The organism is Enterobacter cloacae complex sp. ESBL7 (genome assembly GCF_041679625.1).
Lineage (GTDB): Bacteria > Pseudomonadota > Gammaproteobacteria > Enterobacterales > Enterobacteriaceae > Enterobacter > Enterobacter asburiae_B.
In genome coordinates, this window is record NZ_JBGORN010000003.1 from 227,276 (window position 1) to 341,021 (window position 113,746).

The window sequence follows — 113,746 nt, forward strand, 5'->3', positions numbered from 1 at the left end:
TGTTTAAGCGCCACGAGCAGTAAAAACAAACCCCGCCAGCTGGCGGGGTTTTGCATTAATGGCGTTTCCAGTCCGGGCCGCGATCGTCGCGGCGGTCATCGTGGTGATGGTCATCGTGACGATCGTCGTGTTTACGATGCTCATCATGTGGGCGCCAGTGGTTATCACGCCAGTCATAATGCGCCTTCCACCAGTCGTGGTCGCGCCAGCGGCCGCCGTCCCAGTAATGACCGTTGTTATCCCGGTCGCCAATCTGCAGTTTGACCGCCGGTACGAGGGTAATTTCAGATGCCTGAACCGCCATGGGGGCGGCCAGCACCAGTGAAAGCGCGATAAGTGCAGGTTTCAGTGTAGACACAGGTGACTCCTTATTCTTCTTGCCCAACGTGGGCCGATGTAAGGAGAGTACGCGAGGGGAACGGGGGATGTTATTCTCTGCAATCCTAAACGCTAAGTGACCGCATTTATTGGGAATTTCTGCTTTTTTCCTGCTTTATTTCTCCTTAATTTCTTCACAAAAAAGCCGGGTGGCGCTGCGCTTACCCGGCCTACGATGAGCTCGTCGTTGTAGGCCCGGTAAGGCGTAGCCGCCACCGGGCAACACAATCACGCGCGCGTCATCATCAGCTTACGCAGCGCGGCAAAATCTGCGGGCAGCTCATGTGACAGCAGCGGCAGGTCGGCGCGCTCGGCCAGCTCTTTCGGCAGCGGCAGCGTTTCGCCCAGGATCGCTTCCACGCTCTCTTTGAACTTCGCCGGATGCGCGGTGCCCAGGAACAGGCCATATTCACCCGGGTTAAGCTGGTCGCGCAGCGCGCGGTAGGCAATCGCCGCGTGCGGTTCAGAGGTATACCCCACCGCCTTCAGCTCGCGCATGGTTTCTTTGGTGGTTTCATCCGTCACCGCGGCGTAACCCAGGTCACCCAGACGCCAGATCTTACGGCGGAACAGCTCTTCCACGCGCGGCCAGTTGTTCGGCTGTGACACATCCATCGCGTTGGAGAGCGTCGCCTGCGTGGCGTTCGGCGCCCACTTCCCGTCTTTCAGGAAGCGCGGCACGGTGTCGTTGGCGTTGGTCGCCGCGATAAAGCGTTTCACCGGCAGACCCAGGGATTTCGCCAGCAGACCTGCCGTCAGGTCACCGAAGTTACCGCTCGGCACGGAGATCACCAGCTGGTTGCGCGCTTCCTGCGGCAGCTGCGCCACCGCTTCGAAGTAGTAGCAGATCTGCGCCAGCAGACGGCTGATGTTGATGGAGTTGGCAGAGTTCAGACCCAGGGCCACCTTCAGCTCTTCGTCGTCGAAAGCCTGCTTGACCAGCGCCTGGCAGGCATCGAAATCACCGTCGATCGCCACGGTTTCAATGTTGCCGCCGAGCGTACAAAACAGTTTTTCCTGCAGCGGGCTGATTTTGCCTTTCGGATAGAGGATCACCACGCGGACGTTTTTCAGTCCGTAGAAGGCATGCGCCACCGCCGCACCGGTATCGCCGGAGGTCGCGGTCAGGATGGTCACCGGTTTGTCGCCGCTGATGTGGGTCAGCATCTGCGCCATAAAGCGGCCGCCGAAGTCTTTAAACGCCAGGGTCGGACCGTGGAACAGCTCCAGGCAGCCAACGTCAGGCTCAACCTGCTTCACCGGCGCCGGGAAAGCGAACGCCGCACGCACCCGCTCTTCCAGAAGCTCCTGCGGAATTTCGTCGCCGATAAACGCAGACAGAATTTTGGTGCTGCGGGTGACGAAATCCTGCTTCAGCAGCTCGTCGATCTCGGTCAGCTGGAATTCCGGCAGGTCATGCGGGAAGAACAGCCCCTGATTTTTGCCCAGCCCCTGAGTTACCGCCTGCGCGAAGCTGACCTGCTCGTTATGATCTTTAAGGTTATAGAGTTTCATTAATTATCCCAGTACTCGTGCGCCAGCCGTGTCCAGACGGCAAATATGAACAAAGCCTTCCTGATTTTGCAGGTAGTGTTTAGAGAGCCAGTCCGCCACGCGCTGCGCGGTGTCAGGCTTGTCGCACAGGGCGAACAGCGTCGGGCCGGAGCCGGAGATGCCGCACGCCTGCGCGCCGATATCCATCGATGCCTGTCGCGCCTCGTTAAAGCCGGGCAGCAGCTTCGTGCGGTACGGCTCGGCAATGACGTCCTTCATCAGCTTCGCCGCCAGCTGCGGCTGACGGGTGTAGCAGGCGTGAATAAAGCCCGCCAGATGACGCCCGTGGGCGATACAGTCCTGGCGACGATACTGCGCGGGCAGGATCGCACGCGCTTCCGCGGTAGAGACCTTAATGCCCGGATAGGCCAGCACCCACAGCCACTCATCAAACCCTGGCACCTGCTGGCTGATGATGCCATTTTCTTCGATCATCAGCTGCATGCCGCCGAGGAAGCACGGCGCCACGTTGTCATAGTGAATGCTGCCGGAGATGCGCCCTTCCAGCTCGCCCATCAACCCCAGCAGGCGGTTGTTGTTCAGCGGCTTGCCGCAGTGCTCGTTCATCGCCACCAGCGCGGCGACCACCGAACAAGCGCTGGAACCCAGCCCCGAGCCAATCGGCATACTTTTTTCCAGCGTCATGGCAACCGGCACGTTTTTGCCGATCTCCTGACAGAAGCGTTCCCAGCACTGATAGACGATATTTTCGCGCGGCTCAGACGGCAGTTTGCTGGCGAAGCGGCCCACGTTGTTCAGGCTGAAGCTGTCTGCCGCTTCCACCGTGACCGTATCGCCCAGCAGTGAACCATCCACCGGCGTCACCGCCGCGCCCAGCACGTCAAATCCGACGCTCATATTCGCGCTGGAAGCCGGGGCATAAACTTTGACCATGTTAAACTCCTAACTTCCATGACAGGGTACGCAGCAGATCGGCAAACACACCCGCCGCCGTAACATCGTTCCCTGCGCCATAGCCGCGAAGCACCAGCGGCAATGGCTGATAATAGTGGCTGTAAAACGCGAGGGCGTTTTCGCCGTTTTTGACTTTGTACAGCGGGTCGTTGCCATCCACTTCGGCAATCTTCACCCGGCACACGCCATCTTCTTCAATGTTGCCAACATAGCGCAATACCTTACCTTCATCACGGGCTTTCGCAACGCGCGCGGCAAAAGCATCGTCAAGCTGCGGCAAATTTGCCATGAATGCAGCGACATCACCGCTGCTGTCAAATTCTACTGGCAGCACCGGTTCAATCACGATATCAGAAAGCTCAAGCTCACGGCCCGTTTCACGTGCCAGAATCAACAGCTTGCGCGCCACGTCCATACCGGAGAGATCGTCACGCGGATCCGGCTCGGTATAGCCCAGCTCGCGCGCGGCGCGGGTCGCATCCGACAGGCTCATTCCTTCATCCAGCTTGCCGAAGATAAAGGACAGCGAGCCGGAGAGAATGCCGGAGAAACGCTGCAGCTCGTCGCCCGCGTTCAGCAGGTTTTGCAGGTTCTCGATAACCGGCAGCCCCGCGCCCACGTTGGTGTCGTACAGGAACTTGCGGCGCGACTTGCTCGCCGCCAGACGCAGCTGGTGATAGTAATCCATCGACGAGGTGTTGGCCTTTTTGTTCGGCGTCACCACGTGGAAACCTTCGCGCAGGAAGTCTGCGTACTGATCGGCCACCGCCTGGTTCGAGGTACAGTCGACGATCACCGGGTTAAGCAGGTGGTACTCTTTCACCAGACGGATCAGACGGCCCAGGTTGAACGGCTCTTTCGCCTCGTTCATCTCGGCCTGCCAGTTTTCCAGGTTCAGACCGTGAACGTTGGTGAGTAGCGCTCTGGAGTTGGCAATCCCGCAGACGCGCAGATCGATATGTTTCTTCTTCAGCCACTCCTGCTGACGCTTCACCTGCTCCAGCAGCGCGCCGCCCACGCCGCCGACGCCAATCAGGAACAGCTCGATAACCTGATCGGTGTTGAACAGCATCTGGTGAACCACGCGTACGCCGGTGGTGGCGTCATCGTTGTCCACAACAACAGAAATTGAACGCTCTGACGAGCCCTGGGCAATCGCCACGATATTGATATTGGCGCGCGCCAGCGCGGCAAAGAACTTCGCGGAGATACCGCGCAACGTACGCATGCCGTCGCCGACCACGGAGATAATCGCCAGGCGTTCCTGAATGGCGAGCGGCTCCAGCAGCTCTTCTTTGAGTTCCAGATAGAACTCCTCCTCCAGCGCGCGGCGGGCGCGGAGGCAGTCGGCCTGCGGCACGCAGAAGCTGATGCTGTATTCGGAAGAAGACTGGGTAATCAGCACCACCGAGATACCGTTGCGGGACATGGCCGCAAAGACGCGCGCCGCCATGCCGACCATCCCCTTCATCCCCGGACCGGAGACGCTGAACATCGCCATGTTGTTCAGGTTGGAGATGCCTTTGACCGGCAAACCGTCTTCATCGGTACTCGCGCCAATCAGCGTACCCGGCGCCTGCGGGTTACCGGTGTTTTTAATCAGGCAAGGGATCTGGAACTGGGCAATCGGGGAGATGGTACGAGGGTGAAGCACTTTGGCGCCGAAGTAGGAAAGCTCCATCGCTTCCTGGTACGACATCGACTTCAGCAGCCTGGCGTCCGGAACCTGGCGCGGGTCACAGGTATAAACGCCGTCGACGTCAGTCCAGATCTCACAACAGTCCGCGCGTAAACAGGCGGCCAGCACGGCGGCGGAGTAGTCGGAGCCGTTACGGCCCAGCACCACCAGCTCGCCCTTCTCGTTACCGGCGGTGAAGCCTGCCATCAGGATCATATGGTCAGAAGGAATTTTGCTTGCGGCGATACGGCGGGTTGATTCGGCAATATCAACGGTGGATTCGAGGTAGTGGCCCACCGCCAGCAGTTTTTCAACCGGATCGATCACGGTCACGCTATGGCCGCGCGCTTCCAGCACGCCGGCCATGATGGCGATAGAGAGTTTTTCGCCCCGGCAGATCAGCGCCGCGTTGACGCTGTCCGGGCACTGGCCGAGAAGGCTGATGCCGTGCAGGACGTGTTTGATTTGTGCGAATTCCTGCTCAACGAAGGACTTCAGCTGAGCGTGTGGGAAGCCTGGCAGCGCCTCTGCCAGCCCTTGCAGCAAGTCAGCGAAGATACGCTCTGCGTCGCTGATGTTCGGGAGTGCATCCTGGCCACCGATGGTTTTTTCAATCATCGCCACCAGATGGTTCGTGATTTTTGCCGGGGCAGAGAGCACGGTAGCAACCTGCCCCTGCCTGGCGTTGCTTTCCAGGATATCGGCAACACGCAGAAAACGTTCTGCATTTGCCACTGATGTACCGCCGAACTTCAACACTCGCATGGTTCTACCTCGTTTCCTTTAGCCGAAAAAAAAGCCCGCACTGTTCAGGTGCGGGCTTCTTTTTGTTTTTCCTGTACGCGTCAGCCCGCATCGTTACCTGTGGTAATGATGATGGTTGTAGTAATGGTGGTGATGCTGATGCGTTTCATGGATGTTGTGTACTCTGTCATTATTATCTGTCTGTCCTGTATTCTTTTAGGGTTAAAGGATCGGGCACCTTAAGTCAACGAATTTTTAATTTGATCACAATTCGGGAGACTCTCACGTCCCGCTGTTTGCAGATTTATTTTCATCCGATTCGCCCAATAGCAACCCTTCCTGACAGACTTATTCGCCATAGTAAAAACTTATGACAGGATTTTACTCTGCCAATTTTTTTTCAATATCGTGCAGCAAACGGTGCAGCATTGCGGTGTCCCGCTGCTCAAGACGGCCCAAACGCTGCTGCAGCCAGTCAGCCATTTTCTGATCGTCCGCTACCCCCAGCTGAGACAAGAGTTGCTCAACGCGAGCGCGCAGCGCAGCCAGCTGATTTTCATTTGCCCCTTCTGCCGGAGGCTGGGGGATTTGTATTAGGGAGGCTAATTGATAGCAATAGACCATGACCGCCTGGCCTAAATTCAGGGAGGGATAATCGGCGACCATCGGCGCACCGGTAAGAACGTCCGCCAGCTCCAGCTCTTCGTTGGTCAATCCGGAATCTTCGCGACCAAACACCAGCGCGGCTTTATCCAGCCACTGGCTTTTCTCGCTCAGCATCGGCACCAGCTCCGCTGGCGTGGCATAGTAATGGAACTTCGCACGGCTGCGCGCGGTGGTCGCAACGGTAAACGAAATGTCGTGCAGCGCATCAGCAAGCGTCGCGTAAGTGGTTATATTATCGAGGATATCTCCCGATCCGTGCGCTACCCAACGTGCCGCAGGCTCCAGGTGGGCAGTGCTGTCCACGATACGTAAATCGGTAAAACCCATGGTCTTCATGGCGCGCGCGGCAGCGCCTATATTTTCGGCTCTGGCTGGGGCAACCAGTACAATCGACAGATGCATTTATGCTCTCTTTTTAATCAGTTAGCGGGTTAAAATGTGATGCACTTCAACATATTACGCAGCGCGAATTTACAAAATTGCAACACAAATCACCGAAATAGCGTTTCATAACAAATTAAAAACGCTAAACTATTCCTTGTCTGAACAATCAGTTAGAATGTTAACAGAACACTATTATCCCTATGTTTTATAATGATAATAGCAACATGAATACCCTATTCTGATTGGATTCGCTTCGTTTATAAATCAATGTCCGCAACTAGTTGGTTTATTGAAAAATTGTGACAAAGGCTAGCATTCCGCTACGATGATTTCATCAAACTGTTAACGTGCTACAATTGAACTTGATATATGTCAACGAAGCGTAGTTTTATTGGGTGTCTGGTGTCACTTAGCCTGTTATGTTGCTGTTAAAATGGTTAGGATGACAGCCGTTTTTGACACTGTCGGGTCCAAAGGGAAAGTACCCAAGACCAAGCTAATGATGTTGTTGACGTTGATGGAAAGTGCATCAAGAACGCAATTACGTACTTTAGTCACGTTAAGCCGATCATGTTAATTTGCGACATGCATCAGGCAGGTCAGGGACTTTTGTACTTCCTGTTTCGATTTAGTTGGCAATTTAGGTAGCAAACATGCAGACCCCGCACATTCTTATCGTTGAAGACGAGTTGGTAACACGCAACACGTTAAAGAGCATTTTCGAAGCAGAAGGCTACGATGTCTTTGAAGCGACCGATGGCGCAGAGATGCATCAGATCCTTTCTGAAAATGATATCAACCTGGTGATCATGGATATTAACCTGCCGGGCAAAAACGGTCTTCTTCTGGCGCGCGAACTGCGCGAGCAGGCGAACGTCGCGTTAATGTTCCTGACGGGCCGTGATAACGAAGTTGATAAAATTCTTGGCCTGGAAATCGGTGCGGATGACTACATCACCAAGCCGTTCAATCCTCGCGAGTTAACCATTCGTGCACGCAACCTGCTGTCCCGCACCATGAACCTGGGTACGGTCAGCGAAGAGCGTCGTAGCGTAGACAGCTACAAATTCAACGGCTGGGAACTTGATATCAATAGCCGTTCTCTGATTAGCCCGAACGGTGAGCAGTATAAACTGCCGCGCAGTGAATTCCGCGCGATGCTGCACTTCTGCGAAAACCCGGGCAAAATTCAGTCCCGTGCAGAGCTGCTGAAGAAAATGACCGGCCGTGAGCTGAAACCGCACGACCGTACCGTAGACGTGACCATTCGTCGTATTCGTAAGCATTTCGAATCTACGCCAGATACGCCGGAAATCATCGCCACGATCCACGGCGAAGGGTATCGTTTCTGCGGCGATCTGCAGGAGTAATCCCGCAGTTAACGCATTAAAAAACGGCGCATTTGCGCCGTTTTTTTATTTCCAGATCCGCATCGTATCGTCATCCGGTGCTGCGGGTGGCTCAGGTCGCTTCGGCTGAGAGAGCGAGTACCAGTCGAAATGCCGGGTCAGGTACATCACCGCGAACAGCGCCAGCGCGAGAACCGCTGACCCCAGCAGCAGCGCGCTGTCCTCCGAGCGCAGCAGGAACCACATCACAACATCCAGTCCGAGGAGTGCCAGCACAAACAGCCCGCTGCGTTTCCAGCTTTTCAGCACGGCCTGCAGGTACATTCCGTTCATCGCTGCGCCAACCAGGCTTGCAACAATCCAGGCTGGCGTAAACCCGACGTGTTCAGACAGCGCCAGCAACACCAGATAGAACAGGACCAGCGACAGCCCCACCAGCAGATACTGCATCGGATGAAGGCGTAATCCGGTTAAGGTTTCGAAGACAAAGAAAGCCATAAACGTCAGCGCAATCAGCAAAATAGCGTATTTAATTGCCCGGTCGGTCAATTGATACTGGTCGGCTGGCGTCGCTACCGTCACGCTAAAGGCCGGGAGCGCCTCCCACTCCGGCGACTCCTTGCCGTAGAACCAACTCTCAAGGTTATTTGCAAACCAGCTGCTCTGCCAGTTCGCCTGGAAACCAGACTCACCTATCTGATGCTTAACAGGGAGATAATCGCCCATAAAACCCGGATGCGGCCAGTTGCTGTTGAGCGTCATTTCGCTATTACGCCCTACCGGCACCACCGCAAAACTGCCGGTTCCCGCCAGGCTGAGGGACATATCAAGCGCAAACGTTTTGGCTTCCAGCGCTTTGTCGGTCAGCGGGATGTGGATCCCAGCAAGCGCACCGTAGACGCCTGAACCGGGTTCCACGCTTAGGGTCTCACCATTAATTTTAGAGATACTGACCGTGCCAATACCCCGCGCGTCGCCGACGCCCGTCACGATAAACGGCTGCCCTGTCGCGATCGTTTCCCCTTTCAACTGCTTCAGCTCTTCGGTATTAAACTGCGCTTTTATCTTCAGGTCCGTGTTCCAGATCTGCCCGTCATAGATACCAATATTTCTCGACTCAACGCGCTGGTTACCTTCAATAACCAGAGATTCCGGCAGAATGAAATGCATATAGCTTTTCTTGTATTCGACCTTCTTCTCGTCCTCTATCTTGTAAAAGATCTCCGTCATCGGAATCGCAATCATCGGGCCGACCAGTTTTTGCGGTCCGCTGGTACTCTGGCGAAGCGTATTTTCGACATCATTGCGGTAGCTCTCCCGCTCTGATATCAGGTTACTGACCATAAACAGCGGAACTAACAGCAGCAGGATGCACCCCAGCAGGGTGCTAATTTTCCAGAACAGTGGGGATTTCATCATTACGTCTCCTTTGTGATGAGGAGAGCGTAACCAGGCCGTGTGGGGTCAGTTTGAAGTTATGTGAAGGGACGGTGAAGTATCAGCGTGGCCATCACGCCACCTTCATCACGATTACGCAATGTAATCTCTCCCTGATGCAGACGCGCCACCTCCTGAACAAACGCCAGCCCGAGCCCGCTGCTCTTCAATCCGTTCTCCCGCGGCAGAGAATAAAAGCGCTCAAAAATACGATCCAGCGCGTAATCCGGGATCCCGCTTCCGCTGTCGGTGACGATCAGCTGTATCTGCCCCTGCACTTCCCGGGCCGCCAGTTCAATGGCGCCGCCCTGCGGCGTAAAATCGATAGCGTTATCCAGCAAATTACCGAGCGCCTGCTCGAGCAGGTCGGGATCGCCTTCAACATGAAGCGAAGCGGGCTGGAGGGTCAGCCTAATCTCTTTTGCCGCCAGCAGCGCCGAGCGCGCGTCGGCAAGACGCGTAAACAGCAGGTCGACGCGGACGGTCTGAGGCGTAATCTCGACGCGATTTTCAAGCCGCGCCTGGGTGAGCAGTTTTTCAACCAGCGACTGCATACGCGCGTTTTGCACCAGAATATTATCGATAAACCGCGCGGCCACCTGCGGCGGCGGCTGCTCGGAGAGAATTTCTGCCGCGCCGCGTATGGCGGCGATGGGGCTTTTCAGCTCGTGGGTCAGCGCATGGGCATAGTGTTCAATGTAGTTTTTCCCTTCAAGGCGAATGCGCATATTCTCCAGCGCCTGGGCCAGCTTGTGCAGTTCGCTACTGCCAGGATTAGGCAGCGGGAGAGGCGTATCCGTGGTCACCGAGTCGGCATAGCGCGATAACGTCGCGATAGATCGATTGATCCACCACGCCACAACGAGGCCAATCAGCAGGGCAATGCCGAGCAGCGCCCCGCCTGCCCACAGGATCCGCCGCTCGCTGCGATGGATAACCGGTGCCATCGCGCTGTTAGGTTTCCCGACCGACACCACGCCGATAATCTTGTCCTGCTCCACAACCGGCGCGGCAACATACATCACCGTGCTTTCCGGATCGTCGGGATGGCTTTGCGTACTGCGCGCGCCGTATTCGCCGCGAAGCGTCAGCCAGACGTCGTTCCAGCGCGAGTAATCTTGCCCCACGGCCAGACCGGCGGAATCAAACACGACGCGACCCTGCGCATCGGTCATGTAGACGTGGTACTCGTTACGCACTTTATGAATCCCGCCGATATTGGCGCGGAAGGGGCGCTGATGAAGCTGAGAAAAGGCCTGCGCCAGTTTACCCTGCTGCGCATGGCCCGAAAGCAAATCATCACGCCCAATTTCAGCCAGCAGGGTCGCGGTATCGATTAACGTGCCCTCGGTTGCCCTGCGCACGCCGGGCTTTACTTCCTGAACAAAGATCGACAGCACAAACCACGCGGCGATGGCCACGATCAGGAAGTACCCCAGCAATAGCCGCATCCCAATGCGCATCAGTAAAGGCCCAGACTGTAGCCCATACCGCGATGGGTGCTGATGGGTGACAGTTCCTCGTTCACCGCCCGCAGTTTGGCGCGTAGGGTTTTGATGTGGGTGTCCACGGTACGATCGAAGCTGTCGCCGTCTTCACCCCACACCTTGTCCATGAGCTGCTGACGAGAAAAGACCCGCCCGGGGGCCTGCAACAAGGTTTTGAGCAGCAAGAATTCGTAGCGGGTCAGAGGCAGTGCTTCACCGTACCAGCTTATACGCGCGGCAGGCTCGTTCAGTTCAAACTGCCCGATACGCAACGTTTCTGCTGGTGCGGCGGATTTCTGCATGCGCCGTAAAATCGTCCGCACCCGGGCGCAGACTTCACGAGGGGAGAAAGGTTTCGCAACGTAGTCATCAGCGCCCATTTCCAGGCCAAGCAGCTTGTCTACCTCATCACTGCGCGCCGTCAGAAACAGCACGGGCAGTGAGGGATGCTGCGCCAGCAGCTGGCGGCAAAGCTCAAATCCACTGATGTCCGGCAGCCCGACGTCCAGAATGGCGAGCGCCGGAGCCTGCCGCCGCGCCGCCTCCAGCACGGGTAAACCGCGTTCAAACGCCTTTACCGCGAATCCTTCCTGCTGAAGCATGTAGATCAGCGTATCGGCGATACTGGTTTCGTCTTCAACCAGCCAGACCACAGGTTGTTGCATGATTCATCCCTGAATTAATGCCACGGCATAATCGGCACCGCGCTGATCGCGTTTTTCGGCGAGCCTTCCACCACTTTGTCAGAGTAGGCAAGGTACGCCAGAGTGTTGCGTTTGGCATCATAGAAACGCACCACCTGCAGTTTTTTGAACACCAGCGAGGTCCGTTTCTGGAACACAACGTCGCCCTGCGCTTTGCCGTTTTTAATTTTATCGCTCAACTCAACCGGCCCCACCTGCTGACAGGAAATCGCCGCATCGGAGGTATCTTCCGCCAGTCCCAGCCCGCCTTTGATACCGCCCGTTTTCGCGCGGCTGACGTAGCAGGTGACGTTTTTCACGTCCGGATCGTCAAACGCCTCCACCACGATTTTGTGGTCCGGGCCGAACATTTTGAACACGGTATCGACGGAGCCAATCTGTTCTGCCTGCGACACGCGCCCGACCATCAGCATCAACGCGGTGAAGATCAAAGTCTTGTATTTCATATTGTTACCATTCTTTAAAATTACACTGAGCGATTATTCAACACTTTAGACAAAAATGTAGCAAGATCACAGGATTAGAATATATCTGCCTGTAATGTGCTCTAAAAAGCATGAATGCGCAAAAAAAACACTGAATGCTAAAACATCAAAAAATGCTATTATCCGCTAACCTGTTATCAGGCACCTGCTGTTTTAAGGATGAGGATAGTATATGGATCAGGCTGGAATTATTCGCGACCTGCTCACCTGGCTGGAAGGTCATCTCGACCAGCCTTTGTCACTGGATAATGTGGCGGCTAAAGCAGGCTATTCCAAGTGGCATCTGCAAAGGATGTTCAAGGATGTCACCGGTCATGCTATCGGGGCCTATATTCGCGCACGTCGTTTATCAAAATCTGCTGTGGCATTGCGCCTGACCGCGCGGCCTATTCTGGATATTGCCCTGCAATATCGTTTCGATTCACAGCAGACCTTCACCCGCGCCTTCAAAAAACAGTTCTCGTTGACGCCAGCGCTTTATCGTCGCTCGCCTGACTGGAGCTCGTTTGGCATGCGTCCGCCGCTGCGTCTGGGCGAATTCGCAATGCCGAAATATGAAATTGTCGCGCTGCCGGAAACCCATCTGATCGGCACGACACAAAGCTACTCCTGTTCACTGGAGCAGATTTCAGAGTTCCGTCATCAGATGCGCGTCCAGTTCTGGCGCGACTTCCTGAGCCACGCACCGACGATCCCGCCAATCCTGTATGGCCTCAACGAAACGCACCCAAGCCAGGAAAAAGACGACGAGCAGGAGGTGTTCTACACCACCGCGCTGACGCCCGAGATGGCCAACGGGTATATTCAGGGTTCGAAGCCAGTCGTGCTGGAAGGCGGCGAATACGTGATGTTCGCCTATGAAGGGCTGGGAACGGGAGTTCAGGAGTTTATCCTGACCGTTTACGGAACCTGCATGCCGATGCTAAATCTGAATCGCCGTAAAGGTCAGGACATTGAGCGCTACTACCCGGCGCAGGATGCCAAACCGGAAGAAGGCCCAATCAATCTGCGTATGGAATTCTTGATTCCGATACGTCGTTAACGCTGCAGTTCGTCAAGCGCAGGGGCATCAAGATGCGAAATGTCCCCTGCCATCTCTACTACCCAGCCCGACGCCAGCCACGCGCTTTCCTGATAATCAATCCGGGAAATGGAGCAGTTGCGCAGGCGCAAACGGCGCTCAGCGTAAGCCGGTAACCCCAGAATAGTGCTCACCAGGCAACCCAACGCAATCCCGTGACTCACCAGCAGCGGACGGCTTCCCGCCGGAAGCTTCAGGCATTCCGCCAGTGCGGCATGCATGCGTACGCTCAGCTCCTGCATGGATTCGCCTTCAGGAATACGGCCATCTTCGGTACCGTTCACCAGCGTGCGGCGCCAGCCCTCCTCCGCTTCCGTCAGCGTATCGATATGGCGTTTCTCCAGCACGCCCATATCCAGCTCGCGCAGGCGCGGCTCCAGCATAACGTCACAGCCGCAGGCATCTGCGATGATGCGCGCCGTCTGCTGTGTGCGACCTAAATCGCTGGTGATCACATGGGTAATGCCCAGCGTTCTGGCGCGTTCCGCCACCTGCCACGCTTGCTGCACACCCTTCTCGGTGAGAGGACTGTCTGACTGGCCTTGAATACGTCGCTCGGCGTTCCACTGCGTTTCACCGTGGCGAACAAGGTATACCTGTAACATGCTTTTTTTCCGTTATACTGCGATGAGTTTTTTTTGAATCGAGCTTAATTATGCACCATGTTGTCTCTGCTACCACTAATCCTGCCAAAATTCAGGCAATTCTAAGGGCATTTGACGAGATCTTCGGCGCAGGATCCTGCCATATTGAGGCCATCGGCGTCGAGAGCGGCGTTCCTGAACAGCCGTTTGGCTGCGAGGAAACGCGCGCTGGCGCACGAAATCGCGTGGCAAACGCAAAGGCCGCGGCACCGAATGCTGACTTTTGGGTAGCGATTGAAGCAGGTATCGACGAAGGCGCAACCTTTAGCTGGGTTGTCATCGAAAGCCGCGAGCAGCGCGGTGAAGCGCGTTCGGCCACCCTGCCGCTGCCGGAGATCATTCTGGAAAAAGTCCGTGCGGGTGAAGCGCTCGGGCCGGTGATGTCGCAGTACACCGGAATCGATGAGATTGGCCGTAAAGAAGGGGCGATTGGCGTCTTTACCGCAGGTGCGCTGACGCGTTCAGGCGTTTATCATCAGGCCGTGATTCTGGCCTTAAGCCCGTTCCATAACGCGATTTATCGGTAAGTTTTTTTGGCCGGATAAGGCAAAGCCGTCATCCGGCGTCTTTCAGCAATACCGCTTCCAGCCACTGGCGCAGCTCAACCGGGGCCGACTTCAGGCTGTTCGAGCCGCGGGTGATCGTTGCAATGCCCGCGCCGAGCTCATTTTTCAGCTCGCGCTGGCTCATCTCCCCGCGCAGCAACTCTTCAATAATCCGCACGCGGGTGCCCAACGCCTCACGCTCGTCCGGCGTGAGCATCAGCTGCATCAGGGGTAAATGCAGATCCTGTTCGTAAGACTGACGCAGCAGCTCCACAAAACGAAGCCACTCCAGATGACGTTGTTCGGCCATTGCCGAGGAATACGGGGAATGCTGGGTCATGTTATGCTGCCTCTTGTACTCTTTAGCGAGTACAGCATAACACAACCCACGCCGATCAGTAACGTCTCTGCCACTCGGCATCGCTCATCAGGGTATCTTTCTGCCCCATGAAGTAGCGATAGTAAGCGTCATAGGCCAGCACGTTCTTCACGTAGCCGCGCGTTTCCGAGAACGGAATGCTCTCCACAAAAGCCACGGCGTCGATGCGTCCGGCGCTGTTGCCGAGCCAGGTCCGCACGCGCCCAGGACCCGCGTTATACGCCGCAGAAGAGAAGATGCGGTTATTGCCGAACTGCTGATACACGTACTGGAGATAGCTGGTACCGATGTTGATGTTGGTATCCGGATCCAGAAGCTGCGACGGACTGCTGTAGCCCGGAATATTAAACATCTTCACCGTGTGCGTCGCCGTGCCCGGCATAATCTGCATCAGGCCGCTGGCGCCCACCGGGGAACGGACTTTCGGGTTCCACGCGCTCTCCTGACGGGCAATCGCCATCGCGTAGCTTTGCGGGATATCTTTGCCGCTGGTATAGCGATCGAACAGATCTTTGTACGCCAGCGGGAAACGCTCTTCCAGATGATCCCAGAGCTTACCGGCGATCGTCGCCTGCACGCTGAGATCCCACCAGTGATTATCAAACGCATAGCGGGCAAGCTGGGCTTTCTCATCGGTGGTGCGGCTGGTCACCAGATTCGCCCACTCGCTGCGCGCGGTGTTATCCATATTCCAGTACATCAGCTCGCGAACGCGCGCCATTTCTGGCCCCTGCGTCAGCGCCGGGTTCGCGTTGGCAGGCGCTTTATCTATACGGAAGGTGTATTCCTCGCCCAGACGCTGCGCGGCAGCCATTGGGTAAAACCCGCGCTGCTGCATCAGCGAATGGAGGATCTCTTTGGCCTCATCATCACGACCGCGCTCCATCAGCAGATCGGCCTGCCAGTAGCGCCATTCGTCTTTCTCTTTGGCCTCCATGGGCAACCGCGCGAGCCAGGTATTCAGCCCACGGCGATCGCCCGTGCCCAGCGCCATGCGCACGCGGCGTTCCACCAGCGACGTAGAATTCGAACGCATAATGGCATCGTCACGCCAGCGCGCCTGTTCATCGGTCACATCGGTGCCCATCAGTCGCCACGCCACGATGTCGCGCAGCTCCTGGGTTTGCTCCTCATTGAGCTGCTGCGCCTGCACCAGCTGCGGGATCATCAGCCGCGCGTTTTCGACATCGTCACGCGCCACGCTGGCAAAGGCCACCGCCGCCATCTGGCGGGTAAAATCGGTCGCGCCCGTACTGCGGGCAAAGGTCAGGACGCTGTTTGGATCGTTAGCCAGCGAGATAACCGCCGTGGAGATCGTCTGGTAATCGGACGGCATCTGCCCCGCCAGCGTGGTCACCAGACGCGTGTTACCGGCTTTCATCGCCAGACGGATGCGTTCAAGATAGGAGAGCGGATCCTGCTTGCCGGAAGCACGCCACGCGCTAAACAGGGAATCACAGGCGTTCGGCTGGTTTTTTCCGGTCAGCCAGAGCTCTTTCGCTCCGGCCCAGGCCTCTTCCTGCTGGCCGGTCGCCCATTTCGCGTAGTAATAGTTACACTGGGCTTCGGTGGCATTCGGCTTCTCAGGGCTAAACGCCAGCAGGCCGCGCCAGTCTTCGCGACGCGCCAGCTCATTCACAAAACGAGACTGGAGATTTCGGGCAGGCGGCAGGGTCGGGTTCGCCTGAATGAAGTTATTCACGGTGACGGTAGGCTGGTTCATCAGGTCGTCCGTAATCTGGCGATACTCCAGATACGGATACAGCGGATAATCCTTTAGCGTCGGCATCAGCGCCTGCACGGTATCCATCTGCTTGTTGTCCCACGCCTGTTTAATCTGGGCGTAGCGGTTACGTTGTTCATCCAGTGAATCGGCATGCACCGCCTGGCTTACCGCCATTACGCATACGCTGGCAGCCAGCAGACGCCAGACCACCCGTTTGGCTTTTTCCACAAGCTCTTCCTCATTGTTTTTTCGTCAATTGCAGCGTCTTGCCACGTCAAAGTCTAATTAACTTATGCTAACCAGGCATCCTTCAACGCGCCACGTCATGGACACTTTTTTACCTTTCTTGCGCGTTTTAACACTCCCGACGTTCCTGGCTGGGATTAGGACGTGAAAAAGGCTACACTTCGAGGCTGAAATTCCTTCTCATTACGATAAAAGAGGCGAAGTCCAACGTGGCTCAATTCGTTTATACCATGCATCGTGTCGGCAAAGTTGTCCCGCCGAAACGTCATATTCTTAAAAATATCTCGCTGAGCTTCTTCCCGGGCGCAAAAATCGGTGTTCTGGGTCTCAACGGTGCCGGTAAGTCCACCCTGCTGCGCATCATGGCCGGGATTGATACAGACATCGAAGGTGAAGCCCGTCCGCAGCCTGGCATCAAGATTGGTTACCTGCCGCAGGAACCTCAGCTGAACCCGGAACACACCGTTCGCGAATCCGTTGAAGAAGCGGTTTCCGAAGTGGTTAACGCGCTGAAAGGTCTGGATGAAGTGTATGCCAAATACGCTGAGCCGGATGCGGACTTCGACAAGCTGGCCGCGCAGCAGGGCAAGTATGAAGAGATCATCCAGGCGCACGACGGTCACAACCTGAACGTGCAGCTGGAGCGCGCGGCTGATGCCCTGCGTCTGCCGGACTGGGATGCGAAAATCGCGAACCTCTCCGGGGGTGAACGCCGCCGCGTGGCGCTGTGCCGCCTGCTGCTGGAAAAACCAGACATGCTGCTGCTCGACGAACCGACTAACCACCTGGATGCAGAATCCGTGGCGTGGCTGGAGCGCTTCCTGCACGACTTCGAAGGCACCGTTGTGGCGATTACCCACGACCGTTACTTCCTCGACAACGTCGCCGGCTGGATCCTGGAGCTGGACCGCGGTGAAGGTATTCCGTGGGAAGGCAACTACTCTTCCTGGCTGGAGCAGAAAGATCAGCGTCTGGCGCAGGAAGCTTCTCAGGAAGCGGCGCGTCGTAAGTCTATCGAGAAAGAGCTGGAGTGGGTGCGTCAGGGCGCGAAAGGCCGTCAGTCTAAGGGCAAAGCCCGTCTGGCACGCTTCGAAGAGCTGAACAACACCGAATACCAGAAACGTAACGAAACTAACGAACTGTTTATTCCACCTGGAGCACGTCTGGGGGATAAAGTGGTTGAAGTGACCAACCTGCGTAAGTCCTACGGCGACCGTCTGCTGATCGACGACCTGACCTTCTCCGTACCAAAAGGCGCTATCGTTGGTATCATCGGTCCGAACGGCGCGGGTAAATCTACCCTGTTCCGCATGATGTCCGGTCAGGAACAGCCTGACAGCGGCTCTATCACCCTGGGTGAAACCGTGAAGCTGGCCTCCGTTGACCAGTTCCGTGACGCAATGGATAACAGCAAAACCGTGTGGGAAGAAGTCTCCGGCGGTCTGGATATCATGCGTATCGGCAACACCGAGATGCCAAGCCGCGCCTATGTTGGCCGCTTTAACTTCAAAGGCACCGACCAGGGCAAACGCGTGGGCGAGCTGTCCGGCGGCGAGCGCGGTCGTCTGCACCTGGCGAAGCTGCTGCAGGTGGGCGGTAACGTTCTGCTGCTCGATGAACCAACAAACGACCTGGATATCGAAACCCTGCGCGCGCTGGAAAACGCCCTGCTGGAGTTCCCGGGCTGTGCGATGGTTATCTCGCACGACCGCTGGTTCCTGGACCGTATCGCGACCCACATCCTGGACTATCAGGACGAAGGTAAAGTGGAGTTCTTCGAAGGTAACTTCACCGAATACGAAGAGTACAAGAAACGCACGCTGGGCGCCGACGCGCTGGAGCCGAAGCGTATTAAGTACAAGCGTATTGCGAAATAAAAGCAAAACGGCAACTTCGGTTGCCGTTTTTATGTTCGTACCCTCTCCCCGTGGGAGAGGGCCAAGGTGAGGGCATCAGGCCGCACAAAATCACCCACCCACGTAATACCGCTTCACCTCGTCAAACTGCATCGCAAAGTCGATATAGCTCATCAGCGCAGGCGAATTCAGCTTGCGGCTTGGGTAGGCCAGCCAGAGATCGTTACCTTCAACATTCCACTCCGGCAGCACCTGAACCAGCGCCCCTTTTTCAATTTTATCTTCTACCAGGAAGGCGGGAAGCAGCGTGATCCCCGCCCCGGCAATCGCACACTCGCGGGCGTAGACCAGATTATCGGTCATGTGCGCGTTATCCGGCAGGTAGCGGTAATCCTCGCTCTCGCTTCGCAGAAGCCACTCCGACCACGCTCGGTGCGTAATGCAGCGGTGCTCCACCAGCTGACGGGGATGCGTCAGCGGATCCCGACGCGCCAGATAGTCCGGTGAAGCCAGCATATAACGCGGGCAGTGCCCGATCATCCGGCCAATCAGGGAGGAGTCCTGCGGCTTACCGGTACGCAGCGCTACGTCAAAACCGGCCTCGACCAGATCCACCACGTCATCAGAGATCGACACATCCAGCGAAACGTCAGGATAGCGAAGCTGAAACTCGGCATTCATGTGCGCCAGCAGCGTCGCCCCAATTCCCGCCGGACAGGTGATCCGCAGCCGCCCGCTGGGGTTTTCGCGCAGCCGCTGAATGGCGTACTCGGCCCGCTCGCTGGCAGCCAGCATTTCGCGACAGTGCACCAGATAGTGCTCGCCCGCAAACGTGAGGCTAATCCTGCGCGTGGTGCGGTTCAGAAGGCGGATACCCACCTGCTGCTCCAGCTGGCTAATTCGCTGGCTAACGCTGGATTTCGGCAGTTCGGCTTTCTGCGCGGCAGCGGTAAAGCTGCCCATCTCCGCCACCAGCGCGAACAGCGCCATATCCTGCAGCTGCTTAAACATGATTGTTCATCCTGTACGAACGCTGAGTTCTTGATTGTCCATCTTATCACGCAGCTGGCCACTTTATAGACTAGCCTCAACAAAACGCATGCTATTGAGGAACACACCATGTCTGTTAAAGCTATTGCCGTTAACCCAGAAAATCCGTCCATCTTCATTGAAATCACCCCGCCAATGCCGCGGCCCGGCGAGCACGATCTGCTGGTAGAGGTGAAGGCCGTCTCCGTTAACCCGGTCGATACCAAAGTCCACGCGGGCATCGCTAAAAACGGGCTGAACGAACCGCGCATCCTCGGCTGGGATGCCAGCGGGATCGTCAAAGCGGTTGGGGCTGGCGTGACCGGATTTAAGCCGGGTGACGAGGTCTGGTACGCGGGCGACATCACCCGCCCGGGCAGCAACACCACGCACCAGCTGATTGATGCACGCATAGTCGGCCACAAGCCTGCCAGCCTCGGCTGGGCGGCTGCCGCTGCACTGCCGTTGACCGCTCTCACCGCGTGGGAAGGTCTGTTTGAACGCCTGAACATTCAGGATGCCGGGGCGGACAAAACGCTGCTGATCATCGGCGGCGCGGGCGGCGTGGGATCGCTGGCGATCCCGTTTGCGAAGCACAACAGCAAGGTGAAGATCGTCGCAACCGCTTCCCGGGAAGATTCCGCCCGATGGTGCCGCGATCGCGGGGCTGACGTTGTCGTCAACTACCGCGACCTGAAGGGTGAACTGGCGAAACACGGACTCACCTTTGTGGATTACATTTTCATCCTCAACGACACCGACGGGCACTGGGATGCGGTCAGCGAACTGATTGCGCCTCAGGGGCATATCTGTTCCATCGTTGAGAATGAACGTCCGCTGAACCAGGACAAGCTGAAGTCCAAATCCGCTGCCCTGCACTGGGAATTTATGTACACCCGCAGCATGTACCAGACCGCTGATATGGCGCGTCAGGGGGAGATCCTCAATGAGGTGGCAAAACTGGTGGATAACGGCGTGGTGGAAAGTTCGCTCAGCGAAACGCTGCACGGGCTGAGCGTGGAAAGCATTACCGAGGCGCACCGTAAAGTGCTGGAGGGACATATGCGGGGGAAAGTGGTGGTTGAGTTCTGAGTGGATTGATGCCCTCACCCCGGCCCTCTCCCACAGGGAGAGGGAGGTTAAAGTCCCCTCTCCCTGTGGGAGAGGGTTAGGGTGAGGGGTAAGTTTTTACCCCTGCTCCCCCATCATCTCCTTCACCAGCTCGACGCAGCGCAGGAAGCGGGAGTCGTAGTCCGACTCTTCCACATGGACAAACTCAACGTTGTTTTCGTTGAGCATCTCCACCAGCATGGACTGGAATTCCCGTCTGTCCACGGAGCTGCCGAGGCTGCGCATGCCGTCGGCCACCCATGGGGTGTTGTTTTCCAGTAGGATCACCAGGTCAAAGCGGTATTCGTCAATCAGCGCCTGCACGAACGGGTGCTCGCGCCCTTCGTATTTTTTACAGAACGCCTGTGTAGTCACGAAATCGGTATCGATAAACGCCACTTTGTTGGCGTATTTGACCGCAAAATCAATGTACTGGGCATGACCGAGCGCGATTTTGTCGTAGTCGGAATACTGCAGCGCCATCTCGTCGCCGCCAAGGTGCGAGAAGACATAATCGCGGCCGTACTCCCACGCGCTGGTGGTGTTGAAGATATTCGCCAGCTTGTTGACCAGCGTTGATTTACCGCTCGACTCGCCGCCCAGGATCGCGACGGTACGCACGAAGAACGGCTTCACCTCAGTCGGGATGTAATCCCAGTAGCGGAACGGGTTCTCGCGGATCTGCGCTCCGCTGATGTTCATAAAGGTACGTTTCGGGTCGATCAGCACCGTCTCGATGCCCAGATGCTCGCGGAACTGCGGCGCGTCGGACTCTTCAGAGGTGTAGATCCAGTTCGGCGCAATGCCCTTCTCTTCCATAAACGCTTTGATGCCGTTGCTCCACACGTCCCAGCCGTGCGGATACGGCTCCATGCCCTCTTCGTTAAAGGCATGAATACGAATATTTTTCTGATACTTAAAGGTCTGGAGCAGCCAGCGCAGGCGGTCCGGCACGGTCGGCTGCTGCGACATGGCGCTGTCTTCAAACAGCTGACGGTCGCGGGTTTCGTCGTAGCCCATGATGATGTGCAGCTCGTCAACCTGGCTACAGGCGCGCTGGATCAGATAGATATGTCCGGTATGCAGGGGGTAAAACTTGCCGAACACCACGCCGATGTTCTTTTGCATACGCGGGAACTCCAGCCCCAGAAAGCGGTGCAGCGCTTCCAGCTTCTGCGCGCTGGGGCTTTTGATTTTGGCGTTCAGCAGCTGGCTCAGGTAGCCTTTGGTCATGCCGCTGGCGTCCGCCACCTGCTGCAGCGTGCAGCCCTTCTGGCGGATTGCGGTCTTGATGTAGTCAAATGATGACATAAATTACGGTGCCTCCTGCAAAATCAAATTTACGTAATTATAAGTCGTCAAAGACATTTAACGCATCTGCGAGTTTTTTCACGCCAAATACCTGCATCCCTTCCGGGATCTTTTTCGGCACGTTGGCGGCTGGAACTATCGCCCGGCGGAAACCGTGTTTTGCCGCCTCGGAGATACGCTCCTGGCCGCTGGGTACCGGACGGATTTCCCCGGCGAGGCCCACTTCGCCGAAGACCACCAGGTCCTGCGGCAGCGGCCTGTCGCGCAGGCTGGAGACCATCGCCAGCAGCAGCGCCAGGTCTGCGCTGGTCTCCGTGACTTTGACGCCGCCGACCACGTTAACGAAGACGTCCTGATCCGCCATCTGCAGCCCGCCGTGACGGTGCAGCACCGCCAGCAGGATCGCCAGACGGTTCTGTTCCAGACCGACCGCCACGCGCCGCGGGTTGCCCATCATCGACACGTCCACCAGCGCCTGAATTTCAACAAGCAGCGGGCGCGTCCCTTCCCACAGCACCATCACCGAGCTGCCGGAGGTGATCTCATCGCCGCGGCTCAGGAAAATGGCTGACGGGTTGCTGACTTCGCGCAGCCCCTGTTCGGTCATGGCAAACACGCCCAGTTCATTCACCGCCCCAAAGCGGTTCTTGTGGCTGCGCAGGGTACGGAAACGGGAATCCGCGTCGCCGTCGAGCATCACGGAGCAGTCGATACAGTGTTCAAGCACCTTCGGTCCGGCCAGCGAGCCGTCTTTGGTCACGTGGCCGACCATCACAATCGCCACGCCGCGCGTTTTGGCAAAGCGCGTCAGGTAAGCCGCGGTTTCACGCACCTGCGCGACGCTGCCCGGCGAGGACTGAATGTCCGCCATGTGCATCACCTGGATGGAGTCGATCACCATCAGCTTCGGCTGCTCTTCTTCGGCAATCATGCAGATCTGCTCGATGCTGGTTTCGGAGAGCATGTTCAGGTTGCCGGTCGGCAGGCCCAGACGGTGCGCGCGCATCGCCACCTGCTGCAGAGACTCTTCGCCCGTGACGTACAGGGTTTTCATCTGTTCGGCAAGCTTGCAGAGCGTTTGCAGCAGCAGGGTCGATTTACCCGCGCCCGGGTTACCGCCGATCAGGATCGCGCTGCCCGGCACCACGCCGCCGCCGAGCACGCGGTCAAACTCTTTGAATCCGGTGGAGAAGCGCGGCAGCTCTTCGAGGCTGATGTCCGAAAGTTTTTGCACCTTCGCCACGCCCGCGTTACCGGCATAGCCGCTCAGGCGCTCATTGCGCGCCACGCTCGGCGAAGCCGCCACACCACGCACTTCGGTGATGGTGTTCCAGGCATGACAGGCGCTGCATTGCCCCTGCCAGCGCGGATAATCCGCACCACATTCATTACAGACAAATGCGCGTTTTGGAGCTTTCGCCACGGTTTACCTCGTTATTTCTGTGCGGCCTGCGTGCCGGGTGGCGCTTACGCTTACCCGGCCTACAAAGCAGGCCGTTATTTCTGATTAATGCTGCCGGAGAGAATGCAGAACACCCCCATCAGGTCAGCGTGACGGATAGTGACTTCCGTCTTTTCATTCACTTTTGGCTTGGCATGGTAGGCAATGCCCAGACCGGCGGCTTTGATCATCGGCAGGTCGTTCGCGCCATCGCCGATGGCGACGGTCTGGACAACCGGAATTTCATATTTTTCCGCCAGACGCGTCAGCGTATTGGCTTTGTACTGGGCATCTACGATATCGCCAATCACCTGGCCGGTCAGCTTGCCGTCCATGATCTCCAGCTCATTGGCCACCACGGTGGTCAGATGCAGTTTTTCCCGCAGGTAATCCGCGAAGAAGGTGAAGCCACCGGAGGCGATCGCCACCTTCCAGCCGAGGGACTGCAGCTTCAGCACCAGCTGCGTCAGCCCTGGCATCAGCGGCAGCACGTCGCGCACCTGGCGCAGAATGTTGGCGTCGGCCCCTTTCAGGGTCGCCACGCGCTGGCGCAGGCTGGCGGTGAAGTCCAGCTCGCCGCGCATCGCACGTTCGGTGACTTCCGCCACCAGCTCGCCGCTGCCCGCCAGCTTCGCAATCTCGTCAATACACTCGATCTGAATGGCGGTTGAGTCCATGTCCATGACCAGCAGGCCCGGGGTTTTCAGGTGTGGAATTTTGCCCAGCGGCGCGACGTCAAGCCCGGCGTCATGCGCCAGACGCGTTGCGCGCTGCGTCAGGGAACCCGCCAGGCGAATAACCTGGTAGTCTTCCACGCACCAGGCGGCGACGATGACCATTGCCGCACCCAGCTTGCTTTGATACTGGGTCAGGCGTTGCTTATCCAGACCGCGTCCGTAGAGGAGCCAGCCGCTACGACCGGCGTGGTAATCCAGAGGCATCACCTCATCGCCACTTAAAGAGAGCGGCAATCCTGGCCATAAAGAGACATCCGTTGGCAGGTCACACCAGGTAATGTTCGGCATTAAAGCTCCTGTAATTTCGTTCGCGCCGGAAGGTTGCAGAGGGAAAATAACGCATGAGGCTACCCTGTAACCATCACTTCTGGCAACATTAAGCCGTAAATTTTCAGCAGGTGGAATATGGCTCGCGCAAAACTGAAATTCCGGCTCCATCGCGCCGTGATTGTCCTTTCCTGTCTCGCACTATTAGTGGTGCTGATGCAAGGGGCATCGTGGTTTAGCCAGAACCATCAACGGCAACGCAACCCGCAGTTTGAAGAGCTGGCCCGCACGCTGGCACGCCAGGTGACGCTCAACGTCGCGCCGTCCATGCGTACCGAAACGCCGGACGAGAAGCGGATAGGCCAGGTTTTACGCCTGCTCACGGAGAATAGCCGCATTCTTGATGCCGGCGTCTATGATGAGCAAGGCAACCTGATTGCCCGCGCGGGCGAGCACGTCGACGTGCGCGACAGGCTGGCGCTGGACGGGAAAAAAGCCGGGGGCTACTTTAACCAGCAGATTGTCGAACCTATTCAGGGGAAGAATGGCCCACTGGGCTATCTGCGCCTGACCCTCGATACCCACACCCTGCCTACTGAAGCCAAACAGGTCGATAATACCACCAATATTCTGCGCCTGATGCTGCTGCTTTCACTCGCCATCGGCGTTGTGCTGGCGCGCACCCTGCTTCGCGGCAAGCGCTCGCGCTGGCAGCAATCCCCGTTCCTGCTGACCGCCAGCAAATCCGTCCCCGAAGACGAAGAGAGCGAGAAGAAAGATTAGTGATAAAGTAGGCGAACGATTCGGAAAAGGAACTTTGCAATGACGACGTTACGCCTGCTTATCTCTGACTCTTACGATCCCTGGTTTAATCTCGCGGTAGAAGAGTGCATCTTCCGCCAGATGCCCGCCACCCAGCGCGTACTGTTTCTCTGGCGTAACGCCGATACGGTGGTCATCGGCCGCGCGCAAAACCCGTGGAAAGAGTGCAACACCCGGCGTATGGAAGAGGACAACGTCCGCCTGGCGCGCCGCAGCAGCGGCGGCGGCGCGGTGTTTCACGATCTGGGCAATACCTGCTTCACCTTTATGGCGGGTAAACCGGAGTACGACAAAACCATCTCAACGTCCATCGTCCTCAACGCGCTCAATTCACTCGGCGTAACGGCGGAAGCGTCCGGGCGTAACGATCTGGTGGTGAAAACCCCCGAGGGCGACCGGAAGGTCTCCGGCTCCGCCTATCGCGAAACAATGGATCGCGGGTTCCACCACGGCACCCTGTTGCTGAATGCTGACCTGAGCCGTCTGGCGAACTACCTGAATCCGGATAAGAAAAAGCTCCAGGCCAAAGGAATTACCTCCGTGCGCGGCCGCGTGGCAAATCTGGTGGAGCTGCTGCCGGGAATTACTCACGAGCAGATTTGCGATGCCATCCGTGACGCGTTCTTTGAACATTACGGCGAGCGCGTGGAAGCAGAAGTCATCTCCCCTGAAAAAATCCCGGACCTGCCCAACTTCGCCGAAACCTTCGCCCGCCAGAGCAGCTGGGAGTGGAACTTCGGTCAGGCTCCTGCGTTTTCCCATTTGCTGGACGAGCGTTTTACCTGGGGCGGCGTGGAGCTGCATTTTGACGTGGAGAAAGGCCATATCACCCGCACGCAGGTGTTTACCGATAGCCTGAACCCGGCACCGTTAGAGGCGCTGGCGGCACGTTTGCAGGGCTGTTTGTACAGGGCGGATATGCTGCAGCAGGAATGCGACGCGTTGATCGGGGATTTTCCGGAGCAGGAAAAAGAGCTGCGGGAGCTGTCGGCGTGGATTGCACAGGCCGTGCGCTAGGTACGGTCTGGTGCCCTCACCCCTGCCCTCTCCCACAGGGAGAGGGAGGGAAGAGACAGAATTACTCTTTATCGCCCAGCAGAACGGATTCCAGCGCGATTTTGATCATGTCGTTGAAGGTGGTCTGACGCTCGGCAGCGGTGGTCTGCTCGTGGGTACGGATGTGGTCAGACACGGTGCAGATGGTCAGCGCTTTCGCACCAAACTCAGCCGCGACGCCGTAGATACCCGCCGCTTCCATTTCAACGCCCAGAATGCCGTATTTTTCCATCACGTCGAACATCTCGCCGCCGTCCGGGGCATAGAACAGGTCAGCAGAGAAGATGTTACCCACGCGCGCTTCAACGCCCAGCGCGTTTGCCGCGTCAACCGCGTCACGCACCATGCCGAAGTCAGCAATCGCCGCGAAGTCATGGTCTTTGAAACGCATGCGGTTAACTTTGGAATCGGTGCAGGCACCCATGCCGATAACGATGTCGCGCAGCTTAACGTCCATGCGCACCGCGCCGCATGAGCCAACGCGGATGATTTTCTTCACGCCGAAGTCGGTGATCAGCTCTTTGGTGTAGATGGAGCAGGATGGGATACCCATGCCGTGGCCCATAACGGAAATTTTGCGGCCTTTATAGGTACCGGTGAAGCCCAGCATGCCGCGAACGTTGTTCACTTCACGCACGTCTTCCAGGAAAGTTTCTGCAATGTGCTTCGCGCGCAGCGGGTCGCCCGGCATCAATACGACGTCAGCGAAATCACCCATTTCTGCGTTAATGTGAGGAGTTGCCATCTTCAGTTCCTTATACATTGTTGTTTTTGCCGGGTGGCGGCTACGCCTGACCCGGCCTACATTCTGTTCTCCCTCTCCTTGTGGGAGAGGGTCGGGGTGAGGCATCAGGCCGCACCCAATCCGTTTAGAACATGGCCTTGCCATATTCCATGTCAGACGTACCAAAGTATTTCGCCAGGGTCTGGCCGATGTCCGCGAAGGTTTCACGGTGACCGAGCGAGCCCGGCTTCACTTTCGGGCCGTACACCAGCACCGGAATGTGCTCACGGGTGTGGTCGGTACCGGTCCAGGTTGGGTCACAGCCATGGTCCGCGGTCAGAATCAGAATGTCATCTTCACCCACCAGCTCCATCAGCTCCGGCAGACGGCGGTCGAACAGCTCAAGACCCGCTGCATAGCCCGCAACGTCGCGACGGTGGCCCCAGGAGGAGTCGAAGTCCACGAAGTTGGTGAAGACAATGGTCTTGTCGCCCGCTTCTTTCATCTCTTTGATGGTGGCATCGAACAGCGCATCCAGACCGGTGGCTTTCACTTTTTTGGTGATGCCGCAGTTGGCGTAGATATCCGCGATTTTACCCACGGAAACCACGTGACCGTCTTTCTCTTCAACCAGCTTCTGCAGCACGGTTGGCGCCGGTGGCTCAACCGCCAGGTCGTGACGGTTACCGGTACGCTGGAAGTTACCCGCTTTGTCTCCGATGAACGGACGCGCGATCACGCGGCCAATGTTGTAGCCGCCTTCGGTCAGCTCTTCACGGGCGATTTCGCACAGCTCGTAGAGTTTATCCAGGCCAAACGTCTCTTCATGGCACGCAATCTGGAACACGGAGTCAGCAGAGGTGTAGAAAATCGGCTTGCCGGTTTTCATGTGCTCTTCGCCGAGCTGATCCAGAATCACGGTACCGGAAGAGTGGCAGTTACCGAGGTAGCCCGGCAGGTTGGCACGCTTCACCAGCTTATCGAGCAGCTCCTGCGGGAAGCTGTTTTCGTGATCGGAGAAATAACCCCAGTCAAACAGCACCGGCACACCGGCGATTTCCCAGTGGCCAGACGGGGTGTCTTTACCGGAAGAGAGCTCGTGAGCCCAGCCATAGGCGCCCACGACTTCCGCGTTGCCGTCCATACCGGCTGCGATTTTACCGGTAGAACCTTCATGCGCTTTCACCAGACCGAGGCGGGTCAGGTTAGGTAGAGTCAGAGGGCCTTTACGACCGTTGTCCGCTTCGCCTTTTGCACAGGCTTCCGCGATATGGCCCATGGTATCGGAACCCACGTCACCAAAACGTTCTGCATCTTCGGTTGCGCCGATGCCGAATGAGTCCAGCACCATAATAAATGCACGTTTCATAATTGTTCTCCGTACGTAGTGCTTCAAAAATTATCGATCAGATCAGTATACCGCTATTCGGTGATACGGCGATAGACAGTCGGTGTGGTTTCCGGCGCTTTATCGTCAAGCGTAATTGCCGCTTTCACCGCTTTAGCCGCTTCCTGCCAGCTGGCTTCGTCTTTCGCGTGGATCATCGCAAGCGGACGTTGACCGTCAACGCTGTCGCCCAGACGGGCCATATCGGTAAAGCCGACGCTGTAATCAATGGTGTCTGACGCCTGACGACGGCCGCCGCCCATCGAGACCACCGCCATACCCAGCGCACGGGTGTCCATTGCAGAGACAAACCCTTCGCTATCGGCATACACCGCTTTGCTGAGCGTCGCGGTTGGCAGGTATTTCGCGTAGTTTTCGACGAAATCGGTCGGGCCCTTCTGGGCTGCAACCATGCGGCCAAAAATATCCGCCGCTTTACCGTTATCCAGCACCGCCTGCAGTTTCGCGCGGGCTTCTGCGTCGTCTTTGGCCAGCTTGCCGGAGATTAACATCTCAACGCACAGCGCCATGGTCACGTCGAACAGACGCGGGTTGCGGTATTCACCGGTCAGGAACTGCACCGCTTCACGCACTTCGACGGCGTTACCGGCGCTGGACGCCAGAACCTGGTTCATGTCGGTGAGCAGCGCGGTGGTGCGCACGCCCGCGCCGTTGGAGACGCCAACGATCGCTTCTGCAAGCGCAGCGGAAAGTTCATAGGTCGGCATAAACGCGCCGCTGCCGACCTTCACGTCCATCACCAGCGCGTCCAGCCCTTCAGCCAGTTTCTTCGCCAGGATAGAGGCGGTAATCAGCGGGATGGAGTCAACGGTCGCGGTGATGTCGCGGGTCGCGTAGAAACGCTTGTCTGCCGGAGCAAGAGAGCTGGTCTGGCCGATAATCGCCACACCAACGTCTTTAATAATGTCGCGGAAGCGGTTGTCGTCCGGGAAGATATCGAAGCCCGGAATGGCTTCCAGTTTGTCGAGGGTACCGCCGGTGTGGCCCAGGCCGCGCCCGGAGATCATCGGGATGTAACCGCCACAGGCTGCAACCATTGGGCCGAGCATCAGAGACGTCACGTCGCCCACGCCGCCGGTGGAGTGTTTATCCACGATCGGGCCGTTAAGATTAAGGCTTTTCCAGTCCAGAACGGTTCCTGAATCTCGCATCGCCATGGTCAGCGACACGCGCTCAGGCATCGACATATCGTGGAAGAAAATGGTCATCGCCAGAGCCGCAATCTGCCCTTCTGAGACGGTGTTATCACGAATGCCGTTGATGAAGAAGCGGATCTCTTCATCGCTTAATGCATGACCATCACGTTTTTTACGAATAATTTCTTGTGCGAGAAACACGGTAACCTCCATGCGGAATCGGGAGAGTTGTGGCGGGTGGCGCTACGCTTACCCGCCCTACGATCCTGTCGACCGGATGAGCGAAGCGTCATCCGGCATTGTCTGGCAATCAGTAGCTGCTTGCGCTCTTACCGTCGCCGTGACCCAGCGCTTTCAGCAGGCTAGCCAGCAGGCTGGACGCACCGAAGCGGTAGTGACGGGAATCGGCCCAGTCGGCGCCAAACAGCTCGTCGGCAATCGCCAGGAATTGCTGCGCGTCTTCGGCAGTACGCACGCCGCCCGCAGGTTTGAAACCAACGGTTTTGGATACGCCCATGTCGCGGATCACTTCCATCATGATGCGCGCGCTTTCCGGGGTCGCATTCACCGGCACTTTACCGGTAGAGGTTTTAATGAAATCCGCACCGGCTTTGATGGAGATTTCAGACGCCTTACGAATCAGCGCCTCTTCTTTCAGCTCGCCGGTTTCGATGATCACTTTCAGCAGCACGTTTGCCGCCGCGCACGCGTCTTTACAGGCTTTCACCAGGTCAAAACCAACCTGCTCGTTGCCGGCGATCAGCGCGCGGTACGGGAACACAACGTCAACTTCGTCTGCGCCGTAAGCAATCGCCGCGCGGGTTTCTGCCAGCGCGATCTCGATATCGTCGTTGCCATGCGGGAAGTTAGTTACGGTTGCAATGCGCACGTCCGGCGTACCCTGCTCTTTCAGCGTCTTACGGGCAATCGGGATAAAGCGCGGGTAGATACAGATGGCTGCGGTGTTACCCACCGGCGTTTTCGCCTGATGGCACAGGGCGATGACTTTTTCATTGGTGTCGTCATCGTTCAGGGTGGTCAGGTCCATCAGTTTCAACGCGCGCAGGCTGCTTGCAGTTAAATCGGTCATAACATTCTCCAACGGCAGTGCCGTATAAATTTTACCTTGCGGGTCTGTGAGTATTCTAACATTCACCCGCATCCACACTTCGACATTCATCACAGTTAATGAAAACTGCATACAAATTTGCATTACTGTAATGAGATCTTCTTCAAACTTTAGCGCGTAAATTGCCGACTAAAGCAGCGATACCCCCTGTCGGATCAAAAGCCCCGACAGGCTGGCTTCCTACAATCCGCTCATCATCCGCAGAACACTCAAGGAAGCGACTATGCCCCACTCCAGCCCCGACGCCCTGCAACAACGTTGCCAGCACATTGTGACAAGCCCGGTGTTAACCCCGGAACAAAAACGTCATTTTCTGGCGCTGGAAGCGGAAAACAACCTGCCTTATCCGGCGCTTCCTGAGGCCGCACGAGCCGCACTGGACGAAGGGTTTATCTGCGACATGTTCGAAGGCCATGCGCCTTACAAACCCCGTTACGTTCTGCCGGATTACGCCAAATTTCTGGCTAACGGTTCAGAGTGGCTGGAGCTGGAAGGCGCGAAAGATCTCGACGACGCCCTCTCGCTGTTAACCATCCTCTACCATCATGTTCCGTCCGTCACATCGATGCCGGTCTATCTCGGTCAGCTTGATGCGATATTGACTCCATATGTTAGAATTCTAACACAAGAAGAGATCGATAGCCGAATAAAACGTTTCTGGCGCTATCTCGACCGTACGCTGCCGGATGCGTTTATGCACGCAAACATCGGGCCTGAAGATACGCCAGTCACGCGCGCCATTCTGCGTGCCGATGCAGAGCTGAAGCAGGTCGCGCCGAACCTGACCTTTATCTACGATCCCGATATCACCCCAGATGATTTGCTGCTTGAGGTGGCGAAAAACATTTGTGAATGCAGCAAACCGCATATTTCTAATGGCCCGATGAATGATAAAATTTTCACAAAAGGCCGTTATGGTGTGGTGAGCTGTTACAACTCCCTGCCGCTTGCAGGCGGCGGCAGCACCCTGGTGCGCCTTAACCTCAAAGCCATTGCTGAACGTAGCGCATCCATTGACGACTTCTTCACCCGCACGCTCCCGCACTACTGCCAGCAGCAAATTGCCATCATCGATGCACGCTGCGGTTTCCTTTACGAGCAATCTGGCTTCTTTGAGAATAGCTTCCTGGTAAAAGAGGGGCTGATTGATGCGGAACGGTTTGTACCCATGTTTGGCATGTACGGCCTGGCGGAAGCGGTAAACGCGCTCTGTGAGAAAGCAGGAATAGCGGGACGCTACGGAAAGGATGAACAGGCCAACGCGCTGGGCTATCGCATCAGCGAACAGCTTGCAGCGTTCGTTGAAAGCACGCCGGTGAAGCACGGCTGGAAGCTTCGCGCGATGCTTCACGCGCAGTCGGGGATCAGTTCCGATTCGGGCACCACGCCGGGCGCGCGCTTGCCTTACGGCGACGAGCCGGATCCCATCAGCCATCTGCTGGCCGTTGCGCCGCATCACAAACACTATCACTCCGGAATCAGCGATATTCTCACCCTGGAGGAGACGGTCAAACGCAACCCGCAGGCGGTGGTTCAGCTTTGCCTGGGGGCGTTCAGAGCGGGAATGCGTGAATTTACCGCCAACGTAGCGGGTAACGATCTGGTCCGCGTGACAGGCTACATGGTTCGCTTGTCGGATCTGGAGAAATACCGGGAAGCCGGATCGCGCACCAATACCACGTGGCTGGGGGAAGAGGCCGCACGCAATACCCGTATTCTGGAACGTCAGCCGCGCGTGATAAGCCATGAACAGCAGATGCGCTTTAGTTAGTCAGGTCATTCCTTTCTCCTGCGTAGACGGGCCGGGCAGCCGCCTGGCGCTGTTTCTGCAGGGCTGCAACCTGCGCTGTAAAACCTGCCACAACCCGTGGACGATCGGCCGCTGCAACGACTGCGGGGACTGCGTGCCCCACTGCCCGCACGACGCGCTGACGATTCAGGCCGGACGCGTCTGGTGGCAGGAGAGTGACTGCCAGCAGTGCGACACCTGCCTGCACCTGTGCCAGCAGCAGGCAACGCCTATGGCGCACCGCTTCAGCGTGGAAGAGATCCTCACTCAGGTCCGCAAATCCGCACCGTTTATCGAAGGGATCACCGTCAGCGGCGGCGAAGCCACAACGCAATTGCCGTTTTTGATTGCCCTGTTTACCGCGATCAAAGCCGATCCCGCCCTGCGTCACCTCACCTGCCTGGTAGACAGCAACGGTCTGTTAGGCGAAACCGGCTGGCAAAAGCTGCTGCCGGTACTGGATGGCGCAATGCTGGATCTGAAGGCGTGGGGAAACGAGCATCACCGTTTCCTGACCGGGCGCGAAAACCCGCAGATCAAGCAGAGCATCCGCTGGCTGGCAGATCGTCACCGTTTGACTGAGCTCCGCCTGCTGGTGATTCCGGAGCTGTGTGATTATCTGGAACACCTCAAACCGCTAACAACCTTTATCCACGGGCTTGGGAATGTTCCGGTGCGTATCAACGCGTTTCATGCGCAGGGCGTTTACGGTGAGGCTGCGTCGTGGCGCAGCGCCACGCCCGAGGACGTTGAACCGCTGGCGCGGGCGCTGGAAAAACAGAAGATAACGGTGATTCGTCCGGCACTTTACCTATAGCGTGATGCCAAATACCGAACGGGTATTTTCCAGCAGCGCATCGGCAATCACCTCTTCAGGCTCTTTTCGCAGTTCACATAGGGTGGTAAACACGCGCGCCGCCTGTTCCGGGCGATTCGGCTGGCCCTGAAAACCATTCAGCGGCATATCCGGCGCGTCGGTTTCCAGCAGAAGCGCCGACAGCGGCAGCTGTGCCATCACGTCCCGGGTTTTACTGGCCCGCGGATAGGTGATGGTGCCGCCGACGCCGATTTTATAGCCCAGCTCGATAAAACGCTGCGCCTGCTGCAGGCTGCCGGAAAAACCGTGCACTACGCCCCTGCGAGGCAGATCGATGCGTTTCAGGTGCATCGCCAGCTTATCGTGCGTGCGTCTTGAATGGAGGATCACCGGCAGATCGTGGCGCTTCGCCAGCCTGAGCTGCGCGTCGAGGATCGTCTGCTGGCGCTCAAACTGCGGATCCTCACGATAAAGATCGAGGCCGATCTCACCGATGGCGACAAGTTTGTCTCCTGCGGTTTGCACGACCTCATCAAGCCTCTCAATGTGCTCATCAAGATGCCGTTCAATAACAATCGGATGCAGGCCGAGCGCGGCATAGAGCGCTGGGTGCCGCATGGAAAGATCCAACACCCGGGAAAAATAGGCCGCTTCCACTGCCGGCACAATGATGGCCTGAACCCCTGCCTCAGCCGCTTTCGCTATGCTTTGCGCTTCATCCCCCGTAAACGGCGGAAAATCAAAGTGGCAGTGGGTATCGACAAAGCGGAGCGTCACGCCAGATCCTCGTTATCCAGTAAAGCGTCATTCGCCTGCGGAATATCCACCAGCGGCATCGTCAGGGCGTCGTTGGCGACAATCGCAGGCGGCAAAATAATGCGTTTATGGCGATGAAGCGGCGGTTTCTCCGCCAGCATTTTCCCCACCGTCGCCAGGAAGTAACGTCCGCACAGCCGCCCCGTTTTGTAATCCATGCGCAGCGCAGGGACGCGGCTGCCCAGGGCCATGCTCAGCAGCGGCTTAGGCGGATAGATTTCAAAAATACGCAGCTTGCCCGGCGGTTTTTCAATGAAGCGCTGCATCGCGCCGTAGGTGGTTTCATGCTGCTTCGCGATGTTCACCAGCGGCTGCAGGCTGCTGTCGCCCAACCAGCGCTCCATCCGTTTGAACCACTGCGGCGTGTAATACATTTGCGACGGTACGGTACGGATCACCACAATGGTTTTCGCCCCGCGACGCGCGGCTTCCTGCACCGGCACCGCGTCACTGATCCCCCCGTCCAGATAGCTAATACCGTCCAGCAGGGCACCGGTACGATAAAAACCGGGGATCGCGCTGGAGGCGCGGATGATGTCCAGCCAGTTCTCCTTCTGAGGAGAAAAATAGCCCGGCGAATAGTCATCGCCCCGGCTGGCGCACATCCAGAACTCTTTGCCGCTATCAAACAGACGGGCAGCGGTATCCATGGCCAGCGGCATCTGGCTGGAGGTCGATTCCAGAAGCCAGTCGAGATCGATCAGGTTGCCGCCGCGCACAAAGCGCACCGGATTAAAAAATTCTTTTGCCGTGGTGTAGCGCATGATGACCTTTCGCGCGTAGCCGGGCTGGTTACAGACATAGGCAGAGAGGTTCTGCGCCCCGGCAGAGGTGCCGAAGTAAAGGTCAAACGGGTTGAACTGCGCGCGCATAAATTCATCCAGCACGCCGGCGGTGAAAATGCCGCGCTGCCCTCCCCCCTCGCAAACCAGCGCGAGTTGACCTGCGCGAAACGGTTTTAACGTCAGCGGCGCAATATTGCCAAGCGTAACGGGAATTCGTTGCCCCACCTCTGCTTTCCTGTTTTTTGATTATTTTATAACACCACAGTAACGCACCCGACCTGTTCCGCAAATAAGAAAAAGCCAGTCGCAGTGACTGGCTTTATTTTGTTGAAGGAATATTGCGTTTGCTACGGACGTCTACGACCCGTAAACAGGCTGACCAGGAACAGAATAATACCCACAACGAAGACAATTTTAGCTGCCCATGCCGCTGTACCTGCCAGTCCACCAAAGCCCAATGCGGCGGCAATTAACGCGATAACCAGAAATATAATGCCCCAACGAAACATAAGCTTCTCCTTTACCATAGTTAATGTCGGCCGCTAAACGTGAGCGCTCAGGTCACTCACCGGCGTTTTTCCAGAGTCGTTCTTATTTCGCCCGCAGGTGTTAGCCAGACGGGCGAATGGTCCAGATTTACTTCGTTTTCAGATCGTTTTTAACGCTTTTCACACCGTCAATCGCTTTCGCGATGGACTCGGCGCGTTCACTTTGCGCCTGCGAATCTACCGTACCGGAGAGCTGAACCACACCATCGGTGGTTTCCACTTTCACCTTGCGGGACGGCACGATGTCATCTGCTAAAAGTTTAGCTTTGATTTCGCTGGTGGTGGCTGCATCTCCGGCATAACCTTTCACCGACGCGTTTTTACCGTCACGTACGTGCAGCTTATCGCTGACGGACGCAACGCCTTCAACGCCTTTCGCGACTTTCACCGCCTGTTCGGCCTGAGCCTGGCTTTCCACGAAGCCGCTCAGCGTGACCACTTTCTTGTCGGTCTTAACGGAAATATCGGTACTTTTGATGGCTTCATCATCCACCAGTGCGGCTTTCACTTTTGCTGTGATTGAGCTGTCGTCCATGAAATTGCCGACTTTATTCATAGAGCTATCGATTTTTTGCCCTGCGGTATCGGCCGTGGACTGGGCTTTATCCATTGTGCTGCTTTCCGCCAGAGCGGAACCGCTCACCAGAACGCTACCCAGGGTTACAGCCAGCAGAGTTTTCGAAATCTTCAGTCTTGTCATATTCATCGATCTATTCCTGTGTTTACCCGTTATTCGGGCTACATACTTCCTTAGTAGTTTTATATATTGCGAATAAACACACAGGTAAAATGGATAACCTAAAGTCATGCATTGAACAGTTAATTTATCCACGCCCGGTGTTAAACACTGAGTTAAATATAGATCACTCTCACAGAGCCGCTTTCAGAATTGGGTAAAAAACGCGCGAATAGCGTGAAATTGCGTTGAATTAAGAACATTCCGCAAGGGATTAATAAGACAGGAATTAAAGAAGAGCACGGCGGCAGCCGTGCTCTGAGAGGGGATTAGTGCTCGCGGGTTTTACGGAACTGAACGTCAGGGTAACGTTCCTGCGTCAGGTTCAGGTTCACCATGGTTGGCGCGATATAGGTCAGGTTATCGCCGCCATCCAGCGCCAGCTGAATTTCGTTCTTACGCTTAAATTCTTCGAATTTCTTCACGTCAGAACACTCAACCCAGCGCGCGGTCGCGACGTTCACGGACTCGTAAATCGCTTCCACGTTGTACTCGCTCTTCAGACGCGCAACAACCACGTCGAACTGCAGCACGCCGACCGCACCAACGATCAGATCGTTGTTCGCGATTGGGCGGAACACCTGCACGGCGCCCTCTTCGGAGAGCTGAACCAGGCCTTTCAGCAGCTGTTTCTGCTTCAGAGGATCGCGCAGACGGATACGACGGAACAGCTCCGGTGCGAAGTTCGGAATACCGGTGAACTTCATCATTTCACCTTGGGTGAAGGTATCGCCGATCTGAATAGTGCCGTGGTTGTGCAGACCGATGATGTCGCCCGGATATGCCTCTTCAACGTGCGAACGGTCACCCGCCATAAAGGTCAGGGCGTCGGAAATCACCACGTCTTTCCCGGTACGCACCTGGCGCAGCTTCATGCCCTTTTCATACTTACCGGACACCACGCGCATAAAGGCCACGCGGTCGCGGTGTTTCGGGTCCATGTTGGCCTGAATTTTGAACACGAAGCCGGTGAATTTCTCTTCCTGCGCTTCCACTTCACGGGTGTCGGTTTTACGCGGCATCGGGCGCGGAGCCCACTCCACCAGACCGTCAAGCATGTGGTCAACGCCGAAGTTACCCAGCGCGGTACCGAAGAAGACCGGGGTAATTTCACCGCTCAGGAACAGCTCTTTGTCGAATTCGTGAGACGCGCCTTTGACCAGCTCCAGCTCGTCGCGCAGCTGCGCGGCCAACTCTTCGCCGACTGCCGCGTCCAGCTCAGGGTTATCCAGACCTTTCACCACGCGAACGTCCTGAATGGTGTGGCCTTTACCGGTCTGATACAGGTAGGTTTCGTCTTTATAGAGGTGATACACCCCTTTGAACAGCTTACCGCAGCCAATTGGCCAGGTGATGGGCGCACAGGCGATTTTCAGCTCGCTTTCCACTTCGTCCATTACTTCCATCGGGTCACGGATGTCGCGGTCGAGTTTGTTCATGAAGGTGAGGATCGGCGTATCGCGCAGACGGGTGACTTCCATCAGCTTACGGGTCCTGTCTTCTACACCTTTCGCGGCGTCGATCACCATCAGACAGCAGTCCACCGCCGTCAGGGTACGGTAGGTATCTTCGGAGAAGTCTTCGTGGCCCGGGGTGTCCAGCAGGTTCACGAGGCAGTCGTGATACGGGAACTGCATCACGGAGGTGGTAATCGAAATACCACGCTGCTTTTCCATCTCCATCCAGTCAGATTTTGCGTGCTGGCTGGAGCCACGGCCCTTCACGGTACCCGCAGTCTGGATCGCCTGTCCGAACAGCAACACCTTCTCAGTGATGGTCGTTTTACCGGCATCCGGGTGCGAGATAATGGCAAAAGTGCGGCGCTTGGCCACCTCTTGCAGATAAGGAGACAACGTCATAATTAAATCTTCTTTTATAAGCGCGGCAGCACGCCACGCATCATGGAATACAAAATTGCGGCTATTTTACCCATCAATGGGGGGCAGGCAATCATTGTTTACACAGGAGTTGCTCCAGTTCGTTCAACGACGTCACGGTCCAGGTCGGCTCGATGCCTTCAGGCTTCACGCGGCCATGCGCGTTAAGCCAGACGGTCGAAAGACCTGACTTCATGCCGCCCAGGATATCTGACTCTGCCGTATCGCCCACCATCAGGACGCGATCGCGGTCGGGATGACCGGCCTGCGCCAGCGCGTAGTCGAAAATACGCGGATCCGGTTTAGGTACGCCCACCTCTTCGGAGATCACCAGCGCATCGAAATGATCGCGCAGGCCGGTGCGCTCGAGGCGGATCTGCTGCAGAGCGGTAAAACCGTTGGTGATGATCCCCAGTTTGACCTTGCCTTTCAACGCATTCAGCAGGGAAACCGCACCCGGCAGTGGCGCACAGATATCGGCCATCGCGTTCAGGAAGGCATCATTCAGCGTTCCCGGACTGACCTTTAAGCGTTCCGCCCAGACGTCAAAACGCTGGTGCTGAAGCTGTAACGCGGTGATGGCACCGTTCTGGTAATCCACCCACAGCGGCTTGTTTACCGCCTGATAGTCCTGAAAATCTTCAGCGGTGAAGGTCACGCTATAGTCGAGAAACATCCGCTGCAGGCCGCCGAACGAGTCAAACGTAAACAGCGTTTCGTCGGCATCAAAGAAAATCCAGTCCCATTTCATCGTTACAACCTTATATTCGTTATCCAATCGGCAGAGCCATTATGATGGCGTCTTCACGTCCCTCTGCGGTGGGGTAGTAGTTACGGCGGACCGTCGCCTCGTTAAAGCCTAAGCTTTCATAGAGTGCGATGGCGGCGACATTCGACGCGCGCACCTCCAGCCACAGGGTGAAAACGTCACGGGTTTCGAGCTCACGAATGAGGTGCTCGAGCAGTTCTCTTCCCAGCCCACGGCGCTGGAACGCGGGATCAACCGCAATATTAAACAGCGTCGCTTCATCAAGAACAACCTGCGTGATCGCGAAGGCGGCCATGGTGCCGTCAACGTCCAGACGGAAGTTCAGATACCGTTCGCCCTGATTGCTGGCGAAGGTTTTTTCGCTCCACGGAAAGGCGTGGGCGCGTGTTTCAATCGCAAACGCTGTGGTCAGGTCAGGCGTCGTGAGGGAAGAAATCGTGTTCATATTCGCAGATTTGTTGCCATAGCGCGCTGCGCGCTTTTGGGTTGGCTTTCAGTTCGTCCAGCGCTGGCGAGCAGATCTGGCTCCCCTGGAGGGGGATCTCGTTTGTCTCTCCGATACGCCAGCTGTTACAGCGGCTATCAGGAGGAAGCATCGCGACACGCTCTGGCGTCAGCTGTAAAACCTGGTCGGCCGTCATCTTCAGGCTGCGAAGGACATCATCGATCAGGGGTTCATTCAGGGCAGGCAGTTCTTCCGCCACCATCACCAGGCGTACGTGCGCAGGGATGGAAATGGCGATTTCGCCCTGCAACGCCGTCGGGCGACGCAAAGCCCACTGGGTAATGCCCAGCTGCTGCAACTGCCAGTCTCGTCGGGATGTCATAGGGAAAACTCCTGTCTCTCAGGCGCGCAAATATAGCAAATGTGTCGAAAGTGCGCCATCTACCTACTATAATCCCCGCCTGAGTTTATTGAGGAACAATTCATGTCTGCATTTACCCCGGCAAGTGAAGTCTTGCTGCGTCACAGTGATGATTTCGAAGAAAGCCGTATTCTGTTTGCCGGAGATATGCAGGATGACCTGCCTGCGCGTTTCGACTGTGCTGAAAGCCGTGCCCACACCCAATACTACCACCACTGGCAGGTGCTGAGCCGCCAGATGGCCGAGCGCGCGCGCTTTAGCCTGGTGGCGGAGCAGAGCGATATTGCCGACTGCGATACGCTGATTTACTACTGGCCGAAGAACAAGCCTGAAGCCCAGTTCCAGCTGATGAACCTGCTCTCCCTGCTGCCGGTAGGCTGCGATATTTTCGTGGTGGGTGAGAACCGCAGCGGCGTGCGTAGCGCTGAACAGATGCTGGAAGGCTACGCGCCGCTGAATAAAGTCGACAGCGCACGCCGCTGTGGTTTGTATCATGGCCGTCTGGAAAAGCAGACAACGTTCGATCCACAGGCATACTGGGACGAGTACCAGCTTGACGGCCTGACCATCAAAACCCTGCCGGGCGTGTTCAGCCGCGACGCGCTGGATACGGGCAGCAAGCTGCTGCTCTCCACCCTGACGCCGCACACCAAAGGCAAAGTGCTGGACGTGGGCTGCGGCGCGGGCGTGCTCTCTACCGTGCTCGCCAGCCATTCACCCAAAGTGCGCTTAACCCTCTGTGACGTGAGCGCCCCGGCTGTTGAAGCCAGCCGCGCAACGCTTGCCGCAAACGGCATTGAAGGCGAGGTGATTGCCAGCAACGTCTTCTCCGACGTCACCGGTCGCTTCGACATGATTATCTCCAACCCGCCGTTCCACGACGGTATGGAGACCAGCCTTGAAGCGGCACAAACGCTGATCCGCGGCGCAACCCGTCATCTGAACAGCGGCGGCGAGCTGCGTATAGTCGCGAACGCCTTCCTGGCGTACCCGAAAGTGCTGGACGAAACCTTCGGCTTCCACGAAGTGATCGCCCAGACCGGCCGCTTTAAGGTCTACCGTACCGTCATGACGCGCCAGGCCAAAAAGTAATCTCCGCTCCAGCAGGCCGGATAAGCACAAGCGCCATCCGGCTCCGCATGGCGCCTGCATCGGCCATTTTTGCAGCAATCAAGGCGTCGCGCGCACTTTTCTGTTGACGTAAAGCTGAAAACATCTAGAATGCGCCTCCGTGGTTACGATACTTTTACAGTATCGATGGTATGCGAAGGTGGCGGAATTGGTAGACGCGCTAGCTTCAGGTGTTAGTGTCCTTACGGATGTGGGGGTTCGAGTCCCCCCCCTCGCACCATAAATCACAATGATATTGCTCGCACTGGGCGAAGGTGGCGGAATTGGTAGACGCGCTAGCTTCAGGTGTTAGTGTCCTTACGGATGTGGGGGTTCGAGTCCCCCCCCTCGCACCAACGAGGCGATATCAACAATAGTAAGATGACTGTGCGAAGGTGGCGGAATTGGTAGACGCGCTAGCTTCAGGTGTTAGTGTCCTTAGGATGTGGGGGTTCGAGTCCCCCCCCTCGCACCAATTATCTTACATCCCTTCTGAAGTTCCCCTTGTTTTCCCTGTTATTTCAAACTCATCAGTACCACCAGAATTCCACTGACCAGTGCTACGCATGATGGCAGTAAAACAAAGTGGCGAAGCTGCTTATGCCAGATCATGCCTGACGTGACTAACAGGCCTGACACAATGATCGCTTTCCAGGTATCAAGGGAGAGATCGGCAAACATCAACCCGCCGAGAATGGCTCCCGGTAGCAATACCCCCCAACCACTGCCAAGCGCCCTGTTCAACATGATCTGCCCTCTCACAACGATAATGATAACCAATATCATATGACATACATTATCATTTGTCAGCTGAATGAATCAAAATCCATCGACCTTTACCTTTCCCGTAATGACAGGAATTGCCTAAGGTGATAAATTGCACACCTGTTAACAACATCTAAAGATTTTCTGATAATTACTCTTTGAGTTTTTTGCATGTTTTATTGCGAAACGGCACCTACTTGTTTGTTTTAATTAAATTTTAATAAAAACGCACGACTATGACATCACAATCCTGGCGGTCTTTGGTTCACAGAAAATATCAATTGTCGTTACGTTTATTTTTATTTCTGAACGCAACCTCGGCAGTGTTCTCGGTAACAAATCCGCTCAATTCTGTACGCCTGTTATCTGCCCCACTTATTGCTATTTTCTCCATCAGCACCGGCCTGTTCGTCTGGCACTGGAGAAAGCGCGCGCGGAAGATAAATATTCCCGTTGTTTCAGGGATCTTCGGTATTTTGTGGGCCTGGCAAATTGAGTCTAAATTCGCCTTAATTACCCACGACCACGCGACGTATTTGTTAATCGCTCTATTAACGGTACTTTTTATCGGAACGCTGGCATTCGCGAGTAATATCAAAGCATTTACGCTGCACTCATTGCCCACCTTTATTGTCTGCCTGTGGCTAAGCGATCACGATATATGGCTGAGAATGACCTATTCTTTCGCACTTCCTGTGGTGGCAATTGCTATTCATAACATTTTGCAAACGCGTAACGACCGTTTCGCTCAGGAATTGCTCTCGCGCCTGTTGGAAGAGCGAGAAACCCTTACCGATCTCAGCATGATGGACCCGCTTACCGGGCTCTATAATCGTCGCGGTCTGCAAAGCCGTCTGGAGAACCTGCCGACGGTAGAAAATGGCGAGCACTTTGTCCTGCTGATGGATATCGATCACTTCAAAGCCTATAACGATCACTATGGCCATATGATGGGCGATCAGGCGCTGAAGCGCGTCTCTGCGGCAATCCGTGACGCCGTGCGTTCTCGCGATATTGTGGCGCGTTTTGGCGGAGAAGAGTTTATGGTTCTGCTGACCAATATTTCACTCGAACATGCTCGCCAGACGGCCGAGCGGATCCGTCAGAAAGTCTACGATTTGAAAATCCCGCATCTGTTTAACGAGAGTGTCGCGACAAACGTCACTATCAGCATTGGTATTGCCATTTTCGAGGATGAAGACGTGGAAGGCGCGCTGGAAAAAGCGGACAAAGCCCTCTACGAAGCAAAGCATATGGGGCGCAATAACATTCTGTTAAGTGAAGAGCTGCAGACGGCATAAACATCACGGCGGTGTCTTAAAGACAAAAGTCTTGCCATTGATATGAGCAATAGTTAGGATTGGCAATCATTATCATTTAGATTTCTATCTATACTATGGCTACGCATACCGCACACATCGTCGAACCCCTCCTCTGGCGAGCGCCCCTCACCAGCGGGAATGCTTCGCTTGCGGATGCCATACGGGATAAGATTGCGGAGACGCGCGCCCACCTGCTGGACTTTATCCGCCTTGATGAAGCGCACCCGAACCACGCCATGACGCTCTCAGAGTGGCGTCAACCGACAAAACTGCAGTCGCTGTTGGCCACCTATTCCGACCATATCTATCGCAATCAGCCCACTCTTACGCGGGAAAATAAACCACTGCTCTCTCTTTGGGCGCAGTGGTATATCGGGTTGATGGTGCCTCCCCTCATGCTGGCGCTGTTAACCCAGAAGAGCATGCTGGAACTCTCGCCGGATAATTTCCACGTCGAGTTTCACGAAACCGGGCGCGCAGCCTGTTTCTGGATTGATCTGCACGAAGATCAGAACGCGGAACGCCTGACGGCTCAGGAACGCATGGAGCAGCTTATCACCCAGGCCCTGATCCCGGTCGTGGACGCGCTTGAAGCGACGGGAGAAATTAACGCGAAGCTTATCTGGAGCAATACGGGCTATTTAATCCACTGGTATTTAACGGAAATGAAGCCTCTGCTTGGTGATGAGAACGTTGATGCCCTGCGTCAGTCCTGTTTCTTTGCAAAACAGCTTTCCGATGGCCGTGACAACCCGTTATTCCGTACCGTCGTGCTCCGTGATGGGCTTCTGGTTCGCCGCACATGCTGCCAGCGCTATCGCCTGCCGGACGTTAAGCAGTGCGGGGATTGCACGCTGAAATAATCGGCCACGGCCTGATGCCCTCACCCTGCCCCTCTCCCACAGGGAGAGGGAACAAACACTAAAAACGGCAACCTGAGTTGCCGTTTTGCTTTAACCTAAGCCACCTGCTGATTGTCCTCTTCCGCGTTACGCTGTGCTTCTTCCGCTTCCTGCTCCAGCAGCTGTTTCTCGTACACTTTGAAGAACGGGAAGTAGATGATTGCCGATACGCAGGCCAGGACCACAACCAGAATAGCCGCGCGGAAATCCCAGCCCAGAGCCCACGCTGCGCCTATTGGCGCCGGTGCCGTCCAGGGAACCACTGAGATGACGCGGCCAATCAGGTCAAACGTCATCGCCGCCCAGGCCAGCACGGCATTTACCATCGGTGCCAGCAGGAACGGAATAAAGAACACCGGGTTCATCACGATTGGCGTACCGAAGATAACGGGTTCATTGATGTTGAAGAAGCTGGGTACCACGCTCAAACGCCCGATAGAGCGTAAATGCGCTGAACGGCTACGCAGATAGCAAATCACCAGCCCCATCGTGGCGCCCGACCCGCCAATCACGATAAAGAACGTCCAGAACGCCTCCATAAAAATATGTGGCAGAGGCTGGCTGGCGGCCAGCGCGGTCTGGTTCGCACCCAGGTTAGTCAGCCAGAACATCTGCAGCATCCCGGAGACGATGGCGGCTCCGTGGATCCCGGCGAACCACAGCAGATGACCAATCAACACGGCCAGCAGGATCGCAGGCAGGGAATCCGCTGCGGAAACCAGAGGTTTAAAGACCGACATAATGGCCTGCGGGATCAGCATGCCGAACTGAGACTGAATGAGCAGGCTCAAAGGATAAAGCGTCAACACCACTACCAGCACCGGGATGAGCAGATCAAAAGAGTTTTTGATCATCGGAGGAACCTGGTCCGGCAGGCGAATACCGATGTTATGGGCCTTGAGGAAACGCATCATCTCAACGCAGTAGATCGCCACCAGAATCGCGGTAAAAATGCCCGTCCCACCCAGGCTATCGACAGGCAGCGTGCCTTTGGTTTTCGGTGCCGCGACCAGCAGAAACGCCATCAGCGACAGCATGGCGCACATAAACGGGTCTAACTGGTGTGATTTGACATAGTGTTTGCCAAGGTTATAGGCGATGGCCGCACAGATATAAATGGACATAATGCCCATCGTCATATCAAACGGCGTCAGAATCTGACCTTCAAACTGCTTCGCCATATCCAGCCAGGCTCGGGCGAAACCCCAGGTGGTATCCGGCGAAAACGGCGGGTATGCGAACACTAACAAAAATGAACCCACAATCATAAATGGCATCGCGGAGATAAACCCATCACGGATAGCCATGACATGACGCTGGGAAGAGATCCGCCCGGCAATCGGGCTCACGTAATTTTCAACAAAACGGAATATCAGGTTAAACGCAGCATGGTTGGCAGACATGGCAGATCTCCTGTCAGACGTTTGTTACGGGCACATTTGCGCCGCACGTTGTTCCATAAATCACCTTCACAACCTTGCTGGCTTGTGGACCAGTGGTACTGCTCAGACGGAATGGTTTCATAATTTGCTCTTATTATTGGATACAGGGGACGTTACGTACTCAGTATTAATCGACGCACCACGCTCTGCAACCGGTTACTGTAACCGGTTACTTTGATTGTGAAGAGGATCCAGAAATCAGCCGTTCGGGATATTTGTTACTGAAGAGATATTTACAGAGCATAAATTCTTATGACAGATTACGCAGGATATTTGTCAGGAGGAAACAATGAGTTTGCAGTCTGTACAGCAGTTTTTTGCCGACAACGCGCCGGATATAGACGTTATTGAACTTAGCCAGAGTACTGCTACCGTTGCGTTGGCTGCTGCCGCCCATCGTGTTGAACCGGGACAAATCGCCAAGACCTTGTCATTAAAGGTGAAAAATGAGGTGATACTGGTGGTGGCGAAAGGCGATGCGCGCCTGGATAACAAAAAGCTGAAAGATACGTTTGGTGCAAAAGCGCGCATGCTCAGCAGTGATGAAGTGGTGACCATCACCGGTCACCCCGTTGGCGGCGTTTGCCCGTTCGGCCTGGAAAACCCGCTCGCGGTTTACTGCGATATCTCATTAAAGCAGTACGCCGAAGTTCTGCCCGCAGCAGGCGCAATTCATAGTGCCGTGCGTATTTCACCTGACAGAATGGCAGAGCTGACTTCCGCAAAATGGGTTGATGTTTGCATCTGATTGATGCGCCAGAGCCTGTCTGGCGCTCATCAGGCAGGTTATAAAAAAGTCGGCTTGCTGAGTATCGAACTTCGCGGTTCTCTTGCCGAAAGGTGGGTAATAATATCCGCCGCATCGAGCAGCCCTACGTCAGAGTTCACTCCCAGCTTGACCATCGCATTAAACTTATGCGCCCGGATGGTCTTAATATTGCGTTCAAGCTGTGCCGCGATTTGAGGAATGGAATAGCCGCAAGACATATAACGCAATATTGCCCGTTCCGTTGGGCTTAACATTCTGCTTTGACTCTGGTACCAGTGATTCATCATATTGTCATTGATGCGCAGGGTTTCGCTCAGCAACACCATGAGTTCCTTCTGCAGGAGCTCAAGCTTCAGCGATTTACTGACCACACCGTGAAGGCGTGACGGGGAAAGATGGCTAATCAATCTTGCTTCCATCTCATCAGCGACCAGGATAATGCGCTGGATATGGCCATGCGTAAAGGCAAAATCCCGCAGGTGCGCCAGGCAGCTACGACGGTCGTCTCGCGCATCGGAATATGAATAGATCAGCGAGAAAAAATTGACGTGCTGAAGTGCTTTCTGAAAGCTGTCAAATTCACTAAACAGATGCAGTTGATAATGATTCAGGCCGGGCAGCGCAAAAAGATGCTGTAGCCCAACAGCACTCATCGTGCAATTTTCAACGATGGCGATATGTCTTGTTGAATCGGTTTTTTCCATTCCTCGAACTCTCCATAGGCTGACATCAAACTCAGCTCTCGCATTCCCTGTGTACTGTTTATCCAGGCGTACATATCGGCATTACTGCGTAATGACAGCCGTCGCATCGCACTGTTTTTCTGCGCACTGACGGTTTTATTGCTCTTCTTGAGCAATGTGGCGATTTGGTTAATCCCCCATCCTTTACCCAACAGTCGCAAAACTTTGCGTTCGGAGTGCGTAAGCGCGATAACCTGTTCGTCTTCTTCCCCCGTACTTTGAGGTTCCGGGGTTAACAACGTCTGGCTTACCCGCTCTGCGCGTTCGCTACCTGCCCGAATAGCGTTCACCAGGCCTTCAATGGGTTCCATATCAGAAAGCAACGTACTTTCCGGGCGCACAAGTAGCTCAACGGCAATAGGGTTAAGCGGCCGCGAAACTAAAAAGATCCAGTGAATGTTCCGGTATTGATTCAATAAATTGAAATACTCTTCGAGCGCGCCCCGAGGATTCCAGTATTCACCTGTAATATCGGCAATGATGACGTCAGCGCGGCGTAGCTGGAGCAGTGTTAACTCCTGCAATGAGCTGCAATAGGTCAATTCAAAATCGGGGAAATGGCGAGTCATTACGCCCCCCAACCCGTTTTGCATGACCGGTATCCGGCTAATGATAACGCTATGCTTACCGTGCAAAGACAACATAGACCCTCCATGTCCATTCTTCATGTGATGAGTAACGTTAAAATGCATCAACGTATGAGTATTTTCGTCCCTGAGTGTAAAGCAGGTTAATACAAGCAGAAGATGAGATGTTTTCTTAGTTTAAGAAATACCTAAACAGCAGTAATATCTCACAAAGCGAAATTAAATTTAATTGCAGTGTCATTAAAATAACTACAATATAAAATTAGAATAACTAAATATATATAACTTATCTTTTAATAATTATAATTCACCAGAATGATGAATTAATCCCAACCCCTTCCGCACTTAGGCGCTGCAACTGTTTGCATAAACCTTGATCTGGCCCACAGCAAGAGGCACTGCACTTTGTGCTAAAAGTAATCGCTATGGGCCAACCGGCAACTTTCCACCTTCTTCAGGACAATACATGCAGGCAGATCGGTCAACGCAGCGTGCTATCACGCGGCTATGTATTCAGTGCGGTCTTTTTCTGCTCCAGCACGGCGCGGAAAGCGCGCTGGTTGAGGAGCTTTCCACCCGGCTGGGACTGGCGCTGGGTATGGATAGCGTTGAAAGCGCTATTTCATCTAACGCCATCGTGCTGACCACGATCAAAGACGGCCAGTGCCTGACCTCCACCCGTAAAAACCATGACCGCGGCATTAACATGCACGTCGTGACCGAAGTGCAGCACATCGTCATCCTTGCTGAACATAAGCTTCTCGATCTTCGGGAGATTGAAAAACGGTTCAGCCAAATTAAGCCATTGCGTTACCCGCGCTGGCTTGTCGTGGTGATGGTAGGGCTGTCTTGCGCCTGCTTTTGTAAGCTCAATAAAGGCGGCTGGGACGGCGCGATCGTCACCTTTTTCGCCAGCAGTATCGCCATGTATGTTCGCCAGCTGCTGACGCACCGGCAGCTGCATCCGCAAATTAACTTCTGCATTACCGCGTTTGTCGCCACCACAGTTTCCGGCCTGCTGCTGCGCCTGCCGCAGTTTGCCACTACCCCGACGATTGCCATGGCCGCCAGCGTGCTTCTGCTGGTTCCGGGCTTTCCGTTGATCAACGCCGTCGCCGACATGTTTAAAGGGCACATCAATACCGGTCTGGCACGCTGGGCTATTGCCAGCCTGCTGACGCTGGCGACCTGCATCGGCGTTGTGATGGCCATGACACTCTGGGGGTTACGCGGATGGGCGTGATAGATTTTCTGCTGGCGCTGGCACAGGACATGCTTCTGGCCGCCATTCCTGCCGTCGGCTTTGCGATGGTGTTTAACGTTCCGCAACGCGCTCTGCGGTGGTGTGCGCTGCTGGGCGCGATTGGTCATGGCTCGCGAATGGTGATGATGACCGCAGGATTTAACATCGAATGGTCGACATTTATGGCCTCCATGCTGGTTGGCAGTATCGGCATCCAGTGGTCGCGCTGGTATCTGGCGCATCCCAAGGTATTCACCGTCGCCGCCGTGATCCCAATGTTCCCCGGCATATCTGCCTATACGGCGATGATTTCCGCGGTGAAAATCAGCCATTTTGGCTACACCGAGCCGCAGATGATCCTCCTCCTGAGCAACTTTCTTAAGGCCTCGTCCATCGTCGGTGCGCTCTCCATCGGGCTGTCGATCCCCGGGCTGTGGCTGTACCGCAAACGCCCACGCGTTTGATATTTGTGTTATTTCGCTGCCATGGAGATAATCTTTCTGGTCCGTTTGGTGAAAATAAGGAAAGGATGTGGCTAACCCTGGCAGCGAACACCCCGAGCACAGCGAAGAATCCAGCCTGAAAGAGAAAATTTTTCAGAGCGCCATCGCGCTTTTTGCCGAGTATGGATTGAACGGTGCCCGCATGGAGCAGATCGCGGAGAAAGCGGGCACCACCAAACGCATGGTGGTTTATCATTTCAAGAATAAAGAGAATCTCTATCTTCTGGTTCTGGAACATGTTTACACCCAGATTCGCGCCAGTGAAAAAGCGCTAAGCCTGGCGGGAATGCCCCCCGTCGAAGCGCTGGTCAATCTGGTTGAAGCCACCTTTGACTATCATGCCGACCACCCGGACTACATCCGGATTATCTGCATGGAAAACATGCAGCGGGGCCGCTTTATGCAGCAGTCGAGCTATCTTCGCCAGGTTAACCGTAGCGCGCTCGACCTGCTGGAGGGCATCCTGCTCCGGGGCAAAGAAAAGCAGCTCTTCAGCCAGACGGTTGACGCCCGCGATCTTCACCGCCTGATAAGCAGCTTCAGCTTTCACTACGTTGCCAACAGCTACACCTTCACGCTCCTGTTTGAAGACGGGGCGGACGAACAGGCTCAGCGCCAGCACTACCGCAAAATGGCCGTTCAGGTGGCGCTCCGCTACACCTGCCCATAAAATTGCTTGCAATTAAATCGTACACTATCTATATTCATCTTATGAACGCGAAAACGAACGACGCAACCGCTGCGCTCAAGCTGGATAACCAGCTCTGCTTTGCTCTCTATTCGGCAAATCTGGCGCTTAATAAGCTGTACCGGCAACTGCTGGCACCGCTGAACCTGACTTACCCGCAATATCTGGTGATGCTGGTACTGTGGGAGCAGGATGACGTCACGGTGTCGGACATCGGCGAACGCCTGTTTCTGGACTCTGCAACCCTGACGCCGCTGTTAAAACGGCTGGAAAGCGGTGGGTTAATCAACCGTCACCGTTCGCGCAAAGACGAACGTCAGGTCGCCGTCACCCTGAGTGAAGCGGGACGTGAACTTCAGCAGCAGGCATTGGGTATTCCCCATGCGGTGGGTTGCGCAGCGCAGTGTGATACCGACACTTTGCTGGCGCTTAAACAGCAGCTCGAACTTTTGCGACAACAGTTACACCGCGCGTAAAGCTATACTTTACGCGTGATTATCACCCATATATATCGCACGCTATTTAATAGCACACATCAAAGCAAGATGAGGAACCTGCCATGTCTTTAGAAAAAGTTGTTTATACCGCCAAAGCAAAAGCAACCGGTGGCCGTGACGGCCGCGCGACCTCTTCCGATGGCGTACTGGACGTAAAACTGGGCGTGCCAAAAGAGATGGGCGGCATGGGCGGAGAAGTGACGAACCCTGAGCAGCTGTTTGCTGCGGGCTACTCTGCCTGCTTCCTGGGCGCGATGAAGTTCGTGGCCGCACGCGACAAATTTACCCTGCCAAAAGATGCCTTTATTGAAGGCGAAGTGGGTATTGGACCGCTGCCTACCGGTTTTGGTATCGAGGCAAAACTGAACATCCACGTTGAGGGTATGGATCCCGCGGAAGCCAAAAAGCTGGTCGATGCGGCGCACATTGTTTGCCCGTACTCTAACGCGACCCGCGGCAACATCGACGTGACCCTGAATATCATCGCGTGATAAATACCTGATGGCGCTGTGCTTTTCAGGTCTACGACCGTAGCCCCGGTAAGCGCAGCGCCACCGGGGAAATCCCCTCCTTCCCTTTCCTCTCTCTGTGCTACCATAAGCCCATATCACGCCCGTAGTAATCAGTAGAGTAAGCGTTATGTCCTCCAGAATTCTGACCACCAGCATTGCTGGCATTGATGCCTTTATGCGCGACCCACGCGGTGTGTTGACCCATGCCGAAGGCGGCACGGTTGCGGTTTTTGCCGACAACGCGCCGGCGTTCTACGCAATCACGCCGGAACGCCTGGCACAGCTTCTGGAGATTGAAGCGCAACTGTCACGCCCGGCGAGCGATATCACGCTGGACAACCAGTTCTTTGATGAACCGGTTAACGTCCCCGTGACCGTTCCGATGGGAAAATTTGCCCTGTACGCGGGCTGGCAGCCGGATGCGGATTTTCAGCGGCAGGCCGCGCTGTGGGGCATTGCGCTAACCCAGCCGGCCACCGCGGAAGAGCTCGCCGCGTTTACCGCCTGGTGGCAGGCGGAAGGTAAAGTCTTCACCCATATTCAATGGCAGCAAAAGCTCGCGCGTCATCTTCAAATTACCCGCGCCGGCAACAACGGCCAGCCCAAACGCGATATCAACGCGTTTTCCGAACCGGATAAACAGATCCCCAGCGGATTCCGAGGTGCGAAATGAAGAACGTCGGCGACCTGATGAAACGTCTGCAAAAAATGATGCCTGCCAACGTGAAGCCCGCGTTCACCACGGGCGAAGAGCTGCTGGCGTGGCAAAAAGAGCAAGGTGAGATCCGCGCCGCCGCGCTCGCCAGGGAAAACCGGGCGATGAAAATGCAGCGCACCTTTAACCGCTCCGGTATCCGTCCCCTGCACCAGAACTGCTCGTTCGATAACTATAAAGTCGAAACCAACGGACAAATGAACGCCCTTGCCGCCGCCCGTCAGTACGTGGATGAATTCGACGGCAATATCGCCAGCTTCATCTTTAGCGGCAAGCCGGGTACCGGAAAAAACCACCTTGCAGCCGCCATCTGCAACGAGCTGCTTCTGCGGGGTAAATCGGTTCTTATCATCACCGTGGCCGATATCATGTCCGCGATGAAAGACACCTTCAGCAACCGCGAAACCAGCGAAGAGCAATTGCTCAACGATCTGAGCAATGTCGATTTACTGGTCATCGACGAGATTGGCGTTCAGACAGAATCCCGCTATGAAAAAGTGATCATCAACCAGATTGTCGATCGCCGCTCCTCGTCCAAACGCCCCACCGGCATGCTGACGAACCACAATATCGACGAGATGACCCGCCTGCTGGGTGAACGCGTCATGGACCGCATGAAGCTGGGTAACAGTCTCTATGTCATCTTCGACTGGGAAAGTTACCGCAGCCGCGTTACCGGCAAAGAGTATTAAGACAGTTCCAGGAATCGCCACCTGGGCACAGGTATATACTGGAACCCCTTCGGCCCAAAACGGACCTTTTTGAGAGAGCCATGATGAAAAAACAGATTCTAATCAGCACCTTTTTAGGCGCGCTGCTGGTGACCGGCGCAGCGCAAGCGGCGTCCTGGCAGGAGTCCCTGTCAAGCGCGGCAAATGAGCTGACCAAAGAGAGCAGCAGCTCTCAGGGTGGACTCTCCGCCTCTTCCCTCACCAGCCTGCTGGGCAACAGCTCTCAGAGCCTTAGCGCGGGCACGATGAACAACGCGGCGGGGATTCTGGAATATTGCGCGAAGCAAAAGCTGGCCTCAGTGACCGACGCGAAAAACGTGAAAAACCAGGTGCTGGGTAAACTGGGTCTGGATACCCAGGAGCAAAAAGCGGACACCAACTATATGGACGGCATTCAGGGCCTGCTTAACGCGCAAAACGGGCAGCAGCTTAACCTGAGCACCCTCGGCAACTCTTCTCTGGCAAAACAGGTGAAAACCAAAGCCTGCGATCTGGTGCTGAAACAAGGCGTTAATTTCATCTCCTGATCCCCCCTTTTTCTGCCACAACACGCCGCGTTTAATGCGATAGTCTTGCAACGCGGCGCTAAACGAACGTTTTTCCTTGCCGCCACCGTCTCAGCGTCCGTTTGTCAGGATGCGACCTTCTTCATAAAAACGATTTTCTAAACCAAATCCTAACAACAGCACACTTTCGTGACACTAAAATTGCAGCTTAACGACATCGCAATTACATTGTATGACCCAAAAAATAAACAGTTAGCCAGCGAAGCACCTGGCGTCATGAGGATATGCTGTTGTCAGAATTCATGTCTCTTATCCTTTTTCTGGCTTCTGTCGGCGTTTACGCCTGGAAAGCCGGCCGTCACACCTGGTGGTTTATCGCCACGCTGGTGGTACTCGGCATTTTTATTATTTTAAACATTACCTTATACGCCAGCGACTACTTTACCGGTGACGGTATTAACGATGCGGTGCTCTACACGCTAACGAACAGCCTGACGGGCGCGGGTGTGGGCAAGTACATTCTTCCGGGGCTCGGCCTTATCGTCGCGCTGGTGACGATTTTTGGCGCGCTGGCCTGGGTGCTGCGTCGACGTCGCCATCTTCCGCACCATCATGGCTACAGCCTGCTGGCGTTATTCCTGGCGCTGGCCTCCGTCGACGCCAGCCCGGCGTTCCATCAGATCACCGAGCTGGTGAAATCCCAGTCGCGCGACGGCGATCCGGATTTCGCGGCTTACTACAAAGAACCGTCCAAAACGATCGCCAGCCCGAAGCTCAACCTGGTCTACATCTACGGTGAAAGCCTGGAACGCACGTACTTTGATAACGATGCCTTCCCGAACCTGACGCCAGACCTGGGCGCGCTGAAAAACGAAGGGCTCGACTTCAGCCACACCATGCAGCTGCCGGGTACGGACTATACGATTGCTGGAATGGTTGCCTCCCAGTGCGGTATCCCGCTGTTCGCGCCTTTTGAAGGTAACGCCTCAGCCTCGATGTCGACGTTCTTCCCCCAGAATATTTGCCTCGGCGATATCCTGAAAAACTCCGGCTACGAAAACTATTTTGTGCAGGGGGCAAACCTGCGCTTTGCCGGAAAAGACGTGTTCCTGAAATCACACGGTTTTGACCACCTGTATGGCTCAGAAGAGTTAAAAACGACGGTTGCCGATCCGAGCTACCGTAACGACTGGGGCTTCTATGACGATACGGTACTCGACGAAACCTGGAAGAAATTCGAGGAGCTTTCCCGCGCGGGCAAGCGTTTCTCCCTCTTTGCGCTGACGGTGGACACCCACCATCCGGACGGGTTCGTCTCGCGCAGCTGCAAACGCAAAAGCTATGACGTGGATGGCAAAAACAACACGTCTTTCAGCGCCGTGACCTGTAGCCAGGAGCACATTGCCGCGCTGGTCGAGAAAATCAAAGCCTCGCCCTGGTTTAAAAACACCGTCATCGTCGTTTCGTCTGACCATCTGGCGATGAAAAACAGCGCCTGGGATCGGCTCAACAAGCAGGATCGCAGCAACCTGTTCTTCGTCCTGCGCGGCGACCAGCCGCAGCAGGAGGTCATCGCCACCAAACGCAACTCCATGGATAACGGCGCAACCGTGCTGGACATTCTGGGCGGCGACAACTTTATTGGCCTGGGCCGTAGCACGCTGTCGGGGCAATCCCTGTCGGAAGTGTTCCTCAACATGAAGGATAAAATCCTCGCCTGGAAGCCAGACATTATCCGCCTGTGGAACTTCCCGAAAGAGATGAAGGACTTCACCGTCGATCGGGATAAAAACACGATTGCCTTCTCGGGCAGCAGCTTCCGTCTGCCGCTGCTGGTACGCGTGTCGGCGGGGCGCGTCGAGCCGCTGCCGGAAAGCGAATATTCCGCTCCGCTGCGCTATCAGCTGGCCGATTTTGCCCCACGCGATAATTTCGTATGGGTCGACAGATGTTACAAGATGGGCCAGCTCTGGTCGCAGCCGCTGGCGCTTTCTACCGACTGGTGCGTCTCTCAGGGTCAGCTCGGCGGAGAGCAAACCGTACAGCACGTGGATAAAGCCCAGTGGAAAGGCAAAACCGCGTTCAACGATACGGTGATTGATACCGCGCGCTATCAGCGTAACGTCGACATGCTGAAAATCAGCGATAACGACATTCGCTACAAAGCGGACAGTTTTATCTTTAACGTGGCCGGCGCGCCCGAGGAAGTGAAGCAGTTTAGCGGCATCTCGCGTCCGGAGTCCTGGGGGCGCTGGTCCAACGCGCAGCTGGGTAATGAGGTGAAAATTGAGTACGCCCATCCCCTGCCGGAACAATTCGACCTGGTGATCACCGCCAGAGCGTATGGCCCCAACGCTAACAAGCCCGTACCGGTTCGCGTGGGCAGCCAGGAGCAGATGCTGACGCTCGGGAACGACGTGAGCACGCACACGCTGCATTTTGAGAACCCATCCCGCAGCAATACCCTGGTGATCGTGCCGCCGGAACCGCAGTCCACCAATGAAGGGAATATTCTCGGCCATTCACCGCGCGAGCTCGGCATTGGCATGGTCGAAATTAAAATTGTGAGTCGCGCAGGCTAATGGTCGACGTTAACATCACCGTCCGCCCCACGCGTCCCGGCGACGTTGCCTCCCTTCCCGCCATTGAACGCGCGGCGGGCGAGCGCTTTCGTGAAAGCCCGGATCTCGCCTGGCTTGCCGACGGTGAGGTTATTTCCGCTGAGCAGCACCTTGAGTATGCCGAACGTGGGCTAAGCTGGCTGGCGCTGGCGAACGGCCAGCCCGTCGGGTTTATCCTCGCCGAGGCCCACCCTTCATCACTGTTTATTGTCGAACTCTCGGTTGATCTGGACTGGCAGGGAAAAGGGATCGGCAGGCAGCTCATCGCCTGCGTGGCAGACCATGCCCGTATAAGAGGGCTGACAGCGCTGACGTTGACGACGTTCAGGGACGTACCGTGGAACGCGCCGTTCTATGCGCGGCTGGGGTTTGAAAAAATGACGACGCTGACGCCTGAACTGCGTCAGAAAAGGGAAGAAGAGACAGCGCACGGTTTCGCATATGAAACGCGCTGCGCCATGCGCCTGCCTCTGTAATATCGCCCGGTGGCGCAGCGCTTACCGGGCCTACAACAACCTTCCATAGGCCGGGTAAGGCGCAGCCGCCACCCGGCACAACGCACCGGGTTAGAACGTTTCCCAGTTATCGCCTGAATCGGCAGTCGCGGTTTTACGCGCCATCACCGGCGAGGAAACCGCTTTAGCCGCAGCGAACTCGCGCGCTTTCATCTGCTCCTGCTGAATGCGGAACACCGCCACGGCCTGAGTCAGACGGCTCGCCTGCTCTTCCAGTGCGGCGGCCGCTGCGGCAGATTCCTCAACCAGCGAGGCGTTCTGCTGGGTCACGCGATCCATCTCAGCTACCGCCAGACCCACCTGGTCGATACCGCGGCTCTGCTCGTCAGACGCAGAGGCGATTTCACCCATGATGTCCGTTACGCGGGTCACCGCGTTCACGATCTCACCCATGGTTTCACCGGCGCTTTCGACCAGCGTTGAGCCCACTTCCACGCGGCCCACGGAGTCTTCAATCAGGCTCTTGATCTCGCGAGCCGCCTGGGCGCTGCGCTGGGCCAGATTACGCACTTCACCTGCCACCACCGCAAAACCACGACCCTGCTCGCCCGCACGCGCCGCTTCTACCGCCGCGTTCAGTGCCAGAATGTTGGTCTGGAAGGCAATGCCGTCGATCACGCTGATAATGTCGGCAATTTTCTGCGAACTGCCCGCGATATCACGCATGGTCTGCACCACGTTATCCACCACTTTGCCGCCTTTCTGCGCGGTTTCAGAGGCGCTCAGCGCAAGATGGCTCGCCTGTCGGGCGTTTTCGGCGTTCTGCTTAACGGTCGCCGTCAGCTGCTCCATGCTGGCAGCGGTCTCTTCCAGAGAAGCGGCCTGCTGTTCAGTACGGGAAGAGAGGTCGTTGTTGCCCATCGCAATTTCGCTCGCGCCGCTGTAGATAGCGTTGGCGCCGTTACGCACGTCGCCGACGGTACGCACCAGCTCACCCTGCATATGACGCAGCGAGTCGGCCAGTTCACCCATCTCGTTGGTGCCCTGAACCTCAATGCGCTTCACCAGATCGCCGCTGGCGATATGGCGAATGTTGTCGATAAGACGATTCAGCGGAGAGATCAGCGTCTGCTTGATGTTGAGCCAGACGGCCACGATCACCACCAGCACGGCAATCAGGACGCTGATCAGCACCCAGATAGCCTGGCTGAAGGAGCTGTTGCTGTCTTCGACCGCCGTCTGATACAGCTTGTCGTTCTGCTGCAGGTAGCTCACATACTGCTTCTCAAAACCGTCCTGATAACTCTGGGTCGGCTGGTCGAAGAAGGCGTTGATTTTGCCGGCACCCAGCAGCTGAATCAGCTCCGCCAGCGCGCCGTGGTAAATATCATAGTTACGCTTGATCTCCATGGCATCCGCATCGCTTTGACGCGGATCGCGCGGCAGGGCTTCGTAGGCAGCCCAGTTTTTTTCCGCCTGTTTCAGAGACGTAGACGCGATTTGCATCAAATCGTTAACGGTCGCGCCGCTGCCGATATTGCTCTGATCCATCATGTAGCGGATACCCGCGCGGTTCAGGGTATTACGGGTTTGCAGCAACGCTACCCAGCTGGCGTTCAGCGTGGATTGTTGCTGGCGAATGGTTTGCAGGACGGTGAAATTCTCTTTGTCATTCTTAAGGGCATTAAAGAAAAGACCACCGGACGTGAGTTGTAAAAGGCCAAATATCGCTAAAACCAGCATTAAGCTGGTGACAATCTTGATACGGTTTAACATGTTTTCTCTTTCCTCAGACAGATACAGAATTTTCGGCCTGGAAAGGGAAAACTTTACGAAAATCATCCTGGAATTTGTGGTTTTTACTCTTCTTCCCGCGCTGCGTTATGCCGGTTTCCGAGTTCAATAAACTCTTCCAGCAGCGCCGTCAGCTGTTTCATCTTCTCCGGCGTGTATTCCGCCTCGATCTGCTGATACGCCTCTTCGACCTGCGCCTGGGCGTGTTCATACAGCGCATTCCCCTCTTTGGTCAGCGATACGTACAGCTTGCGCTGGTCGTTCACCGGCTTTAGGCGCAGCACCAGGCCGTCGCGCTCCATCCGCGTCAGAATACCCGTCAGGCTCGGGCGCAGGATGCAGGTGCGAAACGCCAGATCGTGAAAATCCATCGACGGATGTTCAGCCAGCACGCGCACAATGCGCCACTGCTGCTCGGTCAGATTATGGCGCTTCACGATCGGGCGGAAGTACGACATCGCCGCTTCCCGCGCCTGCAGCAGCGCGATGGTTAATGAGTCATGCATAGCCTCTCCCCGCTAGTCATTAACAAGTAAACAATCACTAAAAGATGCTTTTATAAACAATACGTTTTCCGTCAAAAAGTCTAACAGAAACCCGTCAATTTTATTAAGCACATGATTTTATTATCAATAAACCCAATATGTAAATTTATTGTTATTCCCATCACAAATCTTTCACTTCTGATTGCGAAATAAACAGCAAAAGCATAAAACCAGATCATTAACATATTAACGAAATTACAACCCGGACCGCCGGGGTGAGGAGTATGTGAATGAAAGGTACCGTTTTTGCCGTCGCCCTCAACCATCAAAGCCAGCGTGAAGCCTGGCGTGAGGCCTTTGAAAAAGCTCCGTACAACACGCCGCCGAAAACGGCGGTGTGGTTTATCAAGCCGCATAACACGGTGATTCGCGCGGGCGAGCCGATCCCCTTCCCGCACGGGGAAACGATGCTGAGCGGCGCGACGGTGGCGCTGGTGGTGGGCAAAACCGCCAGCAGGGTACGCGTGGAGGACGCCGCGGAGTACATCGCGGGCTATGCGCTCGCCAACGAGGTGAGCCTGCCGGAAGAGAGCTTCTACCGCCCGGCCATCAAGGCCAAATGCCGGGACGGATTTTGCCCGCTCGGCGAGCTGGTCGCCGTTGATAACGTGGATAACCTGACCATCATCACCGAGATCAACGGCCGCGAAGCGGACCACTGGAGCACGGCCGATCTTCAGCGCAGCGCCGCCGAACTGCTGAGCGCCCTGAGCGACTTCGCCACCCTCAATCCCGGCGATGCAATCCTGCTTGGCACCCCGCAAAGCCGCGTTGAGATCCGCCCGGGCGATCGCGTGCGTATTCTGGCAGAAGGCTTTCCGCCGCTGGAAAACCCGGTGGTGGATGAGCGCAACGTCACTGTTGCGCACAGCACGCCGCCGCACGCCACGCTGTTTGCCCTCGGTCTGAACTATGCCGATCACGCCAGCGAGCTGGACTTCAAGCCGCCGACCGAGCCGCTGGTATTTATCAAAGCGCCAAACACCTTCAACGGCGACGGCCAGACGTCGGTGCGCCCGAACAATATCGAATACATGCACTACGAGGCGGAGCTGGTGGTGGTCATCGGCAAAACCGCGCGTAAGGTCAGCGAAGCCGAGGCGATGGACTGTGTTGCGGGCTATACGGTCTGCAACGACTACGCCATCCGCGACTACCTGGAAAACTACTACCGCCCGAACCTGCGGGTAAAAAGCCGCGACGGGCTGACCCCCATTTCCCCAAACATCGTGCCAAAAGAAGCCATCCCCGATCCGCACAACCTCACCCTGCGCACCTTCGTCAACGGCGAGCTGCGCCAGGAAGGCACCACGGCGGATCTGATCTTCAGCATTCCGTTCCTGATTGCGTACCTGAGCGATTTTATGACCCTGCAGCCGGGCGACATGATTGCCACCGGCACGCCAAAAGGGCTGTCCGACGTGGTGCCGGGCGATGAGGTGGTGGTGGAAGTGGAGGGCGTGGGACGCCTGGTGAACCGAATTGTCAGCGAGGAGACTGCAAAATGAAAAAGATTAACCACTGGATCAACGGTAAAAACGTCGCCGGAAGCGAGTACTTCCACACTACCAACCCGGCCTCCGGCGAGGTATTAGCGGAAGTCGCCGCCGGCGGTGAAGCTGAAGTTCACCAGGCCGTCGCCGCCGCCAAAGAGGCGTTCCCGAAGTGGGCCAACCTGCCGATGAAGGAGCGCGCGCGCCTGATGCGTCGTCTGGGCGACCTGATCGACCAGAACGTGCCCGAGATCGCCGCCATGGAAACCGCCGACACCGGCCTGCCGATCCACCAGACCAAAAACGTTCTCATTCCGCGCGCCTCGCACAACTTCGAGTTCTTCGCCGAGGTGTGCCAGCAGATGAACGGCAAAACCTACCCGGTCGACGACAAGATGCTCAACTACACCCTGGTGCAGCCGGTGGGCGTCTGCGCGCTGGTGTCGCCGTGGAACGTGCCGTTTATGACCGCCACCTGGAAGGTCGCGCCGTGCCTGGCACTCGGAAACACCGCGGTGCTGAAGATGTCTGAACTCTCCCCGCTGACCGCCGATCGTCTGGGCGAGCTGGCGCTGGAGGCGGGCATTCCGGCGGGCGTGCTCAACGTGGTGCAGGGCTACGGCGCGACGGCAGGCGACGCGCTGGTGCGCCATCACGACGTGCGCGCCGTCTCCTTCACCGGCGGCACCGCCACCGGGCGCAACATCATGAAAAACGCCGGGCTGAAGAAATACTCCATGGAGCTGGGCGGCAAATCTCCGGTGCTGATTTTTGAAGATGCCGACATCGAGCGCGCGCTGGACGCCGCCCTGTTCACCATCTTCTCGATCAACGGCGAGCGCTGCACCGCGGGCTCGCGCATCTTCATCCAGCAGAGCATCTACCCGGAATTCGTGAAGCGCTTTGCCGAGCGCGCCAGCCGCCTGCGCGTGGGCGACCCGACCGATCCGAACACCCAGATTGGCGCGCTCATCAGCAAGCAGCACTGGGAGAAAGTCTCCGGCTACATCCGCCTTGGCATTGAAGAGGGTGCGACCCTGCTGGCGGGCGGCCCGGACAAACCGACCGATCTGCCTGCACACCTGAAGGGCGGCAATTTCCTGCGCCCGACCGTGCTGGCGGACGTCGACAACCGCATGCGCGTGGCGCAGGAGGAGATCTTCGGGCCGGTGGCCTGCCTGCTGCCGTTTAAGGACGAAGCGGAAGGCCTGCGCCTGGCGAACGACGTGGAGTACGGCCTGGCGTCGTACATCTGGACCCAGGACGTCAGCAAAGTGCTGCGCCTGGCGCGGAATATCGAAGCGGGGATGGTGTTCGTCAACACCCAGAACGTGCGCGACCTGCGCCAGCCGTTTGGCGGCGTGAAGGCCTCCGGCACCGGCCGCGAGGGCGGCGAGTACAGCTTCGAGGTGTTCGCGGAGATGAAGAACGTCTGCATCTCCATGGGCGACCATCCGATTCCAAAGTGGGGGATCTGACCATGGGTAAATTAGCGTTAGCGGCAAAAATCACCCACGTTCCGTCGATGTACCTCTCCGAGCTGCCGGGGAAAAACCACGGCTGCCGCCAGTCGGCCATCGACGGGCATAAAGAAATCAGCAAGCGCTGCCGGGAGCTGGGCGTGGACACCATCATCGTGTTCGACACCCACTGGCTGGTGAACAGCGCGTACCACATCAACTGTGCGGACCATTTTGCGGGCGTCTACACCAGCAACGAGCTGCCGCACTTTATCCGCGACATGACCTACGACTACGACGGCAACCCGGCGCTCGGCCAGCTGATTGCCGACGAGGCGGTGAAGCTCGGCGTGCGCGCCAAAGCGCACAACATCCCGAGCCTCAAGCTGGAGTACGGCACGCTGGTGCCGATGCGCTACATGAACGCGGATAAACACTTCAAAGTGGTCTCCATCTCGGCGTTCTGCACGGTCCACGACTTCGCCGACAGCCGCAGGCTGGGCGAGGCCATCGTCAGCGCCATCGAAAAATACGACGGCACCGTGGCGGTGCTCGCCAGCGGCTCGCTGTCGCACCGCTTTATCGACGACCAGCGCGCAGAAGAAGGGATGAACAGCTACACCCGCGAGTTCGACCGCCAGATGGACGAGCGCGTGGTGAAGCTGTGGCGCGAGGGTCAGTTCAAAGAGTTTTGCAGCATGCTGCCGGAGTACGCCGACTACTGCTACGGCGAGGGCAACATGCACGACACGGTGATGCTGCTGGGGATGCTCGGCTGGGACAAATACGACGGCAAGGTGGAGTTCCTCACCGAGCTGTTCGCCAGCTCCGGCACCGGCCAGGTTAACGCCGTTTTCCCGCTGCCCGCGTAAGGAGCCACCATGCCGCACTTTATTGCTGAATGTACCGACAACATCCGCGAGCAGGCCGACCTGCCGGGGCTGTTCGCCAAAGTGAACGAGGCGCTCGCCGCCACGGGCATCTTCCCCATCGGCGGCATCCGCAGCCGCGCCCACTGGCTGGACACCTGGCAGATGGCCGACGGCAGGCACGATTACGCCTTTGTGCATATGACGCTGAAGATTGGCTCCGGGCGCAGCCTGGAGAGCCGGGAAGCCGTGGGGGAGATGCTGTTTGCGCTGATCAAGGCACATTTCGCGGAGCTGATGGCCGACCGCTATCTGGCGCTGTCGTTCGAGCTCGACGAGCTGCACCCAACGCTCAATTACAAACAGAACAACGTGCACGCGTTGTTTAAGTAATACCGTCCCCTCTCCCTTTGGGAGAGGGTTAGGGTGAGGGGAAATCTCTGCGGCCTGATGCCCTCACCCCGTCCCTCTCCCACGGGGAGAGGGAGAAAAAAACATAAAACAGGATATCGCCATGCTCGACAAACACACCCATACCCTGATCGCCCACCGCCTGCATCAGGCGGAACAAACCCGGGAGCAGATCCGCGCGATCTCGCTGGACTACCCGGAGATCACCATTGAAGACGCCTACGCCGTTCAGCGCGAATGGGTCAGCCTGAAAATCGCCGAAGGCCGCGTGCTGAAGGGCCATAAGATCGGCCTGACCTCCAAAGCGATGCAGGCCAGCTCGCAGATTAGCGAACCGGACTACGGCGCGCTGCTGGACGACATGTTCTTCCACGACGGCAGCGACATCCCGGTCGATCGCTTCATCGTCCCGCGCATCGAAGTCGAGCTGGCCTTTGTGCTGGCAAAACCGCTGCGCGGCCCGAACTGCACCATCTTCGACGTCTACAACGCTACGGACTATGTGATCCCCGCGCTGGAGCTGATCGACGCCCGCTGTCACAACGTTGACCCGGAAACCCAGCGCCCGCGCAAGGTGTTCGATACCATCTCCGATAACGCCGCCAACGCGGGGGTGATCCTCGGCGGTCGTCCGATTAAGCCCGACGAGCTGGATCTGCGCTGGATCTCCGCCCTGCTCTACCGCAACGGCGTGATCGAAGAGACCGGCGTCGCCGCAGGCGTGCTTAACCACCCGGCGAACGGCGTGGCGTGGCTGGCGAACAAGCTGGCACCGTACGACGTGCAGCTTGAGCCCGGCCAGATTATTCTCGGCGGCTCGTTTACCCGCCCGGTGCCCGCCAGCAGAGGCGACACCTTCCACGTCGACTACGGCAACATGGGCTCCATCAGCTGCCGCTTTGTGTAAGGAGACAACCATGCAAAACGCATTCAAAGCGGCGCTGAAGGCGGGCCGTCCGCAAATCGGTTTATGGCTGGGGCTCACCAGCAGCTACAGCGCCGAGCTGCTGGCCGGGGCAGGCTTCGACTGGCTGCTGATCGACGGCGAGCACGCGCCGAACAGCGTGCAAACCGTCTTAACCCAATTACAGGCCATCGCGCCCTATCCCAGCCAGCCGGTGGTGCGCCCGTCGTGGAACGACCCGGTACAGATCAAACAGCTGCTGGACGTGGGCGCGCAAACCCTGCTGGTGCCGATGGTGCAAAACGCCGACGAAGCGCGGCTGGCGGTACGTGCCACCCGCTACCCGCCCGCGGGCATTCGCGGGGTCGGAAGCGCCATGGCGCGCGCCTCGCGCTGGAACCGCATCCCGGATTACCTGCAGCAGGCCAACGACGCCATGTGCGTGCTGGTGCAGATTGAAACCCGCGAGGCGCTAAAAAATCTGCCGCAGATCCTCGACGTTGAAGGCGTCGACGGCGTGTTTATCGGCCCGGCGGATCTGAGCGCCGACATGGGCTTTGCCGGCAATCCGCAGCACCCGGAGGTGCAGGCCGCCATCGAGCAGGCTATCGCGCAGATCCTCAGCGCGGGCAAAGCCCCCGGCATCCTGATGGCGAACGAGCCGCTGGCAAAACGCTACCTCGAGCTTGGTGCCCGGTTTGTCGCCGTCGGCGTCGACACCACCCTGCTCGCCCGCGGCGCCGAAGCGCTGGCGGCACGCTTTATCGAACAACCGGTTACGTCAGTTAATAACAATAAATCCGTCTACTAAACGTAAGATCTGGAGCGCACCATGACGACCTCTACCCTGCAAACCCATGATAATAAAGCTGTTGAACATCGCGCCATTAACAAGCTGTTCCGACGCCTGATCGTCTTTCTCTTTATCCTGTTTGTCTTTTCGTTTCTCGATCGTATCAACATCGGCTTTGCCGGGCTGACGATGGGCAAAGATCTGGGCCTTACGTCGACCATGTTTGGCCTGGCCGCGACGCTGTTTTACGTCACCTACGTGCTGTGCGGGATCCCGAGCAATATCATGCTGGCGAAGATCGGCGCGCGGCGCTGGATCGCCGGGATCATGGTGGTGTGGGGCATCGCCTCCACCTGCACCATGTTTGCCACCAGCCCTGAAACGCTCTACGTTCTGCGCATGCTGGTAGGCATTGCCGAAGCGGGCTTCCTGCCGGGGATTTTGGTCTACCTCACATGGTGGTTCCCGGCCTATCACCGCGCCCGCGCCAACGCGCTGTTTATGATCGCCATGCCGGTGACCATGATGCTCGGCTCGATCCTCTCCGGCTACATTCTGGCGATGGATGGGCTGTGGAACCTGAAGGGCTGGCAGTGGCTGTTCCTGCTGGAGGGGCTGCCGTCGGTGGTGCTCGGCGTGGTGACCTGGTTTTACCTCAACGACACGCCGGATCAAGCCACCTGGCTCGACGACGACGAAAAGCAGGCGCTGAAAACGATGATCGCCCGCGAGCAGGAGGTCGCCATTGCCCAGTCCGTCACGCCGCGATCGACGCTGCGCGAAGTGCTGACCCCGGCGGTGCTGCTCTACACGCTGGCCTACTTCTGCCTGACCAACACGCTCAGCGCCATCAACATCTGGACGCCGCAGATCCTGCAAAGCTTCAACACGGGAAGCAGCAATATCGTCATCGGCCTGCTGGCGGCGATCCCGCAGTTTTGCACCATTCTCGGGATGATCTGGTGGAGCCGACGCTCCGACAGGCTGAAAGAGCGAAAAAAGCACACCATCCTGCCGTACCTGTTCGCCGCGGCGGGATGGATGCTGGCCTCGGCCACCGATCACAGCCTGATCCAGCTGCTTGGCATCATTATGGCCTCAACCGGATCCTTTACCGCCATGGCGATATTCTGGACCACGCCGGATCGGGTGATTAGCCTGCAGTCCCGCGCGGTGGCGCTGGCGGTGATCAACGCGATCGGCAACGTCGGATCCGCCGTCAGCCCGCTGCTGATCGGCATTCTGCGTGATGCGACCGGCAGCTTCAGCTCCGGACTGTGGTTTGTGGCCGGGCTGCTGGTGGTCGGCGCGCTGGTGCTGACGCGCATTCCGATGACGCAGCGGGATCAACAGAGGAACGAGCATGTGCCAGAGCCCTATCGCCAACATTGATATCAGCAAGGAGTACGACGAAAGTCTGGGCACCGACGATGTGCACTACCAGTCGTTCGCGCGCATGGCGGCCTTTTTTGGCCGCGACATGCAGGCGCACCGTCACGACCAGTATTTTCAGATGCACTTTCTCGATACCGGGCAGATTGAGCTCCAGCTCGACGATCACCGCTACTCGGTGCAGGCCCCGCTGTTCGTCCTCACGCCGCCGTCGGTGCCGCACGCGTTTATCACCGAATCCGACAGCGACGGACACGTGCTGACGGTGCGCGAGGATCTGATCTGGCCGCTGCTTGAAGTGCTCTACCCCGGCACGCGGGAAGCGTTTGGCCTGCCGGGGATCTGCCTCTCGCTGGCCGACAGGCCGGACGAGCTGGCAGCGCTGAAGCACTACTGGCAGCTCATTGCCCGGGAATCCACGGAACAGCTGCCGGGGCGCGAACATACTCTGGTCCTGCTGGCGCAGGCGGTGTTTACCCTGCTGCTGCGCAACGCGAAGCTCGACGACCACGCTTCGGGCGGCATGCGCGGCGAGCTTAAGCTGTTCCAGCGCTTTACCCAGCTGATAGATGCCCACTACCACCAGCACTGGACGGTGCCGGAATACGCCAGCGAGCTGCACCTGACCGAATCCCGCCTGACCGATATCTGCCGCCGCTTCGCCAACCGCCCGCCGAAGCGGCTGATCTTCGACCGCCAGCTGCGGGAAGCCAGGCGGCTGCTGCTCTTCTCCGACAGCGCGGTCAGCGACATTGCCTGGCAGCTGGGGTTTAAGGACCCGGCCTATTTTGCCCGGTTTTTTAATCGCTTAGTGGGATGCTCGCCTAGCGCGTATCGGGCGCAGAAAGTACCGGTGTCGCCTGTTCCCCTCTCCCAAAGGGAGAGGGAGTAACCGTCCCCTCTCCCTTTGGGAGAGGGTTAGGGTGAGGGAAATCACACTCTGCGATCTCTCGCGAAAAGTACCCGCCGTTGTCCCAATCGTCCCTTCACGTTCCGCCCCTCTCAGGCTTCAATTAAACAACAAAAACAAAACATAAATTTAACAACCTTATTCCGATACGAGGTCCCTATGAAGCCTGAAGATTTCCGCGCTGATGCCAAACGTCCGTTAACCGGCGAAGAGTATTTAAAAAGCCTGCAGGACGGCCGTGAGATTTATATCTACGGCGAGCGCGTCAAAGACGTCACCACCCATCCGGCGTTTCGCAACGCGGCGGCCTCCATCGCACAGATGTACGACGCGCTGCACAAGCCGGAGATGCAGGACACGCTCTGCTGGGGCACCGACACCGGCAGCGGCGGCTATACCCACAAGTTCTTCCGCGTGGCGAAAAGCGCCGACGACCTGCGCCAGCAGCGCGACGCCATCGCCGAGTGGTCGCGCCTGAGCTACGGCTGGATGGGCCGCACGCCGGATTACAAAGCCGCGTTCGGCTGCGCGCTCGGCGCCAACCCGGCCTTCTACGGCCAGTTCGAACAGAACGCCCGCAACTGGTACACCCGCATTCAGGAAACCGGCCTGTACTTCAACCACGCCATCGTTAACCCGCCGATCGACCGCCACAAGCCGGCGGACGAGGTGAAAGACGTCTACATCAAGCTGGAGAAAGAGACCGACGCCGGGATTATCGTCAGCGGCGCGAAAGTGGTGGCAACCAACTCGGCGCTGACCCACTACAACATGATCGGCTTCGGCTCCGCGCAGGTGATGGGCGAAAACCCGGACTTCGCGCTGATGTTCGTCGCGCCGATGGATGCCGAAGGCGTGAAGCTGATCTCCCGCGCCTCTTACGAGATGGTGGCAGGCGCAACCGGATCCCCGTACGACTACCCGCTCTCCAGCCGCTTCGACGAGAACGACGCGATCCTGGTGATGGATCATGTGCTGATCCCGTGGGAAAACGTGCTGATCTACCGCGATTTCGACCGCTGCCGTCGCTGGACGATGGAGGGCGGCTTTGCGCGGATGTACCCGCTGCAGGCCTGCGTTCGCCTGGCGGTGAAGCTCGACTTCATCACCGCCCTGCTGAAGAAATCCCTGGAGTGCACCGGCACCCTGGAGTTCCGCGGCGTGCAGGCGGATCTCGGCGAAGTGGTGGCCTGGCGCAACATGTTCTGGGCGCTGAGCGACTCCATGTGCTCCGAAGCCACCCCGTGGGTCAACGGCGCGTATCTGCCGGATCACGCCGCGCTGCAAACCTACCGCGTGATGGCGCCGATGGCCTACGCGAAGATCAAGAACATCATCGAGCGTAACGTGACGTCCGGGCTGATCTACCTGCCGTCCAGCGCCCGGGATCTGAACAACCCGCAGATCGACCAGTATCTGGCGAAGTACGTGCGCGGCTCCAACGGCATGGATCACGTCGAACGCATCAAGATTTTGAAGCTGATGTGGGACGCCATCGGCAGCGAGTTTGGCGGCCGTCACGAGCTGTACGAAATCAACTACTCCGGCAGCCAGGATGAGATCCGCCTGCAGTGTCTGCGCCAGGCGCAGAGCTCCGGCAACATGGACAAAATGATGGCGATGGTTGACCGCTGCATGTCCGAATACGACCAGCACGGCTGGACGGTGCCGCACCTGCACAACAACAGCGATATCAACATGCTCGACAAGCTGCTGAAATAGCGCAGCGGGAGGTTGCAATGCATTCAGATGAACAACGCCTGCGTTTTCGCGACGCAATGAGCAGCCTGTCGGCGGCGGTTAATGTGATCACCACCGAGGGCGAGGCGGGCCGCTGCGGCATTACCGCCACCGCCGTCTGTTCGGTCACGGACACCCCGCCGTCGGTTATGGTGTGCATCAACGCCAACAGCGCCATGAACCCGGTATTTCAGGGCAACGGCAGGCTGTGCGTTAACGTGCTGAACCACGAACAGGAGATCATGGCTCGCCATTTTGCGGGGATGACCGGTATGACGATGGAGGAGCGCTTTGCCCTCTCCTGCTGGCAGAAAGGGCCGCTGGCGCAGCCGGTGCTCAAGGGCGCGCTCGCCAGCCTTGAGGGCGAGATTAGCCAGGTGCAAACCATCGGCACGCATCTTGTCTACCTTGTTGAAGTTAAGAACATCATTCTGAGTGACGCGGGACACGGTCTGATCTACTTCAAGCGCCGTTTCCACCCGGTCATGCTGGAGGCGGAAGCCGCCGTGTGATCCCCCCTTCGCGCTGGCCTTTTTTTCCGGCCAGCGCCGCTTTCTACAAAAACTCCTAAGGTTTCCGCTAAATCACGCCGTTATATACCCATAAGAGAAATTTTCTGTGACTGAATACTGACACCCTTTGTCAGTGCATCCGCATCATTCAGCGCATACCTAAATATACAGGATGACCTTATGGCTAAAACGACGCGGAGCCGCTCGGCTGAACGTCTGGTCGATATTCTGGTTGAGCTACATTTAAACGGTGTGGTAAACCGCAGTGCGCTAATGGAAAAATTTAAAATTACCGAGCGTACCGTCTACCGGGATTTAAATGCCCTCTCTCCCATTGTTGAACATACCGGTAACGGGCTATATCGGCTGATCCATTCTGCGCAATCGCCCGGCGGACAAGGCTTACATCACACCCTTGCTAACTTCCTGAATGCTGACAGCTTTTTCCCTGAAAGAAACATGGAATTCTGGCAAAAGCTTGAAACGCGCGTTGACGAAAACCATATTCTTATTCTTGGCAATGAGGCAGAACACACGGTAGAACGCGATATTCGCCGTCATTTAACGAAAATCGAGAAATCGATTAAAAACCATAATGTTTGTCAGATCGTTTATAAGGGAAAAACCCGTCTGATTAATCCCTATAAACTCATTAACAAAAAAAATATATGGTATTTACAAGCCACCGAAAATAGCCGCCTGAAATCCTTCTCATTGAGCCAGATTAGCTGGTTTGATATTCAGAAAACGACCTTTACGCCCGAAGAAAATGTCCTTGAGCTGCTGGAGAAAAGTCTCGACCCCTGGGTGTCTGAAAATACTTTCGCGGTGAAAATATTTATCAAAGATAATATTTCACATTACTTCCTGCGCCGCGATCTTCTGCCGGAACAGGAGCTGCTGGAGGAGCAACAGGGCGGCGTCACGCTGCGCTGCCAGGCGGCGCACGAGAACCAGATCCTGCCGCTGCTGTTCTACTGGCTGCCCCACATTCAGATTCTGGAACCGAACTGGCTGAAGGAAAAACTGATTAGAACGCTGGAGAACTATCTGGCCGTGGAGCGTAACCCGAATAATCAAGTGATCTCAATCACATAATTTCGCCCCCTGGCGGCGAGCCGGAACCGCTCGTCGCCCCCTTTGACCGCTCACCCGGCACTTTCAACCACTCATTCATTTACCGTCCTTTACACGCGCGAGGATCTGGCACGATCGCTCCAGCATTAATCAATACCTCCTCACAACGAACCCTGACCCTTTTTTCTTTACATAAAAAACCAGGTCTTACTATGGATACTAAAAAACTACTGAAGCACGTGCCCTGGGCCTTACTCGGGATCCTCGGCGCTTTCTGTCTGGCGGTTGTCGCATTACGCCGGGGCGAACACGTAAGCGCCCTGTGGATCGTGGTCGCGTCGGTTTCCGTCTATCTTGTTGCTTATCGCTACTACAGCTTGTACATCGCGCAGAAGGTCATGAAGCTCGACCCGACGCGCGCCACTCCGGCGGTCATTAACAATGACGGCCTGAACTACGTGCCAACCAACCGCTACGTGCTGTTTGGTCACCACTTTGCCGCTATCGCCGGTGCAGGCCCACTGGTGGGCCCGGTGCTGGCCGCGCAGATGGGCTACCTGCCGGGAACCCTGTGGCTGCTCGCCGGCGTCGTTCTGGCGGGTGCGGTGCAGGACTTTATGGTGCTGTTTATCTCTTCTCGCCGTAACGGCGCCTCTCTGGGTGAGATGGTCAAAGAAGAGATGGGCCGCGTGCCGGGGACTATCGCGCTGTTCGGCTGCTTCCTGATTATGATCATCATCCTCGCGGTGCTGGCCCTGATCGTGGTGAAAGCGCTGGCCGAAAGTCCGTGGGGCGTCTTCACCGTCTGCTCAACCGTGCCGATTGCGCTGTTCATGGGGATCTACATGCGATTCCTGCGTCCGGGACGCGTGGGTGAAGTGTCGGTGATTGGTATCGTGCTGCTGGTGGCCTCCATCTACTTCGGCGGCGTGATTGCGCACGACCCGTACTGGGGCCCGGCGCTGACCTTCAAGGACACCACCATTACCTTCGCGCTGATTGGCTATGCGTTTATCTCCGCGCTGCTGCCGGTCTGGCTGATTCTGGCCCCGCGTGACTACCTCGCGACCTTCCTCAAAATCGGCGTTATCGTTGGTCTGGCGATCGGTATCCTGGTGATTAACCCGGACCTGAAAATGCCGGCAGTAACCCAGTACATCGACGGTACCGGCCCGCTGTGGAAAGGCGCCCTGTTCCCGTTCCTGTTCATCACCATCGCCTGCGGTGCGGTCTCCGGCTTCCACGCCCTGATTGCGTCCGGTACCACGCCTAAACTGCTGGCGAACGAGAAAGACGCGCGTCTGATCGGCTACGGCGCGATGCTGATGGAGTCCTTCGTGGCGATCATGGCGCTGGTTGCAGCCTCCATTATCGAACCGGGTCTCTACTTCGCGATGAACACCCCGCCTGCGGGCCTCGGCATTACCATGCCAAACCTGCACGAAATGGGCGGTGACAACGCGGCGCTGATTATGGCGCAGCTGAAGGACGCGAGCGCACACGCGGCGGCGACCGTCAGCTCCTGGGGCTTCGTGATTTCGCCTGAGCAAATCATGCAGACGGCGAAAGACATCGGCGAACCGTCCGTGCTGAACCGCGCCGGTGGCGCGCCGACGCTGGCGGTGGGTATCGCACACGTGTTCCACAAGGTGCTGCCGTGGGCGGACATGGGCTTCTGGTACCACTTCGGTATTCTGTTCGAAGCGCTGTTCATCCTGACCGCGCTGGACGCCGGTACCCGTGCGGGCCGCTTCATGCTGCAGGACCTGCTCGGTAACTTCGTGCCGTTCCTGAAGAAAACCGACTCTCTGGTAGCGGGCATTCTGGGTACTGCGGGCTGCGTAGGCCTGTGGGGCTACCTGCTGTATCAGGGCGTTGTCGACCCGCTCGGCGGCGTGAAGAGCCTGTGGCCGCTGTTCGGTATCTCTAACCAGATGCTCGCAGCCGTTGCTCTGGTGCTCGGTACCGTGGTCCTCGTGAAGATGAAGCGCACCAAATACATCTGGGTAACCGTTGTTCCTGCGCTGTGGCTGCTGCTCTGCACCACCTGGGCGCTTGGCCTGAAGCTGTTCAGCGCCAACCCGCAGCTGGAAGGCTTCTTCTTCATGGCTAACCAGTACAAAGAGAAGATTGCCGCAGGCGGCGCGGACCTGACCGCGCAGCAGATTGCCAACATGAACCATATCGTGGTGAACAACTACACCAACGCGGGTCTGAGCATTCTGTTCCTGGTGGTGGTGTACAGCATTATTTTCTACGGCATCAAAACCTGGCTGAACGTGCGCAACGCCGACGGCCGTACGGATAAAGAAACCCCGTACGTGCCGGTGCCGGAAGGCGGCGTGAAGACCTCTTCACACCATTAATCCGCAATCCTCCCCCTCTCCCTTTGGGAGAGGGCTGGGGTGAGGGAAACATAAGCCCAGCGGACTCACATCGCCGGGCTTTTTCTGTCTGGAACCCACAATGTTTGGTAACTTAGGCGAAGCAAAAAAATACCTCGGTCAGGCGGCGAAAATGCTGATTGGCATTCCGGACTATGACAACTACGTTGAGCATATGAAGACCAACCATCCGGATAAGCCCTACATGACCTACACCGAATTCTTCCGCGAGCGTCAGGAAGCGCGCTACGGCGGAAGTGGAGAAGGCGGCATCCGCTGCTGCTAAAGGAGAGACCATGACCCCGATTGCTGTTACCCTGCTGACCGGTTTCCTCGGCGCCGGTAAAACCACCCTGCTGCGCCACATCCTGAACGAACAGCACGGCTTCAAAATCGCCGTCATCGAAAACGAATTCGGCGAGGTCTCCGTTGACGATCAATTGATCGGCGATCGCGCCACCCAGATCAAAACCCTGACCAACGGCTGCATCTGCTGCACCCGCTCTAACGAATTAGAAGACGCCCTGCTGGATCTACTCGACAGCCGCGATCGCGGCGAGATCGACTTTGACCGCCTGGTGATCGAGTGCACCGGCATGGCCGACCCCGGCCCGATTATTCAGACCTTTTTCTCTCACGAGATCCTCTGCCAGCGCTATCTGCTGGACGGCGTGATTGCCCTGGTCGACGCGGTCCACGCCGACGAGCAGATGAACCAGTTCACCATCGCCCAGTCTCAGGTGGGCTACGCCGACCGCATCCTGCTGACCAAAACCGACGTGGCGGGCGAAAGCGTTAAGCTGCGCGAGCGCCTGACGCGCATTAACTCCCGCGCGCCGGTTTACACGGTGACGCACGGCGACATCGATCTGTCTCAGCTGTTCAACACCAACGGCTTTATGCTGGAAGAGAACGTCACCGCAAAACCGCGCTTCCACTTTATGGGAGACAGGCAAAACGACGTGGCGTCGATTGTGGTCGAGCTGGACTACCCGGTGGACATCAGCGAGGTTTCGCGCGTGATGGAGAACCTGCTGCTGTCGTTTGCCGACAAGCTGCTGCGCTACAAAGGGATGCTGTGGATTGACGGCGAGCCGAACCGCCTGCTGTTCCAGGGCGTGCAGCGCCTGTACAGCGCAGACTGGGACAGACCCTGGGGCGAGGAAGCGCCGCACAGCGTGATGGTATTTATAGGCATACAGCTGCCGGAAGAGGAAATTCGGGCGGCGTTTGCGGGCCTGAAGAAATAACCGCTATGCATCTCCTCTGCCCAGTAATTTATTAACCTGAAGCGATGAACGTTGCTTCAGGTTAATTAATGACTTACAGCGACGCCCTGGTCCGGCTGTAAATCGCCGAGGCGTTTCCGTAAGGCCGGGGCGAGGTGCAGGGATGCGCCGAGAGGGCGTGGCCTGCAGGGATGCAGGCTCATGCCCGACCCGATAGCCTGAAGGAATAAGCTGAGGGTACCGCGAAGCGGCGATTTACCGCCGGGAGCCCGGGTCGCCAGGGTGGTGGCGATTGAGCCACCCTGGCACGTTCACAGGTCATGCCGTTACAGAGTAGCAAGGAACATAGAGTGAACGGAATAACCTCCACAGCCGTATGTTCCCCCTCACCCCAGCCCTCTCCCTCAAGGGAGAGGGAGCCGTCTGTGCAGGCATTATTTTGTGGGGATACTTATTTCACCGCTTCCGGCAGCGTCACAATCCACAGCTCGCTGTCCGACTCCGGCTTCTTCAGCGGCTTCACGCTGAGCGTGGTTTCCACCGGTTTATCATCCAGCGTCAGCTTGCCTTCCGCGTTCACCCGATAATCCTTGAGCTTCTTGCCCTCGACCGGGTTTTGCATCGCCACCTTCACGCCAAAGTCGTTATCGTTCGCTACCGCAAGCGTTTTGCTGTCGATCAGCGCCAGCCCTTCGGCCTTCTCCTGCTGCCAGCCCAGCGCGCGGAGATCGATGACCTGCGTTTTAGCCGCAAGGGTAATGCCGCGCTGCGCCAGGGTTTTCTCATCATCAAACTCCGGGTATTCGCCCGGCTTGTCGAAGGCGGAAAGGTCGCTCGCCTTGCTGAGATCCACCTTATAAATCAGGTTACGCATCCCGTCGTTTTTATCGCTTCCCTGCTCAATCAGCAGGATGTGCTGGTTATCGAGCGCCACGATGTCGCCGATTTTGGCGTCGCTGTTTTTGCTGTAGGCCGCGCTGTCGATAGGGTAACCGTACATCGCCGTTTTCCCGGTCGCCGGGTCAAAGCTCACCAGACGCGTAAACAGCGCCTGCTTTTTGCTCTTGCCGTCAATATCCAGCGTGCTTTGCACGGCGGCGATAATCCGCCCGTCCGGCATCCGGGTCAGGCCTTCAAAGCCCCGGTTCGCCTGGCGCCATTTGATAATGTTTGGCAGGCCGCCCGCGATGGATTTCTCCCCTTCCGCAGCCTGCGGCCCGTGGATCGCCAGGATCTTCCCTTTGCTGTCGACGTTAATCAGGAACGGACCATATTCGTCGCACAGCCAGTAGCCGCCTTTGCCGTCCGGGGTGATGCCTTCCGTGTCCAGCCCGCGGTTGTCGCCCTTCAGGATCTTGAGGGTATCGCTGAACGCCACTTCATTGGTGGAGCCAATCACGCCGCTTTGCAGCGGCAGACCGTTAATCTCGCCTTTATCATCATGCAGCGGGCGGGCATCGACAGCCTCCGCTTTGCCGTTCTGAACGCGGATGGTCATCAGCAGCGGCGCGAAATCAGGTGTGACAAATATTTTGGCTTCGTTTTTACCCATTTTTGGCGCATCGGCGTTTGGACCGCGATCGGTCACGGTCGCAAAGGTCAGGGCGTCGCCCTGCTTGCCCGTAAACAGCAGGCCAGAACCGATTCCCACGGGCAGTCCGTTCGGAAACGCGCTGGCAAACGCGCCGCTGTAGCTCACGTGGGAGCCTTCAGGGAAGCTGACGACATAGCGCTCAGCAGTGGGCTGCGCCGCCAGGCCAGAGAAAGAGAGCGCACAGCCGATTAGCACAGGAATAATTTTTCTTTTCATATTGTTAGCATCCAGTTAGTGAAGCCAACAACGTAAAGAATAAACGTGTCAGAAAAATGACATGGAAGGGAAACCGGCCTGCGCGATTGAACGTATATTCATCGTTCGAAATGTAAGGCTTTGTTGTTTTGTGTGACAGGCGAAACATTTTTGGAAATTATTAGAAACCCAATTAATTCATCTCAAATCACTATCCCCGCCTCGTTCAGTTTATGTTTAGTCTAAAAACTAAATGGTTCCTAAACGCTAAAAACATCCCCTGTTGACACCCCGATAATCAAACATCATTGCAACAACCTCAATAAAAAAGTTAACAATATCAGTATAAAACCGCGATTTATATCACATTTGCAGTCATTAACATCGCTTGTTAAGGTGCGACCAGATGAATTTAATGACGAGGCAAAAAACATGAAAAAACTGAATATCCTTCTTCTTTCTGCTCTGGCTGCCGTATCGGGTTCCGCACTGGCGATGGGCGGTACCGTTGAGCAGGGTAAAAACTTTACCAACCTCAATCTGGAAATGGGGAAATCCTCATCCGGTGTTTATCTGGAAAGTAACTGGCTCAAAAACACCGATGACGGTACCCAGACCGGCGGCGTGGGCGCAGGCTACAACCTGGGTCTTGGCCCGGTGATGCTGAATGCGGGTGCAAAAGCCATCTACCTCGGCCCGAAAAAAGGCGATAACGGCGTGGCGTTCCCGATTGGCGGCGGCGTAAACGTTGCTCTGACCGACAGCATCCACGTGTACGGTGAAGGCTATGTCGCACCAGAAGGCCTGAACAACAGCGTGAAAAACTACGTCGAAGCCAACGGCGGCGTAAGCTGGACGCCAATTACGCCAGTGACCCTGAAGGTGGGCTACCGCCACGTGAGCGTGGACGGTAAAGACGGTCGTCCTGGCCACACGCTGATTGACGGCGCATATGTAGGCGGTGGAGTCACCTTCTGATGAAACACCGCATGACCGCGCTTTGCGTTCTGAGCCTCACGCTGATGCTCACCGGCTGCGTCCAGTACAAATGGGTGAAACCGGGCGTCAGCGATGCGGAAATGAATAAAAAGCTCACGGAATGCGAAGCGCAGGCGCTGATCGATCTACCCCCGGATAACGTCGTGACCGGATCCAGCTCGGAAAAAACGGACAAAAAGAACAAGAAAAAGGATATTTCCACGAGCTACACGGTTGAAGACGCGAATGAATATCGCCGGGATACGTTAGTCGACAGCTGCATGTTCAAAAGCGGCTGGGACAAGATCGAAGTGCAATAATCCCTTTAAAAAAAACCTGCCGGCTGGCAGGTTTTTTTATGACCTCTTACTTATGCACCACTACCAGCTTCTGGTTCACAAACTCTTTGATCCCCAGATCCGACAGCTCGCGTCCGTAGCCGGAGCGCTTCACGCCGCCGAACGGCAGCTCTGGCGCGGTATCGGTGAGCCAGTTGATGTACACCATCCCGGTTTCAATCCGCGACGCCATTTTCTTCGCGCGCTCGATATTCTGGCTGAATACCGCCCCGCCCAGGCCGTAGTGGGAGTCGTTCGCCAGCGCGACCGCCTCGTCGTCGTTTTTCACCACATACATCTGCGCTACCGGGCCGAAGAACTCCTCGAAGTACGCCGGGTTTTCCCGGGAGATATTCGTCAGGATCGTCGGTTCGAAGAAACTCCCGTCGCGCTGTACCGGTTTGCCGCCGTAGTGCAGCGTGGCGCCGTTTTTCACCGCCTCGTTAACCTGTCTGGTCAGCGTTTCGAGCGCATCTTTAGACGACAGCGGCCCCAGCGTGGTGCTTTCGTCCAGCGGATCGCCAATCTTCACCTGCTTAAACGCCTCGGTGAATTTGCTCAGGAAGGCCTCTGCAATCTTTTCATGCAGGATAAAGCGCTTCGCCGCGGTGCAGACCTGCCCGGCGTTGTTGAGTCGCGCGTTAACGCCAATTTTCACGGCCTTCTCAAGGTCTGCGTCATCCATCACCACGAACACGTCATTACCGCCCAGCTCCAGCGTAGATTTCTTGATGTGCTTCGCCGCCTGCGCCGCCACCACGCTGCCCGCCTTTTCGGAGCCGGTTAATGCGGCGCCCTGCACGCGATCGTCGGCAATGATGTTCGCCACCTGCTCGGACGAGATAAACAGGTTGGTCCACGCCCCTTCCGGCGCGCCCGCCTCGCGCACCAGATGCGCAAAGGTCTCGGCGCAGTGCGGCACGATGCTGGCATGCTTGGCGATCACCGGGTTCCCCGCCGCCAGGTTCGGCGCCAGGACGCGCATCAGCTGGTAGTACGGGAAGTTCCACGGCTCAACGGCCATCAGCACGCCAATGGGGTGATGCTCCACCCAGGCTTCACCGAGTTCTGAATCATATTTCACCGGGGCCAGGAACCGCTTCGCGTTGTCGGCGTAGTAGCGGGCGATCTGAGCGCACAGCTTCACCTCGCCGCGGCTCTGTTCGATGAGCTTACCCATCTCCTGGCTGGCGATTTTAGCCAGATCCTCCACGCGCTCGTCGATCAGATCGGCAAGCTTATAAAGCACCGGCAGGCGCTGGCTGATGTCGCCTTTCGCCCAGTCCGAATGGTAAAGCGCATCGACCGCCTTCAGCGCCGCTTCGATATCCGCGTCGGTATGTGAGGGGTATTCTTTGATGAGCTGGTTAGTGGCAGGATTTACTGTCTGATAAGCCATGTCGAATCTCCTTGTTTTACCGCTTAGGGTATTAAGGGTAGTCAACATGACTGGCTATGGACGTAAAGTTGGGTATATCCGGAAGGTTCTTAATGAAGCGCTGCCGGACGGTTCGCTGACGTGGTATAAAAAACCTCCAGAAGGAGCGACCATGACCGATACCCGACATATCCGCCAGACTTTTCACCGCGCCTCAGGCCTTGAGCTGCGCAGCACCTGGCAGAGTACGCAGGCGTACAAACGCCACAGTCACCCTCAGCTCTCCATCGGCGCGATTGTGGAGGGCCAGACCTGCTGCGTATGTCATGACAGAGAGTACATCCTTCATCCCGGGGACCTCATCGCGATCCCGGCCGGTGCGCCGCACAGCTGCAACCCCGTCGCCGGGCAACCGCGCAGCTACCATATGCTCTACATCGACACCGGGCTTCCGCTGGCGCTACAGGTGATTCGTAGCCCAACCCTCTTTGCCCATTACCTGGACGTTGTCGAGACCCTGTCTCCGGCGTCCCTTGAGACGCTGCTTTCTGCCCTTCCCCGCGCCGCGGATAACGCTGACGCGCTTCGCGCAACCAGCCAGCAGGTTCAGCAGGCGTTTCTTTCCGATCTCACCTGCCCGCCTTCCCTCGACGAGCTTGCCCAACGCTTCTCGCTGCGCAAGGAGACGCTGATCCGCACCTTCAGGCAGGACACCGGCCTGACGCCGGGCAGTTTTCTCAACATCTCCCGCGTGGAGTTCGCCAAGGCGCGGCTGCGTGCCGGGGACGATATTGCCGACGTCGGCTACCAGAGCGGCTTTGCCGACCAGAGCCATTTTCATAAGACCTTCGTCAGCTATACCGCCGCCACGCCGCGCCAGTACGCCACCGGCCGATCAATATCAGACAATAAATAGGTTCTGCAGCGCCGTACTCTGACCGCAGTTTGTTAACTGAGGTCGCTATGGAACTGTTCTTCCCTTCCGCTTTTCTCGCCCTGGCGCTGGCGCACTTTGTTGCCCTGCTAAGTCCGGGCCCGGATTTCTTCCTGCTGGTGGGCTACGCCGCGCGTTACCGGCTGCGCGGCAGCGCCGGACTGTGCCTCGGCATTGCCGCGGGCAACGCGCTTTATATTCTTATGGTGATTATCGGCTGGAGCGCGCTGCGCCAGTTTACGTGGCTGTTTACGCTTATCGAGCTTTGCGGGGCGCTGTACCTGCTGTGGATCGGATTGCATCTGATTCGCAGCCGCCAGCAGGCGCTGGCGCTGAACGAAACCCACCAGCGCTTCCCTTCGCTGCGCAAGCAGATCCTGCTGGGGCTCGGTTCGGCGCTGTTAAACCCGAAGAACGCGCTGTTCTATCTGGCGCTGATGACGGCCTTGCTGGGGCCGGACGTCACGCTGCTTCAGCAGGCGACCTGCGGCGTCTGGATGGTGATGGTGGTGCTGGCGTGGGATTTAGCGCTGGTGTCGCTGATGGGGCTATCGGCGGTACAACAGAAGCTCAGCCGTTCGCTGTGGTGGATTGAGCGCACGGCGGGGGTGGTGCTGATGGGGTTTGGCGGATGGGTCCTGTGGCGGCTACTGGAAAATATACGCTGAGATAGCGGGCAGCCTGACGCCGCCCGTTGCTTATTTTTTGTTTTGATCGCGCAGCATAGCTTCACGCAAAATGGCATTGAGCCTCGTCTGGTAACCTTTTCCAGGCCGTTTAAGCCACTCCATCACGTCAGCGTCGATACGTACAGACGCCTGAGTTTTGAGTGGCCGATAGAACTTCCCTCGCACCGCCCCTGACCACTGTTCATCTCCCGTGGCAGGGATATCGCTGTAATCAATCTCTGCTTCCGATTTTTCGGCTAGTGCTTTGAGCTCAGCCTCACGGCGAGCACTCATCTCAGGCGCACTACCGCGTTTATGTTTAACCATGCTCATAACGGCTCCTCTCTTTACGGTCCGCCTTTCGTGCGCTAATGATTCGAATGACTTCGTCACCACTTTCAAAACGTACCGTGTGTGCGACCATAATGACAATTAGACCATGTACAAGGCCAATGGTCTGCCAACGGAACTCTCCATTTTCATGACGATCCTGCAAAGATAAATGGTAAGGATCGTCAAACACCAGAACAGCTTCTTCAAAGCGAATCCCATGCTTAATGAGATTGCTTTTCGCTTTGTTGGTATCCCATTCAAACTCCGTTGGCATAGTGTACCCTTCCCTTATTGTATATACAAAAAAGCATATACAAAACGTTCGTAAATTGAACCGGTCGACATCGTTCAATTTCAATATCTGAAGGCGCATTCCAGAAGCTGAAACGCGGAGGTCCTTCTCCTTCTTTGCACTTTCCCCCCGCTTCCCTCTATCCTTAACCCATGGAAAAAATAGCTGAACTCAAACGCGCCAAGCTGCTGGCGCTGTCGCTGCTGCTGGTTGCCGCCGCGGCGTTTATCACCACCCTGTTCCTGCCGCAGACCTTCTGGGTGCGCGGCGTGAAGGCCATTGCCGAGGCGGCGATGGTCGGCGCGCTGGCAGACTGGTTTGCCGTGGTTGCGCTGTTCCGCCGGGTGCCCATTCCGTTTATCTCGCGCCATACGGCGATTATCCCGCGCAATAAAGACCGGATCGGCGACAATCTCGGCCAGTTTGTGCAGGAGAAGTTTCTTGATACCCAGTCGCTGGTGGCACTCATCCGCCGCTATGAACCTGCCCGGATGATCGGCGCCTGGTTCAGCAACCCCGACAACGCCCAGCGCGTCGGGCTGCATTTGATGCAGGGGATGGGCGGTTTTCTCGAACTCACCGACGACGGGCGTATTCAGCAGCTGCTCAAACGGGCGGTGCATAAGGCCATCGACAAGGTCGATTTCACCGAAACCAGCGCCGTGATGCTGGAGAGCATGACCAAAAACAACCGCCACCAGGTGCTGCTGGATGCGATCATCAACCGTCTGATTACCCTGATTCAGCGGGAGAGCACGCGGGACTTTATTGCCGATCAGATTGTCCACTGGCTGAAGACCGAACACCCGCGCAAAGCGATGGTGCTGCCCACCGAGTGGCTGGGCGATCAAAGCGCGGAAATGGTGTCGAACGCGGTGAACACGCTGCTGGACGATATCAGCCACGACCGCACGCACCAGATCCGCCAGGCGTTCGACCGCGCCACGCTGAAGCTTATCGACAACCTGAAAAACGATCCGGAAATGGCGGCGAAAGCCGACAACATCAAGCACTACCTGAAAAACGATGAGGCGTTTAACCGCTATCTGGGAGAGATGTGGGCCGACCTGCGCCAGTGGCTGAAAGCGGATATGCAAAGCGAGGATTCGCGCGTGAAGCAGCGCATCGCCAACGCCGGGCTGTGGTTTGGCGAAACGCTGTCTAACGACGCCAGCCTGCGGGCGTCGCTGAACGAACATCTGGAGCAGGCCGCGCACCGCCTCGCGCCGGATTTCGCGGCGTTTCTGACTCGCCACATCAGCGACACGGTCAAAAGCTGGGACGCTAAAGACATGTCCCGCCAGATTGAACTCAATATCGGTAAAGATCTGCAGTTCATCCGCGTCAACGGCACGCTGGTCGGCGGGACGATTGGCCTGATCCTGTTTTTACTCTCGCAGCTGCCTGCCGTGCTGGGGCATTAATCTACTTTAGGCGGCGCGATGACGTAGCGCGTCGCCTCGAAGCGGTTGAGGATCAGGTGCACCAGGAAGACCATCGTCAGCGTTGCGACCAGCGAAAAGGTGACGGAAGTGATGCGGTAGAGATCGCTGAACACCAGGTCAGTGTCCGGGTGCATGTTCTGCCCGAACATAATGCCGATGGTGGTGATGCTGGAAAACCCCACGCCCGCGCCCACCTTTTCCATCACGTGCAGACGCGCGCCAAACGCCAGCCCGAGGCCAATCAGCGGCATCATCAACAGCATATGGCTGCTGTGATCGTAGAGGATCAGCTGCACCACCAGAATGTAGAGGCAGCCCAGCACCACGCCGACCACGCGCCAGATCGAGCTCATCACCGAACCGCGGTAGTGCATGGGGAACAGAATTAAAATCCCTGCCATCAGCGCCGAAAGCGAATCGCTTAAGTCGCTGATCTGAAACACCACGAATATCAGCGTCGCGACGGTGCCGGAGAGCAGCGACTCGTGGCGCACGCGGGCGTCGTCTTTCTCAATCAGCGGCGGCGGCCTGCGGGGCTCCACGTCCGGCAGGAGATAGTTCATCAGCGCGCTCAGGCACACCGCCATCACGCTCGCTTCGATGTTGGAAAACAGCAGCGTGTGCCAGCTGGTGGTGGGGTAGCTCATAAAATTGAGCATCACGCTCTGGCACACCACGCCCATTGAGCCAAACAGGAACAGCGGCCCCTTGCTCATAAAGCGAAAACGCATCACGTACAGGGCGAACACCACAAGCGTCATAATGACCGGCCATTGCGACAGATAGCCGATGATGAAGATCATTTCGACGCAGTTTAGCGCGGCGCTGAAGATAAACTGCTTTGCCACGTGGCGGTTAAACACCGGCACCAGCGACAGCAGCATGATCGGATAGACCACGAAAAATACGCCGTAGCTGGTGTTGTAGAAGCTGGAGATGCTGAGCGCAATCATCCCGGCGAAGACGATGCGCAGGGTCTGGCGAAAGTCGTTTGCCGTATAGACGATGTTGCCGTGCGGGGTAAACACCCGCGCCAGGGTGCTAATAGACATAGTGAAGCAGGCTCACCAGGTGGATCTGCATCCCGGAGAAAAAGCGCGCAAACGGCCCTTCGCTGTTGTAGAGCTGCACGGTCGCCCGCGCGCCGGTCGGCAGATGCTTCGGCAATTCTTCGTCCAGCGCGACGTGAATACGCATGCGTTGGGCATCGCGCACCCAGCGGTTGGAGGTTTCCGGTTCGGACAGCTGACCGTTCACGGCCTCCTGACCCGCCAGTATCCCCGCGTCGCTGCTGGTCACGTGGGCGCGGAAAACGTGCCCCGGAAAGGCGTCAAACACCACGGCGGCATCGGTGCCCTGATGGGTATGGCGCAGGCTCTTCTCGCGAAAATCGGCCACGATATCGGTCTGGTTGTTCACCAGCGCCAGCGCGGCGGAACCCGAGGAGGCGTAAAAGCCCGGACTTAACTGCAGGTTACTGACCGTGCCGTCCGCCTGGGCGTAGACCTTCGTCCAGCCGAGGTTAAGCTCTGCCTCATCCAGCGCGTTGCGGTATTTTTGCAGCGTCACGTTGCGGTGCTCGTCCCGCTCGCCGCGCTGAATGCGCAGGTTATGGATATTGGCCTGGATGGAGCTGACGGACTGCTCGCTGCTCTGCCAGGTGGTTCGGACCTTATCCAGATCCGCCTGCGAGACGTTCTGCAGGGTGCTCAGCTTCTGGTAGCGATCGAAGGTCACTTTATCGTTACGCGCGGTCAGCACGGCGGTTTTCAGGCTGGCCTGCGCGGCGGCGATCTGCGCGTCCAGCTGTTCGTTGGAAAGGCGTGCCTGCTCAAGCGCGATTTGCGCCGCTTCCACTTTATTGCGAAACGGCGTGTCGTCGAGCTCAAACAGCAGATCGCCTTTTTTCACCTGGCTGTTGTTGTGGACATGTACCGCCGCCACGTAGCCGGAGACGCGCGGAGAAACCGGCGTCACCACACGCATCACGGTGGAGTCCGGCGTCAGCGGGATCCAGATATCCGCGACGATAAAATAGACAAACATCAGCAGGAAAGAGGCAATACTCACCCTTACCCAGCGGGCAAACTTTTGTTCAGGGGTCATTATTTTTCGGTCTTGTTATCTTCTTCGCGGATTGTCCGCAAATTGCAGGCGAATTGATTCAGGGTGGCGCTGAAAATGTCGATATGTTCCGGCGCGATGTTTTGCGATACGCGCGCCTGATAGGTCTCAATCACCCGAGTGAGCCTTTTTAGTATGGCTTTTCCCTCAGGCGTCAGCGTCAGAAGCCGGATGCGCTTGTCATAAGGCGATACGGAGCGCAGCAGGTAACCCTGCTTTTCCAGCTGTGTCAGGGTGCGCATCAGCGGCGGCAGTTCAATGCCCTGCACCTCCGCCAGCTCACTCACGGAGACGTTATCCCCGAGCTGATGAAGCTGCATCATCACCGTCCAGCTCGACTGGGTTAACCCGGTATCGAGAATGGCGTCGTCGATTACCGCACGCCACTGGCGCACGATCATCGCCATCCGCATGCCCATCGGCCTGCGGCTAAACAGTTCTTCTTCGCTCATGGGGAAACCTCTCGTCACACGCGGTCACGATAATAGTTATCAGGGTAAGTATCAAGGAACGAGAGGCGAAAGAGCAGGAATTGCGAAAAAGATATTCTCCCTCTCCCCGTGGGAGAGGGCTGGGGTGAGGGCACCAGCCCGCAGCAGAGTTTAGCGGCTAAAAAGTCTCCTGACGGCACTTTTCCCCGAAGCCGTCACCACCACCTCCCTGTACCCCGCCACCCGCTGGATCCACCCTTTGCTTTCCAGATGAATGAGCAGCGCCGCGCCCGCCTCACCGCCCAGATGAAACCGCCGCTCGCTCCAGTCCAGACAGGCGCAGCAGGCTTTTCGGCGCGGGTGAGCGCTTAACGAAACGCCGAGCGTCAGGAACTGCTCGCGGCCATACGGCGTGAGCGCTGAACCGTCTGCCTCCAGCCAGCCTTCCGCCTGCATAAAATCGTAGATTTGCACCGCAACCCTTCCGGCAAGATGGTCGTAGCAGGTTCGGGCCTCGCGCATGGCTTTCGGCGCGGTTGTTTCCGGCGGGGTGATGCGGCTCCAGGAGAGCCCCATCATATGCTCGACCAGCGCCGCCACGTCGTGCCCCGCCAGACGATAATAGCGGTGCCGCCCCTGCGACAGGCAGGTAACCAATTGCCCTTCCACCAGCCGGGCGAGATGGCCGCTGGCGGTCGACGGCGCAACGTCTGCCGCCGCGCTCAGCTCGGTGGCGGTCCACGCCCGCCCGTCCATCAGCGCGCACAGCATCTTTACGCGCGACGGATCGGCCATTGCGGCAGCCACCGCGGCAATGGCCTGTTCCAGCGCCGCGCCGTTCTCAGGAGGTAGGCTCGTTTTTAACATGGGTCGCCCAGGGTTCGGTTATCTCTGCGGCCAGCTTATCATCATCCGTCAGCAGAATGAGGTCAACGTCATACATCCGCGAGCCCTCCGGTTTCGGAACTGTACTCCCGCACCAGCTGCGCCACCCGAATGCGGTAGTACGCGAAAATCGACTCCCGCCCTTCGGCCTGCGCAGCCTGATGAAAGACGTTCTGCTTCCAGCGCCGGACGGCCTCTTCATCCCGCCACCAGGAAAGGGAAAGGATTTTGCCGTCTGTGGTCAGGCTCTGGAACCGTTCGATATCAATGAAGCCGTCGATGTCCGCCAGCAGAGGTTTGAGTTCGGCAGCGAGCTGAAGATAGCGGGCCTGATGGGCGGGCGCGGCTTTGGCTTCGAAAATGACTGCAATCATGATGGTCTCTCCGTTGTGATGTCGGGGAGAGGATGCAGGGTAGAGAGGAATGATGCTTCGGCAAAGAGCGAAATGTTGTGCCGGATGGCGCTGCGCCTATCCGGCCTGTGGGCTCCTGTAGGCCCGGTAAGCGCAGCGCCACCGGGCAGGTTTTAGCTCAGAATCGACCTGGGCTCCATAAACGCCCGAATCCCCCACTCGCCCATCTCGCGCCCCACGCCGGAGTGCTTAAACCCGCCAAACGGCGCCTTCGGCTCATGGGCAAGGGTGTTCACCAGCACGCGACCGGAAACAATCTGCTGCGCCACGCGTCGCGCGCGGTTCACATCGCCGCCCAGCACCATCGCGCTCAGGCCGTAGTCGGTATCATTGGCAATGGCGATCGCCTCCCCCTCGTCACGATAAGGGATCACGCACAGCACCGGGCCGAAAATCTCATCACGGGCGACCGTCATCTGGTTGTTCACGTCGGCAAACAGCGTAGGGCGCACAAACCAGCCGTCTCGCGTGCCGTCTGGTCTCCCTTCACCACCCGCCAGCAGGCGCGCGCCCTCTTCGATTCCTTTACGGATATAGCCCTGCACCCGCTGCCACTGCTTTTCGCTGACCATCGGGCCGACGTCCGTCGCGCTATCGCGCGGATCGCCCGATTTCACCGCCGCCACGGCCTGCGCCAATGCGGCTTCGATCTCCGCCTTGCGCGCCTGCGGCACCAGAATGCGCGTTCCGGCCACGCACGCCTGCCCGCTGTTCATAAATCCGGCCTGAATCACCAGCGGGATCGCCTGCGCCAGATCCACATCATCCAGCAGGATCGTCGGCGATTTACCGCCTAACTCCAGGGTAACGCGCTTAAAGCTCTCCGCCGCGTTGCGCAGGATCGCCTTGCCGGTATTCGTCGAGCCGGTAAACGAGATTTTTGCCACGTCCGGATGACGGCTGATGGTTTCACCGACGGTTTCGCCGCGTCCGGTGACGATGTTAAACACGCCCGGCGGCAGCGCGGCATCGCGCAGCGCTTCGGTGACAATCCGGGTTTGCAGGGCGCTCATTTCGCTCGGCTTGATGACTGCCGTACAGCCCGCAGCCAGCGCGGCCGCCAGCTTGCCGCAGATAAACCCCGCGTCGCTGTTCCACGGCGTGATAAGCCCGGCCACGCCAAGCGGCGTCATCTGCACCGTCGCTGCGCCTGCGGGAATGACGAACTCAAACGCCTCCAGCGCCTCGATGGCCTGAGCAATCACCTCCGCCGGATAGCTGGCCATCCACGCAGAGCGCGAGGCGGGCGCGCCGTACTCTTCAATGACCGCTTCCAGCAGATCGTCGTGACGGGCGGCCACGGCGGCGTGCATACGTTTTAGCGCCGCGAGGCGTTCCTGCTTTGTGGTCTGCGACCACGCCGGGAACGCCGCTTTCGCCGCCGCAACGGCGCGCTCCGCGTCAACCTCATCCGCCAGACGAACCTGGCCGATGACCTGCGCCGTCGCCGGGTTGTACAAATCAAACCACTCGTTGCCGTGCGGGGTAACAAATTCGCCGTTAATAAAGATCTGTTCGATGGTGTGCATATAAACCTCCTCAGGCTGTGTGAGCACAGTCTGTCACGGCTTCTCCGTTGCGATAATCCACGCTATGCTGCAAGGGTTGTTTCGATTTTCAGGATAATCTATGCATCGTTCAGGTCTGACAGAGCTGGAAGTGGTGATGGCGGTCGTGCGACGCGGCAGCTTTCGCGCCGCCGCGCAGGAGCTGGGCATGTCAGCCACGGCGGTAAGCAACGCCATCGCCGGGCTGGAGAGCCGCCTTGATACCCGCCTCTTTAACCGCACCACCCGCAGCGTGGCGCTCACCGACGCCGGACAGCGCTATGTGGCGCGTATCGGCCCGGCCCTGCAGGAGATCCGTCTCGCCAGCGAGGAGATCCACAGCGACACCGGGGAACCCGCCGGCACGCTGCGTCTGAACGTGCCGAACCATATTGGCACCCTGTTTCTGGACCAGCTGCTGATCGACTTTATGATCCGCTATCCGAAGATGCGCGTAGAGACCGTCAGCGAAGCGCGAATGATCGACATCGTCGCGGAAGGCTATGACGCGGGGATCCGCCTTGAAGAGTCCGTGCCGCAGGACATGATCGCCGTGCCGCTGACCGGGGAGATCCGCCAGCTGGTTACCGCCACGCCGGACTATTTTGCCCGTCACGGCATTCCACAGACGCCGGACGATCTGCTTTCACATCAAGGGATCGGCATGCGCATGGCCCACGGCGGGATCTACCGCTGGGAGCTGGCGCGTCGGGGGGAAACGTACGCCCTTGCCGTGCCGCCGCGCTTTGCGACGTCCGATCTTTTTGCCTCGATCCGCGCCGTAAAAGCGGGATTAGGGGTGGGATTTTTGCCGGAACTGTATATCCGGGAAGAGCTGGAGCGTGGAGAACTGGTGAGCGTCCTAAACGACTGGGCGCAGCCCTTTGCCGGACTGCGCCTGTACTACCCCGGCCATCGCCACGTCCCGCCAGGCCTGCGGGCGCTGGTGGCGACGATCCGCGAGCGCGGGATTATTCCAGGTTAGCCTTGTTCAGCCCGTAAGCCGCGTCCAGCGAGCCCGGCGCCATGCGGGAGGTGATCCCCAGACGGTTCCAGGCGTTGATCGCCACGATGGCGAAGTTCAGCTCTGAAATCTCCACGTCCGAGAAGTGCTCCGCCACGCTGCGGTACAGCGCGTCGCTCACGCCGTGAACGCCAATCTGGGTCAGCGCTTCGGTGAAGGCCAGCGCGGCTTTCTCGCGGGCGCTGAACAGCGGGGACTCGCGCCAGGCCGCCAGATGGTACAGGCGCAGCTCGCGCTCGCCGGCAATTTTGGCCTCTTTCGAGTGCATATCCAGGCAGAAGGTGCAGCCGTTCAGCTGCGACACGCGAATGTCGATCAGGTGCTTCAGCGCCGGGTCGATGGAGGTTTTTGCCACCTCCATGCTCAGGGCAGACAGCGCGTTGGCGAGGGCGGGTGTAACTTTGTGGTGGTTAACGCGAGTGCTCATTGTCTTTCCTCTTTTTTGTGCGGCATATGTCATGCGATGCGGCAAATCTACGCCGTTCATGACATAGTAAAAAGATACAAAAAGCGTGAAACGAGGTAGGACATGAAGCCGGGCTATCACGAGATTTATTCCCGCTATCGCGACAACATCACGCGCGGCGTGCTGAAGCCGGGCGATAAGGTGCCCGCCATCCGCGTGCTGGCGGAAGAGCTGAAGGTGGCGCGTAAAACGGTCGAAACGGCGTATGCCATTCTGACGGGGGAAGGGTATCTGGTGAGCCAGGGGGCGCGCGGCACGCGGGTCAACCCGGATCTGCTGTTGCCGGATAAGAGTGCCCCTGCGGAACAGCCCACCGGCACGCTTCCGGCATCGCTCATCAGCCAGCGCGAGCGGGCCGGGTTTCTGCGCCCCGGCATCCCGGCCCTTGACAGCTTTCCGTATAAAAAATGGCTGCTGCTGGCGGGACAGGCGACGCGCGCCATGCGTCAGGAGGAGATGCTCAATCCGCCCGTTCTGGGCTGGTATCCGCTGCGCCAGGCCATCGCCAGCTATCTTAATATCTCACGCGGGCTGTCCTGCAGCGCCGAACAGGTGCTGATCACCAGCGGCTACAGCGGCAGCCTGCGGCTGATCCTCGACACCCTCGCCAGCCGCAGCGACAAGGTGGTGTTTGAGGATCCGGGCTACTTTATGGGCCAGCAGCTGCTCAAGCGGATCGTACCGCGCCTGCACACGGCGCCGGTCGACCGTTCAGGTATCGACACGGACTACCTGCTCCGTCACCATCGCGACGCCCGTTTTGCCATCGTCACCCCGTCGCACCAGAGCCCGCTGGCGGTCACCCTCTCGCTGCCGCGCAAGCAGCAGCTGCTCGACTGGGCCAGCCAGAACGCGGCGTGGATTATCGAAGACGATTACGACGGGGAATTTCACTACACCCGCAAGGTGCTGCCGTCGCTGAAAAGCCTCGACCAGCACGACCGGGTAATTTTTATGGGCACCTTCAGTAAAACCATCATGCCGTCGCTGCGCATGGGCTACGTGGTGATGCCCGCCAGCACCGTCGGGGCCTTTACCGACTGCGCGGACATTACCACCAGCGGCCAGCCGGTGCTGACGCAAAAGATCCTCACCGCGTTTCTCAACGAAGGGCATTTTTTCCGTCACCTGAAAAAGATGCGCGCGCTGTATCAAACCCGCCGCGACTGGATGATTGCGGCTCTCCGCGAGGTGTATGGCGATCTGTTTTTCACCGAGCAAAACGACGGCGGGATGCATATTGTGGCGTTCCTGACCAGAGGCAGCGGTGACCGGGAAGTGGCGCGCTGCTGGCAGGAACAGCAGCTGCAGGTGAATGCGCTTTCGGAGTGGTATCGCGGCTCGGGCAAACGCTACGGGCTGGTGATGGGCTATAACAACGTGCGGTCGTATGAAGAGGCGCTGGCGTTGCTGGAGAGGCCGAAGCGGCAGACGCTTGCGCTGTTGAGCTGAAATCGCCGGGTGGCGGCTACGCCTTACCCGGCCTACGGTTTAAACATCATTGCGGGATAAACCAACGTCCTTGAGCTGCTCGTCGCTCATCTGGCTCAGGATGCGGCGAGTGCGGTTGATGCGATACCAGTTGCAGATCGTTTTGCCGATCCAGACAAACACGACGAACGGACGTTTTGAACGATTCTCATAGAATTCCATGATGCTCTCCTCACTGTACCAGTGGGGTTATCATCCTGGAAATCGGCCTGTGCAATACAGACTCAAAAACACCTTTTGTTTAACATACAGATCCGCTAAAACAGTATCTGCATGCCAATTTTTACGGCAATCTGTACTGGTTTTGTAATCTGTATGGTGAAAACAAAGGATACAGCATGACGCGCTATCAACATCTGGCCAACCTCCTGGCAGAACGCATTGAACAAGGGCTGTATCGCAGCGGCGAACGTCTGCCGTCGGTACGTACGCTGAGCCAGGAGCACGGCGTGAGCATCAGCACCATACAGCAGGCCTATCAGATCCTCGAAAACCTCCAGCTGATCACCCCTCAGCCGCGCTCCGGCTATTTTGTCTCGCAGCGCAAGGCCCAGCCGCCGGTTCCGGCCATGACGCGCCCGGTGCAGCGCCCCGTGAACGTCACCCAGTGGGATGAGGTGATGATGCTGCTGGACGCCCGCGCCGACAAAGAGATGATCTCCTTTGGCGGCGGCTCGCCGGATATTAACCAGCCGAGCCTGAAGCCCCTGTGGCGCGAGATGAGCCGCATCGCGCAGCATAATCCTGCCGAGATGCTGAGCTATGACGTGCTCGACGGCCGCCTGGAGCTGCGCGAGCAGATCGCCCGCCTGATGCTGGACGGCGGCTCCACCGTGGCGGCGAACGAGATTGTCATCACCAACGGCTGCCACGGCGCGCTGTCGATTGCCCTGCTCTCGGTGTGCAAGCCGGGGGATATCGTGGCGGTGGAGTCGCCGTCGTTTCACGGCACCATGCAGATGCTGCGCGGGTTTGACATCAAGGCGATTGAAATTCCTACCGATCCCGAGACCGGGATCAGCATCGAGGCATTAGAGCTGGCGCTGGAGCAGTGGCCGATCAAGGCCGTGATTCTGGTGCCCAACTGCAATAACCCGCTCGGGTTTATCATGCCGGAAGCGCGGAAAAAGCAGGTTTTAGCCCTGGCCCAGCGGCACGATATCGTGATTGTCGAGGACGATATTTACGGCGAGCTGGCGGCGGAGTACCCACGCCCGCGCACCATTCATTCGATGGATATCGACGGCCGCGTGATCCTCTGCAGCTCGTTTACCAAAACCGTGGCGCCGGGCCTGCGCGTCGGCTGGATTGTGCCGGGGCGCTATTACGACCGGGTGATGCACATGAAATACGCTGCGGGCGGGTTTAACGTGCCGGGCACCCAGATGGCGGTGGCGGCGTTTATTCGCGACGGGCATTACCATCGCCACGTGCGTCGTATGCGCCAGATTTATCAGCAGAATATGGAAACCTACACCTGCTGGGTGCGGCAGTATTTTCCGGCAGAGATTTGCGTCACGCGCCCGCAGGGCAGCTTCCTGCTGTGGATTGAGCTGCCGGAAAAGGTCGACATGGTGTGCGTCAGCAAGCAGCTGTGTCGGCTGAAGATCCAGGCCGCGGCCGGGTCGCTGTTTTCCGCCTCCGGGAAGTACCGCAACTGCCTGCGGATCAACGTGGCGCTGCCGCCGACGGAGAAGAATCGCGAGGCGCTGAAGAAGATGGGTGAAGCGATTGTGATTGCAATGGAGGAGTAGTGCGGCCTGATGCCCTCACCCCGACCCTCTCCCACAGGGAGAGGGAGAAAACCGATCCTGTAGGCCCGGTAAGCGCAGCGCCACCGGGCAACAGGCAGGTTACTCGTCGAAGTACCAGTATCCCTGGTTAATCAGCCCGGTGAGCTCTTCAACAAACGCCGGGTTATTCAGCGCATCGCCCAGCTCGGCCTGGCCGAGTTCGGTGTAGCGGCACAGCGCATCCGCCGCCTTCGCGTCTACCGTCTCCAGCTGTTCGCTGTTGATAAAGAAGCTGCCGTTGACGTTCAGCACACGCAGGCCGCTCAGGCGGGACAGCGTTTCGCCGCCCTGCAGCGCGTCCAGCACCTCTTCCGGCGCGTACGGCGGCTCAGCGGCGGCGATATCCAGCTCGTGGCGCGGCGTGGAGACAAAGCTGCCGAACCATTTTGTGAAATCATCCGGCTTGCTGATCATCTCGATCATCATCTGGCGAATGCGATCGAGCTCGTACTGCTCCACGCGGCCCGGGTGTTCGCGACAGGTCAGATCCGGATCGCTGTAGTGCTCGCCGCCCAGATCGTTTTCCAGCGCGTAATCGGCGAAGCTGCTGATCAGATCGCGGCCGTTCGGCCCGCGGAAACCGACGGAGTAGTTGAGCGCCGTCTCATGGGTAAAGCCGTCGTGCGGGAATCCAGGCGGGATGTAGAGGATATCGCCCGGGGCCAGATCTTCGTCGATGATCGGCTCAAACGGATCGACATGCAGCAGCGCCGGATGCGGGCAGAACTGACGCATCGGCAGCTTATCGCCCACGCGCCAGCGGCGACTGCCCATCCCCTGAATAATAAACACGTCGTACTGATCGATATGCGGACCCACGCCGCCGCCCGGCACGGAGAAGGAGATCATCAGGTCATCCAGACGCCAGTCCGGCAGGACGCGGAACGGACGCACCAGCTCTGCGGCGGGCATATGCCAGTGGTTCACCGCCTGCGCCAGCAGCGACCAGCCGGTTTCGCCCAGATCGTCAAAGTGCTCAAACGGACCATTGCTGGCCTGCCATTTGCCGTTGAAATGGCTCACCAGACGGCTATCGACTTCCGGCTCCATCGCCAGCCCTGCCAGCTCGTCCGGGGTGATCGGGTCGACAAAATTCGGGAAGGCATTTTTCAGCACTACGGGTTGTTTTTGCCAGTATTTCTCAAGAAATTCCGGCCAGTTCAGGTTCAGTTGATACGCCATGGGTAGCACCAGTGAGAGGGGAAACAGGCGCGATTATGGTGGAGAGCGTGGAGGGCTGCTTTGTCGTGGGTCAAGCGCAGATGATTTGCCTGCCACGCGCGTGTTGGCAATGATTAAACCTGGTCATTAGGTGAAGTGGTATTAAAGTAAAACTTAAATGATAATTTTTCCTGATCCTTTTCCCCCGTCCGACGTTTACTTTTACTCAAGGCATCTTACCTCTTAAAACTGGTAGTTTTTTAATTTTAAGAACAAGATTAGCATTAGAGATTGTCATTCTTTATATTTAGCTCTAAGCTATTTTCTTTTGCATACCTGGCTCATTAAAGGCAATGATTAGAATCACAAGGACTGTTGAAAGCGAACATTGCTTACAAGAATATATTTCAACGTTTTCTGCCTTAAATAATCTTATTGACCGACACCTTTCTAAAACTTATCTCAATCTTTTTGCCCGCCCTCAGCAGGCTGAAGATGGTGCGGTTGAATGGTATAGCGAAATAAATGGCAAACCCCAACGCTTTAACGCTTTAAACGTCGTTGAGCGAGACAAAATCGCCATACTCCTCTCACAAAAGCTGGCGGCACTCACTCAACTTCATCAAACACTCTCGACTAGCGCGCAGACTTCTCCCGAAACACTGCAGTTACTGGCAAAAATAGCCAGACAGCCCTCACCAGAAAGAATATGGATCGTTGACGGTCAGCCTGTGATTACAGGCTGGGACATCATGCCTGAAACTAAGTTGCCGGCAGAACCGCTGGCTAAAAAGCGTGGGTGGTTATGGCTGGGGCTTTTAGCACTGGCTCTGCTTCTGGCTCTTGTTCTCCTGCGCGGCTGCTGGCCGACTGTCAAAGTAGCCACTCCTGCCGTTTCTCCCGTCCAGCCAGCCCCTGAGCATCAGGTCAAAATGCTCTGCCCGGCACAGCGGACAAAACAGCAGGCACCTGAAATGGTTATTATTTTTGATGCTTCTGGCTCTATGGCCATGAGCATGGATGCCACACCAGAAGAGATAATGCGGTGGATGCAGGATAAACCTGTACCCGGTATCGATCGTGAACCTCGTCGCATTACGCTCGCACATCAATCCGCTAAACACATTATCGATGACGTGCCAAATGACATGGACATTAGCCTTATTGCCGCAGCTAATTGCCACCAGGTGAACGCAACTCCGGCTTTCCTGCCGGAACAACGCGCTGAGCTAAAAAAGTTAATTGATAAAATCCAGCCGGTGGGTAAAACCGCTCTGGCAGAGGCGTTAGAAGAGGCGGGGAAACGAGTTAATGGCGTTGACCGTGATGCCATAATTCTACTGGTGACGGACGGGGAAGAGACATGCGGAGGCTCGCCTTGCGATGTCGCGCTTGAGCTAAAAAAACGTAAGCCCCGATTACAGGTCAATGTTGTCGATATCATGAATACCGGCGCCGGAAACTGTATTGCCAGCAATACAGGTGGAAAGGTATTTGCTGTCAATAATACGCAGGAGTTTAATAAGATGATGAACAACGCCGTGAAGGAATATATACCGCAGGGTTGTGATTAACACATTAGAGAAAATGAATACATTGCCAGAAATATAGTTTCACAGCGAAACTTTTTTTTGCGGCAATCGGATATGCGCACGTCCCAATAATAAGTTTAGTTTAGGTCTAAACGTTTTCGGCCATTTGCCGATAATACTCAATATTTTGTTGCCATAAACAATTGACGCAGATTACCCGGCGTATTTGCGGCGTCCTTTTCCACAGTGGAACTTGCTTTCACTTGTTCGTTTAACAGCAAAGGCATGCAGCGTGAAAGAAATTTTTCTATGCAGTGACAAGCTCGATAAATATCAGTCGATGGGTGAGAATGGACAGGCAGTATATATTTCCGCATTACAGCTGCGTGAAACCCTACGACTTAGAAAACAAACGGCGGTTGCTGACACTTTAGCCATCCCGCAAATCAGCGAGCATGGCGATCGAATCGACTGGTATGCCCCGCTGGCCGGTGACGTTATTCCATGGACGGCCGCAACGGAAGCTGAGCGCCAGGCCGCGCTCGCGCAACTCGAAACCACCCATGCAGCGTTTCGCCAGATAAGTAATGAATTTGCCCAAAGCCAGCAGCCGGAACGCCGGCTCTTTGGGAAATTACTTGAAAAAGCGATGCAATTCCCCGATCAGCAGCACGTGTGGCTGGTAGGTGGAAAGCCGGTCATCAGTTTTTGGGGATTTGTGAACGCCACTAACCAGGCCCGCATCGAGCCGTTAGACTGTTTGCGTCCCATATCTACAGCCTTGCCTCCGCAATCAGCCAGTATTGAACCGGTGATACCAGAACGCACTTTCACGCATCAAAGGCACGCCAAAAGACGCTGGTGGTTGCTCTTACCCGCATGGTTGCGTTGGCTACTGCCGCTACTTCTGTTACTCCTTTTAGCGTTACTGTTCTTACGGGGTTGCATGCCAGGCATAACGATCCCTGGTATTTCATCTTCCGTACCCGCTTTGCCCGCGCCCCACCTTCCAACAGCCGAATCTCTTGCGCCGTCGTCAAGGGCCATCATCAGCACAACAACGTCTAAGGCGAACCTGCATTCGACAACGGGCAGTGAGATTTTAAGCACCACGGGCACTTCACTCACAACGTCACAAGAGCAATCAGCATTACAAACGCCGTCACAAAGCGCAGCAGCAACGGCATCTGCTGTGGATCCTGCGTCAGCCACGAATAGCCCTCATCCCGGCGGAACAGCACCTGCTCTCGAAGCGCCATCGGCCAATACCTCAACTGGCGCTAAAGTCCCGTTGACCCTGCCCGCATCTTCACTGGCCCAAGGAAACACCCGTTTTCTGGACGGGAACTGGCACGCAGGGGCTGGTATTCAGGATCAACGCACAGGAAAGCCCCTTAGTCTGAGTTACCAAATCAATGACGGTAAGGGCGAAGTACAGATGATCCGTGGCGACGGTGTGACCTGTCGTGGCGCGGTCAACGCGGCCATTCAGTCAGGTCATCTCGCCATTAACAATCAGGGAGAAGCACAGTGCTCCGATGGCTCACGCTACCAAATGCCAGAAATTCTGTGTGCTCCCGGCGCGCAAAACATTGCGGATTGCAAAGGCCGTTACGACGCCAAAACACTTTTCCCTATTTCGATGAAGCAGGAGGCAAGTCAGTAAATGCTCGCTGAACTCACTGATTTTAAAAAACAGGTCAAACTTATTCGCGACAGCGGGATCCAGTTCCTTGATTTCGCCTTTACCCTGCCAACGCGTAAAGAATATGGGGAATTTCTTCGTCAACAGGGCGACGAGGCTATTATGCGGCTTATCTATAATGAGAGGGAAGATAAGCTGCAGATCCCTCAGCCTGACAGCGAACCTCCTCGCTACGCAGACTCCGACTACACATTGACGACCGAAGAGTCGCTACGCCTCTATCGCGGCCTCTGGTTACCGCTGCCATTTTTCCGCTTCAACCCGCCACGAGCCTTTGCTCACGGGCCGTATAACTGGTCACGCGTCCAGTTCCATGAGCTGCCTGAGCCGGATGAAAAGGGCAATACCTGGCGCGCTACTCTGATTTTTGATACCAAAATTTTCCCGGATCGCGAGAATACGCAGTATCTCGCACCGGGCGAGGATGATATCCGTTCAGGGGCGGGATTTGCTCTGGCACGCCATCCTCACGAGATGGGGGAGTTTCTCTCACTGCCATGGGTGAATGAATGGCTACGGGAAATTTTCAGTACTCAGGCTCGCGAAGTATTACACCAACATATTGATGACATTGATGAACAACTACTGCAGAAGGAACATCAGGCGCATTATCTTAACCTGCTGCATGTCCTGGCGACGACGATTGTCGTTCCTGAAGTACAGGTCAACGACGTAAAAATCCGGGACTCAGCGATACCTGTAGATCTCGTGCTGGACATTGGTAACTCACGTAGCTGCGGCATCCTGATCGAAGAACATCGTGACGACAATAAAGGGCTTTCTCAACTTTATCAGCTTCAGCTCCGAGATTTGAGCCAACCGCAATTTGTTTATAACGAGCCTTTTGACAGCCGTCTCGAGTTTGCCCAGGCCGAATTCGGCAAGCAGGATTTCTCGCTAAAAAGCGGGCGCAGCGATGCCTTCACATGGCCAACCATTGGACGCGTCGGCGGAGAAGCCTTCAGAATGGCGGCTCAACGCCTGGGTACCGAGGGCTCAACAGGGATCTCCAGCCCTAAACGCTACCTCTGGGACGATCAACCCTATTCACCGGGATGGCGCTTTAGCCAGGCCTTCGTGAAAAGTGACAGAGAGCCGTTAGCCACTGCAGCACCGCTGCTGTATATGGTCAACGATCAGGGGAAATTGCTCATTCGCCTGAAAAATGAAGAAGACCGTATGCCCGTCTTCACGCCGGTATACAGTCGTAGCTCGCTGATGACGATGATGTTGTCAGAGGTATTAAGCCAGGCTCTCATGCAAATCAACAGCCCTTCACAGCGGCTGAAGATGAACCACGCCAGCACACCGCGTCGTTTACGAAATGTCATTATGACTGTCCCTCCGGCGATGCCAAAGCCTGAGCGCGCTATCTTTGAGGAGAGCATGCATGACGCTATCCGCATGGTCTGGAAAGCGCTCGGCTGGGAAGAGATGGATTATGAAGGCGATGACCCGCAGTGCTTGAAATACGCCCATCCAGGCGTACACGTGAAGTGGGACGAAGCCACCTGTGGGCAGTTGGTATATCTCTATAACGAAACGCAGAACTACTTTGGCGGTCGCACGGACGAATTTTTTGCAGCTACTCGCCGTCCCGATACTCAAAAGGACACCAGCGATACACGCTCATTAAAAATCGCGTCGATTGACATTGGCGGAGGAACGACCGATCTCGTCATTTCTCGCTACACGCTGGATGAAGGCCAGGGCATTAACGTCCGGATTACCCCGAAACAGCTTTTCCGTGAAGGGTTTAAGGTAGCAGGCGACGACATACTGCTGGATGTTATACGGCTTTTCCTCCAGCCAGCAGTAAAAGCGGCCATGACCAAAGTCGGCCACAGCGATGTTGCAGCCGAATCAATGATGTCACAACTGTTCGGTAGTGAATCGATCGAAGCCGGAAAACAGGTATTACGTCAGCAGCTTACATTGCAGATCTTCGCGCCTCTGGCGTTATCTATTTTGCATCGCTATGAAGAGTACTCCCCGGAAAATGGTCGGGAGATACTGAATTACACCTTCCGTGAGCTACTTGCCGATAATCTTCCAACCGAGAAAGTACAGGATTACGTCAACGACGTTGCCCGTTCCGGACAGCTTGCGAGCGAAGTACCGTTCTCCATTCTGGATGTACCGCTGGAGTTGGATCTTGCACGTCTGCACAATGAATTTATCGACCCTCGCAGCGGGCGAATGAACATTTGCCACAGCCTGCGCGCGTTGTGCGAAGTGCTTTGGCACTACAACTGCGATGTATTACTTTTAACCGGTCGTCCATCCCGCTTGCCGGGAATTCAAGCGCTCATTCGCCAGCTTCAACCTGTTCCCCCTACTCGCGTGCTGCCACTCCACGGTTATGAAACCGGTGGCTGGTATCCGTTTAACAAGAAAGGATGCATTGACGATCCGAAATCGACAGCCGTTGTGGGGGCGATGCTGTGCCTGTTAGCGGAGAAATCCAGGCTCAACAACTTCTTCTTCCGCACTGCGAACTTTAAGCCTTATTCAACCATCCGCTATGTCGGGATGCTTGATGGAAACAATGTGATTAAAGACAGCAATGTCGCCTATCGCGACGTTGATTTGGACTCCGCTGATTTCCAGTTACCGGAAGGGAAAGGCTTTGAAGCACGGGGGGAAGTGCGTATCGGTTTCCGCCAGCTTGATAACGAACGCTGGCCATCGACCGCACTTTACACCCTAAAAATTACCAGTGCGAACCTGGCAAGCGAGCTGTCGGGTGATGCTGTAATAAGCATCGGTTTAACCGCAGAACAGGGACGTGGACGTAGTAGCGAAGAACCGGTCAGTCCGGAGCGCTTCCAGATTGGCTCGATGGAAATGAAAAACGCACAGCGCGGCTATGGTCGTAGAGATGTTGCATTCCAGTTGAACACAATGGTCGGTAATGGGCTGAGTGAAACCCATTACTGGCTGGATAGCGGGAGTATTAAAAGCTAATGAGCACTATTCATCCCAACACCATTATCCAGGGCTGGAATGGCGTCGAACAAGGTGCAGGCCGGGCCATTGACTGGATCGCAAGCGTTCGTCAGGACGCGCCGCGCCTGAACACTGAAGCCGATCGCCTGACCATGAACTTGCGCCGCAGCCGTAACAAAGCACGCAGATTGGCGCAGGCCGCAGCGAAACCGATGACAATCGGCTTCTTTGGCTTGTCGCAGGCAGGCAAATCGTATCTCATTTCCGCGCTGGCTGCGGGTGAAAACGGAAAGCTGGAAACACGCCTCGGCGGCAATCAGCTCGATTTTTTGACCCACATCAACCCGCCTGGCGGCGGCAAAGAGGCGACGGGTCTTGTTACCCGGTTTAGCCGCAGTGCTCAGAGCTCAGACGACCGCTGGCCTGTCACGTTACAGCTCTTCAACGAAGTGGAAATGGGGAAGATCCTCGCCAACGCATTCATCCATGACTTCAACCAGGAAAAATTTGACTGGCAGTTCGATGAAAAACGCATCAGCGATCTGTTAACGTCCCTGTCGAAACGACGCCTGACCTCCCGCAGCCCTGGCGTGACCGAAGATGACGTAGTTTCTTTTTGGGATTACCTCATCCGCCATGCTGAGAAAACGCAAAGCCGTTTTGCCCTGACCTACTGGCCACAGGCAGTAAGCCTCGCACCATGGCTTTCTGTTGAAGATCGCGGCCAGCTTTTCTCCGTTTTATGGGGCGAAGTACCAGAACTAACCAATGCCTATATCCGTTTTGCCAACACGCTACAGCGTCTCGGTGGAGTGCAGGAGCTGCGTGCCCCGCTGAGCACGCTGGTTCGTAACGAAAACGGCCTGCTTATCCAGCGGGATAGCATCATGAACGTCGATATGCTGGAGCGGCTGAATACCCCGTCGGATCAGACTATTGAAGTCTGTCCTGTGGTAAATGGGCAAACGGGTGCGTCTATTTCGCTATCGCTGGCAGAGCTCACTGCGCTTACCGTTGAATTGCATATCCCGTTAATGGCTCCGCCTCGCGAAACAATCTTCGAAGCCGTCGACTTGCTTGATTTCCCGGGTTATCGCGGCCGTCTGGCGGTGGAGTCCATGAGTGATGTCACTCGCGAGGTTAAAAATGCAGAGAGCAACCCGCTAGCGCAGTTAATTTTGCGCGGAAAAGTGGCCTATCTTTTTGAACGTTACACCGAAAACCAGGAGATGAATGTCCTGGTGGTGTGTACGGCCTCAACAAAACAGTCCGATGTCAAAGAAGTGGGCGGCGTTCTGGACGAGTGGATCCGTTACACCCAGGGCGCCGATGCCGACGCGCGTGGCCGTCGCTTACCTGGCCTAGTCTGGGCATTAACCATGTTTGATCTGCGCATTAGCCAAAACCTTTCCCATGACGAAGCACTTCTTCGCCAGTCCTGGGGGCTTGGCGGGATGATCAAAATGGCGATGACCGAGCGTTTTGGCCAGTACAAATGGATGCAGGAATGGAGCCAGGGCCAGGCGTTCAATAACACGTTCCTGGTACGCAAACCGCGCCAGCAAACGCCCTTTATCCGCATGAACGCAGGTAGTGAAGCGGCTTTCAACGACGACAATGGCGGGCAGCTCGCACTGATGCGGAAAACCTTCCTTGAAGATGAAGCTGTCGCTCGCTACATCGCGAACCCTGCTGAAGCCTGGGATGCGATGCTCACCCTCAACGACGGTGGTATGCGCCGAATGGCCGATTATCTGACCCGCGTCGCCCGCCCTGAACTGAAACTGGAGCGGATCGCAGAACAGCTCGACGAGATCCGCCACGAACTGGTCGAAGGGGGACTGGGGAACTGGTACCAGCCGGACGGCGAAGAAGAGCTGTCCAGAAAATCCCGAATTGCGCAAGAGATCCTTGCCACCCTGAAAAAACGCAGCGGCATGCACGGCGAACTGCTGGCGCGGTTGGTTCCGGCACGCCGCGATCTCCATGCACTTTACATGCAGCAAACGACCCTGTCTGCGCCTGAAGCAGAAGAAGATGCAGGATTCTTTGATATCGGTGTGGAAGATGCTTTCGAAAGCAGCGCAACTGCGGTGACGACGCACAGCCATGAGATCGCTTTCGCGCACCAGAGCGTTCAGCTCTGGATTAACCATCTGCGCGGCCTGCCTGAAACCGCCGCCATGCTCAACTACATCAGTCTTCCGCGCCCGATTGCCGAAGCGCTGGTAGACGAATTGATCACGGGGTTATTGCGTTCACGTGTCGAGGACTCGCTGGTCAATGCAATGAAAAATACCGAGCAGGCTGGCGTTCGTCGCGAACGTATGGTCGAGCGTCAGGTTTCACGCGTGCTTCACGTGATGAGCGATTTCATCACCTGGCTGGGCTATCAAAATATGCCGGAATCGAAACGCCCGGCCCGTCTCAACCAGCCCGAACAGCCGATCTTTACCCGTCCACCAACGTGCGACAGCGTGGTCTGGAAAGGTGATGAACGCCTGGCACGCCTGACGCCGCAACAGCTGAACTACAGTGCCTTCTTTATCATCGACTGGCTGGTTGGCCTGGAAGCACTCATTACCGAAAACGCAGGTCATTCTGCCGGACGCGAGATTAGCGTCGCGCAGAACGAAAATCTGGGCGTCATTCTCCGCCAGATTAAATTGGCAAAGGAGTAACTGGACGTGATCAAACCTGAACTTAAGACGCTGACCCCTATACAACCAGGATTCGCATTGCTCTTGTTGAAAGGCTGGAAAGGCGATGCCGAGGGCGTCACAATCTCGGTAGTACGTAATCAGGATCGCCTGTATCTGGATAGCCACGGTGATTGGGTCAGTGGCGAGATTTTCCTCGCCCTTCCTCCACTGATACAAAATGAGGAGACGCCCTGCGTTCAGGTCGGCCCTTCTCTGATCGATCCACTACTCGCCAACCGCCAGGCGGCCTATCGCATCACCATCAAAGATGGAAGTAATAAGGATATGGGGATTCTGACCATCGCTGAAGGGCTACTCAGCTCCCAGGCCGGTGGTGAAAACCCACTCCCGGAAAATATACAGACGCTGAATGATACCCCCATCGTGCAGCCGATGTCCGTTCAAGAACCGGAACCTGTCGTTTTAGAACCTGTCGCAGAAAAGCCTGTATCTCAACAGCCGCATAAGCCGAAAAGTAAGCTGCCGTTATTTGCGGGATTAGCCATTCTATTGCTCCTGCTGGCCGCTGCTGGGTGGTGGTTTACCCGTAAGCCAGAGCCTGCAATTCCAGCGGCACCTCCCGCGCCCGTCGCGAAAACTACCGGGCCGTGTGGTGATGAACAAATGGCGAGCGGCAATGAAATGGCGTTCGTTAAAGGGTGCCTGCGTAGCCAGCCAAGTAGTGCACAACTGCTGGACGTCATCGCAAAAGCGAAAGCGGCAAAACATTGCGATATCGCTCAGCGCCTTTACGCCTATAAAGCCCAGTCCGGCGATACGCAGATAGCTGTTCGTTATGCACAAGAATATGACCCGAAAACCGCAAAACCAGGGGGATGCTTCAATCCTGACGCAGAGACAGCGGCGTATTGGTATGAATCGGTTGTAAATCAGGACCCGCAGAATAACGAGGCCAAAGCCCGTTTAGCTGAGCTGAAGAAATAGGATAAACAATGAAATACATGCATTGGTTCAGTAGCCTGGTGTGTGCCGCAACGCTGGCATCCCCCGCCTGTGCCGCGGGTAAACAGCCGCTTTTGCAGGAAGGTAAACATGCGTTATTCCAGCGGGTACTGACTTACCCAGGCTGCCAGCTGTCCGCCAAAGCAGGTGAAGCAGGTAAAGAGCAGCCGGCCTTCAGTCGATTCTATGTTTACCAAAGGACAACGCAGGGTCAGGACACGTGGCTGCAGGTTGGGCCGGACAGCTTTGGTCATACCGCTGGCTGGATGAATTCCTCCTGCACCGTTGACTGGAAAATGCAGCTGACGCTGGCGTTTACCAATCCTGCTGGCCGTCAACCGATGCTGTTCTTTAAAGAGAAATCCGACGTTGAGTCTCTTCTGAACAGCAAAAACCCTGCGGCAACATTGCAACCAATGCTCAACAGTTTGAGCAGCCATAAACCGGTCCCGCAGGTTCTGGCACGCGAGCCTGATTACATGGTGGATCAGTTAAAAAACTTTTATCTCTTACCTGTTCTTGGCTCAGATGATGTGTTTACCGATACCGGCTTCCAGGTACGTGTACTCAACGTTGCCTCCGTCAGCGAAAAGTCGCCCGCAAAAAAGGCCGCGTCCGCTGCTGATGAAAAGAACATGATGAAAGGGTTCTCCGCCTCGGTTGTCTTTGTGATCGACTCCACCATCTCGATGGGACCGTATATCGATCGCACTAAAGAGGCGATCGATAAGATCTACAAGAGGATCGAGAAGGAACACTTACAGGATCAGGTCAAGTTTGGCCTGGTAGCTTTCCGCTCCAGCGTGAAAGCGGTGCCGGGTCTTGAATACGACAGCAAGATGTATGTCGACCCCAATACTGTTAAAGATGGTAAAGACTTCCTCGCTAAAGTACATGACCTGAAGCAGGCTACCGTTTCCAGCAGCAAGGTTGATGAAGATGCTTACGGCGGGGTCATGACAGCGCTGGACAAAGTGGACTGGACGCAGTTTGGCGCCCGCTACGTTGTACTGATTACTGACGCAGGCGCGCTTGATGGCACAGATAAGCTCTCGTCAACCCATCTGGATGCCGCCCAGGTGCGTCAGGAAGCCGCCTATCGTGGCGTTGCGCTGTATGCGTTACATCTGAAAACCTCTGATGGTAAGAAAAATCACAGTTCTGCTGAAGCCCAGTATCAGGAGCTGACGTTAAATCCATTCCTGCACAAACCGCTCTACTATCCTATTGATTCAGGTGATGTAAATAGCTTCGGTAGTATGGTCGATAACCTGGCGAATGCCATTACCGGCCAGATTAAAACAGCCTGGAGCGGCGAAGAAACGGCGGGGAGCGCGCTGGGGGCAAGCCCTAAATATGCCGGTAAGAAAGAAGATCCCCTGCTCAGTGATGCCGACAAGTTAAGTAAGGCAATGCGTCTTGCCTATCTGGGTGAAAAGCAAGGCACCACGGCACCACCGGTATTCAAGTCATGGATAAGCGACCGCGATCTGATTGACCAAAACATCCCGGCGACCGAGGTGCGCGTACTGCTCACGAAAAGCGAGCTCAGCGATCTGAGCGATGTCATGAAGAAGATCGTCAATGCCGCCAATGAGGGGATGATCTCTCCGGATGACATGTTTGCCAGCCTGCGTTCTCTGGCGGCAACCATGGGCAACGATCCAAACCAGGCGAAAGGGAAAAATGCGACCCGACTCGGAGAGATGGGACTGCTCGGTGAATATATCGAGAGCTTACCTTACCTCAGTGAAGTATTGAGCCTGGACGAAGAAACCTGGAAAAGCTGGGATGGCCTTGAGCAGGAGCGTTTCATCCGCAGGCTGAATACCAAGCTTAATTACTATCAACGCTACAACCAGGATGTAGACCGTTGGGTGGCATTAGCGCCCGATAGCGACCCACGCGATAACGTTTATCCGGTACCTCTGGAGAACCTGCCCTGATGTTGAGGATCCGCGATATGGAGATCAGCCGGGGCGGGACGCATGGCTATAGCGTCGCCCTCCCGCACCTCTCGTTGAAAAAGGGAGAGGTGGTCGCTCTAACCGGGCCTAGCGGGTGCGGTAAAAGCACGCTTCTGGAGATGATAGGGGCGATCCTTCGCCCAGCGCATCTTGCCGAATACCGGCTCGCCGGTCGCGATATTTCAATACCGCTCATGGCTGAAAACGAGCCTGTCCTGGCCGCGCTTCGCGCACGCGAGCTTGGGTTTATGCTACAGCACGGCGGCTTGTTGCCCTGGTTACCCGTGATAGAAAACATCACTCTGGTTCGCAGGCTGGCAGGACTTAGCCTACAGTCAGCCTGGCTCGATAAGGCCATCGACAGCCTGGGCGTGCGGCCGCTGCTGACAAGAATGCCTTCCCGGCTTTCTATCGGCGAGCGCCAGCGCGTTGCCTTCATCCGTGCGATTGCCCACCAGCCACGCTTACTCCTTGCCGATGAACCGACTGCGGCGCTGGATCCTGATAATGCAGACCGGCTGTTTGACCTGATGATCGGCATGGTGCGCTCACTGGATATGGCAGCCATTGTTGTGAGCCACGACTGGCAGCGCGTGACGCATTTTGGGATTGACCGATATCAGGCCGTGACCGGAGAGGGAAAAAGTGTCTTCTTACCCAGCTGATATGCCAGCGTCAGGCACCCTGCTATGCCGTATGGCTCTGCGCGATCTCATTCACGATCGCAAGGTCGCGCTGTGCATCATCTTCTCTTTGATTGCCGTTATCGCACCGTTATTGCTGCTGTTCGGATTGAAGAATGGCATTGTCAGCCAGCTTCGCCATCAGCTTCTCGACGACCCTCGCACCCGGGAAGTACGTATAACGGGTAATGGTAATTATGATTTTGCCTGGCTTGATAAGCTCGCCCGCCGTTCAGAAGTCGGATTTTCGATTCCGTTAACCCGTTCGCTGAACACTCAGGCCGATCTGGTCCGGGACGGGCAACACTTTGTCCCGGGTGCTGAAGTGATCCCGACGGCCAAAGGCGATCCTCTTTTGCAGGATGTCAGAGCACCGGTCAAAGACAGCGATACCGTACTCAGCGCCAGTGCGGCACGGCGCCTTGGCGTGCAGCCAGGAGATATCCTGCGCCTGATGGTGAGCCGAAAAAGCGAAGGGAAAAACCAACGCGCCACGTTCGCTTTAACCATTACCGGCGTGCTGGATGACGCAAAATTTTCACGTCAAGGTGCCTTTATTACATTGTCTTTGCTTGTTGCTCTGGAAGACTACCGCGATGGCTTTCAGGTTCCCTTGCTGGGGGTCAGCGATGGCAAGCCGCCCAGAGAGAGAACCCGCTATTCAAGAGCACGTATCTATGCCAGTTCGATAGATGACGTTTCACTCCTCGCGCGGTGGCTGGAGACGCAGAACATTGAGGCTATCACTCAGTCAGCTCAAATTGAGTCTGTGCGTGCCATCGACCGTGTGCTGGGGATTATCTTTGGCGTGATTGCCTGGATCTCTGCATCAGGGTGCATCGCCTCGTTAGTCGGTGCCTTCATCGCCAACATTGATCGTAAGCGCAAAGATATGGCCGTGCTGCGCCTTCTGGGTTTTCGCCGTCGCGCTGTGACGCTTTTTATTATTATTCAGGCGCTGTGTTTGACTGGCGTCTCATACGGACTGGGTGTGATCATCTACCTGCTGGGCAGCGCATTGTTCAACCATGTGTTGGGCAGTTCTTTACCGGACCAGGCATTCATCTGTCACCTTGACCCCCTTCATTTTATCGCCGCATTGCTCTGTGTCCTTGCCGTGGCGTTAGGCGTGGCCGCTATCGGAGCGCTGCGCGCATTGAAAATCGAACCTGCGGAGAGTTTACGTGAAATCTAAACTGGCGATGAGCCTGGCTATCATTGGACTCGGGTACGCCTGCGCGGCGAAAGCCACCTGGGATGAAAAGTTCTGGAACCCAAAACCTCTGGCCGATGACGTGATATTGCCTATGCCGTGCGACGGTGCCATGGCATTTCGCAAAGTCGCTATCCCGCTGAATAAACCGCTGGAAGATTACAACATCACGCTGGGGCAAGAAGGCGACGACTGGGGATACGTTGAACAATCTCGCCAGGAACACATTGCAGGCAGTTTCCCGGAGAAGGGTGGTAAGGGCCGTTATTACCTGATGGCCAAATATGAACTGAGCGACCTGCAGTATCGCGCGCTTTCTGGGGAATGCCCGACGACGGATATGAAAGGACGTTTACCGAAGGTGAGTATTGGCTGGATGGATGCCATGGTATTCGCAAATCAATACAACCTGTGGTTACGAAAAGAAAAACTTTCTGCACTGCCTGAAGATGATGGTCAGGCGGGATTTTTACGGCTTCCGACAGAAACCGAGTGGGAGTTTGCCGCACGCGGCGGGCTCGCGGTTTCCCCCGCAGAGTTCCGCGATCGCCACTTCCCCATGCCTGAAGGATTAAACGGTTATGTCTGGTTTGCGGGGGCACAGTCTGCAAATGGAAAACTTCAGCTTACCGGCCTGCTGAAACCTAACCCGCTCGGATTGCACGACATACTGGGCAACGCAGCAGAGATGATGTTTGACCCGTTCCGCCTGAACAAGCTCGATCGCCTGCATGGTAAGGCTGGGGGCTATGTCGTTCGGGGGGGCAGTTATATGACTCCTCAGGCGGATATCCGCAGTTCACTGCGTGGAGAGGAGCCGTACTATGCCAATGCGGGCGAGAATACAACCAAAAGCACCGGTGTTCGTCTGGTTTTAGTTTCCACAACCCTGACATCACGCGAGCGGGTGAAAGAGATTGAAAAAGAGTGGCAATCATTAGGCACGGGTAAAAAGGAGACACCTGCAGGCAAAGCTGATGATTCGCTAAAAAACCTGAATGCTATCTCGGCAAAAGTCCAGGATGACGCACTGAAGAAACAACTTGAGCAACTGCGCGGTGAGCTGCGCGCAAATAGCCAGCTTCGGGATGAACAACGGGATCAGGCAATACGCACATCGTTACAGTTGGGCGCCTTTTTGTGCACAAAAATGAAAGATGACGGCGAGTTTTACGATCGTCTCAACCAGCTCTTCACCAAAACCTGTGCCGCAGGCAGCCAGCTTGATGCTAATTGCTCCCGCCGTCAGGAACAGCTTGGTCAACATCAAAAAGCCCTTGATTTTATTACCAGTTATTACGCTGACACCCTGGTAGACATGGGCACAACCTATGACAAACCCCTCATCGAACCGCAGGTCGCTGTCGTATTGCAACAGATGGCTGCACGCGGAAAAACCAACCTTAACGGTTATCTCGATACCTACTGGAAGAACCTTCAGGGGTACTGGAAAGATGGAAAAGTTGCGCGCGAGGCGTGGCTTAGTTCATGTAAAAAAAATAATTAAATAGTTCAGGAGATTGGAATGTTAAAGGTTATTCGCACAGCAGTGATAGCAGGAATGATGGTATTTCTGGCGGGGTGCCAGAATGGCAGTACGGGAAGTAGTGGCGGCGTCGACCCGCGCCTTGCCAATAATCAGGACGTTGAGTTTTTCAATAAATCAGGCTGGCAGGCCTGTGCTGGCGGCGCGGTAATCGGCGCACTGGCCTGCGCTGTCAGTAACTCCAGCAACAAAGCGGTATGTATGGCCGCCGCCGCTATCGCCGGTTGCGGTGTGGGTATGGGGGCTAACGCCTATCTGGATAATCAGCGCAAAAAATACGCCTCCCAAGAGCTGCAGTTAAACGCAACGATTAAGGATGTTGAAGCCGAAAACAAACGCATTCAGAACGCAACCAGCGTTGCAAAATCGGTTATCGACTCTGATAAAAAGACCCTCGCTCAAATAGAAAAAGATATGGCTGCAAACACGGTGAAAAAAGACGCCGTACAGAAGCAAATTAAAGGAGTGGATGCCAACATTGCTTACCTTCGCGGCACCATCACCGACATGAAAAAACATGAGAAGCAATGGCAGGACGTTTCTGCAGACATGAGAAAATCCGGCAGTGATACCCAAAATCTGGATAGCGAGATTGCGTTGATGCGCGACAAAATTGGCTCTCTGCAGGGCGAGCTCGATAGCCTCTATACCCAGCGCACCGCGCTGAAAGTCGGTTGAGGGGAATAGCAATGCGTTATATTTTTCTTGCATTCAGCGCACTCATATTAGCCGGCTGTGCCACTAACGCGCGAGATTGTGACCCGACAACCGGTGATGTCAGCATTATTACCAAATTTAACTGCAACTACTCCGGCACCTGGGATAAGCGCGTTGAAGATAAACAAAAAACGCTGCAACACGATCAGGAACTGAATAAAGAGTTCAAAGCGGTGAATGATGCGATTGAAAAAGAGAAAGCACTGAGCAATGCCAACGTAGCCAGTAAACAAAAATCGCAGCAAGAACTGCAAAAGTCGATGAACAATCTGGTCGCCCAGTTGAAGAAAAAAACAGCTGGCCGGGCTGATGCTCAAAAGCAAGTTGCAGACCTGGAAAAAAGTATGAAGGAGGCGCAAAACAAACCAAGCACTTCCGAATTGCAAAAACAGATGGAACTGCAGAAGCTGCAGGGACAGCTGAATGAATTACAAGAAACACTGGCTTCACAATAATAAAATAGCAGCCGGATTACCGGCTGCTTTACCTGCTAAGGAAAAATAACGTTGAAATCTCAATTACTCTCTGCTGGATTATTGACACTTCTGGCGACAACTCCAAGCGTTCATGCTGCACCGCCTGAGCCTGAACTTATTTTCAACTGCGAACTCACGAACGGAAAATACGTTATCGTCCGTCTGGATCACGATGTTCCTACTTATTATTACGGCTCACTTGAAAAAGTAGAAATGACTCTCCCCCAAAATGAGGGAGACAAAACGCAGGTTCGCCTGGGTGAAATGACGTTCTCAGGTGGAGGCGCTTATTATTATCGTTTCATCAATGGCAACTACAGCTATGTTGTTTATAGCGGTACGGGAAAAGGATGGGATTATACCGGCCTGAAAGTATATAAAAACCAAAAGCTCATCATGAAAAAAGAGTGCACTAATGGGGGGTTTTTACCTAATGAATATCGCGGTCAAGGCCTCGTAAAAGAAGCGGACACCGGTGATGATGCAACATACGGTTATGTTGATTAATACATCATTTTCAGGATGGTAAAATATGATGAGCCGTTACTTACACTGTAGCACAGTATTCGCATGTCTTTTATTCGCTGCTCCAACTCATGCGATTGAGATCTGGCACTCAAACACCGTCTGGGCAAATCAAGGGATGTGCAGCGCCACTTTCACGCTGGACAGTGGCATGGAAAGCGTTGGTTCGTTAGAGATAGGCTTTGACCTCGTTGATGCAAAAAATAACCTTGTAGCTCATGATACTTTGCAGGTAGACCCATTCGGCGATTCTGATGCCACGCGATACCAAACGGCTTTCGCCGAAGGCGAACATTATTGCGAAAGCAATCTCACGCTGCGCCTGACGTCACTGGCATTAGTTAACGGAAAGACCAAACAGCCTTTACCTCTCAGTTTGCTTACACCAAGGGCATTTATTCCATTCCCTATCATTAACCCGCAGGCAGATCACTAATATGTCTATAGACGCTGAAGCAAACTCAACACCTGACAATAATGGACCTGCCCTTTGCTTTTTGTTATTACTTATCTTTGGCGGGTTCGTTTTCTTTATACCTGCAAGCGTTGTGGTCGCCTTCCCGGCCGTTCTCGCCGGTTCCTTCCTGTATTTTATCTGGTATCTTATTTCGGAAGGGCATTTAGGTAATATTCTTGGCAGTATGATCGTCAGCATGATACTTATGGCTATCGCCGCAGCTATTCCTGTCATTGGCTGGATATTGTTACTTCTGTGGATCTTCTACAATATTGCGAAAGCCTTTGAGACGATAAAAACATTACTTCCCGATGCGCTCTTTAGCGCTGTTCTTTATGGATGTTTGCTCTTTCCCGTTATCCAGGAAATGGCAATGGACGGGGAGAGCAACATGGCTGCCACTATCGCTTGTGGTGTCGTGTACGTGATAACTGCAGGGCTTTATTGTTCCAGGTTAACGCAGCTGGCAACCAACACTAAGCAAAGTATTTTCTATTTTTCAATTATGTGGCTTTCGGTCCCACTTATCGCACTTCTGATCGTCTCGATTGTGGCATCCTTGCGCGCGGCATTCAGAACCGTGCTGACCCCGGTGCAGACCGTGGTCAAAACCCCGCAAAACGTATCAGCGCATATGCGAGGCGGGAGCCATGTCAACGCTTACACCCGAACTGTGACCACTATTCAACATAGCGTGACCTCCCAGACGCTTCCGGGGATGGGAGCTGTTGGGGCCTCTATGGTTGGTTCCGTATCGGAGGCAACGATAACAACACCACAACAGCCACAGCAAACCTTGCCAGCGCTGGAACACAAACCAGCCGGGGGTGAATTGACACAGTATGCGACGAACAAAGACCACAATTTTTACCGCTACGACAATCTCAACGCGAAAAAAATAAGCAATTTCGTCCAGGCGGCCAGTCATCGTCAATCACTGCCTCCTCTCACGGAAGATGCGATCCTGTTCTACTACGACGAAACGGTTTTCGGTCAAGGGGATCATGGTGTGGTATTAACCGATGACGGTGTTTTTTGCGTGTTGGGAAAATTGTATGAAACTTTCTACGCCCGCTTCAGCGAAGTCAGTAGCGTAGTCATAAAAGGATCCTTTAATAAAAAAATTGTCCTGCATATGAAGAATGGCCAGAAACATAATATTGAACTGACTCAATCAAATGCCGGGGCAAAAAAAATCTACGAACTTATCAGCATCGCAGCCCAGAATTAAGTAATCCTCCAGGCACCCGCTCAACGGGTGCCTTTCAGACTTCCGCATGACACATTCTGACAGTTTCACGCTTTATCGTGATCGCCATATTTACAGCGGCTTATATCGTTATGTTAAGAGAGAACTGTCATGAGGCCTGAAATGAGCGATTTCACTGAACTGCCGGTCACTGGCTTTGTTAAGACCACAACAGCGGTCTACACGCGTAAACAGAACCCCTCGGTATTCTCGCCCGTGGCGCGTGAACTCCCTGCGGGAAGCCAGCTGACGGTGCAGGCTGCGGTGATGGGGGATGCGGTGGAAGGCAACGTGCACTGGTATCGCATTGATGAGGATACATACATCTGGGCGGGGGCATGCACACGGCTCGATCCTTACCCGGCGTTTCCGCCAGGCACGCGAACGAACTGGATGGCGGTGGTGTTCGAGGTACGCTAGGTCCGGCGTAGGTCGGGTAAGGCGAAGCCGCCACCCGACTCAAACACGCCGCGAAAACTTAATCCAGCTTCAGCTCGTCATAATGGGTAATCAGTTTACCCACGATGCCGTAGTCCAGCGCTTCTGCCGGAGACATCCAGAAGTTGCGATCGGTGTCTTTTTTCACTTTTTCCAGCGGCTGGCCGGTGGCGTCAGCGATCAGCTTGTTCACGCGATCCAGCATGCGGATGATCTCGCGCGCTTCGATCTCAATATCCGTCGCCTGACCGCGCACGCCGCCCAGCGGCTGGTGGATCATAAAGCGGGTATTTGGCAGCGAGTAGCGGTGCTCTTTTTTCGCCGCCAGGAAGATGGTGATCCCGGCGCTCGCCACCCAGCCGGTGCCGATGACGTGAACTTCCGGGCGAATGAACTTGATGAAGTCGTGGATGGTATCGCCCGCTTCCACGTGGCCGCCCTGGCTGTTGATGTACAGCTTGATCGGATCGGTGCTGACGCTTTGCAGCAGGATCATCTGGGTGATGACCTTCTGCGCCAGCTCCTGGTTGATCTCACCGGAGATCACAATCGAACGGGACTCCAGCAGTTTTTGCTGCAGAGTGCCCGCGCCGTTTGACCCTTCCGCTTTTTCCTTGTCGCTATCTTTCAGTGTGTAGTGCATTGTTATTTCCTCAGCTTGTCGCGCTCAAAACCAGAGTGTAGCCTGTTTTACCGGTGAAAGTCCTCACAGACAAATAACGAGGGAGCTTATGAATATTGCCCATGTCGCACTCTGGACCCGCAGCCTGAACGCGCAGGTTCAGTTCTGGGAAACGGTGTTTGGTGGCCGCAGTAACGAACGCTACGTTAGTAAAAATCGTCCCGGTTTCGAATCACACTTTATTACGCTGGATAACGGGCCGACCATCGAGCTGATGACGCTGCCGGATCTGCCCGATGCCCCTGCGCACCCGGAGTTTATCGGCTGGGCGCATATCGCCATCAACGTCGGCAGCAAAGCGCAGGTCGACAGCATGGCCGAGCGGGCACAGGCAAACGGCACGCTGCTCAGCGCCCCGCGCATGACCGGGGACGGCTTCTATGAAGCGGTGATCGCGGATCCGGACGGCAACCGCATTGAGCTTGTGGGTGCATAAAATCAGCGTTTCGTTCCTTAACCGCTCCGGTCACGGATCGCTATACTTCATCTTCATACGGTTATCATATTGTTAAATGATAATGATAGTTAATGTGTTAAGATGAAAGTCAGCATAAACAGTCCCTTACGTAACCGGCGGGATTGTTTGCATCCTCGACATGTAAATCAGCACCGGGGCGGTGAATGGAACACATTGTGTATGTGGTTGATGACGATGACGCGGTCAGACAGTCCGTGATCGGGCTGCTGGATTCGGCGGACCTGAACGCCGTCGGCTTTTCATCGGCAGAAGCGTTTCTTCAACACCGCTTTGAAGAGCTCCCGTCGTGCGTGGTCCTCGATATGCAAATGCCCGCCATCTCGGGCTTTGAGGTGGCTGACGCCCTAAAGGACAGCGGGCGCGAGATCCCGATTATTTTTCTTACCGGCCACGGCACTATCCCGATGTCGGTGCGCGCCATTAAAGGCGGCGCGTACGAATTTCTCACCAAGCCCGTCGAATCCACCGCGCTTATCGACGCCATTGAGTCCGCGCTTCAGCTGGCGGAACACAACGCCGTGCGCAATAAAGAGCACTACGCCCTGAAGCAGCGCCACATGTCCCTCACCCCGCGCGAGCACGAGGTGCTGACGCTGGCGATAAGCGGCATGCTGAACAAGCAGATTGCCGCCGAGCTGGGCGTCAGCGAGATCACGGTGAAGGTGCACCGCCGCCGCGTGATGGAGAAAATGCAGGTGCGCTCCGTCGCGGAGCTGGTCAGGGCCGTTGAGCGCCTGACCAATAGCCAGCCTGCGGAGTAACCTTTACCCTTCCTGCGCCGCCAGCGGCAGCGCAAACGCAAACACCGTGCCGTACGGCTCCCTGCGGCGCGCGCTCAGCTTCCCGCAGTGGCGCTCGATGATGCTGGCGCTGATGGTCAGCCCCATCCCCATCCCCTGCGCCTTGGTGGAGTAGAACG

At 56.4% G+C, this 113,746-nt stretch carries 114 protein-coding genes, 3 tRNA genes, 1 pseudogene and 1 other annotated feature (2 of these 119 cut by a window edge); of the genes and pseudogenes, 66 read left to right on the forward strand and 52 right to left on the reverse strand.

Annotated features, from left to right (window positions below; translation table 11 throughout):
- Positions 1–23, forward strand: partial view of a peroxide stress protein YaaA gene (yaaA, locus tag ACERY3_RS14415; RefSeq protein ID WP_039260860.1) — the 3' end only. The gene continues 751 nt to the left of window position 1, outside the view; 23 of the gene's 774 nt are visible here — the last part of the coding sequence; its start codon lies off the left edge, out of view; it ends in the stop codon at positions 21–23.
- Between the two features lie 32 nt (positions 24–55).
- On the opposite strand, the gene ACERY3_RS14420 is transcribed toward yaaA, so the two are convergent.
- The 7 genes from ACERY3_RS14420 to yjjY all read right to left on the reverse strand — a co-directional run bounded on the left by ACERY3_RS14420 (position 56) and on the right by yjjY (position 6,877).
- Complete coding sequence (locus ACERY3_RS14420; RefSeq protein ID WP_058840517.1) at positions 56–358, reverse strand: DUF2502 domain-containing protein; 303 nt, start codon at positions 356–358, stop codon at positions 56–58.
- Between the two features lie 248 nt (positions 359–606).
- Positions 607–1,893 (reverse strand): threonine synthase, encoded by a 1,287-nt coding sequence (gene thrC / locus ACERY3_RS14425; RefSeq protein ID WP_039260864.1) that lies wholly within the window; start codon positions 1,891–1,893, stop codon positions 607–609.
- A gap of 3 nt (positions 1,894–1,896) precedes the next feature.
- Positions 1,897–2,826: a homoserine kinase gene (gene thrB / locus ACERY3_RS14430; RefSeq protein WP_032660770.1), complete on the reverse strand. Its 930-nt coding sequence runs from the start codon at positions 2,824–2,826 to the stop codon at positions 1,897–1,899.
- 1 nt (position 2,827) lies between these two features.
- On the reverse strand, positions 2,828–5,290 hold the full coding sequence (gene thrA, locus ACERY3_RS14435) for a bifunctional aspartate kinase/homoserine dehydrogenase I (protein WP_047060194.1): 2,463 nt from the start codon (positions 5,288–5,290) through the stop codon (positions 2,828–2,830).
- Positions 5,291–5,314: 24 nt separating this feature from the next.
- Positions 5,315–5,432 (reverse strand) — a sequence feature (Thr leader region).
- The gene (thrL, locus tag ACERY3_RS14440; RefSeq protein WP_015572623.1) at positions 5,371–5,439 is read right to left on the reverse strand and encodes a thr operon leader peptide; all 69 of its coding nucleotides are present in this window, start codon (positions 5,437–5,439) and stop codon (positions 5,371–5,373) included. (Overlaps the previous feature by 62 nt.)
- A gap of 211 nt (positions 5,440–5,650) precedes the next feature.
- Positions 5,651–6,337 carry a tRNA/rRNA methyltransferase gene (locus ACERY3_RS14445; RefSeq protein WP_029740855.1) on the reverse strand — a complete coding sequence of 229 codons (687 nt, stop codon included), beginning with the start codon at positions 6,335–6,337 and terminating at the stop codon, positions 5,651–5,653.
- Between the two features lie 399 nt (positions 6,338–6,736).
- Complete coding sequence (gene yjjY / locus ACERY3_RS14450) at positions 6,737–6,877, reverse strand: protein YjjY (RefSeq protein ID WP_085928893.1); 141 nt, start codon at positions 6,875–6,877, stop codon at positions 6,737–6,739.
- A 95-nt stretch (positions 6,878–6,972) separates the two neighbouring features.
- On the opposite strand from yjjY, the gene arcA reads away from it, so the two are divergent.
- A complete protein-coding gene (gene arcA / locus ACERY3_RS14455) occupies positions 6,973–7,689 on the forward strand; it encodes a two-component system response regulator ArcA (RefSeq protein ID WP_003856501.1) in 717 nt (238 codons plus the stop codon).
- 45 nt (positions 7,690–7,734) lie between these two features.
- Here the strand turns inward: arcA and creD are convergent, their stop codons facing one another.
- From creD to creA, 4 genes are read right to left on the reverse strand one after another with little or no spacing between them, the layout of a single operon-like run.
- Complete coding sequence (creD, locus tag ACERY3_RS14460; RefSeq protein WP_182071488.1) at positions 7,735–9,087, reverse strand: cell envelope integrity protein CreD; 1,353 nt, start codon at positions 9,085–9,087, stop codon at positions 7,735–7,737.
- A gap of 56 nt (positions 9,088–9,143) precedes the next feature.
- Entirely contained in the window at positions 9,144–10,568 is a 1,425-nt protein-coding gene (gene creC, locus ACERY3_RS14465; RefSeq protein ID WP_373225900.1) for a two-component system sensor histidine kinase CreC, read from the reverse strand.
- Positions 10,568–11,257, reverse strand: coding sequence for a two-component system response regulator CreB (creB, locus tag ACERY3_RS14470; protein WP_373225901.1), 690 nt, complete (start codon positions 11,255–11,257; stop codon positions 10,568–10,570). The genes creC and creB overlap by 1 nt, the downstream gene beginning before the upstream one ends.
- Before the next feature lie 14 nt (positions 11,258–11,271).
- Positions 11,272–11,742 (reverse strand): protein CreA, encoded by a 471-nt coding sequence (gene creA, locus ACERY3_RS14475; RefSeq protein WP_087823429.1) that lies wholly within the window; start codon positions 11,740–11,742, stop codon positions 11,272–11,274.
- A 211-nt stretch (positions 11,743–11,953) separates the two neighbouring features.
- Here creA and robA point away from each other — a divergent pair, with 211 nt between their 5' ends.
- A complete protein-coding gene (gene robA / locus ACERY3_RS14480) occupies positions 11,954–12,823 on the forward strand; it encodes an MDR efflux pump AcrAB transcriptional activator RobA (RefSeq protein ID WP_023310333.1) in 870 nt (289 codons plus the stop codon).
- Here the strand turns inward: robA and gpmB are convergent.
- Positions 12,820–13,467, reverse strand: coding sequence for a 2,3-diphosphoglycerate-dependent phosphoglycerate mutase GpmB (gene gpmB / locus ACERY3_RS14485; protein ID WP_023310332.1), 648 nt, complete (start codon positions 13,465–13,467; stop codon positions 12,820–12,822). The two genes, robA and gpmB, sit on opposite strands and share 4 nt — an antisense overlap.
- Before the next feature lie 50 nt (positions 13,468–13,517).
- On the opposite strand from gpmB, the gene yjjX reads away from it, so the two are divergent.
- Positions 13,518–14,033 (forward strand): inosine/xanthosine triphosphatase, encoded by a 516-nt coding sequence (gene yjjX / locus ACERY3_RS14490; RefSeq protein WP_373225902.1) that lies wholly within the window; start codon positions 13,518–13,520, stop codon positions 14,031–14,033.
- Positions 14,034–14,061: 28 nt separating this feature from the next.
- Here the strand turns inward: yjjX and trpR are convergent, their stop codons facing one another.
- Positions 14,062–14,391, reverse strand: a complete 330-nt coding sequence (gene trpR / locus ACERY3_RS14495) for a trp operon repressor (protein ID WP_039260875.1) — start codon at positions 14,389–14,391, stop codon at positions 14,062–14,064.
- A gap of 55 nt (positions 14,392–14,446) precedes the next feature.
- Entirely contained in the window at positions 14,447–16,384 is a 1,938-nt protein-coding gene (gene sltY, locus ACERY3_RS14500) for a murein transglycosylase (protein WP_048975080.1), read from the reverse strand.
- A 227-nt stretch (positions 16,385–16,611) separates the two neighbouring features.
- On the opposite strand from sltY, the gene ettA reads away from it, so the two are divergent.
- Positions 16,612–18,279 carry an energy-dependent translational throttle protein EttA gene (gene ettA, locus ACERY3_RS14505; RefSeq protein WP_006810191.1) on the forward strand — a complete coding sequence of 556 codons (1,668 nt, stop codon included), beginning with the start codon at positions 16,612–16,614 and terminating at the stop codon, positions 18,277–18,279.
- A gap of 90 nt (positions 18,280–18,369) precedes the next feature.
- Here the strand turns inward: ettA and ACERY3_RS14510 are convergent, their stop codons facing one another.
- The gene (locus tag ACERY3_RS14510; RefSeq protein ID WP_214580010.1) at positions 18,370–19,269 is read right to left on the reverse strand and encodes a LysR family transcriptional regulator; all 900 of its coding nucleotides are present in this window, start codon (positions 19,267–19,269) and stop codon (positions 18,370–18,372) included.
- A 108-nt stretch (positions 19,270–19,377) separates the two neighbouring features.
- On the opposite strand from ACERY3_RS14510, the gene ACERY3_RS14515 reads away from it, so the two are divergent.
- Positions 19,378–20,379: a zinc-binding alcohol dehydrogenase family protein gene (locus ACERY3_RS14515; protein ID WP_058840511.1), complete on the forward strand. Its 1,002-nt coding sequence runs from the start codon at positions 19,378–19,380 to the stop codon at positions 20,377–20,379.
- Positions 20,380–20,475: 96 nt separating this feature from the next.
- Here the strand turns inward: ACERY3_RS14515 and nadR are convergent, their stop codons facing one another.
- From nadR to serB, 3 genes are all read right to left on the reverse strand, one after another.
- Positions 20,476–21,708, reverse strand: coding sequence for a multifunctional transcriptional regulator/nicotinamide-nucleotide adenylyltransferase/ribosylnicotinamide kinase NadR (gene nadR, locus ACERY3_RS14520; RefSeq protein WP_006810194.1), 1,233 nt, complete (start codon positions 21,706–21,708; stop codon positions 20,476–20,478).
- Positions 21,709–21,745: 37 nt separating this feature from the next.
- Positions 21,746–23,131, reverse strand: a complete 1,386-nt coding sequence (gene radA, locus ACERY3_RS14525; RefSeq protein WP_014068810.1) for a DNA repair protein RadA — start codon at positions 23,129–23,131, stop codon at positions 21,746–21,748.
- Positions 23,132–23,205: 74 nt separating this feature from the next.
- Positions 23,206–24,174 (reverse strand): phosphoserine phosphatase, encoded by a 969-nt coding sequence (gene serB, locus ACERY3_RS14530; RefSeq protein WP_023310325.1) that lies wholly within the window; start codon positions 24,172–24,174, stop codon positions 23,206–23,208.
- Between the two features lie 117 nt (positions 24,175–24,291).
- On the opposite strand from serB, the gene ACERY3_RS14535 reads away from it, so the two are divergent.
- Together ACERY3_RS14535 and lplA are read left to right on the forward strand one after the other, a co-directional pair.
- A complete protein-coding gene (locus tag ACERY3_RS14535; protein WP_032660794.1) occupies positions 24,292–24,936 on the forward strand; it encodes a YtjB family periplasmic protein in 645 nt (214 codons plus the stop codon).
- Positions 24,937–24,975: 39 nt separating this feature from the next.
- The gene (lplA, locus tag ACERY3_RS14540; protein WP_058840510.1) at positions 24,976–25,992 is read left to right on the forward strand and encodes a lipoate--protein ligase LplA; all 1,017 of its coding nucleotides are present in this window, start codon (positions 24,976–24,978) and stop codon (positions 25,990–25,992) included.
- Between the two features lie 61 nt (positions 25,993–26,053).
- Here the strand turns inward: lplA and deoD are convergent, their stop codons facing one another.
- The 4 genes from deoD to deoC all read right to left on the reverse strand — a co-directional run bounded on the left by deoD (position 26,054) and on the right by deoC (position 30,389).
- Positions 26,054–26,776, reverse strand: a complete 723-nt coding sequence (gene deoD / locus ACERY3_RS14545) for a purine-nucleoside phosphorylase (RefSeq protein ID WP_058840509.1) — start codon at positions 26,774–26,776, stop codon at positions 26,054–26,056.
- A gap of 124 nt (positions 26,777–26,900) precedes the next feature.
- Entirely contained in the window at positions 26,901–28,124 is a 1,224-nt protein-coding gene (gene deoB, locus ACERY3_RS14550; protein WP_058840508.1) for a phosphopentomutase, read from the reverse strand.
- Between the two features lie 53 nt (positions 28,125–28,177).
- The gene (gene deoA / locus ACERY3_RS14555) at positions 28,178–29,500 is read right to left on the reverse strand and encodes a thymidine phosphorylase (protein WP_058840577.1); all 1,323 of its coding nucleotides are present in this window, start codon (positions 29,498–29,500) and stop codon (positions 28,178–28,180) included.
- A 109-nt stretch (positions 29,501–29,609) separates the two neighbouring features.
- Complete coding sequence (gene deoC, locus ACERY3_RS14560; protein ID WP_023310320.1) at positions 29,610–30,389, reverse strand: deoxyribose-phosphate aldolase; 780 nt, start codon at positions 30,387–30,389, stop codon at positions 29,610–29,612.
- A 262-nt stretch (positions 30,390–30,651) separates the two neighbouring features.
- On the opposite strand from deoC, the gene ACERY3_RS14565 reads away from it, so the two are divergent.
- Both ACERY3_RS14565 and ACERY3_RS14570 read left to right on the forward strand, forming a co-directional pair.
- The gene (locus tag ACERY3_RS14565; protein WP_033144577.1) at positions 30,652–32,199 is read left to right on the forward strand and encodes a YjjI family glycine radical enzyme; all 1,548 of its coding nucleotides are present in this window, start codon (positions 30,652–30,654) and stop codon (positions 32,197–32,199) included.
- Positions 32,174–33,034 carry a YjjW family glycine radical enzyme activase gene (locus ACERY3_RS14570; RefSeq protein WP_320710241.1) on the forward strand — a complete coding sequence of 287 codons (861 nt, stop codon included), beginning with the start codon at positions 32,174–32,176 and terminating at the stop codon, positions 33,032–33,034. The genes ACERY3_RS14565 and ACERY3_RS14570 overlap by 26 nt, the downstream gene beginning before the upstream one ends.
- Here ACERY3_RS14570 and ACERY3_RS14575 read toward each other — a convergent pair.
- The 8 genes from ACERY3_RS14575 to ACERY3_RS14610 all read right to left on the reverse strand — a co-directional run bounded on the left by ACERY3_RS14575 (position 33,029) and on the right by ACERY3_RS14610 (position 39,392).
- Positions 33,029–33,811, reverse strand: a complete 783-nt coding sequence (locus tag ACERY3_RS14575; RefSeq protein ID WP_039260898.1) for a TatD family hydrolase — start codon at positions 33,809–33,811, stop codon at positions 33,029–33,031. The genes ACERY3_RS14570 and ACERY3_RS14575 overlap by 6 nt on opposite strands.
- Positions 33,808–34,860 (reverse strand): patatin family protein, encoded by a 1,053-nt coding sequence (locus ACERY3_RS14580; RefSeq protein ID WP_058840505.1) that lies wholly within the window; start codon positions 34,858–34,860, stop codon positions 33,808–33,810. Before ACERY3_RS14580 ends, ACERY3_RS14575 begins: the two co-directional genes overlap by 4 nt.
- 122 nt (positions 34,861–34,982) lie before the next feature.
- Positions 34,983–35,144: a DUF1328 domain-containing protein gene (locus ACERY3_RS14585; protein ID WP_003856556.1), complete on the reverse strand. Its 162-nt coding sequence runs from the start codon at positions 35,142–35,144 to the stop codon at positions 34,983–34,985.
- A gap of 127 nt (positions 35,145–35,271) precedes the next feature.
- Complete coding sequence (gene osmY, locus ACERY3_RS14590; RefSeq protein ID WP_028015434.1) at positions 35,272–35,889, reverse strand: molecular chaperone OsmY; 618 nt, start codon at positions 35,887–35,889, stop codon at positions 35,272–35,274.
- A gap of 299 nt (positions 35,890–36,188) precedes the next feature.
- Positions 36,189–37,778, reverse strand: a complete 1,590-nt coding sequence (prfC, locus tag ACERY3_RS14595; protein ID WP_058840504.1) for a peptide chain release factor 3 — start codon at positions 37,776–37,778, stop codon at positions 36,189–36,191.
- 91 nt (positions 37,779–37,869) lie between these two features.
- The gene (yjjG, locus tag ACERY3_RS14600; protein ID WP_039260913.1) at positions 37,870–38,547 is read right to left on the reverse strand and encodes a pyrimidine 5'-nucleotidase; all 678 of its coding nucleotides are present in this window, start codon (positions 38,545–38,547) and stop codon (positions 37,870–37,872) included.
- 19 nt (positions 38,548–38,566) lie between these two features.
- The gene (gene rimI, locus ACERY3_RS14605; RefSeq protein WP_033144573.1) at positions 38,567–39,010 is read right to left on the reverse strand and encodes a ribosomal protein S18-alanine N-acetyltransferase; all 444 of its coding nucleotides are present in this window, start codon (positions 39,008–39,010) and stop codon (positions 38,567–38,569) included.
- The gene (locus ACERY3_RS14610; RefSeq protein WP_033144572.1) at positions 38,979–39,392 is read right to left on the reverse strand and encodes a DNA polymerase III subunit psi; all 414 of its coding nucleotides are present in this window, start codon (positions 39,390–39,392) and stop codon (positions 38,979–38,981) included. The genes rimI and ACERY3_RS14610 overlap by 32 nt, the downstream gene beginning before the upstream one ends.
- A gap of 102 nt (positions 39,393–39,494) precedes the next feature.
- Here ACERY3_RS14610 and rsmC point away from each other — a divergent pair, with 102 nt between their 5' ends.
- From rsmC to ACERY3_RS14630, 4 genes are all read left to right on the forward strand, one after another.
- Positions 39,495–40,523: a 16S rRNA (guanine(1207)-N(2))-methyltransferase RsmC gene (gene rsmC / locus ACERY3_RS14615; RefSeq protein ID WP_373225903.1), complete on the forward strand. Its 1,029-nt coding sequence runs from the start codon at positions 39,495–39,497 to the stop codon at positions 40,521–40,523.
- A gap of 172 nt (positions 40,524–40,695) precedes the next feature.
- Positions 40,696–40,782 (forward strand) — tRNA-Leu (locus tag ACERY3_RS14620).
- A 28-nt stretch (positions 40,783–40,810) separates the two neighbouring features.
- Positions 40,811–40,897, forward strand: a tRNA-Leu gene (locus ACERY3_RS14625).
- Between the two features lie 33 nt (positions 40,898–40,930).
- A tRNA-Leu gene (locus ACERY3_RS14630) sits at positions 40,931–41,016 on the forward strand.
- A gap of 41 nt (positions 41,017–41,057) precedes the next feature.
- Here ACERY3_RS14630 and ACERY3_RS14635 read toward each other — a convergent pair.
- Positions 41,058–41,327: a DUF1435 domain-containing protein gene (locus ACERY3_RS14635; RefSeq protein ID WP_373225904.1), complete on the reverse strand. Its 270-nt coding sequence runs from the start codon at positions 41,325–41,327 to the stop codon at positions 41,058–41,060.
- A 215-nt stretch (positions 41,328–41,542) separates the two neighbouring features.
- On the opposite strand from ACERY3_RS14635, the gene ACERY3_RS14640 reads away from it, so the two are divergent.
- Both ACERY3_RS14640 and fhuF read left to right on the forward strand, forming a co-directional pair.
- Positions 41,543–42,607 (forward strand): diguanylate cyclase, encoded by a 1,065-nt coding sequence (locus ACERY3_RS14640; protein ID WP_047060227.1) that lies wholly within the window; start codon positions 41,543–41,545, stop codon positions 42,605–42,607.
- A gap of 95 nt (positions 42,608–42,702) precedes the next feature.
- On the forward strand, positions 42,703–43,491 hold the full coding sequence (gene fhuF / locus ACERY3_RS14645; RefSeq protein WP_033144570.1) for a siderophore-iron reductase FhuF: 789 nt from the start codon (positions 42,703–42,705) through the stop codon (positions 43,489–43,491).
- Positions 43,492–43,586: 95 nt separating this feature from the next.
- Here fhuF and ACERY3_RS14650 read toward each other — a convergent pair whose 3' ends face one another.
- On the reverse strand, positions 43,587–44,933 hold the full coding sequence (locus ACERY3_RS14650) for a PTS sugar transporter subunit IIC (RefSeq protein ID WP_023310306.1): 1,347 nt from the start codon (positions 44,931–44,933) through the stop codon (positions 43,587–43,589).
- A gap of 328 nt (positions 44,934–45,261) precedes the next feature.
- On the opposite strand from ACERY3_RS14650, the gene ACERY3_RS14655 reads away from it, so the two are divergent.
- Entirely contained in the window at positions 45,262–45,720 is a 459-nt protein-coding gene (locus ACERY3_RS14655) for a YbaK/EbsC family protein (RefSeq protein WP_008502085.1), read from the forward strand.
- 38 nt (positions 45,721–45,758) lie between these two features.
- On the opposite strand, the gene bglJ is transcribed toward ACERY3_RS14655, so the two are convergent.
- Positions 45,759–46,394 carry a DNA-binding transcriptional activator BglJ gene (gene bglJ, locus ACERY3_RS14660; RefSeq protein ID WP_048978968.1) on the reverse strand — a complete coding sequence of 212 codons (636 nt, stop codon included), beginning with the start codon at positions 46,392–46,394 and terminating at the stop codon, positions 45,759–45,761.
- Positions 46,391–47,128: a response regulator transcription factor gene (locus ACERY3_RS14665; protein WP_047060233.1), complete on the reverse strand. Its 738-nt coding sequence runs from the start codon at positions 47,126–47,128 to the stop codon at positions 46,391–46,393. Before ACERY3_RS14665 ends, bglJ begins: the two co-directional genes overlap by 4 nt.
- A gap of 409 nt (positions 47,129–47,537) precedes the next feature.
- Here ACERY3_RS14665 and ACERY3_RS14670 point away from each other — a divergent pair, with 409 nt between their 5' ends.
- The 10 genes from ACERY3_RS14670 to ACERY3_RS14715 all read left to right on the forward strand — a co-directional run bounded on the left by ACERY3_RS14670 (position 47,538) and on the right by ACERY3_RS14715 (position 55,563).
- Entirely contained in the window at positions 47,538–48,314 is a 777-nt protein-coding gene (locus ACERY3_RS14670) for a threonine/serine exporter ThrE family protein (RefSeq protein ID WP_023310303.1), read from the forward strand.
- The gene (locus ACERY3_RS14675; protein ID WP_023310302.1) at positions 48,305–48,778 is read left to right on the forward strand and encodes a threonine/serine exporter; all 474 of its coding nucleotides are present in this window, start codon (positions 48,305–48,307) and stop codon (positions 48,776–48,778) included. Before ACERY3_RS14670 ends, ACERY3_RS14675 begins: the two co-directional genes overlap by 10 nt.
- A gap of 67 nt (positions 48,779–48,845) precedes the next feature.
- Positions 48,846–49,487 (forward strand): TetR family transcriptional regulator, encoded by a 642-nt coding sequence (locus ACERY3_RS14680; protein WP_033144567.1) that lies wholly within the window; start codon positions 48,846–48,848, stop codon positions 49,485–49,487.
- Positions 49,488–49,528: 41 nt separating this feature from the next.
- Positions 49,529–49,981 (forward strand): MarR family winged helix-turn-helix transcriptional regulator, encoded by a 453-nt coding sequence (locus tag ACERY3_RS14685; RefSeq protein ID WP_033146484.1) that lies wholly within the window; start codon positions 49,529–49,531, stop codon positions 49,979–49,981.
- A gap of 83 nt (positions 49,982–50,064) precedes the next feature.
- Complete coding sequence (locus ACERY3_RS14690) at positions 50,065–50,493, forward strand: organic hydroperoxide resistance protein (protein ID WP_023310299.1); 429 nt, start codon at positions 50,065–50,067, stop codon at positions 50,491–50,493.
- A gap of 148 nt (positions 50,494–50,641) precedes the next feature.
- A complete protein-coding gene (gene dnaT, locus ACERY3_RS14695; RefSeq protein WP_029742210.1) occupies positions 50,642–51,187 on the forward strand; it encodes a primosomal protein DnaT in 546 nt (181 codons plus the stop codon).
- A complete protein-coding gene (gene dnaC / locus ACERY3_RS14700; protein WP_023334409.1) occupies positions 51,184–51,921 on the forward strand; it encodes a DNA replication protein DnaC in 738 nt (245 codons plus the stop codon). The genes dnaT and dnaC overlap by 4 nt, the downstream gene beginning before the upstream one ends.
- Positions 51,922–52,004: 83 nt before the next feature.
- Entirely contained in the window at positions 52,005–52,487 is a 483-nt protein-coding gene (locus tag ACERY3_RS14705) for a DUF2501 domain-containing protein (RefSeq protein WP_072196596.1), read from the forward strand.
- A 269-nt stretch (positions 52,488–52,756) separates the two neighbouring features.
- Complete coding sequence (gene opgB / locus ACERY3_RS14710) at positions 52,757–55,048, forward strand: phosphatidylglycerol--membrane-oligosaccharide glycerophosphotransferase (protein ID WP_058840576.1); 2,292 nt, start codon at positions 52,757–52,759, stop codon at positions 55,046–55,048.
- Positions 55,048–55,563, forward strand: a complete 516-nt coding sequence (locus ACERY3_RS14715) for a GNAT family N-acetyltransferase (RefSeq protein WP_058840501.1) — start codon at positions 55,048–55,050, stop codon at positions 55,561–55,563. Before opgB ends, ACERY3_RS14715 begins: the two co-directional genes overlap by 1 nt.
- Before the next feature lie 90 nt (positions 55,564–55,653).
- Here the strand turns inward: ACERY3_RS14715 and tsr are convergent, their stop codons facing one another.
- Positions 55,654–57,318, reverse strand: coding sequence for a methyl-accepting chemotaxis protein (tsr, locus tag ACERY3_RS14720; protein ID WP_058840575.1), 1,665 nt, complete (start codon positions 57,316–57,318; stop codon positions 55,654–55,656).
- Positions 57,319–57,401: 83 nt separating this feature from the next.
- Complete coding sequence (gene hpaR / locus ACERY3_RS14725) at positions 57,402–57,842, reverse strand: homoprotocatechuate degradation operon regulator HpaR (protein ID WP_023334396.1); 441 nt, start codon at positions 57,840–57,842, stop codon at positions 57,402–57,404.
- Positions 57,843–58,111: 269 nt separating this feature from the next.
- Between hpaR and hpaG the strand changes: the two genes are divergently transcribed.
- From hpaG to yjiA, 14 genes are all read left to right on the forward strand, one after another.
- Positions 58,112–59,389 (forward strand): 4-hydroxyphenylacetate degradation bifunctional isomerase/decarboxylase, encoded by a 1,278-nt coding sequence (hpaG, locus tag ACERY3_RS14730; protein ID WP_058840500.1) that lies wholly within the window; start codon positions 58,112–58,114, stop codon positions 59,387–59,389.
- Entirely contained in the window at positions 59,386–60,852 is a 1,467-nt protein-coding gene (gene hpaE, locus ACERY3_RS14735) for a 5-carboxymethyl-2-hydroxymuconate semialdehyde dehydrogenase (protein WP_058840499.1), read from the forward strand. Before hpaG ends, hpaE begins: the two co-directional genes overlap by 4 nt.
- Before the next feature lie 2 nt (positions 60,853–60,854).
- Entirely contained in the window at positions 60,855–61,706 is an 852-nt protein-coding gene (gene hpaD / locus ACERY3_RS14740) for a 3,4-dihydroxyphenylacetate 2,3-dioxygenase (protein WP_039262285.1), read from the forward strand.
- Positions 61,707–61,715: 9 nt separating this feature from the next.
- Positions 61,716–62,096, forward strand: coding sequence for a 5-carboxymethyl-2-hydroxymuconate Delta-isomerase (locus tag ACERY3_RS14745; protein WP_143347564.1), 381 nt, complete (start codon positions 61,716–61,718; stop codon positions 62,094–62,096).
- Positions 62,097–62,217: 121 nt separating this feature from the next.
- A complete protein-coding gene (gene hpaH, locus ACERY3_RS14750; protein WP_045355040.1) occupies positions 62,218–63,021 on the forward strand; it encodes a 2-oxo-hept-4-ene-1,7-dioate hydratase in 804 nt (267 codons plus the stop codon).
- A 10-nt stretch (positions 63,022–63,031) separates the two neighbouring features.
- Positions 63,032–63,829 (forward strand): 4-hydroxy-2-oxoheptanedioate aldolase, encoded by a 798-nt coding sequence (gene hpaI / locus ACERY3_RS14755; RefSeq protein WP_373225905.1) that lies wholly within the window; start codon positions 63,032–63,034, stop codon positions 63,827–63,829.
- Between the two features lie 21 nt (positions 63,830–63,850).
- Positions 63,851–65,203 carry a 4-hydroxyphenylacetate permease gene (gene hpaX / locus ACERY3_RS14760; RefSeq protein WP_048978976.1) on the forward strand — a complete coding sequence of 451 codons (1,353 nt, stop codon included), beginning with the start codon at positions 63,851–63,853 and terminating at the stop codon, positions 65,201–65,203.
- Positions 65,175–66,095, forward strand: coding sequence for a 4-hydroxyphenylacetate catabolism regulatory protein HpaA (gene hpaA, locus ACERY3_RS14765; RefSeq protein ID WP_058840495.1), 921 nt, complete (start codon positions 65,175–65,177; stop codon positions 66,093–66,095). Before hpaX ends, hpaA begins: the two co-directional genes overlap by 29 nt.
- Positions 66,096–66,272: 177 nt before the next feature.
- Positions 66,273–67,835, forward strand: coding sequence for a 4-hydroxyphenylacetate 3-monooxygenase, oxygenase component (gene hpaB, locus ACERY3_RS14770; protein WP_033144556.1), 1,563 nt, complete (start codon positions 66,273–66,275; stop codon positions 67,833–67,835).
- A gap of 17 nt (positions 67,836–67,852) precedes the next feature.
- Positions 67,853–68,365 carry a 4-hydroxyphenylacetate 3-monooxygenase reductase subunit gene (locus tag ACERY3_RS14775; protein WP_047173281.1) on the forward strand — a complete coding sequence of 171 codons (513 nt, stop codon included), beginning with the start codon at positions 67,853–67,855 and terminating at the stop codon, positions 68,363–68,365.
- Between the two features lie 180 nt (positions 68,366–68,545).
- Positions 68,546–69,463, forward strand: a complete 918-nt coding sequence (locus tag ACERY3_RS14780; RefSeq protein ID WP_039262271.1) for a YafY family protein — start codon at positions 68,546–68,548, stop codon at positions 69,461–69,463.
- A 191-nt stretch (positions 69,464–69,654) separates the two neighbouring features.
- Positions 69,655–71,808: a carbon starvation CstA family protein gene (locus ACERY3_RS14785; RefSeq protein WP_023334384.1), complete on the forward strand. Its 2,154-nt coding sequence runs from the start codon at positions 69,655–69,657 to the stop codon at positions 71,806–71,808.
- A 100-nt stretch (positions 71,809–71,908) separates the two neighbouring features.
- Positions 71,909–72,112, forward strand: a complete 204-nt coding sequence (locus ACERY3_RS14790; RefSeq protein ID WP_058840493.1) for a YbdD/YjiX family protein — start codon at positions 71,909–71,911, stop codon at positions 72,110–72,112.
- Between the two features lie 10 nt (positions 72,113–72,122).
- On the forward strand, positions 72,123–73,076 hold the full coding sequence (gene yjiA / locus ACERY3_RS14795; RefSeq protein WP_232938651.1) for a GTPase: 954 nt from the start codon (positions 72,123–72,125) through the stop codon (positions 73,074–73,076).
- 430 nt (positions 73,077–73,506) lie between these two features.
- Here the strand turns inward: yjiA and ACERY3_RS14800 are convergent, their stop codons facing one another.
- Positions 73,507–74,865 (reverse strand): esterase-like activity of phytase family protein, encoded by a 1,359-nt coding sequence (locus ACERY3_RS14800; protein WP_373225906.1) that lies wholly within the window; start codon positions 74,863–74,865, stop codon positions 73,507–73,509.
- 411 nt (positions 74,866–75,276) lie between these two features.
- On the opposite strand from ACERY3_RS14800, the gene ACERY3_RS14805 reads away from it, so the two are divergent.
- Complete coding sequence (locus tag ACERY3_RS14805; RefSeq protein ID WP_023310269.1) at positions 75,277–75,822, forward strand: YfaZ family outer membrane protein; 546 nt, start codon at positions 75,277–75,279, stop codon at positions 75,820–75,822.
- On the forward strand, positions 75,822–76,142 hold the full coding sequence (locus ACERY3_RS14810) for a hypothetical protein (protein ID WP_032660910.1): 321 nt from the start codon (positions 75,822–75,824) through the stop codon (positions 76,140–76,142). Before ACERY3_RS14805 ends, ACERY3_RS14810 begins: the two co-directional genes overlap by 1 nt.
- Positions 76,143–76,188: 46 nt before the next feature.
- Here the strand turns inward: ACERY3_RS14810 and ACERY3_RS14815 are convergent, their stop codons facing one another.
- Positions 76,189–77,559 carry an NAD-dependent succinate-semialdehyde dehydrogenase gene (locus ACERY3_RS14815; protein ID WP_373225907.1) on the reverse strand — a complete coding sequence of 457 codons (1,371 nt, stop codon included), beginning with the start codon at positions 77,557–77,559 and terminating at the stop codon, positions 76,189–76,191.
- A 151-nt stretch (positions 77,560–77,710) separates the two neighbouring features.
- On the opposite strand from ACERY3_RS14815, the gene ACERY3_RS14820 reads away from it, so the two are divergent.
- The gene (locus ACERY3_RS14820) at positions 77,711–78,454 is read left to right on the forward strand and encodes an AraC family transcriptional regulator (RefSeq protein ID WP_373225908.1); all 744 of its coding nucleotides are present in this window, start codon (positions 77,711–77,713) and stop codon (positions 78,452–78,454) included.
- A 47-nt stretch (positions 78,455–78,501) separates the two neighbouring features.
- On the forward strand, positions 78,502–79,140 hold the full coding sequence (locus ACERY3_RS14825) for a LysE family translocator (protein WP_373225909.1): 639 nt from the start codon (positions 78,502–78,504) through the stop codon (positions 79,138–79,140).
- A gap of 30 nt (positions 79,141–79,170) precedes the next feature.
- Here ACERY3_RS14825 and ACERY3_RS14830 read toward each other — a convergent pair whose 3' ends face one another.
- Together ACERY3_RS14830 and ACERY3_RS14835 are read right to left on the reverse strand one after the other, a co-directional pair.
- A complete protein-coding gene (locus ACERY3_RS14830; RefSeq protein WP_033144548.1) occupies positions 79,171–79,473 on the reverse strand; it encodes a BrnA antitoxin family protein in 303 nt (100 codons plus the stop codon).
- Positions 79,460–79,747, reverse strand: a complete 288-nt coding sequence (locus ACERY3_RS14835; RefSeq protein WP_010427219.1) for a BrnT family toxin — start codon at positions 79,745–79,747, stop codon at positions 79,460–79,462. The genes ACERY3_RS14830 and ACERY3_RS14835 overlap by 14 nt, the downstream gene beginning before the upstream one ends.
- Before the next feature lie 170 nt (positions 79,748–79,917).
- Here ACERY3_RS14835 and ACERY3_RS14840 point away from each other — a divergent pair, with 170 nt between their 5' ends.
- Positions 79,918–81,189 carry a DUF445 domain-containing protein gene (locus tag ACERY3_RS14840; protein WP_373225910.1) on the forward strand — a complete coding sequence of 424 codons (1,272 nt, stop codon included), beginning with the start codon at positions 79,918–79,920 and terminating at the stop codon, positions 81,187–81,189.
- On the opposite strand, the gene ACERY3_RS14845 is transcribed toward ACERY3_RS14840, so the two are convergent.
- The 7 genes and pseudogenes from ACERY3_RS14845 to ACERY3_RS14875 all read right to left on the reverse strand — a co-directional run bounded on the left by ACERY3_RS14845 (position 81,186) and on the right by ACERY3_RS14875 (position 86,592).
- The gene (locus tag ACERY3_RS14845; RefSeq protein WP_023310256.1) at positions 81,186–82,262 is read right to left on the reverse strand and encodes a DUF2955 domain-containing protein; all 1,077 of its coding nucleotides are present in this window, start codon (positions 82,260–82,262) and stop codon (positions 81,186–81,188) included. The genes ACERY3_RS14840 and ACERY3_RS14845 overlap by 4 nt on opposite strands.
- Positions 82,252–83,319, reverse strand: coding sequence for an HlyD family secretion protein (locus ACERY3_RS14850; RefSeq protein WP_121932425.1), 1,068 nt, complete (start codon positions 83,317–83,319; stop codon positions 82,252–82,254). Before ACERY3_RS14850 ends, ACERY3_RS14845 begins: the two co-directional genes overlap by 11 nt.
- Positions 83,316–83,786 carry a MarR family winged helix-turn-helix transcriptional regulator gene (locus tag ACERY3_RS14855; protein ID WP_373225911.1) on the reverse strand — a complete coding sequence of 157 codons (471 nt, stop codon included), beginning with the start codon at positions 83,784–83,786 and terminating at the stop codon, positions 83,316–83,318. Before ACERY3_RS14855 ends, ACERY3_RS14850 begins: the two co-directional genes overlap by 4 nt.
- A gap of 150 nt (positions 83,787–83,936) precedes the next feature.
- The gene (locus tag ACERY3_RS14860) at positions 83,937–84,632 is read right to left on the reverse strand and encodes a winged helix-turn-helix domain-containing protein (protein ID WP_319876525.1); all 696 of its coding nucleotides are present in this window, start codon (positions 84,630–84,632) and stop codon (positions 83,937–83,939) included.
- Positions 84,607–84,693 (reverse strand): annotated as a pseudogene (locus ACERY3_RS14865) (amino acid-binding protein); the annotation flags it as partial. The pseudogene ACERY3_RS14865 and the gene ACERY3_RS14860, both read right to left, overlap by 26 nt.
- Positions 84,694–84,700: 7 nt before the next feature.
- Positions 84,701–85,024, reverse strand: a complete 324-nt coding sequence (locus ACERY3_RS14870) for an antibiotic biosynthesis monooxygenase (RefSeq protein ID WP_048976405.1) — start codon at positions 85,022–85,024, stop codon at positions 84,701–84,703.
- Between the two features lie 152 nt (positions 85,025–85,176).
- On the reverse strand, positions 85,177–86,592 hold the full coding sequence (locus tag ACERY3_RS14875; RefSeq protein ID WP_373225912.1) for an aldehyde dehydrogenase family protein: 1,416 nt from the start codon (positions 86,590–86,592) through the stop codon (positions 85,177–85,179).
- Positions 86,593–86,692: 100 nt separating this feature from the next.
- Here ACERY3_RS14875 and ACERY3_RS14880 point away from each other — a divergent pair, with 100 nt between their 5' ends.
- On the forward strand, positions 86,693–87,595 hold the full coding sequence (locus ACERY3_RS14880; RefSeq protein WP_033144541.1) for a LysR family transcriptional regulator: 903 nt from the start codon (positions 86,693–86,695) through the stop codon (positions 87,593–87,595).
- Here ACERY3_RS14880 and ACERY3_RS14885 read toward each other — a convergent pair.
- Complete coding sequence (locus tag ACERY3_RS14885; RefSeq protein ID WP_014882392.1) at positions 87,582–88,061, reverse strand: carboxymuconolactone decarboxylase family protein; 480 nt, start codon at positions 88,059–88,061, stop codon at positions 87,582–87,584. The two genes, ACERY3_RS14880 and ACERY3_RS14885, sit on opposite strands and share 14 nt — an antisense overlap.
- Before the next feature lie 102 nt (positions 88,062–88,163).
- Between ACERY3_RS14885 and ACERY3_RS14890 the strand changes: the two genes are divergently transcribed.
- The gene (locus ACERY3_RS14890; protein ID WP_058840484.1) at positions 88,164–89,552 is read left to right on the forward strand and encodes a PLP-dependent aminotransferase family protein; all 1,389 of its coding nucleotides are present in this window, start codon (positions 88,164–88,166) and stop codon (positions 89,550–89,552) included.
- 39 nt (positions 89,553–89,591) lie between these two features.
- On the opposite strand, the gene ACERY3_RS14895 is transcribed toward ACERY3_RS14890, so the two are convergent.
- A complete protein-coding gene (locus ACERY3_RS14895; RefSeq protein ID WP_039260956.1) occupies positions 89,592–89,753 on the reverse strand; it encodes a DUF1127 domain-containing protein in 162 nt (53 codons plus the stop codon).
- Between the two features lie 176 nt (positions 89,754–89,929).
- On the opposite strand from ACERY3_RS14895, the gene ACERY3_RS14900 reads away from it, so the two are divergent.
- Positions 89,930–91,345, forward strand: coding sequence for a PLP-dependent aminotransferase family protein (locus tag ACERY3_RS14900; protein ID WP_058840483.1), 1,416 nt, complete (start codon positions 89,930–89,932; stop codon positions 91,343–91,345).
- Positions 91,346–91,444: 99 nt separating this feature from the next.
- Here ACERY3_RS14900 and ACERY3_RS14905 read toward each other — a convergent pair whose 3' ends face one another.
- A complete protein-coding gene (locus ACERY3_RS14905; protein WP_058840482.1) occupies positions 91,445–92,566 on the reverse strand; it encodes a cupin domain-containing protein in 1,122 nt (373 codons plus the stop codon).
- Positions 92,567–92,898: 332 nt separating this feature from the next.
- Here ACERY3_RS14905 and ACERY3_RS14910 point away from each other — a divergent pair, with 332 nt between their 5' ends.
- The 15 genes from ACERY3_RS14910 to ACERY3_RS14980 all read left to right on the forward strand — a co-directional run bounded on the left by ACERY3_RS14910 (position 92,899) and on the right by ACERY3_RS14980 (position 111,649).
- Positions 92,899–94,119: a VWA domain-containing protein gene (locus ACERY3_RS14910; protein WP_033144537.1), complete on the forward strand. Its 1,221-nt coding sequence runs from the start codon at positions 92,899–92,901 to the stop codon at positions 94,117–94,119.
- A gap of 250 nt (positions 94,120–94,369) precedes the next feature.
- A complete protein-coding gene (locus tag ACERY3_RS14915; protein ID WP_231926979.1) occupies positions 94,370–95,743 on the forward strand; it encodes an SrfA family protein in 1,374 nt (457 codons plus the stop codon).
- Positions 95,744–98,749, forward strand: coding sequence for a virulence factor SrfB (locus ACERY3_RS14920; protein WP_058840481.1), 3,006 nt, complete (start codon positions 95,744–95,746; stop codon positions 98,747–98,749).
- Positions 98,749–101,412, forward strand: coding sequence for a putative virulence factor (locus tag ACERY3_RS14925; protein ID WP_058840480.1), 2,664 nt, complete (start codon positions 98,749–98,751; stop codon positions 101,410–101,412). The genes ACERY3_RS14920 and ACERY3_RS14925 overlap by 1 nt, the downstream gene beginning before the upstream one ends.
- Before the next feature lie 6 nt (positions 101,413–101,418).
- The gene (locus ACERY3_RS14930; protein WP_033144533.1) at positions 101,419–102,378 is read left to right on the forward strand and encodes a hypothetical protein; all 960 of its coding nucleotides are present in this window, start codon (positions 101,419–101,421) and stop codon (positions 102,376–102,378) included.
- 8 nt (positions 102,379–102,386) lie between these two features.
- Positions 102,387–104,342, forward strand: a complete 1,956-nt coding sequence (locus ACERY3_RS14935) for a vWA domain-containing protein (RefSeq protein ID WP_048980623.1) — start codon at positions 102,387–102,389, stop codon at positions 104,340–104,342.
- Positions 104,342–105,028 (forward strand): ABC transporter ATP-binding protein, encoded by a 687-nt coding sequence (locus tag ACERY3_RS14940; protein WP_087823597.1) that lies wholly within the window; start codon positions 104,342–104,344, stop codon positions 105,026–105,028. The genes ACERY3_RS14935 and ACERY3_RS14940 overlap by 1 nt, the downstream gene beginning before the upstream one ends.
- Before the next feature lie 31 nt (positions 105,029–105,059).
- On the forward strand, positions 105,060–106,241 hold the full coding sequence (locus ACERY3_RS14945) for an ABC transporter permease (protein WP_233423224.1): 1,182 nt from the start codon (positions 105,060–105,062) through the stop codon (positions 106,239–106,241).
- Positions 106,231–107,766, forward strand: coding sequence for an SUMF1/EgtB/PvdO family nonheme iron enzyme (locus ACERY3_RS14950; RefSeq protein ID WP_081318792.1), 1,536 nt, complete (start codon positions 106,231–106,233; stop codon positions 107,764–107,766). Before ACERY3_RS14945 ends, ACERY3_RS14950 begins: the two co-directional genes overlap by 11 nt.
- Before the next feature lie 18 nt (positions 107,767–107,784).
- On the forward strand, positions 107,785–108,483 hold the full coding sequence (locus ACERY3_RS14955) for a hypothetical protein (protein ID WP_373225913.1): 699 nt from the start codon (positions 107,785–107,787) through the stop codon (positions 108,481–108,483).
- An 11-nt stretch (positions 108,484–108,494) separates the two neighbouring features.
- Positions 108,495–108,977 carry a hypothetical protein gene (locus ACERY3_RS14960; protein WP_058840478.1) on the forward strand — a complete coding sequence of 161 codons (483 nt, stop codon included), beginning with the start codon at positions 108,495–108,497 and terminating at the stop codon, positions 108,975–108,977.
- A gap of 51 nt (positions 108,978–109,028) precedes the next feature.
- Entirely contained in the window at positions 109,029–109,505 is a 477-nt protein-coding gene (locus ACERY3_RS14965; protein ID WP_058840477.1) for a hypothetical protein, read from the forward strand.
- 25 nt (positions 109,506–109,530) lie between these two features.
- On the forward strand, positions 109,531–109,959 hold the full coding sequence (locus ACERY3_RS14970) for an IrmA family protein (protein WP_048980632.1): 429 nt from the start codon (positions 109,531–109,533) through the stop codon (positions 109,957–109,959).
- A gap of 1 nt (position 109,960) precedes the next feature.
- Complete coding sequence (locus ACERY3_RS14975; protein WP_143347584.1) at positions 109,961–111,211, forward strand: hypothetical protein; 1,251 nt, start codon at positions 109,961–109,963, stop codon at positions 111,209–111,211.
- A gap of 141 nt (positions 111,212–111,352) precedes the next feature.
- Positions 111,353–111,649, forward strand: a complete 297-nt coding sequence (locus ACERY3_RS14980; RefSeq protein ID WP_058840475.1) for a hypothetical protein — start codon at positions 111,353–111,355, stop codon at positions 111,647–111,649.
- A gap of 58 nt (positions 111,650–111,707) precedes the next feature.
- On the opposite strand, the gene ACERY3_RS14985 is transcribed toward ACERY3_RS14980, so the two are convergent.
- Complete coding sequence (locus ACERY3_RS14985; RefSeq protein WP_373225914.1) at positions 111,708–112,310, reverse strand: ATP-dependent Clp protease proteolytic subunit; 603 nt, start codon at positions 112,308–112,310, stop codon at positions 111,708–111,710.
- 88 nt (positions 112,311–112,398) lie between these two features.
- Between ACERY3_RS14985 and ACERY3_RS14990 the strand changes: the two genes are divergently transcribed.
- Both ACERY3_RS14990 and ACERY3_RS14995 read left to right on the forward strand, forming a co-directional pair.
- Positions 112,399–112,785, forward strand: coding sequence for a VOC family protein (locus tag ACERY3_RS14990; RefSeq protein WP_058840473.1), 387 nt, complete (start codon positions 112,399–112,401; stop codon positions 112,783–112,785).
- Positions 112,786–112,970: 185 nt separating this feature from the next.
- Positions 112,971–113,588 (forward strand): response regulator transcription factor, encoded by a 618-nt coding sequence (locus ACERY3_RS14995; protein WP_033144524.1) that lies wholly within the window; start codon positions 112,971–112,973, stop codon positions 113,586–113,588.
- Between the two features lie 3 nt (positions 113,589–113,591).
- On the opposite strand, the gene ACERY3_RS15000 is transcribed toward ACERY3_RS14995, so the two are convergent.
- Positions 113,592–113,746, reverse strand: partial view of an ATP-binding protein gene (locus tag ACERY3_RS15000; RefSeq protein WP_373225915.1) — the 3' portion only. Its footprint extends 5,428 nt past the window's final position; only the last 155 of its 5,583 coding nucleotides appear in the window; the start codon falls outside the window, past its right edge; it ends in the stop codon at positions 113,592–113,594.

Coding starts and splice junctions, on each gene's coding strand:
- thrC (WP_039260864.1), bottom strand. CDS start 1,893: ATGAAACTCTATAACCTTAAAGATCATAACGAGCAGGTCAGCTTCGCG.
- thrB (WP_032660770.1), bottom strand. CDS start 2,826: ATGGTCAAAGTTTATGCCCCGGCTTCCAGCGCGAATATGAGCGTCGGA.
- thrA (WP_047060194.1), bottom strand. CDS start 5,290: ATGCGAGTGTTGAAGTTCGGCGGTACATCAGTGGCAAATGCAGAACGT.
- ACERY3_RS14445 (WP_029740855.1), bottom strand. CDS start 6,337: ATGCATCTGTCGATTGTACTGGTTGCCCCAGCCAGAGCCGAAAATATA.
- arcA (WP_003856501.1), top strand. CDS start 6,973: ATGCAGACCCCGCACATTCTTATCGTTGAAGACGAGTTGGTAACACGC.
- creD (WP_182071488.1), bottom strand. CDS start 9,087: ATGATGAAATCCCCACTGTTCTGGAAAATTAGCACCCTGCTGGGGTGC.
- creC (WP_373225900.1), bottom strand. CDS start 10,568: ATGCGCATTGGGATGCGGCTATTGCTGGGGTACTTCCTGATCGTGGCC.
- creB (WP_373225901.1), bottom strand. CDS start 11,257: ATGCAACAACCTGTGGTCTGGCTGGTTGAAGACGAAACCAGTATCGCC.
- creA (WP_087823429.1), bottom strand. CDS start 11,742: ATGAAATACAAGACTTTGATCTTCACCGCGTTGATGCTGATGGTCGGG.
- robA (WP_023310333.1), top strand. CDS start 11,954: ATGGATCAGGCTGGAATTATTCGCGACCTGCTCACCTGGCTGGAAGGT.
- gpmB (WP_023310332.1), bottom strand. CDS start 13,467: ATGTTACAGGTATACCTTGTTCGCCACGGTGAAACGCAGTGGAACGCC.
- yjjX (WP_373225902.1), top strand. CDS start 13,518: ATGCACCATGTTGTCTCTGCTACCACTAATCCTGCCAAAATTCAGGCA.
- trpR (WP_039260875.1), bottom strand. CDS start 14,391: ATGACCCAGCATTCCCCGTATTCCTCGGCAATGGCCGAACAACGTCAT.
- ACERY3_RS14510 (WP_214580010.1), bottom strand. CDS start 19,269: ATGTTTAAGCAGCTGCAGGATATGGCGCTGTTCGCGCTGGTGGCGGAG.
- ACERY3_RS14515 (WP_058840511.1), top strand. CDS start 19,378: ATGTCTGTTAAAGCTATTGCCGTTAACCCAGAAAATCCGTCCATCTTC.
- nadR (WP_006810194.1), bottom strand. CDS start 21,708: ATGTCATCATTTGACTACATCAAGACCGCAATCCGCCAGAAGGGCTGC.
- serB (WP_023310325.1), bottom strand. CDS start 24,174: ATGCCGAACATTACCTGGTGTGACCTGCCAACGGATGTCTCTTTATGG.
- ACERY3_RS14535 (WP_032660794.1), top strand. CDS start 24,292: ATGGCTCGCGCAAAACTGAAATTCCGGCTCCATCGCGCCGTGATTGTC.
- lplA (WP_058840510.1), top strand. CDS start 24,976: ATGACGACGTTACGCCTGCTTATCTCTGACTCTTACGATCCCTGGTTT.
- deoD (WP_058840509.1), bottom strand. CDS start 26,776: ATGGCAACTCCTCACATTAACGCAGAAATGGGTGATTTCGCTGACGTC.
- deoB (WP_058840508.1), bottom strand. CDS start 28,124: ATGAAACGTGCATTTATTATGGTGCTGGACTCATTCGGCATCGGCGCA.
- deoC (WP_023310320.1), bottom strand. CDS start 30,389: ATGACCGATTTAACTGCAAGCAGCCTGCGCGCGTTGAAACTGATGGAC.
- ACERY3_RS14565 (WP_033144577.1), top strand. CDS start 30,652: ATGCCCCACTCCAGCCCCGACGCCCTGCAACAACGTTGCCAGCACATT.
- ACERY3_RS14570 (WP_320710241.1), top strand. CDS start 32,174: ATGAACAGCAGATGCGCTTTAGTTAGTCAGGTCATTCCTTTCTCCTGC.
- ACERY3_RS14585 (WP_003856556.1), bottom strand. CDS start 35,144: ATGTTTCGTTGGGGCATTATATTTCTGGTTATCGCGTTAATTGCCGCC.
- osmY (WP_028015434.1), bottom strand. CDS start 35,889: ATGAATATGACAAGACTGAAGATTTCGAAAACTCTGCTGGCTGTAACC.
- prfC (WP_058840504.1), bottom strand. CDS start 37,778: ATGACGTTGTCTCCTTATCTGCAAGAGGTGGCCAAGCGCCGCACTTTT.
- yjjG (WP_039260913.1), bottom strand. CDS start 38,547: ATGAAATGGGACTGGATTTTCTTTGATGCCGACGAAACGCTGTTTACG.
- rimI (WP_033144573.1), bottom strand. CDS start 39,010: ATGAACACGATTTCTTCCCTCACGACGCCTGACCTGACCACAGCGTTT.
- ACERY3_RS14610 (WP_033144572.1), bottom strand. CDS start 39,392: ATGACATCCCGACGAGACTGGCAGTTGCAGCAGCTGGGCATTACCCAG.
- rsmC (WP_373225903.1), top strand. CDS start 39,495: ATGTCTGCATTTACCCCGGCAAGTGAAGTCTTGCTGCGTCACAGTGAT.
- ACERY3_RS14635 (WP_373225904.1), bottom strand. CDS start 41,327: ATGATATTGGTTATCATTATCGTTGTGAGAGGGCAGATCATGTTGAAC.
- ACERY3_RS14640 (WP_047060227.1), top strand. CDS start 41,543: ATGACATCACAATCCTGGCGGTCTTTGGTTCACAGAAAATATCAATTG.
- fhuF (WP_033144570.1), top strand. CDS start 42,703: ATGGCTACGCATACCGCACACATCGTCGAACCCCTCCTCTGGCGAGCG.
- ACERY3_RS14650 (WP_023310306.1), bottom strand. CDS start 44,933: ATGTCTGCCAACCATGCTGCGTTTAACCTGATATTCCGTTTTGTTGAA.
- ACERY3_RS14655 (WP_008502085.1), top strand. CDS start 45,262: ATGAGTTTGCAGTCTGTACAGCAGTTTTTTGCCGACAACGCGCCGGAT.
- bglJ (WP_048978968.1), bottom strand. CDS start 46,394: ATGAGTGCTGTTGGGCTACAGCATCTTTTTGCGCTGCCCGGCCTGAAT.
- ACERY3_RS14665 (WP_047060233.1), bottom strand. CDS start 47,128: ATGTTGTCTTTGCACGGTAAGCATAGCGTTATCATTAGCCGGATACCG.
- ACERY3_RS14670 (WP_023310303.1), top strand. CDS start 47,538: ATGCAGGCAGATCGGTCAACGCAGCGTGCTATCACGCGGCTATGTATT.
- ACERY3_RS14675 (WP_023310302.1), top strand. CDS start 48,305: ATGGGCGTGATAGATTTTCTGCTGGCGCTGGCACAGGACATGCTTCTG.
- ACERY3_RS14685 (WP_033146484.1), top strand. CDS start 49,529: ATGAACGCGAAAACGAACGACGCAACCGCTGCGCTCAAGCTGGATAAC.
- ACERY3_RS14690 (WP_023310299.1), top strand. CDS start 50,065: ATGTCTTTAGAAAAAGTTGTTTATACCGCCAAAGCAAAAGCAACCGGT.
- dnaT (WP_029742210.1), top strand. CDS start 50,642: ATGTCCTCCAGAATTCTGACCACCAGCATTGCTGGCATTGATGCCTTT.
- dnaC (WP_023334409.1), top strand. CDS start 51,184: ATGAAGAACGTCGGCGACCTGATGAAACGTCTGCAAAAAATGATGCCT.
- ACERY3_RS14705 (WP_072196596.1), top strand. CDS start 52,005: ATGAAAAAACAGATTCTAATCAGCACCTTTTTAGGCGCGCTGCTGGTG.
- ACERY3_RS14715 (WP_058840501.1), top strand. CDS start 55,048: ATGGTCGACGTTAACATCACCGTCCGCCCCACGCGTCCCGGCGACGTT.
- tsr (WP_058840575.1), bottom strand. CDS start 57,318: ATGTTAAACCGTATCAAGATTGTCACCAGCTTAATGCTGGTTTTAGCG.
- hpaR (WP_023334396.1), bottom strand. CDS start 57,842: ATGCATGACTCATTAACCATCGCGCTGCTGCAGGCGCGGGAAGCGGCG.
- hpaG (WP_058840500.1), top strand. CDS start 58,112: ATGAAAGGTACCGTTTTTGCCGTCGCCCTCAACCATCAAAGCCAGCGT.
- hpaE (WP_058840499.1), top strand. CDS start 59,386: ATGAAAAAGATTAACCACTGGATCAACGGTAAAAACGTCGCCGGAAGC.
- hpaD (WP_039262285.1), top strand. CDS start 60,855: ATGGGTAAATTAGCGTTAGCGGCAAAAATCACCCACGTTCCGTCGATG.
- ACERY3_RS14745 (WP_143347564.1), top strand. CDS start 61,716: ATGCCGCACTTTATTGCTGAATGTACCGACAACATCCGCGAGCAGGCC.
- hpaH (WP_045355040.1), top strand. CDS start 62,218: ATGCTCGACAAACACACCCATACCCTGATCGCCCACCGCCTGCATCAG.
- hpaI (WP_373225905.1), top strand. CDS start 63,032: ATGCAAAACGCATTCAAAGCGGCGCTGAAGGCGGGCCGTCCGCAAATC.
- hpaX (WP_048978976.1), top strand. CDS start 63,851: ATGACGACCTCTACCCTGCAAACCCATGATAATAAAGCTGTTGAACAT.
- hpaA (WP_058840495.1), top strand. CDS start 65,175: ATGTGCCAGAGCCCTATCGCCAACATTGATATCAGCAAGGAGTACGAC.
- hpaB (WP_033144556.1), top strand. CDS start 66,273: ATGAAGCCTGAAGATTTCCGCGCTGATGCCAAACGTCCGTTAACCGGC.
- ACERY3_RS14775 (WP_047173281.1), top strand. CDS start 67,853: ATGCATTCAGATGAACAACGCCTGCGTTTTCGCGACGCAATGAGCAGC.
- ACERY3_RS14780 (WP_039262271.1), top strand. CDS start 68,546: ATGGCTAAAACGACGCGGAGCCGCTCGGCTGAACGTCTGGTCGATATT.
- ACERY3_RS14785 (WP_023334384.1), top strand. CDS start 69,655: ATGGATACTAAAAAACTACTGAAGCACGTGCCCTGGGCCTTACTCGGG.
- ACERY3_RS14790 (WP_058840493.1), top strand. CDS start 71,909: ATGTTTGGTAACTTAGGCGAAGCAAAAAAATACCTCGGTCAGGCGGCG.
- yjiA (WP_232938651.1), top strand. CDS start 72,123: ATGACCCCGATTGCTGTTACCCTGCTGACCGGTTTCCTCGGCGCCGGT.
- ACERY3_RS14800 (WP_373225906.1), bottom strand. CDS start 74,865: ATGAAAAGAAAAATTATTCCTGTGCTAATCGGCTGTGCGCTCTCTTTC.
- ACERY3_RS14805 (WP_023310269.1), top strand. CDS start 75,277: ATGAAAAAACTGAATATCCTTCTTCTTTCTGCTCTGGCTGCCGTATCG.
- ACERY3_RS14810 (WP_032660910.1), top strand. CDS start 75,822: ATGAAACACCGCATGACCGCGCTTTGCGTTCTGAGCCTCACGCTGATG.
- ACERY3_RS14815 (WP_373225907.1), bottom strand. CDS start 77,559: ATGGCTTATCAGACAGTAAATCCTGCCACTAACCAGCTCATCAAAGAA.
- ACERY3_RS14820 (WP_373225908.1), top strand. CDS start 77,711: ATGACCGATACCCGACATATCCGCCAGACTTTTCACCGCGCCTCAGGC.
- ACERY3_RS14825 (WP_373225909.1), top strand. CDS start 78,502: ATGGAACTGTTCTTCCCTTCCGCTTTTCTCGCCCTGGCGCTGGCGCAC.
- ACERY3_RS14830 (WP_033144548.1), bottom strand. CDS start 79,473: ATGAGCATGGTTAAACATAAACGCGGTAGTGCGCCTGAGATGAGTGCT.
- ACERY3_RS14835 (WP_010427219.1), bottom strand. CDS start 79,747: ATGCCAACGGAGTTTGAATGGGATACCAACAAAGCGAAAAGCAATCTC.
- ACERY3_RS14840 (WP_373225910.1), top strand. CDS start 79,918: ATGGAAAAAATAGCTGAACTCAAACGCGCCAAGCTGCTGGCGCTGTCG.
- ACERY3_RS14845 (WP_023310256.1), bottom strand. CDS start 82,262: ATGTCTATTAGCACCCTGGCGCGGGTGTTTACCCCGCACGGCAACATC.
- ACERY3_RS14855 (WP_373225911.1), bottom strand. CDS start 83,786: ATGAGCGAAGAAGAACTGTTTAGCCGCAGGCCGATGGGCATGCGGATG.
- ACERY3_RS14860 (WP_319876525.1), bottom strand. CDS start 84,632: ATGTTAAAAACGAGCCTACCTCCTGAGAACGGCGCGGCGCTGGAACAG.
- ACERY3_RS14870 (WP_048976405.1), bottom strand. CDS start 85,024: ATGATTGCAGTCATTTTCGAAGCCAAAGCCGCGCCCGCCCATCAGGCC.
- ACERY3_RS14875 (WP_373225912.1), bottom strand. CDS start 86,592: ATGCACACCATCGAACAGATCTTTATTAACGGCGAATTTGTTACCCCG.
- ACERY3_RS14880 (WP_033144541.1), top strand. CDS start 86,693: ATGCATCGTTCAGGTCTGACAGAGCTGGAAGTGGTGATGGCGGTCGTG.
- ACERY3_RS14885 (WP_014882392.1), bottom strand. CDS start 88,061: ATGAGCACTCGCGTTAACCACCACAAAGTTACACCCGCCCTCGCCAAC.
- ACERY3_RS14890 (WP_058840484.1), top strand. CDS start 88,164: ATGAAGCCGGGCTATCACGAGATTTATTCCCGCTATCGCGACAACATC.
- ACERY3_RS14895 (WP_039260956.1), bottom strand. CDS start 89,753: ATGGAATTCTATGAGAATCGTTCAAAACGTCCGTTCGTCGTGTTTGTC.
- ACERY3_RS14900 (WP_058840483.1), top strand. CDS start 89,930: ATGACGCGCTATCAACATCTGGCCAACCTCCTGGCAGAACGCATTGAA.
- ACERY3_RS14905 (WP_058840482.1), bottom strand. CDS start 92,566: ATGGCGTATCAACTGAACCTGAACTGGCCGGAATTTCTTGAGAAATAC.
- ACERY3_RS14910 (WP_033144537.1), top strand. CDS start 92,899: ATGATTAGAATCACAAGGACTGTTGAAAGCGAACATTGCTTACAAGAA.
- ACERY3_RS14920 (WP_058840481.1), top strand. CDS start 95,744: ATGCTCGCTGAACTCACTGATTTTAAAAAACAGGTCAAACTTATTCGC.
- ACERY3_RS14925 (WP_058840480.1), top strand. CDS start 98,749: ATGAGCACTATTCATCCCAACACCATTATCCAGGGCTGGAATGGCGTC.
- ACERY3_RS14935 (WP_048980623.1), top strand. CDS start 102,387: ATGAAATACATGCATTGGTTCAGTAGCCTGGTGTGTGCCGCAACGCTG.
- ACERY3_RS14940 (WP_087823597.1), top strand. CDS start 104,342: ATGTTGAGGATCCGCGATATGGAGATCAGCCGGGGCGGGACGCATGGC.
- ACERY3_RS14945 (WP_233423224.1), top strand. CDS start 105,060: ATGGCTCTGCGCGATCTCATTCACGATCGCAAGGTCGCGCTGTGCATC.
- ACERY3_RS14955 (WP_373225913.1), top strand. CDS start 107,785: ATGTTAAAGGTTATTCGCACAGCAGTGATAGCAGGAATGATGGTATTT.
- ACERY3_RS14960 (WP_058840478.1), top strand. CDS start 108,495: ATGCGTTATATTTTTCTTGCATTCAGCGCACTCATATTAGCCGGCTGT.
- ACERY3_RS14970 (WP_048980632.1), top strand. CDS start 109,531: ATGATGAGCCGTTACTTACACTGTAGCACAGTATTCGCATGTCTTTTA.
- ACERY3_RS14975 (WP_143347584.1), top strand. CDS start 109,961: ATGTCTATAGACGCTGAAGCAAACTCAACACCTGACAATAATGGACCT.
- ACERY3_RS14980 (WP_058840475.1), top strand. CDS start 111,353: ATGAGCGATTTCACTGAACTGCCGGTCACTGGCTTTGTTAAGACCACA.
- ACERY3_RS14985 (WP_373225914.1), bottom strand. CDS start 112,310: ATGCACTACACACTGAAAGATAGCGACAAGGAAAAAGCGGAAGGGTCA.
- ACERY3_RS14990 (WP_058840473.1), top strand. CDS start 112,399: ATGAATATTGCCCATGTCGCACTCTGGACCCGCAGCCTGAACGCGCAG.
- ACERY3_RS14995 (WP_033144524.1), top strand. CDS start 112,971: ATGGAACACATTGTGTATGTGGTTGATGACGATGACGCGGTCAGACAG.